Genomic DNA, 115052 nt, shown 5'->3' on the forward strand with positions numbered 1-115052 from the left:
TACATGCGGGGCAGGATGAGCGCCGCCAAGAGCTACGCGGCACCGTACGCCCTGGGCGAGCCCATGCAAGGCGGCGCGGTCGGCGAGGTCGTCGCCTCCGACGCCGAGGGCATCGCCGTCGGGGACCACGTCCTGCACTTCCTCGGCTGGCGCGAGTACGCCGTCGTGGACGCGGCGACCGCCGTGAAGGTCGACCCCGACACCGCCCCCCTGTCCACGTACCTCGGCGTCCTCGGCATGCCCGGCCTGACGGCCTACGCGGGGCTTCTGCGGACCGCCGCCCTCAAGGAGGGCGACGTGGTGTTCGTGTCCGGCGCCGCCGGCGCCGTGGGCAGCCAGGTCGGTCAGATCGCCAAGCTCAAGGGCGCCTCCCGGGTCATCGGCTCCGCCGGCTCCGACGAGAAGGTCCGGCTGCTGGTCGAGGAGTACGGCTTCGACGCCGCCTTCAACTACAAGCACGGCTCCGTCGCCGAGCGACTGCGGGAGGCCGCCCCCGACGGCATCGACGTCTACTTCGACAACGTCGGCGGCGAGCACCTGGAGGCGGCCGTCGACTCGCTGCGGCAGGGAGGACGCGTCGCCGTCTGCGGGATGATCTCCATCTACAACAACACCGAGCCGGCCCCCGGACCCCGCAACCTCGTGCGGCTGATCCAGACCCGGAGCCGGATCGAGGGCTTCCTCGTCTCCGACCACTACGACCTCCAGCCGGAGTTCGTCCGCGAGGTCGGGCCCTGGGTGGGCCAGGGCCGGCTGAAGTACGCCGAGACGGTCGTCGAGGGCATCGAGAACAACCTGGAAGCGTTCTTCGGGGTGCTGCGCGGGGACAACGTCGGAAAGATGATCGTCAAACTCTGAACCGCCCTGCCGGCGATCCCCACCCGGGGACGGCCCCGCCCACGGCCGCCCCGGGGCGGGAGACCCGACCCCCGCACCCGCGCCGATCGCGCGTCGGTCCGATCTGCCGTCCCTCGTAGGGCCTGGCTCGAGCCGGCGGGGCGGCGTCGGACATCGCCGGGCCGGCGCGGTGGCGGCGCTCGCCCGATAGAGTTCCCTCATGCGCGATCTTGGGGTGGGGTTCGGTCACCTTCTGCGGGGCCAGCGCTGGATGGCCCGGCACCGGGGGAGCTTCGGCTTCGGACTGGTCCCCGGGCTGTTGACGCTCGTCCTCTACGCGGCGGCGCTGGCCGCCCTGGCGGTGTGGGGGGTGGACGCCGTCGCCTGGGCGACGCCGTTCGCCGACGACTGGTCCAGTCCGTGGGCCGGGCTGTTCCGAGGGTTGCTGACCGCCGTTCTCTTCGCCCTCGCCCTGCTGCTCGCCGTCCTCACCTTCACCGCCGTGACCCTCCTGGTGGGCCAACCCTTCTACGAGAGCCTCTCCGAACGCGTCGACCGGGACGTCTCCCCGGACGGCACCGCGCCGGAGTCCGGCCTCCCCCTCTGGCGCGACCTGTGGGTGTCCGGGCGGGACAGCCTGCGCATCCTGGCCCGCGCCGGGGTGTGGGGCGTGTTGCTCTTCGCCCTCGGTTTCGTGCCGGTCGTCGGTCAGAGCGTCGTCCCGGCCGTCGGCTTCCTGGTCACCGGGTTCTTCCTCACCGAGGAACTCACCGCCGTCGCTCTCCAACGCAGGGGTGTGGAGCTACGGGAGCGGCTGGCCCTCCTGCGTTCCCGCAAGACCCTGGCCTGGGGCTTCGGAACCCCTCTCGCGCTGGCCTTCCTGGTGCCGGTCGTCGCGGTCTTCCTGATGCCGGGCGCGGTGGCGGGTGCCACCCTGCTGGCCAGGGAGATGCTCGACGAGGACACCGAGGAGCGGACCCCGGGGGCCGCCCCCGAGGAGGCCTCGGACGCGCCCGCCCACGGAGGGGAGACCGTCCGCTGACGGCGGTCCACCCTCTCGCCCCGACCGGCCGTCGCCAGGCGGCGGCACGGCCGCGTCCCGGGGCGCGGCGGCCCGCCCCGTACGACCGTCGTCCCGACCACCTGGCCCCGACCCGTCACGGCGCGGAGGCCGCGCCGTCCGCTCGATCGTCCCTGGCGGTCACCGCCCGGTAGGCGATCTCCGCCAGCCGCGCCTGGCCCGTCACGCTGGGGTGGAAGCGGTCCCACCGGCTCAGCGACTCCGGGCCGAAGGTATCGTCGTGCACCGCGCCCCCGTCGGTCCGGCACAGCCGGTCCTCGGCGCAGACCTCTTCGAGGACCCGGTTGAAGTCCTCCACCCGCCGGCCCACGGTCTCCCGCCGCTCGGTCGCCGCCGGGTCCGTCGCGTCGGCGTCACCCAACATCGTCGGACAGACGCCCAGCTCCCACACCCGGCCGGCCAGCGGATCGGTGCGTCCCTGTTCCCACAGCCGCATCAGATCGGGGATGCCGGCCACGAACACCCGACTCCCCGGCGATGCCTGACGGAGCGTCCCCAGCGCCCTCTCGAACCCGGCGCGGAAGTCCGCCACCGAGGTCATCCCCGCGACGGTGTCGCGGCAGGCGTCGTTCGCCCCCATCAGGACCGTCACCAGCGCCGGTCGGTGCGCCGCCGCCCGCTCCATCTGACCGGCGAGGTCGGCCATCCGGGCGCCGCTGACGGCGTGGTTCCAGCTATGCCGGGTCGCGTCCGGGCCGAGCAGTCGGACCGCGAGGCTGTCGACCTCCGGGCGGCTCCCCGTCGCCCAGGACACCTCGGGGCAATCGGCCAACACCGCGCAGGCGTCGAACCCGCGGGTGATGGAATCCCCCACGGCGGCGAGAGAGTCCGGGGCGATGTCCCACGCCGACTCCGGTCGCGGGGAGACGGACGCGGACGGGCGGGGAGCGACGGCGCCGTCCGTGTCGCAGCCGGCCAGCAACAGCCCCGCGGCCACCAGTGACGCGGCCACCAGTGACGCGCCGAGGCTCCGAGCCCGCCGGCGGCGCCGTCCAGCCTCTGGCATGTCGCCTCCCGTTCTTCCCGTCCCTGGAGGAACCCCTGATACACGGTGAGAGTTCCCCGGAGGGCGGGCGCGAGGGCTCACCCGAGGGGAAGCGTCCTGCCGGGTGAATGCGCCCCCGTCCCGGCGGTGGGTGGGACGGTCCGTCACCTTCCGCGCCCCGGCCCGGGGTAGCCTCGCGAGCAGCGCGGCCCGCCGGCCGGCGCCGATCCGCCCGTTCCGAGATGTTCCGCTCTGCCCGGAGGTTCCGGTGACGACACGTGGGGTCCTGTACGTGCACTCCGCTCCGCGCGCGCTCTGTCCGCACGTGGAGTGGGCGGTCGCGGGCGTGCTCGGCACACGGGCGAGCCTGGACTGGACCGGGCAGCCCGCGGCTCCCGGCACCTGGCGGTCGGAACTCTCCTGGCGCGGCGAACCCGGCGTGGCCTCCCGGCTCGCCTCCGCGCTCCGCGGCTGGAACCTCCTGCGTTTCGAGGTCACCGCGGAGCCCGGAGTCGCCGCCGAGGGCGAGCGGTACAGCTGCACGCCGAGCCTCGGCATCCACCACGCGGTCACCGGTGTCCACGGGGACATCCTGGTTGCGGAGGACCGGTTGCGCGCCGCCGTCGTCCGCGCCCGGCGCGACGGAACGGAGCTGGAGGACGAGATCGCCGGTCTGCTCGGCAAGCCCTGGGACGATGAACTGGAGCCGTTCCGCTACGCGGGCGAGGGCGCGCCGGTGCGCTGGCTGCACCAGGTGGTCTGAGGGCGCTCGCCCCGAGGGCGACACCGTGGGCGGACCGACTCCCTTCCAACAGCGTGGGGGTGGTGCGGCCGGGCGAGCCCCGGATCGCACCACCCCCACGGGGCGTCCGCTCAGACGGTGCGGAAGGCCAGCACGACGTTGTGTCCGCCGAATCCGAAGGAGTCGTTGAGGGCGGCGAGCCGTCCGGTCGCGGGAAGCTTCCGCGCCTCCCCGCGGACCACGTCCGCGTGTGCCTCTGCCTCGGGGTCGATCCGCTCGATGTTGATGGTCGGCGGTGCGACGCGGTGGTGGAGCGCCAGTACGGCCGCCACGGACTCCACGCCGCCCGCGCCGCCCAACAGGTGGCCGGTCATCGACTTGGTCGCGGAAATGGCCATGTGGTCCGCGTGGTCGCCGAAGACCTTGCGCAGGGCCTTCAGCTCGGCGATGTCGCCGGCCGGCGTCGAGGTGGCGTGCGCGTTGACGTGGGCGATCTCCGCCGGATCGAGGTCGGTGCCGTCCATCAGGTGGTGCAGCGCCTGGGAGATGCCGCGTCCCTCCGGCTCCGGCTGCACGATGTCGTGGCTGTCGGCGGAGATGCCCTGGCCGACAGCCTCCGCGTAGGCGCGGGCGCCGCGCCGTGCGGCGTGCTCGGCGGACTCCAGGACGATCACGCCCGCGCCCTCCCCGAGGACGAACCCGTCGCGCGCGACGTCGTAGGGGCGCGAGGCGCCCTGGGGGTCGTCGTTGTTCTTCGACATCGCCATCATGTTGCCGAAGGCCGCGATCGGAAGCGGGTGGATCGCGGCTTCCGTGCCACCGGCCACGACGACGTCGGCGCGGCCGGTGCGGATCATCTCGATCGCGTAGCCGATGGCCTCGGCGCCGGAGGCACAGGCGGAGACGGGGGTGTGCACACCGGCCCGTGCGCCGACGGCCAGTCCCACGTTGGCGGAGGGGCCGTTCGGCATGAGCATCGGGACGGTGTGGGGGGAGACGCGTCGCACGCCCTTCTCCCGCAACACGTCGTACTGGTCGAGCAGGGTCGTCACGCCGCCGATGCCGGACGCGATGACGGCTCCCAGCCGCTCCGGGGCGATGTCGGCACCCTCCCCGGCCTTCGCCTCGAAACCGGCGTCGGCCCACGCCTCGCCGGCGGCGATCAGGGCGAACTGCGCGGAGCGGTCGAGTCTGCGGGCCTGGGGACGCGGGATGACCTCGGAGGGCTCGACGGCGATCCGCGCGGCGATGCGTACCGCCTGCTCGGCGGCCCAGTCCTGTTCCAGGGGGCGCACGCCGGAACGGCCGGCGAGGAGACCCTCCCAGGTCGAGGCTGCGTCGCCACCCAGAGGTGTGGTCGCGCCGATACCGGTGACGACCACGGTGCGAGGGGTCGGGGTCACGGGGATTCTTTCTCCAAGGAACGGGGGTGCGTGCGGCGCCGCCGCCGAAGGGCGGGGGCGTGGGCCCGGGCCACGCGGCCCGGGCCCCGCCCTGGTGATCGGTCGATCAGCCCTGGTGCTTGAGGATGTACTCGGTGGCGTCGCCGACGGTCTTGAGGTTCTTGACGTCCTCGTCCGGGATCTTGACGTCGAAGCGCTCTTCGGCGGCGACGACGACCTCGACCATGGACAGCGAGTCGACGTCCAGGTCGTCGGTGAAGGACTTGTCCAGCTGGACGTCCTCGGTCGGGATCCCGGCGATCTCGTTCACGATCTCCGCGAGACCGTCGATGATCTCCTGCTGAGTGGCGGCCATGGTGGCGCTCCTTCGTTGTTTTCCAGAGGTTGTGGCGGTGCGGTCCCTCGATGCCGGCCCAGCCGGGCCGGCACGGGGTGCCTAGGGGAGGGTAACGACCGTCGCGGCGTAGACCAGGCCCGCCCCGAAGCCGATGACGAGCGCGGTGTCGCCGCTCTTCGCCTCGCCGGTCGCCAGGAGCCGCTCCATCGCGAGCGGGATCGAGGCGGCCGAGGTGTTGCCGGTGGTGCGGATGTCACGGGCGACCGTGACGTGTTCCGGCAGCTTCAGCGTCTTCACCATCGAGTCGATGATCCGCACGTTGGCCTGGTGCGGGATGAAGACGTCCAGGTCGTCCGGGGTGATTCCGGCCGCGTCCAACGCCTGCTGCGCGACCTTCGCCATCTCGAACACGGCCCAGCGGAACACCGCCTGGCCCTCCTGCGTGATCGCAGGAAACTTGATGCCGCCCGAGCTGTCCAAGGGCAGTTCGCCGACATCGCCCACCCGGAACCGGTCCCAGGGGACCGTCTGCCGGATGGTGTCGGCCTTGTCGCCCTCGGAACCCCACACCGTGGGGCCGATCGCCGGTTCCCGCGACGGACCCACGACGACGGCGCCCGCGCCGTCCCCGAACAGGAACGCCGTGGCCCGGTCCGTCGGATCGGTGAGGTCGGACAGCCGCTCCACGCCGATCACCAGCACATGCTCGGCCGAACCCTCGACGATCATCCCCTTGGCCAGGGTGAGCGCGTAGCCGAAGCCGGCACAGCCCGCGGAGATGTCGAAGGCCGCCGCCCGGTCGGTGCCGAGCCGGTCGGCGATCTCGGTGGCCACCGCCGGCGTCTGGCTGAAGTGCGAAACGGTCGACACGACCACGGCACCGATCCGGGCGGCGTCGATCCCGGCGTCCGCGAGGGCCTTGCCGGCCGCCTCCACGGACATCACCGCGACGGTCTCCTCCGGCGACGCCCAGTGCCGGGTCTCGATCCCGGAACGGGAGCGGATCCACTCGTCCGACGAGTCGATCTTCTCCAGGATCACCTCGTTGGGCACCACGCGCGTGGGGCGGTAGCCGCCCACGCCGAGGATGCGCGCGTACGGTGCTCCCTTGCTGGGTCTGATCTTCGACATGCTCTCGGCTCCTTCACGCGCCGGCCGGTGCGGCGGCGTTCGTGGCCGCCTCGGCGGCCAGCTCGCGGGCGGCCGCGAGGTCGGCGGGGGTCTTCAGGGCGAGCGTGCGCACACCGGGCAGCGCGCGCTTGGCCAGGCCGGTCAGCGTGCCGCCGGGGCACACCTCGATCAAGGCGGTGACGCCCAGGGAACGGAAGGTCTCCATGCACAGGTCCCAGCGGACCGGGTTGGCGACCTGACCCACGAGCCGGTCCAGCACTTCCGCGCCGGTGGTGACGGCGCGACCGTCCCGATTCGACACGTAGGGCAGCTTCGGGTCGCTCGGGGCGAGCCCGCCGGCCTCGCGGGCCAGCGCCTCCACGGCCGGTGCCATGTGACGGGTGTGGAAGGCGCCCGCCACCTTCAGTCGGACGATCTTGCGCACGCCCTCGGGCTTGTCGGCGTCGAGCGCGGCGAGCTGCGCCGTCGTACCCGCGGCGACGATCTGCCCCGCCCCGTTCACATTGGCCGGGGTCAGCCCCAGCTTCTCCAGGTGCGCGACGCTGACCTCGGGGTCGCCGCCGAGCAGCGCGGCCATTCCCGTCTCCGTGACGGCGGCGGCCTCGGCCATCGCCCGGCCACGCACGCGCACCAGCGTCAGCGCGGCGGTGTCGTCCAGCACCCCCGCGAAGGCGGCCGCAGTGATCTCTCCGACGCTGTGCCCCGCCACCGCCCCGGGGGCCACGTCGCCGAGGGCCGCGGCGGAGAGGAGTCCCGCAGCGACCAGCAACGGCTGGGCCACCGCGGTGTCACGGATCTCCTCCGCGTCGGCTTGGGTGCCGTAGTGGGCGAGATCGAGTCCGATGGCCTCCGACCATCCGGCGACACGCTCGGCGGCGCCGGGGAGTTCGAGCCAGTCGGTCAGGAAGCCGGGCGTCTGGGCGCCCTGGCCGGGAGCGACGAGTACGAGCACTCTCACACTCTCTCTTGGGGACGGCCACAACCGCCCGTGGGGACAGGGACGAAGAACGCCAGAGGGTTTTGTAGGCCCCCGACAAAGGTTAGACCTGTGAATCTCCACCGGCCAGACGCCCCAGGATCAGCGCGATCCGCAGGGTGAACGCAGACCGTACATCAGAAGGCGACCAGCCCGTGACGTCCGTCACACGTCGGAGCCGGTAGCGCACGGTGTTCGGGTGAACGAACAACATCCGTGCGGCGCCTTCCAGACTGCTGGCCTGCTCCAGATAGACGCTCAGCGTCTCCAGCAGCGCGGCACCCGCGTCCTCCAACGGTCTGTAGATCTCCTCCACCAACTGCGCGCGAGCCCCGGGATCCCCGGCCATGGCACGCTCGGGCAGCAGGTCGTCCGCGAGGACCGGGCGCGGGGCGTCCTGCCAGGCGGGGCACGCCTTCAGCCCGGCCGCCGCAGCCCGCGCCGAGCGGGTCGCCGCCGGCAGGTCCGTGACCACCGGCCCGGCCACCACCGGCCCCCGCGCGAACGGACCGATCAGCGAACGGGCCACGGCCAGCGGATCCGCGCTGCCGCCCGCGATCACCACGAGGCGATCCCCGAGCACCCCGGTCAACACCTGCAACTTGGCGTGCCGGGCGGCACGCCGGATCGCCTCCACCGTCAGCTCCGAATCCCCCTCCGGAGCCGTCCCCAGCACCACGCAGACGTGCTCCGGCGAATTCCATCCCAGCGCGGCGGCCCGCGACACCGCCCCCTCGTCGGCCTCGCCGCTGAGTACGGCGTTGACCACCAGGGACTCCAGCCGCGCGTCCCAGGCGCCGCGGGCCTCGGCGGCCTGCGCGTACACCTGGGCGGTGGCGAAGGCGATCTCGCGGGCGTAGACCAGCAACGCCTCCCGAAGGACCGACTCGTCGCCAGGGGCCGCGACCTCGTCGATCGCGGACTCCATCACCTCGATCGTCGTCCGCACCATCTCCACGGTCTGACGCAGGGTGATCGCCCGGGTCAACTCGCGCGGCGCCGTGCCGAAGACGTCCGTGGAGATGGCCTGCGGAGCGTCCGGCTGCCGGAACCACTCGGTGAAGGCCGCGATGCCCGCCTGCGCGACCAGACCGATCCAGGAGCGGTTCTCGGGGGGCATGGCCCGGTACCACGGCAGCGTCTCGTCCATCCGCGTGATCGCCTGCGCCGCGAGCGCGCCGGAGGACCGCTCCAGCCGCCTCAGCGTCGCGGCGTGCGGGTGGACGTCGTTCGGGGTGGCCGGGCGCGGGCCGGATTCGGGTTCGGGCACAGGCACAAGCCTGCCTCATCGACGGGCCCTCGGGTGTCGTCGGGGCGTCGCCCCGAGGGAAGGCCGCCGTGTCGCGGGCCCGGCCGGGGGGCCGTGTCCGAGGGAGAGTCCGGATCGCGTCGGGCCGAGGGAGCGCCGATGGCGGCGGGACTAGGGTGGCGACCGTGATCGACGTACGGCGCGCCGGCGAGCGCTACCGGGGAGGCGACGCGGCCTCCGGCATCGAGTCCCGGCACGCCTTCTCCTTCGGGCCGCACTACGACCCCGACAACCTGGGGTTCGGCGCCCTCGTCGCCTGCAACGAGGAGCGGCTGGCGCCGGGGGCCGGCTTCGACGAACACGGTCACCGCGACACCGAGATCGTCACCTGGGTGGTCGAGGGCGAACTCACCCACCGGGACAGCGCCGGACACTCCACGGTGCTCCGGGCAGGCGACGCCCAGGTCCTCGGCGCGGGCGCGGGGGTGCGCCATGTGGAGCGCAACGACGGAACGGCCCCGCTCACCTTCGTGCAGATGTGGCTCACCCCCCGCCGGACCGGCGGAGAGCCGTCCCACCGGGTCGTCCGCGGCCTGTCCGACGCCATGCCCCTGGCCGTCCCCGGGGCCGGCGCCACCCTGCTCGTGCGGCGCCCGCGGGCGGGGCGCGGCGCCCGGTTGCCCGCCGGCGCCCGCGGGTACGCGCACGTCGCGCGGGGGTCGGTTCGGCTGGGCGAGGCGCGGCTGGAGGAGGGCGACGCGGCCCGCCTGACCGATGTCGGCGACATCGAGGCCGTGGCGCTGACCGACGCCGAGATCCTGATGTGGCGCCTCTCGCAGGACCAGAGGTAGGCCGTCCGCCCGCCCCGGACGGAGCGGGGCGACCCGTGCCCCACCACGGGACGGCCGCGCGCGTCCCGTGGTGGGCCGAGGCGGTGTGCCGGGCACCGGCGGCGAGGTCAGGCGCGTGCCTCCGCCAGCACGGCGTCGGTGAAGTCCGGCCACTCCTCGACCGCCCACGGACCGAAGGGCCGGTCGGTCAGCGCCACGCAGGCCAGGCGGGCCTCCGGGTCGATCCAGAGGAACGTGCCGGACTGACCGAAGTGCCCGAAGGTGCCCGGGGAGGAGGCCGAGCCGGTCCAGTGCGGCGACTTGCCGTCCCGGATCTCGAATCCGAGCCCCCAGTCGTTGGGGCTCTGATGGCCGTATCCGGGAAGCACCCCACGGGTCCCCGGGAACTGCGTGGTCATGGCCTCGGCGACGGTCCGGGGGTCCAGCAGGCGCGGGGCCTGTGCCTCGGCCGCGAACCTCAGCAGGTCCTCGACGGTGGACACGACGTCCTTGGCGGGCGAGCCGTCCAGGGAGGTGGCCGTCATCCCCAGCGGTACCAGGACCGCCTGGCGCAGGTACTCGGCGAACGGGATGTCCGTGGCCGCGGCGACGTGCTCGCCGAGCCGCTCGAAGCCGGCGTTGGAGTACAGGCGCCGTTCGCCGGGCGGCGCGGCCGGACGGTGTTCGTCGAAGGCGAGGCCCGAGGTGTGCGCGAGCAGGTGCCGGACGGTGGAACCGGCCGGCCCGGCGGGCTCGTCCAGGTCGATGGCGCCCTCCTCGTGGGCCACCAGCACCGCGTACGCGGTCAGCGGCTTGCTCACCGACGCCAGGGGGAAGCGTCGGTCGACGGGACCGTGGGTCCCCATGACCGTCCCGTCGGCTCGGACGACTCCGGCCGCGGCTGTGGGGACCGGCCAGTTCTCGATCAGGGCGAGGCTCTTCGACGACATGTCGAAGAGCCTAGAACGTGGCGCCCAGGCGGTGTCGTCCGCCCGGAGGCTGGGGCCGATGGCGTGCGGCGCGGCGGTACCGCGGGGGCAACGGGCTGTGTCGGGCGGACCGACGGGCGCTTCGCGCGGGCACGCCGGAGTCCTCCGTCGGGTCAGTCGGGTTCCGCGGTCGAGGGGCTCGGAAGGCCCGCCCGGCAGTCCCGGGCGGCGGGGGCGCAGTCCACCTCCCGGTAGGCGCCGACGCCGATCCGCGCGAAGTTGTCGAGGCTCTCGGTGCCGGGCGCGAAGTAGCCGCTGTGCCCGTCCGCGCCCTCGGCCGAGAGAACCCGGGCCCCGAAGGCGGTCGAGACCGGGTCGGCGCCGTGTCCGAGCCCGCCCACCTCCAGATGGGGCACGCTCTCGATCCAGTCGTCGGCGTCCCGCGTCGCCCACACCCGGGCGGAGGTGCGCAGGCCGGACGCGTTCTCGGCCCGCATGCCGGGGCTTCCCGCCACGACGATGTCGCCGACCCGCTTCGGGAGGTCGGGGGCCGCGACCCCGCACACCACCGAACCGTAGCTGTGGCAGAACAGCGAGACCGCGGCCGATCCGGGCAGCGAGCGCACCAGTTCCTCCAGCCGCGGGGCCCCTCGCGCGGCGAGGGCCCCGGTCGCCGCTCCCACGCCGAGGCCCCGGGGCGCCGTGTAGTCGGCCCAGGCGATCACGGCCGTGCGGGAGTCGGGGGCGAGGGCCCGTTCCGCGCGGTACAGAGCCCGCGCCATCCCCGCCGGCGCGCTGTGCGGCCGGTCGGTGCGTTCGTAGGTGAGCAGGTCGCTGTCGACGCCGGGGACGACGACGGAGACGCGTTCCGCCGTCCCGAGGTCCCCGAAGACCTCGGCGACCCGGCCCGACCCGGCCGGGTCGAAGGCGAGGACGGAGCGTTCGGGGCGGGCCAGCCGCGTGTAGCGGCGCAGCCGCCGTTCGGCCTGGGCGCGGCCCGCGGGGGAGAGGCGGGCGTCCCGCGTACGGTGCCGCTCCGCCTCCGCGGCCTCGCGCAGGGCCAGGCGGTTGGCGAGGTAGCGCAGGGACGGAGGGGCGCCGTCCATGTTGCCGACGGCCAGCGGATAGCGGTGGGCCAGGGATACGCGCCGACTCTCGGTGAGCGAGGCGAGGAAGCGCGCGATCCGTGCCGGCCCGACCGCGAGGGACGGCAGTCGCCGTCCGGCGATCCGGCCTTCCTCCCAGGCGGCGACGGAGGCCTGGAGGGCCGGGGTCTCGCGCGGGTGACGCAGGGTCGTCCAGCCGCCGGTCGCCAGCAGGACGAACACCACGGCCAGGGCGAGGAGGGCACGGGGAGACCGCGGTGGGGGGGAGGTGCCCAGGGGGTGCGGGGAGAAGTCGGAGGGAGCCACTGCCAGGACACGATAGGAGAACGATAGGGACTCGCGTGGGCCGAGTGGCCAGGATCACGTGGGGGTGCTGTGGTAATGCGGCCGGTTGTGCGAGGTGGGGCGAGCGGCGCGGGTCGGGTGGTGACCCCGGGACGCGCGGTGGCGCGCGGCCGGGCCAACGGGTGCGGGGTCGGCTCAGTCGTCCGGGCCGAGCCGTTGGACGCCGACCCGCGGTCCTCCCGGCTCGGCGACCGGCTCGGCGGGAGCCCCGCGCAACTCGGCGATCTCGGCGCGGAGCGCGCGCACCTCCTCGGTCAGCGACTCCATCGCCTCGGTCCGCCGCCGGCCCTCCACGTCGTCCCGCTCGAACCGCGCGATGAACCACGCCGCGATGTTGGCCGTCACCACACCCAGCAGGGCGATCCCGGAGAGCATCAGCCCCACCGCGAGGAGCCGACCCGTCCCGGTGGTCGGCGCGAGGTCCCCGTACCCGACCGTGGTCATGGTGGTGAAGGACCACCAGACGGCGTCACCCAGCGTCCGGATGTTCCCCCCGGGAGCGTCCCGCTCCACCGACAGCACCGCCAGCGAACCGAACATCATCAGTCCCACGACAGACCCGACGACGTAGGTCGTCAGCCTGACCTGTGAGGCCATCCTGGCCCGGCGCCCGACCAGGAGCATGGTCGACACCAGCCGCAGCAGACGCAGGGGCCGCAACAACGGCAGAGCGACCGCGCAGAGGTCGAGCCAGTGGGTCCGTACGAAGCGCCACCTGCGCTCGGCGAGCCCCAGCCGGACCAGGTAGTCGCCGGCGAAGGCGGCCCACACGCCCCACTCCACCCAGGAGCAGATCCGCGACACCGTGTCGTCGGTCGGGCCGGCCACGATCGGCACGGCGTAGGCGACCGCGAACAGCGCGGCGGCCAGCAGCATCGGCCGTTGGCTGCGCCGCTCCCAACGAGAGAGCGGCGTCGATTCCGATTCCCCGGTCTCGTCCATGGCGCGCCATCCTAGGGAGATCCGTGAGGTCGGGAGCCCTCCGGGGAGGCGCGACGCGGCGTCCGCGACCCGCGTGCCCCCGGCGCGGGTCACTCCGCGCGGTGCCGGTTGGGCCGGCCGGAACCGCGCGCACGAGGTGCGGGACCGTGTGCGACGGTCCGCGGCACAGCCGAGGAGGCCCGGCACGCGCGGGTGCCGGGCCTCCTCGGCGGGCGTTCGCCGGCCGTCCGGTCAGGCGTCGCCGCCGGCGGTCCCCGGGTCGGCCGCCGTCACGTCGAGGAGTCGGTAGCGGTCCAGGGCCTGCTTGGGCGCGGACTGGTCCACCTTGCCCTCACGGGCCAGTTCGGTCAGGACCGCGACCACGATGGACTGCGCGTCGATGTGGAAGAACCGACGGGCCGCCCCTCGGGTGTCGGCGAATCCGAAGCCGTCCGCGCCCAGCGACTGGTAGCCGCCCGGCACCCAGCGCGCGATCTGGTCCGGGACCGATCGCATCCAGTCCGACACGGCCACGAACGGTCCTCGGGCGTCGGCCAGCTTCCGGGTGACGTACGGCACCCGCCGCTCCTCCTCCGGATGCAGCAGGTTGTGTTCCTCGCACTCCACCGCCTCGCGGCGCAGTTCGTTCCAGGAGGTCGCGGACCAGACGTCGGCCGCGACGTCCCACTCCTCGGCGAGGATCCGCCGGGCCTCCAGGGCCCAGGGGAGCGCCACGCCGGAAGCGACGATCTGCGCGGGGATCGAACCCGTCGTGCCCCGGGCGACGCGGTGGATGCCCCGGAGGATGCCCTCCACGTCCACGTCCTCCGGCTCGGCCGGGTGCTGGATGGGCTCGTTGTAGACGGTGAGGTAGTAGAAGACGTCCTCGCCGTGCGGGTGCTCCGGTGATCCGCCGTACATGCGTCGCAGGCCGTCCCGGACGATGTGCGCGATCTCGTAGCCGTAGGCGGGGTCGTAGGCGACGCACGCCGGGTTGGTGGATGCCAGGAGCTGCGAGTGTCCGTCGGCGTGCTGGAGACCCTCGCCGGTCAGGGTCGTGCGACCGGCGGTGGCTCCGAGGACGAAGCCGCGCGCGAGCTGGTCCGCCATCTGCCAGAACTGGTCGCCGGTGCGTTGGAACCCGAACATCGAGTAGAAGACGTACACCGGGATCAGCGGTTCGCCGTGGGTCGCGTAGGAGGAGCCCGCCGCGATCAGCGAGGCCGCGCAGCCCGCCTCCGAGATGCCGTCGTGCAGCATCTGTCCGGCCGGGTCCTCCTTGTAGGCGAGGAGCAACTCGCGGTCGACCGACTCGTACCGCTGCCCCAGCGGGTTGTAGATCTTCGCACTCGGGAAGAAGGAGTCCATGCCGAAGGTGCGGTACTCGTCGGGAGCGATCAGCACGAACCGCTTGCCGATCTCCTTGTCCCGCATGAGGTCCTTCAGGAGGCGGACGAAGGCCATCGTCGTCGCGATGGACTGCTGACCCGACCCCTTCTTCACCGTCGCGTAGGTGTTGTCCGCGGGCATCGGGAGCGGCTTGGACCGCACGACCCGGCTGGGCACGTAGCCGCCCAGCGCCTTGCGGCGGTCGTGCATGTACTGCATCTCCTCGGTGTCCCGCCCGGGGTGGTAGTACGGCGGCGGGCCGGATTCCAGGGCCTGGTCGGAGATGGGCAGGTGCAGCCGGTCGCGGAACCGCTTTAGGTCGTCGACGGTCAGCTTCTTCATCTGGTGGGTGGCGTTGCGGCCCTCGAAGTTCGGACCCAGCGTCCAGCCCTTGACCGTCTTGGCCAGGATGACGGTCGGTTGGCCGCGGTGCTCCAGCGCCGCCTGGTAGGCGGCGTAGATCTTGCGGTGGTCGTGTCCGCCGCGCCCCAGGTGGAGGATCTGGTCGTCGGTCATGTCCCGGACCATGGCGCGCAGCCGGTGGTCGTCGCCGAAGAAGTGGTCCCGGATGTAGGCGCCGGATTCGGTGGCGTAGGTCTGGTACTGGCCGTCCGGCGTGGTGTTCATCCGGTTCACCAGGACCCCGTCGCGGTCCTGGGCCAGCAGCGGGTCCCAGCTGCGGTCCCACACCAGCTTGATCACGTTCCAGCCGGCGCCGCGGAAGACGGACTCCAGTTCCTGGATGACCTTGCCGTTGCCCCGGACGGGTCCGTCCAGCCGTTGCAGGTTGCAGTTGACCACGAACGTCAGGTTGTCCAGGCCCTCGCGCGCGGCCAGGGTGAGCTGTCCGAGTGATTCCGGCTCGTCCATCTCGCCGTCCCCGAGGAAGGCCCACACCCGTGACCGCGAGGTGTCGGCGATGCCGCGGGCGTGCAGGTAGCGGTTCATCCGCGCCTGGTAGATCGCCCCGATCGGGCCGAGTCCCATCGAGACCGTCGGGAACTCCCAGAAGTCCGGCATCAGCCGGGGGTGCGGGTAGGACGAGAGCCCGTTCGGAGCCTTGGAGTGTTCCTGGCGGAAGCCGTCCAGGTGCTGCTCGTCCAGCCGGTCCAGGAGGTAGGCGCGGGCGTAGATGCCCGGCGACGCGTGCCCCTGGAAGAAGATCTGGTCGCCGCCGTCCCCTTCGTCCTTGCCTCGGAAGAAGTGGTTGAAGCCGACGTCGTAGAGCGAGGCGGAGGAGGCGAAGGTGGCGATGTGTCCGCCGACGCCGATGCCGGGCCGCTGGGCCCGGGAGACCATGACCGCCGCGTTCCAGCGGGTGGCGTTGAGGATCCGCCGCTCGATCTCCTCGTTGCCGGGGAAGAACGGCTCGTTCTTGGTGGGGATGGTGTTGACGTAGTCCGTGCTGCGCATCTCGGGCACGGCCACGCGCCTCTCGCGGGCCCGTTCGATCAACCGCAGCATCAGGTAGCGGGCGCGCTCCCGGCCGCGTTCGTCGACGGCGGCGTCGAGGGAGTCGAGCCACTCCTGGGTTTCCTCGGGGTCGAAGTCAGGAACCTGACTCGGCAGGCCGCCGATGATGATCGGGCTGCGATCGGGTGCGGAAGCCACGCTGTTCCTTCGCTGTCGGAGGGCCGTCACGCCAAGCGGTCCGGCCCGGTGTCTCGCTGACTCCGGCGCCCCGTCCGGGCGCGCCGGCCGGCTGCGCCGGACCCATCGTGCACCCGGCGCGGGCGCACGTCATCTCTATCGTGCGGCACGCGCTCGTGCGCCGGACTACCGGGGCAGTTCATTCGAGTCTCGTACCCCTGGATGATTCCGAGATGCGCAAACGGGGCAGAAAGGTGTGGTGTATGTCACCTTCGGCGGCCTTCGTGGGCCCGAAGTTGCGGGGACCCGGCCGGGATCGTCACCGTTTCGGCGGTCCCGGCCGCCGGGTACTTGCGCGATTCGTCCCGCCCGTGTGGACTACGGCCAACGCCGCGCGCAGGCGCGCGGCCGAGATTCCCCAGGCCCGGTGGGCCGGGGGCACCCCATCCAAGACATGATCAGGAGGCAACCCGTGAGCGCGACCGCGGACCACGCGGAGGAGCGGACGACCCTTGCCGGCAGGCTGGGGTTCCAGCCCGGGCAGGTGGTCCAGGAGATCGGCTACGACGACGACGTGGATCAGGAGCTCCGCGAGGCCATCGAGGGCGCCGTCGAGAGCGACCTGATGGACGAGGACTACGACGACGTGGCCGACGCCGTTGTGCTGTGGTTCCGTGACGACGACGGCGACCTGACGGATGCGCTGGTGGACGCCACCACGTACATCGAGGAGGGCGGCGCCATCCTGCTGCTGACGCCGAAGACCGGCCGTGACGGATACGTCGAACCCAGCGACATCTCGGACGCCGCGAAGACGGCCGGGCTGACGGCGGCCAAGAGCGTCAGTGTCGGCAAGGACTGGAGCGGCAGCCGTCTGGCCACGCCGAAGGCGGCCAAGCCCAAGCGGTAGCCGGGACCGGCCGTCCCGCCCGTCGCCCCCGGCCCGGGGGCGACGGGGGCGAACCGGAGATCCCCGGGACCGTCGGGGTCCGGGTGGTGCCGTCCTGCGTAGGGTGTCCTCGGGAAGCACCCTTCGAAGGGACGGACACGACGATGGTCATCCAGGCCGGCGACCAGGCCCCCGACTTCGCGCTCAAGGACAACCACGGCGCGACCGTGCGGCTGTCGGACTTCCGCGGCCGGCGCCACGTGGTGCTGCTGTTCTACCCGTTCGCCTTCACCGGGGTGTGCGCGGGCGAGCTGGGCGAGGTCCGAGACAACCTGTCGCGGTTCGTCGAGCGGGACACCCAGGTCCTCGCCGTCTCCAACGACTCCATCCACACCCTGCGGGTGTTCGCCGAGCAGGAGGCGCTGGAGTATCCCCTCCTCTCGGACTTCTGGCCGCACGGCGAGGTCTCGCGCGCCTACGGCGTCTTCGACGAGACCAAGGGCTGTGCCGTGCGCGGGACGTTCGTCGTCGACAAGGACGGCGTGGTCCGCTGGAACGTGGTGAACGCTCTTCCGGACGCCCGTGACCTGGACGAGTACGTCACGGCGCTGGACGCGCTGTGACGGTCCCGCCGGCCTCGGGACCGCCGTGCGGAACCTGGCCCGGGGGTGGCGGGAACCCGTCGGTAGGATCGAGTCGTTGATCCGACATCCGATGCAGACGGGGCATTCCGGCCCCCGGACACCAAGGGAGGACTCGTGGGAGTCAGCCTCAGCAAGGGCGGCAACGTATCGCTGACCAAGGAGGCTCCGGGCCTGACCGCGGTCATCGTCGGACTGGGGTGGGACGTCCGCACCACCACCGGCACGGACTTCGACCTCGACGCCAGCGCGCTGCTGCTGGACGGCGCGGGCAAGGTCGGCAACGACCAGCACTTCGTCTTCTTCAACAACCTCAAGAGCCCGGACGGCTCCGTGGAGCACACCGGGGACAACCTCACCGGTGAGGGCGAGGGTGACGACGAGCAGATCAAGATCGATCTGGCGGGTGTCCCCGCGGACGTGGAGAGGATCGTCTTCCCCGTCTCGATCTACGACGCCGAGAGCCGGCAGCAGTCCTTCGGGCAGGTCCGCAACGCCTTCATCCGGGTGGTCAACCAGGCGGGCGGCGGCGAGATCGCCCGCTACGACCTCAGCGAGGACGCCTCGACCGAGACCGCCATGGTCTTCGGGGAGCTGTACCGGCACGGCGCGGAGTGGAAGTTCCGGGCCATCGGCCAGGGCTACGCCTCGGGCCTGCGCGGCATCGCGCAGGACTTCGGCGTCAACGTCTGACCGGATCCGCCCGCGCGGCCCCCGCCCGGCGGGTGCGGCGCCGCGCGGGCGTCCGACGTCGACGGCACGACGGACCACCACTCGGGGAGGGACCACAACGATGGGCGTCACGCTCGCCAAGGGGGGCAATGTCTCCCTGTCCAAGGCCGCGCCGAATCTCACACAGGTGATGATCGGTCTCGGCTGGGACGCGCGCTCCACCACCGGAGCGCCTTTCGATCTCGACGCCAGCGCGTTGTTGTGCGGCGGCGGCGGGGTCCTCGGAGACGAGTGGTTCGTCTTCTACAACAACCTCAAGAGCCCGGACGGCTCCGTGGAGCACACCGGGGACAACCTCACCGGCGAGGGCGACGGTGACGACGAGTCGCTGCTGGTGGACCTTTCCCTGGTTCCCGACCGATGCGACAGGATCGTTTTCCCGGTCTCCATTCACCAGGCCGACGAGCGGGGGCAGAGTTTCGGGCAGGTCGCCAATGCCTTCATCCGGGTCGTCAATCAGGCCGACGGCCAGGAACTGGCCCGCTACGACCTGAGCGAGGACGCCTCGACCGAGACGGCGATGATCTTCGGCGAGGTCTATCGCCGGGACGGCGAGTGGAAGTTCCGGGCGGTGGGGCAGGGGTACGCGTCGGGGCTTCGCGGCATCGCTCTAGACTTCGGGGTCAATGTTTCGTAAAGCCGGGTACGACGGCGGGGGAGACCGCCCTCGGGGGCGGCTCGGGCGGGATCTCCATCAAGGATTGGGTAGCCAGTGGTTCTGAAAACCTTCGGCTGGTCGTTCGCGGTCACCGCGCTCGGCCTCGTGGCGGCGTTCGTGTTCGGGGGGTGGGCCGCCTTCGGGATCGTGGCGATCCTCTCCATCCTGGAGATCTCGCTGTCCTTCGACAACGCCGTGGTCAACGCCGGAATTCTGAAGAAGATGAACGCCTTCTGGCAGAGGATCTTCCTCACCATCGGCATCCTCATCGCCGTCTTCGGAATGCGGCTGGTCTTTCCGGTCGTCATCGTCGCCGTCAGCGCTCAACTGGGCCCGATCCAAGCCATCGATCTGGCTCTCAGCGACAAGGACCGCTACCAGGAGCTGGTGACCGACGCCCATCCGTCGATCGCGGCCTTCGGCGGCATGTTCCTGTTGATGATCTTCCTCGACTTCCTCTTCCAGGACCGGGAGATCAAGTGGCTGAGCCGGCTGGAGCGCCCGCTGGCCAAGCTGGGCAAGGTCGACATGCTGGCGGTCTGCATCGCTCTGGGCGTGCTGCTGCTCTCGGCGATCTTCTTCGGCGCCCAGGCCCACCAGCACGGCGGCACCTACGCGGACAAGACCGAGACGGTGCTGCTCGCCGGGATCGGTGGCCTCATCACCTACATGATCGTCGGTGGTCTCTCCGGGTTCTTCGAGAACCGCCTGGAGGAAGAGGAGGAACGCGAGCACGAGGCGGAGGAGGCCGCCGCCCGCGCGGGCAAGCCGCGTTCGGCGGTCAAGATGGCCGGCAAGGCCGCCTTCTTCATGTTCCTCTACCTGGAGGTCCTCGACGCCTCCTTCTCCTTCGACGGCGTGATCGGCGCCTTCGCCATCACCAACGACATCGTCCTGATGGCCCTCGGACTGGGCATCGGCGCCATGTACGTCCGATCGCTCACCGTCTACCTGGTCCGACAGGGCACCCTCGACGAGTACGTCTACCTGGAGCACGGCGCCCACTACGCCATCGGCGCGCTCGCCCTGATCCTGCTGGTGACCATCCAGTACGAGATCAACGAGATCGTCACCGGGCTCGTCGGCGTGGTCCTGATCGGCGCCTCCTTCTGGTCCTCCGTGCGTCGTAACCGGTCGCTGGCCGCGAGTGACGACGGGGCGAGGCCGAGCGAGAAGGCCGAAGTCCCCTCCGGGGTGTGAGCCGGACCGGGCGGGCGTCCGTTTCCGGTCACCGGCGCCCGGTGTGAACGGCGGCCGTCGGAGGAACGCTCTCCACGGGGCGAGGGCGGGGTGTCCCGCCCTCGCCCCGCCGCGAGATCCCGGCGGCCGGTCCCGGCCGACCCGGAGCGACGACCTTGGGGGCGCAATGGGTTTCCTGGACGGACTGTGGCGGGGGCGCGCCGCCGACTTCGAATCGGGCAGCGCGGCCACCAACGCGATCGAGCTGACCAAACGGAACGGCCAGGTCTCCCTGACCAAGCAGGGGGCGGCCACCGGGCATCTGCGCGTGAACCTCAGCTGGCGGATGCGCACCTCCGACATCGGCGGGCCGCGGCGGGAGAGCCTGCTGCGGCACCCGTTGAAGGCCTTCCGCCCTCCCGAGGTGATGGGGCACACCCAGAGCATGGTCGACGTCGACCTCGACCTGGGGTGCCTGTACGAACTGCGGGACGGGACCAAGGGCGTCGTGCAGCCCCTCGGCGGCTACCTCGGTGACGTCAACGCCCCGCCGTACGTCAAGCTCAGTGGCGACGACCGGTTCGGTTCCGCCTCGGGGGAGACGATGTACGTCAATCTCGACCACCGGGACGCCATCAAGCGGCTGCTGGTCTTCGCCTACATCTACGACCAGACCCCCGCCTTCGACCGGACGCACGCCATCGTCACGCTCTACCCGAGCAACGGACCCCGCGTGGAGATCGACCTGGACGAGCGCCAGCCGCAGGCCAGGTCGTGCGCCGTGGTCCTGATCGAGAACGTCAAGGGGGAGATCGTCGTCCGTCGCGAGGTCAGGTTCGTGTACGGCTTCCAGGGCGAGTTGGACCGGCTCTACGGCTGGGGCCTGCAATGGGGCAGGGGCTACAAGACGAAGGCGGGCGGCTGACCGGCTCCCTCGCGCGTCCCACGACGCCGCCCCGCCCCGCCGGGGCGCGGGGCCGACGGACGGGGTCGGTCGCGCCCGCCGACGCCTCCGCCGCGTCAGGCGCCGACGAACTGCGGCCCCTGCGGAGGCATGCGGAAGGCCGGATCGGGCACCGGGGCGACCGGCGGCGGCACGGGACCCATCGGGGCCGGGGGAGCGGCGGGCACCGGCGGATAGCCGTACCCGGGTGTGGGCGGTGCCGTCGGCGGTCCTCCGTAGGCCGGGGCCGGCGCGCCGGGCGGCCATTCGGGCGGCAGCGGGGCGGCGGCCTCGGGGGCGTCCGGGGCCGCCGAGGGCGCGCCGACGAGCGCCGTCGTCTCCTCCTCCGGCGCCTCCTCCGACTCGTCCACGGAGATGCCGAAGTCGGTGGCGAGCCCCTTCAGCCCGTTCGCGTACCCCTCCCCCAGGGCACGGAACTTCCAGGCCTCCCCTCGTCGGTAGAGCTCGCCGCAGATCAGGGCCGTCTCCCGACCCGTCTCCGGATCGACGTCGAAGTGGGCGAGGGGTTCGCCGTCCGGGTCCTCGGCGTCGTGCAGCAGGAGGCGCAGGCCGCGTACCCGGTCGAAGGTCATGTCGTCGGCGGAGGCCACCAGCAGGACGCGACCGATCTCCGGCTCGATGTCACGGAGTTCGACCTGGATCTCGTCGGTGATGGTGTCCGCGCTCCGCTGCTGTCCCAGCCGCCACACCCGTTGGGAGGGGTGGCGGGGCTGGTTGTAGAAGACGAAGTCCTCGTCCGAGCGCACGCGGTCGTTCGGGCCGAGGAGCAGGGCGGAGGCGTCCACGGCGGGCACTCCCTGGCCGGGGGACCAGCGCAGCACGGCCCGTACCGTGCCGGCGCCCAGCGGGATGTTCGACCCCTTCAGCATCGCGTGCGTCATGCCCGTCATCCTGCCCCCTCGGTCCTGGTCACGACAACGCGGCCGGTCGCCCGGACCGCGCGAGCCCACCGGCCGGGCCCCGAGGGAACCCCCGACACCGGTCCTTACGTACTATTACCGGCCACCTTCGCCATGCTCCCAGCCCCCAGACAGCGACGGGAAGTCCCCATGCGTCATTTCGGGCATATCGCCCCCGAGGTGCGGAAGCGCCTCTTCCATCGGGAGCCGGTCGCGTTCACCGCCGACTCCCCGCCCCGACTGCTCGCCGCGGCCCTCGGCGCCACCCTCTACAGCCCGGCCACCCGCCCCCGGCTCGCCGAGGACATCCTCCGACAGGCGTCCCGGGGCGTGGTGTCGATGGCGCTGTGCCTGGAGGACTCGATCGACGACGCCGACGTGCCGGCGGCCGAGGAGAACCTGGTCCGCCGGCTCGCCGAGCTCGCCGAGCTCGCCGCCCGCGCCGACGCCGACCCGCCGCTGCTGTTCGTCCGGGTCCGCACCCCGGAACAGATCCCGGACCTGGTGCGCCGCCTCGGCCCCGCCGCCCGACTGCTCTCCGGATTCGTCCTGCCCAAGTTCACCGAGGAACACGGCGTGCCGTTCCTGGAGGCGCTCGCCGACGCCGAGGCGGCCGGTGGACGACGGCTCTTCGCCATGCCCGTCCTGGAGTCCCCCGAGCTGCTCTACCGGGAGTCCCGCGCGCAGACCCTGGACGGCGTCTTCCGGGCCGTCGACAAGTACCGGGACCGCGTCCTCGCCCTGCGCCTGGGGGTGACGGACTTCTGCTCCGCCTACGGCCTGCGGCGCGGCCCTGACATGACCGCCTACGACGTGCAGGTCGTCGCCTCCGTCATCGCCGACGTGGTGAACGTGTTCGGGCGGGCCGACGGTACGGGCTTCACCGTGACCGGGCCGGTGTGGGAGTACTTCCGCGTCCACGAGCGCATGTTCAAACCGCAACTCCGCCAGAGCCCCTTCCTCCAGGTCAGGGCGGCGGCCCTGCGCGACAGGCTGATCGAGCACGCCATGGACGGTCTGCTGCGGGAGATCTCCCTGGACCAGGCCAACGGACTGCTGGGCAAGACTTGCATCCATCCCTCCCACGTCTCCCCCGTCCACGCGCTCTCCGTGGTCAGCCACGAGGAGTACGGCGACGCTCGGGACATCCTGAGCCCGGACCGGGACGGCGGCGGGGTGCTCAGGTCGGCCTACACCAACAAGATGAACGAGGTGAAGCCGCACCGCGCCTGGGCCGAGCGGACGTTGCTGCGCGCGGAGGTGTTCGGCGTCGCCGCCGAGGACGTCGGCTTCGTCGACCTGCTCGCCGCCGGGCCGGCCCGGTGACGGGGGGAGACCCGGCCCGGCGGCCGGAACACGGACAGGCACGGGGAACGGCGAGCGAGACGGTGGACGACGTGGGACACGAAACGGTGGGCGGCCCGGAACCCGTGACCGGGAGCGGAGGGCACGGACGGGCCGGGAGCCCCGGGCGATTGGACCACCCGGAGCCCGACCCGGCCGGAACGCTCCCCGAACACGCCCGGCGACGACCCGCCGACCGCCGGGACGACCCGAGGCGACCGGCCGCCGTCTGGTCCGGCACGTGGGTGACCGAACGGCTGGGCGTCGAACTGACCGGCGACGACGGACTCCGCGACATGCTCGGACTCGCGGTGCGGCGCAACCCCAGGCGGGCCCACCTGCTCGTCTCCCGAGTCCTCGGCAAGCACGTCCCGCAGACCCCCTCCGTGGTGTACGGCCACGGCTTCGCCCTCGGACGACGCGTCGCCGACCTGCTCGGACCCGAGGCCGGCTCCGCCGTCGTCCTCGGATACGCCGAGACCGCCACCGGGCTCGGCCACTGCGTGGCCGACGGCCTCGGCGACGTCCCCTACCTCCACTCCACCCGGCGCCCCGTGAAGGGTGCCGAACCGGCGGGCGGCTTCGAGGAGTCCCACTCGCACGCCACCTCCCATCTGCTGCTCCCCGAGGACCCTCGGCTGCTGGCTGGCGCCGGGCCCCTGGTCCTCGTCGACGACGAGTTCTCCACCGGCGACACCGTGCTCAACACCCTCCGGGCACTGCACGCACGCCATCCCCGCCGGCGGTACGTGATCGTGGCCCTGGTCGACCTGCGCGCCCCCGCGGACGCCGCCCGCCTGGAGGACTTCACCCATGAGACCGGGGCCCGCGTCGACCTCGTGACGACCGCGGCCGGAACGGTCCGGCTTCCCCGCGACGTCCTCGACCGCGGCGCGCGCCTCGTCGCCCGGCACGAGACGGCGCCGCCACCACCGCCCACCGCCGCCGGGACCGTGCGACGGATCGACCCTCGGTGGCCGGCCGGACTGCCCGACGGCGCGCGCCACGGCTTCACCCCCGACCACCGTGCCCGGCTGGAGCGGGCCCTGCCCGAAGTCGGCGCCCGGGTGGCCGCCGCCCTCCCGGCCGAGGCGCGCCGCGTGCTCGTCCTCGGCTGCGAGGAGTTGATGTACACCCCGCTCCGCGTGGCCCTGGAGTTGGAGCGGACCGTCGAAGCGGAGGTGCGCTACTCCACCACCACCCGTTCGCCCGTCCTGGCCGTCGACGACCCCGGGTACGCCATCCGCAGCCGACTGGTCTTCCCCGCGCACGACGACCCCGTCGACGGCCCCGGCGACCGCTACGTCCACAACGTCGCCGGCGGCGGCTTCGACACCGTCGTCGCCGTCGTCGACTCCGCCGCCGACACCCCCGCGCTGCACGCCCCCGGCGGGCTGCTGGACCGCCTCGCCGCCCACGCCGCCCAGGTCCTGCTGGTGGTGATCCCCTCCCACACCCCCACCCCGCCGAGTGCTTCTCGGCGGGCCGTCGCGCTGCCCGACCCGCTGCGCGGCCCGGCCTTCTCCTCCTACGCCCCCGAGGAAGTGGGGTGGCTGCTACGGGACCTCTCCGACGCGGCCCTGGAGGCCCCCACCGAGGAACGCGAGGAGGCGATCCAGCGAGGCGGCGCCCACTACGCGGAGTCGCTCCCGGTCGAGTACCAGCCCACGCGGGAGTACCGGAGCCTGTTCCACTCCGCCCTGCGCTCCTCCGCGCCACGCCTGGCGGAGGCGGTCGGGACCGTCACCGACCTCGTCCTCGCCGAGCGGTCGCCGAGACCCGTCCTGGTCTCCCTGGCCCGCGCCGGCACCCCGGTCGGCATCCTGATGCGCCGCTGGGCGCGGTTCCGCCACGGCCTGGACCTCCCGCACTACGCGGTCTCCATCGTCCGAGGACGCGGCATCGACGCCAACGCCCTGCGCTGGCTGGCCGCCCACCACGACCCGGCCGACGTGGTGTTCGTCGACGGCTGGACCGGCAAGGGCGCCATCACCCGCGAACTCGCCGCCTCCCTCGCCGACTTCGCCGCGTCCGACGGCGTCACCGGGTTCGACCCGGGGATCGCCGTCCTGGCCGACCCCGGTTCGTGTGTGCGGACCTACGGCACCCGGGACGACTTCCTCATCCCCTCCGCCTGCCTCAACTCCACCGTCTCCGGACTGGTCTCCCGCACGGTGCTCCGCGGCGACCTGGTCGGCCCCCACGACTTCCACGGGGCGAAGTTCTACCGGGACCTCGCGGGCGCGGACCTCTCGGCCGTCTTCCTCGACGCCGTGTCCGCCCGCTTCGGAGAGGTGACCGACACCGTGGACACCCGGTGCCGGCACCTCCAGGCCGCCGACCGCACGCCCGACTGGCAGGGCTGGGCCGCGGTGGAGCGGATCAGCGAGCGCTTCGGGATCGGTGACGTCAACCTCGTCAAGCCCGGGGTCGGCGAGACCACCCGGGTCCTGTTGCGCCGCGTGCCGTGGCGGGTGCTCGCCAGGCGGGGCGCCGGCCCCGACCTCGACCACGTACGCCTGCTCGCCGGACAGCGGGGCGTGCCCGTGGAGGAGGTCGACGACCTCCCCTACACCTGCGTGGGACTCGTCCACCCCCGCTACACGCGCGGGGCCACCGGCCGCGACGGCCGGACGGTGACGGTCTGATGCCGGTACTCGTCGCCAGCGACCTCGACCGCACGCTCGTCTACTCCGCCGCAGCGCTGGCGCTGACCGTGCCCGACGGGGACGCCCCCCGTCTGCTGTGCGTGGAGGTCTTCGAGGGCAGGCCGCTGTCGTACCTGACGGAGACGGCGGCCGGCCTCCTGGTCGAGCTGGCCCGGGCGACCGTGTTCGCACCGGCCACCACCCGTACCCGCGAGCAGTACCGACGGATCTCCCTGCCCGGCCCGCCACCCCGGTACGCGATCTGCGCCAACGGCGGCCATCTGCTGGTCGACGGCGTCAGCGACCCGGACTGGCACCGCGCCATCGCCTCCCGACTGGCCGGCGAGTGCGCCCCGCTGGACGAGGTGCGGTCGCACCTGCGCTCCACCGGCGACCCCCGCTGGGTGCGCAAACACCGGGTCGCCGAGGACCTCTTCGCCTATCTGGTGGTCGAACGCGACCGACTGCCCGAGGGCTGGATCGAGGACCTCTCCGGCTGGGCGCGGCCCCGGGGGTGGTCCGTCTCCCTGCAAGGCCGCAAGGTCTACGTCGTCCCGGGACCGCTCACCAAGAGCGCGGCCCTGCGGGAGATCGCCCACCGCTCGGGGGCGGACCTGACCCTCGCGGCGGGCGACTCCCTCCTCGACGCCGACCTGCTGCTCGCCGCCGACCGGGGCTGGCGTCCGGGGCACGGCGAACTCGCCGACGAGGGCTGGACGGCCCCCGGGGTCGACGCCCTGCCCGAGCGCGGCGTCATGGCGGGCGAGCGCATCCTCGAGGAGTTGCTGCGCGCCGCGCGCCGGCGGTGACCGCCGGCGCGCGGCGCGCTCGACGGCGTGCGGTCGGATCAGCCGCAGCAGCCGCCGCCGCAGCAGCCGCCGGAGCCACCCGACGGGGGCGCCGCGCTCGGAGCGGCGGCGGCACCGCCGACCGCGACCGTCGACAGCAGTTTCACGGTGTCCCCGTGACCCGCGGGACAGGTGGCGGGGGAGGCGGACTCGGCCATGGGGCGGCGCAGTTCGAAGGTGTCGCCGCAACTCCGGCAGCGGTAGTCGTATCGAGGCATGCGCACAGGCTAGCCGGACCCCTCCGGAATCGCCCGGTCCGGCCGCCCGTCCCGGCCGACGCGGAGTGGGATGCGACCGGCACGCCCGGCACGCCCGCCACACACCAGGGGAGCCGACCGAGGAACCGTGCGATCGTCGGGACGGCGCCGTCAGGGTGTGCCGGCCGGACCCGACCCGCCACCGCGTTCCTCGCGGATGCCGGCGACCACTCGCGCGGCGATCTCCCGGACCTCGGCCGTCTCCGTCAGGAAACGCCAATAGTCGGGATGCCGACCCCGCAACGTGGTCCGGGCGCGCTCCAGGCGCGCCACCGCCTCGTCCAGCGGGCGGGCGTGCCGGGGGTCGGCGGTGTGTCGCCCGGCCATGGCGAGCCGCTGGGCGTCCCGCACGGCGAACCTGGTGCGCTCGACCTCCCGGTCCGGGTCCTTCTGGACGGCGTCCAGCTGTCGCAGCCGCTCGCCGGCCGAGGAGACGGCCTCGTCGGTGGAGTCGAGCAGCGCGCGGACCGTCGACAGCAGGGCCGTCGCGTCGGGCCAGCGTCCCTCGTCCCTCGCGGTCTCGGCCTCGGCCAGCCTCCGCTCGGCCCGGCCCAGGGTCTCGGTCGCCTGCTCCGGGACCCGTTGCAGGTCCTGCCAGCACGACGCGGCGAACCGTCGCCGCAGTTCGCTCAGGACCGGTGCGACCTGTTCGGTGCGGTTGCCGAGCGCCTGGGCTCGGGTGCGCAGCGAGATCAGTCGGGTGCCGATCTCGGTGGCGCGCCGGGGCAGCCGCTCCGCCTCCGCCCGCACGGCCTCCGCCTCCCGGCCGACGCGCCGGGCGCGCTCCAGGGTCTCGGCCAGGCCGTGCCGCGCGGCGCCCTCGTTCAGCCGGGTCAGCTCCGGTCCCAGAGCGGCCAGTCGGGCGGCGAGGTCGTCCGCTCCCAGCCCCGCCGCCCGGGCGTGATCGAGTGCCTCGGAGGCGGCCGTCAGGGATCGCCGCGCGCCCTCGACGGTGGGGGCGAGCCGGGCGAGCCGGGTCTGGGCGTCGCCCAGCAGCGGTTCGAGTTCCTCGGCGAAGCGGTCCAGTTCGGCACGGACCGCGGTGAGTTCGTCCCGGGCCGCGGTGAACTCCGCCCGGGCCCGCGAGGCGGCGGCGGTCTCCAGACCGTCGCGGTCGAGGTCGTGCGCGTCCACGGCGGCGATGTAGTGGTGGCTGGCCTGGTCGATCCGTCCGCCCAGAGCCGCGAAGGCCTCGACGACGCGGGCGGCGGCGGGGGAGTCGTCGACGGCGGAGACGGTCTCGACGGAGATCCGCAGATCACGCTGGGCGCTGTCCAGCTCGTAGAAGGCGTCCGCGGCCCCGTCCTTGGCCGCCTGCGCCCGGGCGCGTTGACTCTCCGCCCGCCCCCCGAACCAGCGCCGGGTTCCGCCACCGGTGAACGAGGCGGGCAGGACCAGGGCGGTGAGCACCGGCAGCCACAACAGCGTGCGCGTGACCTCGCCTGCGCGGGCTCGGCGGGGTTCGGGAGGGCGCCCACCCGGGGCGCGGCGCGGTCCTGCGACCGCGTTCGGCGCCGTCACCGGTGGTTCCGGCCGCGATGGTGTCGCCGTCATGTCCACTCCCGTGCCGCTCGCGCTGCCCGGTCCATTCTCCCATCCGTGCCGGGCGTGTACACGGAGTGGTGGCCTCGCCGGTCGACCCCGGAGGCGGAGGCCGTGCGGGGGGACCGGGCGGGGCCGGGGCGGACGGTGGGGAGCCGGCCGGAGACCGCTCGGGCGGACCGGGGGCCGGGGATTGCCGGGCACGGTTCGGGGGCATGTAGGCTGTCGGCTCGTCCTGGGTGCTCGGCCCGGGTCCGGGTGCGTAGCTCAGGGGTAGAGCGCCTGCCTTACAAGCAGGATGTCGGCGGTTCGAAACCGTCCGCGCCCACCAGTGGCTGTGACGCCTCGTCGGGCCCGGGGGGAACACGGTCCGTGCCGACCCTCGTCGTGTGGCCTCCCGTCGGGGCGCGGTCCTCGTGTGTACGGGGCGTCCGTCGCCTCGGCTCTTCACCGCCCGCCCCGTTCCGAGGGTGGTGACGCTTCCCGCTCCGGGCTCGGTGGACGAGACTGGAGGCATGTGCCGCAGCATCACGACGCTTCGTCCGCCCGTCCTCGCCGAGCCGGCAACCGACGAGGAGATCCGGGCCGCCGCCCTCCAGTACGTGCGCAAGGTCTCCGGCTTCCGGCGGCCCGCGGAGCACAACCGTGAGGTGTTCGATCAGGCGGTCGAGGCGGTGGCCGCCGCCACGACGGCGCTGCTCGACGGCCTGGAGATCCGGGGAGTCCGGGCCCGACGGGACAGGTGACGCCCGGGCCCCGCGGGCGGTGAGGTCAGGACGCCGCCTCGGTCGCCCGAGGGTGTCGACGCATCAGATGGGCGGCGCCGGCGCCGACCACGACCAGCGCCGCCAGGGACACCCCCGCCGCCAGCCAGGTTCCGCCCAGCCACCGCGCCCCGAGGTGACCGAGGGCGACGCTGTACGCCGCCCAGGACAGCCCGGCCAGGGCGGACCAGGGCAGGAAGTCCCGGACCCGGCGGTGGGCGGAACCGGCGGCCAGGGAAACGACCGAGCGACCGGCCGGCGCGAACCGGGCCAGCACCACCAGGGGGCCGCCGCCCCGCACCAGTGCTCCCCCCAGGCGCTCCCGGGCTCCGACCAGTCGGCGCGAGCGGGCGATGGCCCGGTCCAGCCGGGGCCCGCCCCTGCGGGCGAGTCGGTACGCCGCCATGTCGCCCAGAACGGACGCCGTGGCCACGCAGAGGACGAGGGCGAGACTGTCCGGGACGTCCTGCGCCACCCGGCTCGCGGCACCGCCGCCCGCCGCGGCGGCGGTGGCCGCCGTGATGACCAGCACTCCGCTCGGCAGCATCGGCAGGAAGACGTCGAGGAGGACCGAGAGGCCCACCAGGCCGTAGATCCACGGGCTGCTGACCAGAGCCGCCACGCTGTCGAACACCCTTGCTCCCCACGAGTCCCCCGTGAAGCCGCCTCCCACCGCGTGGGTGGGCGCGCGGCCATGACAGGCATAGAGCGTACGCCGGGGGTGTGACGGAGGATTCACCGGGGCACGTTTCGGTCTCGCACGCCTTCCTCGTCCGGGGCCCCTGTCGCCCTCCCGCCAGTCGTCGCGGTTCGGTGCCCTCGACCGGTGCCCCCGACGGAGCGGGGTCCCCCGTCGAGCCCAATCGTCACGGGAACGGACCGTCCGGCGTTGCGAGGCCCGAGCAGGCGACTCAGGGTGTCAATCGCCGAGCAGGCATCCGAAGATCTCTACGGAAGGGTTCATCCATGAAGCACGCCGTGCGCGCGGGAGGACGGTGGTCCCGGAGAGCGGGACTGACCACGCTCGCCTCCCTCGCGGCAGTCCTCTCCCTCGGGCTCGCCCCCTCCGCGGTGGCGGTCGAGACCACCGGACACCGCGTGGCGGCCTCGGACACGACGGGCGCGGGCGGCACCGACTGTCCACTGGGCTCGTCGCGTCGCTGCGAGTCCCGCTACGACGTGGGCGCCAGCGTCTACCGCGACTTCGACAGCCAGACCATCCCCACCAGCACCGTGACGCGGATCCTGTTCGACACGGCACTCTACGACACCGACTCCATGTTCGACGCCGCCGACTCCTCGCTCGTCGTCAACACCCCCGGCCGCTACCTCGTCAACGCCAACGTGTTCTGGACCGGTCTGACCCCCGCCACCGGTCGGATCTACGAGACCTTCCTCCTGATCAACGGCGACTCCGTGGCCTTCAACGACCAAGAGGCGCTGCCCACCTTCGCCACGCAGGGCGTCACCGCCGTCCTCGACCTGGAGGAAGGGGACCGGATCACCCTCGCGGTGTTCCAGAACACCGGGAGCGACGCCGTCTCGCAGACCGTCACCGGCAACTCGGACCCCGTCGCCCCGGTGCTCCAGGCCGAGCTGCTGACCCCGGCCGAGTCCGAGAAGGACCCCAAGCCGACCTCCGAGACGGCCGACGCCCCGGCGACGGCCACCGACTCCGCCTGATCGCTTCCGCCCGGCGACCCGTCTCGTCGCGGTCCTCGTGGGGGCCGTGACGGGGCGGGCCGAGGCGCTCGTCGAGGAGCGGTTCGGGGCAGGCCGATCGGAAGGGAGCGACGCGACCGTCTGATGATCACGCATTCGGGATTGACCCGATCGACGTCTTCGAGGCCCCCCGTTGGGCCCAATCCCGCCCGACATGGGCCGCCGCGTGCCGGACATCGACGCTCGGAGCGCGAGGCTGGCCTGCGCCACCAGGCGAACCGACGAAGAAGACCGATGAAGAGGAGTCCACCCATGAAGAACGCCGTGCGTGCGGGAGGGGTGTGGTCCCGGCGAGCCGGACTGACCGCGCTGACCTCGATCGCGGCAGCCCTGTCCCTGGCGTTCGCCACCCCCGCGGCGGTCGGGGTCACCAACCCGCACGTCGCCGTCGCCGACAGCGCGGGGACCGTCGGCGACTGCGTGAAGGGGTCGAAGCGGGGTTGCCGGCTCGACGTCGGCGCCAGCGTCTACCGCATGTCGGGTCCGCAGACCATTCCGTCCGGCGTCACGACGCAGGTCCTGTTCGACACGGCGCTCTACGACACGGACGCGATGTTCGACGCGGCGGACTCGACGCTCGTCGTCAACACCCCCGGCCGCTACCTCCTCAACGCCAACGTCTTCTGGGCCGGACTCACCCCCCTGGAGAGCGCGATCCACGACGTGGTCATTCTCGTCAACGGCGGCGCGGTGGCCTTCAACAGCCAGATCGTGGACGTCACCCAGGCGACGCAGGCGGTCTCCGTCGTCCTCGACCTGGAGGAGGGCGACGAGATCGCCCTGACGATGTTCCAGAACACCGGGAACGACGCCTCCTCGGTGGCGCTCACCGGCATCGAGCGCCCGGTGTCGCCGGTGCTCCAGGCCGAGCTGCTGTCGGCGGCGGACTCCAAGAAGAGCGACGGCTGAGACCCTCGCGGTGCGCGGGCGGATCGGGGGCCTCCCGTTCCGTCGGCTCGGAAGGCCGGCGCGCCCTCGGCGCGTCGGCCTTCTTCGCCGTACGGCCTCGGCGCCGGTCGGGACACGGCGTCGCGGTCGGTCGCCGGGACCGCGCGTTCAGGAAGGGTCGTGGCGCTCCCGCCATCGACGGACGACCTCGTCGACGTCGTAGGGGCGCAGCCCGAGCGGCGGGCCGGGCATCGGCTTGAGCGTCATCTCGCGGATCTTGGCGTTGATCCGGTCGACGATCTCCCTCACCCCGCGCTCGGAGGGCGCGCGCTCCGCCTCGGCCAAGGCGTCCTCGGCCTCCTTGCGGAGGGCGAGCGTGGGCGGGAGCGCGGAGAGCCCCTCCCGCGCCATCTTCCTTTTGAGCCACCAGTGTTCGTCGTAGGAGGCGTCCACGTCGCGGGGCAGGGGCTTGCCCGCTCCCGGCAGCTCGGCGAAGTCGCCACGGGACTCCGCGGCGCTGATCTGTCGGTCGACCCAGCTCTCGAAGTCGATGCCGGGGGGCTTCCGCTCGGTCATGGCGCCCATTGTGCCGGACAGGCCGGCGCGGGCCGAACTATCATGCGGCGGCGGCGGGCGGATCCGGCCACCGCGCAGCGCGGTCTCAGGAGGATCTGCAGATGCTCGAACTCACCATGGCCACCGTCTCCGGGACGGACGAGGGGGCCACGGCCGGGATGCTCATGGCGGACGCCCCGAGCACGGAGGGCTCGATCCTGTGCGTGGGCCGGGACCGGTCCGCGTGTCGGCTGGTGACGCCGGACGAGTGGCTGTTCGTCTCCCGGGTGCAGTTGGAGTTCCGGTGCGGCCCGGACGGCACCTGGCAACTCAGCTGGCTGCGCGGTTCCCTGCCCGACCCGTCCTCCGTGGTCAGGCTGGTCTCCGGGGCGTACGCGCAGCCGCTGCTCTACGGCGGCACCGTGCAGTTGCCCAGGGGTGGCGAGGGCGAGGTGGTGATCCAGGACCGCGCCGGCCCGCGCACGGTCAACGTCGGCTATCACCACGAGGCGTGAGCCCGCTCAGGCGAGCACCCGGGCCAGCGCGAATCCGTCGTACCCCTTGCCTCCGACGGTCTGGATCGCGGTCCCGCTGAGGCGTGGATGATCGGCGATCAGCTCGATCGTGGCCCTTGTTCCCCGGGTCGCCTCGTCGGCGCTGTCCGCCTCGGTCACCGTGCCGCCCCGGACCACGTTGTCCACGACGATCACGCTGCCCGCGCGGGTGAGTTTCAGCGCCCACTCCACGTAGTGCGGGTTGCCGGCCTTGTCGGCGTCGACGAAGACCAGGTCGAAGGGGGGAGGGTTGTCCTCGGCCAGACGCGGGAGGGTCTCCAGCGCCGCGCCCACCCGCACGTCGACGATCTTCTCCAGTCCGGCCCGGGCGATGTTGCGGACGGCCACCTCGGCGTGCCGGGGTTCGTACTCCAGGGTCGTGAGTCGTCCGTCCTCGGGCAGCGCGCGAGCCATCCAGATGGCGCTGTAGCCGCCGAGGGTCCCGATCTCCAGGATGTTCCGGGCTCCCACGATCCCGGCCAGCAGGTGGAGGAACTTCCCTTGCGTGGCGGTGATCTGCACCGACGGCAGCCCTGCCGCGTCGCTGTCGCGCAGAGCCGCCCGGAGGACCTCGTCCTCGGGTGCCAGATGGGAGTCGAAGTAGTCGTCGACGTCCTGCCAGAGCCGCGTCTCGTTCAAGGGCCCGCCTCTCCACGATCGATCAACCTGTTCCGCGGCCACCGACTCTCGCAGAAGCCCGCCTGAAAGGGGAGACCCGCCGCGACGCGTGGCGGGAATCGGACGGTGTCGGGGACGAACGCCTACCACGTCGGCTCGGGACGGCGTCCCGAGCCGACGTCCGGCCGCGAGGCGTGCCGGGGGGTCGCCCTCGTCGCCGACCGGCGCCTGTCGCCCCATAGAGTTCGCCGAGGACACCCCCCGAGCACGGGGTGGCACCACGCGGGTCGAGCGTGGGACGAGCGGGGCGGAGGCCGACGGGGCGTGGCGAACGCGGAGCACAGGGTGGGATCGACGGGCGGCCTCGGGGGCCGGGACGCGATCACGGACTCCGGTGGGGGAGCCGGCGCGCGTCCGAAGGCGGTCCGGTCGGCTCTCTGGCTGGTGGTGGCCTGCTTCACGGCGGCGATGGTGGCCCTGGGGGGTAGGCACGGCGTGCCGCTCGCCGGTGTCCCCTGGCTCGACCCGGCGGGCATCGAGGGCACACCCTTCGCCCGGCTGTCGCTCGGGCCGTTCGGCGGGCTTGCCGAGCACGCCCCCGGTCCGGTCCGGCTTCTCGTGACGCTGCCGCTTCTCGTGGCGCTCGCCCTGGTCGCCGCGCGGGCCCTGCCGCGCCCGATCGGTCGGCGGACCGCGCTGTACGCGGGCCCCGTCGCCGTGGCCCTGGTGACGCTCTCCCAGCCGGTGCGCGAGGCCCCGTGGCTCGGCCCGGCCGGAGTACTCCCCGTCCTGCTCGTTCTGCTGGGCTGTCTCGTCGTCCCCGGCGGGTGGGCGGGGGGTGTGCTCGTGGGGTCGGCGGCGGCCCTCCAACCGGCGGTGTTGCCGTTCGCCGCGCTGATGTGGCTCACCGGTCGCCGTCGGGCGGCGACCGCCACCTGCGGGACGTTCGCCGCGGCCACCGCGCTGGCCTGGGCGGTGAACCCGACCGGTTCGTCCGCCTACTGGCTGGGGCACCCGGCGGGTTCCGGGACCGTCGCCGCCCTGGCCGACCGGTCCTCGTACCTCGCGTCGCCGTGGTCCGGTCTGTCCGGGCCCGTCGAGATCGGGCTCTTCCTCGCGGTCGGCGCGGGGGTCTTGGCCCTGGGCCTGCGCCGCGCCGTCCGCTACGCCCACGACGGGCAGCCGCTGCTCGCGATGGCCGTGACCGGCTGCGCCGCGATGGTCGTCTCGCCCGTCACCTGGCCGCACCAGTCGCTGTGGCTGCTCCTGGCCGTCGTGGGGCGGGTCGGGCGGCGGACCTCCGACCGCCGTGTCTGGCCGGTCGCCGTCGTCCTCGTCGTGACGCTGCCCGCGTCCATGCTGCTGCCCAACGTGGCCGTTCTGCACCCGCTGCGGGACAACCTGGTTCCGCTCGTGGCCCTCGCCGCCGCCTGTCTCGTGCCGTTCCTCCCCCGCGGTTCCCCGTACTTCGCGTCGCCGATCCCGACGAGCCGGGCCGCTGCCGGCCCGTCCGGCCCGCGCGGCGGTCCCGCGCCGGCGTTCCTCCGCCGGGTGACGACCCGCCCCAACCTCCTGCTGGAGTTGCTGCTCATCCGTGTCACCTACGCCGCCTACTCGCAGGTGCGCCTGGCGGTCGGGGGCGACGCGGCGGAGGGGCGGGAGCGGGCGGAGGCGCACGGCCGGCAGATCCTCGACCTGGAGCGCGCGCTCGGCATCGACATCGAGTACGCGGTCAACCACGCGGTGGTGGGCGTCGACCCGCTCCGGCACTTCTTCGACTTCTACTACACCTCCTTCCACTTCGTGGTGCCGCTGGCGCTGCTCGGCGTCCTGTACGTCCGACGGCCCGTCGACTACCGGTGGGCGCGCACCACGCTGGGCCTCACCACCCTGTCCGCCCTGATGGGCTTCTGGCTGTATCCGCTGGCTCCGCCGCGGTTGATGCCCACGCTCGGCATCGTCGACACCGTGCACGGCGTACAGGATTTCTCGCGGCCCGACTACGGCGGCCTCACCGAGCTGACGAACCAGTACGCGGCCATGCCGTCGCTGCACTTCGGCTGGTCGCTGTGGTGCGGGGTGGTGGTCGCGGTGGTCGTCCGCAGACGCGCTCTGGCACTGCTGGGTCTGGCTCACCCGCTCTTCACGCTGGCGGCGATCGTGACGACCGGCAACCACTGGGTGCTGGACGCGGTGGGCGGCGCCGCGGTGGTGGGCGTCGGGTTCCTCCTGACGCGTCTCCTCCAGGGTCCGCGGACCGGACCCGAGAGCGCGGACGACGGGGCGGGCGGTACCGCCCGGGTACCGGCACAGGGGCGAGCGGGCCCCGACACGGTGGACGGGGCCCGGCCGGCCGTCCCCGTCGGGTCGGCGGCCTCGACCGACTCCGGGCCGGAGCCCGCCCGGGGCGGGCCGCGGGGATGACGGCTCCCGCGGACCGGAGAGACATGGCGTCCTCGCCGGCGGAAGAGACCCGCCCGGACCGCGCGCTCCACCCGTTCCGGGCTCCCTCGGCGGCGGGTGGCGGAGGGGCCGCCGGGTTCAGGCGGGGGGCGTCGCCCCGTCCGGGCGACTCACCCGCAACTCCTTCACCCCGTTGATCCAGGCTGAACGGAGCCGACGTGGCTCCGCGACGGGGCGGAGGTCGGGCATGACGTCCGCGACGGCCTCGAAGACGAGGTCGATCTCCAGCACGGCCAGCGACTTGCCCAGGCAGTAGTGCGGGCCTCCGCCGCCGAAGCCGAGGTGCGGGTTGGGGTCACGGGTGATGTCGAAGGTCTCGGGTGCGTCGAACACCTCGGGATCATGGTTGGCCGAGGCGTAGAAGAGCCCGACCCGGTCGCCCTCCGCGACGCGTCTGCCGCCCAGTTCCGTGTCCCGGGTCGCGGTGCGTTGGAAGGCGGAGACGGGGGTGGCCCAGCGCACGATCTCCTCGGCCGCGGTGGTCGGGCGCTCCCGCTTGTAGAGATCCCACTGGTCGGGGTGGGTGAGGAAGGCGTGCATGCCGTGGGTGATGGCGTTGCGCGTGGTCTCGTTGCCCGCGACGGCCAGGAGCAGGACGAAGAATCCGAACTCGTCCGCGCCCAGGTTCCCCTCGTCCTCCGCGGCCACCAGCCGGGTGACGATGTCCCGCGCCGGGCGGAGCTTGCGCTCGGCGGCCATGGCGGTGGCGTAGCCGAGGATCTCGGTGGCGGCCTCGGCGGCCACCTCCTCGGTGACGGCGTACTCCGGATCGTCGTAGGCGATCATCCGGTTCGACCAGTCGAAGATCCGGGAGCGGTCCTCCTGCGGCACGCCGACGAGTTCCGCGATGGCCTGGAGCGGCAGTTCGCAGGCGACGCGGGTGACGAAGTCGAACGGCCCCGGCCGGGCCGCCGCGTCCGCGACGATCGAGCGGGCGCGGGCACGCAGACGGTCCGCGAGGTCGCGGACGGCTCGGGGGGTGAAGCCGCGCTGCACGATCTTCCGGACGCGGGTGTGTTCCGGCGGGTCCATGTTGAGCATGATCAGGCGCTGGGCGTCGATGGCCGACCGGTCGATGTGTTCGTTGAAGCGGATGATGGCCGTGTTGCGCGACGAGGAGAACAACTCCGGGTGGGTGGAGACGTACTTGACGTCCGCGTGTCGGGTCACCGCCCAGTAGCCGGTGTCCAGGAAGCCGGCGACCCCCGCCGGCTGCTCGATCCAGCGCACCGGGTCGCTGCGACGCAGAGCGGCGAACTCGGGCAGGGGGACGCGGCGACCGAGGAGTTCGGGGTCGGTGAAGTCGAACCCCTCGGGCAGCGCTGGACAGGACATGGGCCCCTCCCCGCATCAGATCTGACAGAGCGTCAGATATGCAACGTAGCGAGCCGACACCGCACGGGCAAGAGGCGCGACCCGGTCGAATCGCGTGCACGACCCTTGCGGGAGCGGGGTCGACGTCAGCAGACTGCGAAACGACCGCACCACGTATCAGTGCCGCGTCCGGCACCGCCCGCCCGGCTCCGACCCCCGGTGCCGCACCCCGCCACACCGGCCACGCCCCGAACACGTCCCACGTCGGGCGTGTGCCCGCCGGCCGGTGGCGCGCGCCCGGCGTCGTCCGTCCGCGCGGGCACCGCTCGACGCGGCGCCGGCTCCCCGGCGCCGGTGCCGCGACCGCCCCGGCTCCGGGGAGCCCCGGGTGCACCGGGGCCCTCCGGCCCCCCCTCGGATCTCCGGAGAGGACCGCCCCATGGCCGCCGAACCCGTGATCGTCGAAGCCGTACGGACCCCCATCGGCCGGCGCGGCGGCGTGCTCGCCGATCTGCATCCCGCCCGTCTCCTGGCCGGGACGTATCGGGAACTCCTCGACCGCGCGGGCATCCCCGCCGACTGCGTCGAGCAGGTCGTCGCCGGCACCGTGACCCACGCGGGCGAGCAGTCCATGAACCCCGCGCGCACCGCCTGGCTGGCCGCCGGCCTGCCCTACGAGACCGCCGCGACGACCGTCGACTGCCAATGCGGCTCCTCTCAGCAGGCCGCACACCTGGTGGCCAACATGGTGGCGGCCGGGGTGATCGACGTGGGTGTCAGTTGCGGCGTCGAGTCCATGACACGGGTGCCGCTCGGTTCGGGGTCCAAGCACGGGCCGGGCCGGCCCTTCCCGGACGAGTGGAGCGTCGACCTGCCGAACCAGTTCGAGGCGGCGGAGCGGATCGCCCGGCACCGAGGGCTGACCCGCCGGGACGTCGACGCGTTGGGCCTGCTCTCCCAGGAGCGCGCGGCCCGGGCCTGGGCGGAGGAGCGCTTCAAGCGCGAGACCTTCGCGGTGCAGGTTCCCACGTCCGAGGAGGAGCAGACGGCCGGTGCGGGCAGGTGGCGCCTGGTCGACCGGGACGAGGGGCCGCGGGACACCTCGTTGGAGGCGCTGGCCGGTCTCCAGGCCGTGATGCCCGGAGCCGTGCACACGGCCGGCAACTCCTCGCAGATCAGTGACGGGGCCGCGGCCCTCATGTGGGCCTCCGAACGCATGGCCAGGGCGCTGGGGCTGCGGCCCCGGGCCAGGATCGTGGCCCAGGCGCTGGTCGGCGCCGATCCGCACTTCCACCTGGACGGGCCCGTCGACGCCACCCGGGCGGTGCTGGGGAAAGCCGGTATGACCCTCGGGGACATCGATGTCGTGGAGATCAACGAGGCGTTCGCCTCGGTGGTGTTGAGCTGGGCGCGCGTCTTCGACCGGGACCTGGAGCGCGTGAACGTCAACGGGGGCGCGATAGCGCTGGGGCATCCGGTGGGGGCGACCGGCGCGCGTCTGCTCACCACGGCCCTGCACGAACTGGAGCGCTCCGAGAAGGAGCTCGCCCTGGTGACCATGTGCGCGGGCGGGGCATTGGCCACCGGCACCATCCTCCAGCGCCTCTGAGCGAGGGGCTCTCGGGCCGAGGTCAGCCGACGGCGGCGTAGACGATGGCGGTGACGTGGAGCGTGAGGAGAGCGCCGACCGCGATGCCCGCGGGAGTCGCGGTGACGGGCTTCGTGCCCGTCGGTCGGAAGACGCCGGTGTCCTCTTCGTGGAGGTCGGTCGACATGTCGACGCGGTCCTGGAGTTCGGTGTCGTACATCACGTTTCTCCCACTCCTGCGGGCTCCGGGCCTTGGCCACCACCCTGCGGCCCTCGACCCCCGAGGGCACCCCCCGAATGGCTCCTCGGGCGGGCTACACGGCCTCCACCCGAAGGGGCCGGCGGGAGCCGAGCCGCAGGAGGGGGAGGGCCCGCGGCCGTGTCGCCCAGGACCGTCGGGGACCTCCTCCCGCCGGCGAGACCGCCGGTCGGGGCGAGGACGGGTTCGGCTCGCCCATCGCGTGAGCGTCGTATCCCACGGTTCCGGCACGTCGGCCGAGCCGAGGGGCGACGTAAGCCTCGTTCCACCGATGGGAGGGCACGTCGTCGTCCTCGGTGCGGTCCCCTCGGGGGGTCGCACGGCCTCGGCTCACCTGCGACTGTCATCGCAGGTGAGCCGCACCGATCCGGGAGACGACGATGACCTCGTGCACGATCGACATGACCGACCCCGAGTTCGTCCGACTGGACGAGAGTGACAAGGGCGCGATCTGGCCGCGAGGCCATGCCGTCGTGGCCGCCAGTGCCTTGGGTCTCGCCATCTACGCCACGCTCCACGTGGTGGGGATCGGGCTCGCGTCCCCTGTGTCGAGATGACGACGACGGGAAGGCCGCGCCGGCGCGACGGCGACCCCGGTTAGCGGGTGGTGTCGCCTCCGCGCCGGGGCGCGCCGAGTGGTCCGTCGGTCAGTACCAGCCGTTGGCCTGCCAGAAGCTCCAGGCGTCGCAGGCGCTGCCGTAGCGGTCCTTCATGTAGTCCACGCCCCACTTGATCTGGGTCGCGGCGTTGGTCTGCCAGTCGGAGCCCGCCGAGGCCATCTTCGAGCCCGGCAGAGCCTGGACCAGTCCGTAGGCGCCGCTGGAGGGGTTGGTCGCGGTGAGGTTCCAGTTGCTCTCGTGCTGCACGATGTTCGAGAAGCACGTGTACTCGGCCTGGTCGCCGATCATCTGCTTGGCGGTCGCCTGGGCCGAGGCCGCGGACGTCGCCGCCTGGGCGGGGGTGGCGGCTATCAGGGTGCCGCACGTGGCGACGGCCAGCGCGGCGCCGGTCATCGCCTTCTTGGGAGTGGCGACACGGCGGAGGAGGGAGGCGGCGGACAAGGTGGAACCCTTTCGTCGGGGACGGGGAAGCGGGCGCGCGGGGGGCGCGCCGGCGCCGCGGTCCGGGGAACGTCGGCACCTGTTGGCCGGTCCAGGGAAACAGCACGCCTCGGAAGCCCGCAATCACCCCTTTCTCTAACCCTGTTCGTATTGGGCTGATTGACCGGTACGTGGTGAAGTGCCCTTCCTGGCTGGTCGAGGACGTGTCGAGGAGGGGTGGCGGCGGCCCGCGTGCTACGACCCGAGTTCGTACGTGATCCGCGTCACGTGCGCTTCCTCACCTCGGGTCGGCCTCGAAGGACACCGGGGCCTCGAAGGCCGCCCTTCGGGTGGCCCGTCGCAGAGCGCGGAGCAGGGGGGCGCCGAGGGTCAGTGTGAGGACGACCGTGACGACCGCCCGGCCCAGGTCCCAGCCCATGGAGGTGGCCAGGCAGTAGGCGGTGAACCGCGCCAGGTTGGCGGTGACCGGGGCGTCCGGGGCGAAGGCGATGTTCGACGCCAGGGCGTCCAGGAACGGCCAGCCCTGGAGGTTCATCACCGTGCCGTAGGCGAAGGCGGCCAGGAAGCCGTACCCGGCCAGCGTCAGCAGCTCCGCCCGCCCCCGGAGCCGGTCCGGGAACGGCAGCAGTCCCGCGCCCAGGGTGAACCAGCCCATGGCGGTCATCTGGAACGGCAACCACGGCCCCACCCCGCCGGTCAGCAGGGCGGAGGCGAACATCGTGACCGAACCGAGCACGAAGCCGAACCCGGGACCGAGCACCCGGCCGCTGAGGACCATCAGGAAGAACATGGGCTCCAGGCCCGCCGTGCCGGCGCCCAGCGGGCGAAGCGCCGCCCCCGTCGCGGCCAACACGCCCAGGGTCGCCACGGCCTTGGGGCCCAGGCCCGACTCCGAGATCGTCGCCGTCGCCACCGCGACCAGCAGCACCAGCAACCCCGCGAACAACCAGGGCGCGTCCTGGGCGTGCGCGCTGACCAGCGAGGACGGCGGGGCGAGGAAGGGCCAGCCGACGCCGGCCACGCCGACGGCGCTCACCAGGGCGAGCGCCGTGGCCGAGCGGGGCCCGAGACGGACCGCGCGGGCCCGTGGCCGGGACGTCGACGGATGCGATGCGGTCACGACAGCACCTCGCGAACCTGGGAGACCGTCAGCCATCCCAGCGGCGCCAGGATCTTGGCGACCTGCGGCGCGAACGACGGCGAGGCCACCGCCACGTCCGCCGTCGGGCCGTCGGCGATCACCTCGCCCTGGGCGAGCAGGACGACCCGGTGGGCCAGTTCCACGGCGAGTTCCACGTCGTGCGTGGCGAGGACGATGGCGTGTCCGTCGGCGGCCAACCCCCGCAGGATCGTGGTGAGCCTTGACTTCGCCGCGTAGTCCAGGCCCCGGGTCGGTTCGTCCAGCAGCAGCAGGGGCGGGCGGGCGGTCAGAACCACCGCCAGGGCGAGGGTCAGCCGACCGCCCTCGGAGAGGTCCCGGGGATGGGCGTCGTCCGCCACGCCGGGCAGCAACCGCGTGAGCAGCGTCCGGCAGGTGCCGGCGGTCGCTCCCGCGTCCGCGTCGGCCGCCGCGCACTCGGCGGCGACGGTGTCGGCGTACAGCAGGTCGCGCGGCTCCTGGGGGACCAGGCCGACCCGGCGCACCAGATCGCGGGGGCGCGCGCGGTGCGGGACCGTCCCGGAGACCCGGACGGTCCCGGAGGAGGGCGCGACGAGGCCGGCGAGGGCGGCGAGCAGGGTCGACTTGCCCGCGCCGTTGCGCCCCATCAGCGCGACCGTCTCGCCGGCGGACACGGACAGGTCGACGCCGCGCAGCACCTCCGGCCCGCCGTGTCGGACGCGGACCGCGCGCGCGTCGGCGGCCGGACCCTCGACTGTGCCGGGTTCCGCCGCGTGTCGGCGGAGCCCGCGGGGGCTCCCCCCGGCGTCCTCGCGAGGGCGCCGCCGTGCCCACCGGGGCCGTCCGGTCCCGCCGGTCCGCGACGCTCCTCGGGGCGCTTCCGCCCCCGGAGGCGGGGCCTGGTCCCGATCGTCGCGTCGGCCGGCGGCCCCCGCGGTCCGCCGGTCCGCGCCGCCGGGGGCGGACGGCTTCCCGCCGACGGGCGCGGTGCTCGTCGGCCCGTCCGGGGCCGCGGTCGCCAGGCGCTCCCGCAGCGGTGCCGCCCGGCGGCGGGCGTCGCGGATCGTCAGCGGCAGCGGGGACCAGCCGGCGAGGCGGCCCAGGTCCACCACCGGGGGGCGCACCGGCGAGACGGCCATCACCTCTGCGGGCGGGCCCACGACCGCGGCCGCGCCCGGGCCCGGGAGCAGGACGACCCGGTCGGCGTACTGCACGACGCGTTCCAGTCGGTGCTCCGCCATCAGCACCGTCGTGCCGAGGTCGTGCACCAGTCGTTGCAGCACCGCCAGCACCTCCTCGGCCGCGACCGGGTCCAGTGCCGACGTCGGCTCGTCCAGGACCAGTACCGCGGGGTGCGGGGTGAGGACCGAACCGATCGCGACCCGCTGCCGCTGGCCGCCGGACAGCGTGCCGATCGGACGGTCGCGCAGTTCGGCCAGGCCCAGCAGGTCGAGCGTCTCCTCCACCCGGCGCCGCATCACCTCCGGCGGCAGCCCCAACGACTCCATCCCGTAGGCCAGTTCCTCCTCCACCGTGTCCGTCACGAAGTGGGCGACGGGGTCCTGGCCCACCACGCCGACCAGATCGGCGAGGTCGCGCGGCCTGTGGGTGCGGGTGTCGCGCCCGGCCACCGTGACCCGGCCGCCCAGTGTCCCGCCGGTGAAGTGCGGCACCAGGCCGGCGACCGCGCCCAGCAGTGTGGACTTGCCCACCCCCGACGGGCCGATCAGCAGGGCGAGTTCGCCCTCCGGTACGGACAGGTCGATGTCGCGGACGGTGGGTTCGTCCGCTCCGTCGTACGTCACCCGGACGTGCTCGAAGCGGATCAAGGGGACTCCTCGGAGGACGGCGGTGCGGGGGTGAGCGGGAGCGGCAGAAGACCGAGGAGGATCGCCGCGGCCGGCCACAACGGGAGGGTGGGCGCGACCAGCGGCACCACACCGGGCGCCAGCGCCGCCGGGTCCCGCGTGGCGGCCAGGGCCAGCAGGGGGGCGACGACCGCCCCCGACGCGGCGACGGCCCAGGCCCTGGCGTCCCAGGCGTCGGGGCGGTAGCGGGTGCGGGGCGAGCGTCTGCCGCCCAGCCGGAGCCCGGCCAGGGCGGCGACCAGCCCGACGATCAGGACGGGCGGCCCGTAGGTGCCGCCGGACGCCGTCAGCAGGCCGTAGGTGCCCACGCAGACGCCCAACAGGCCGCACAGCGTCAGCGCCGCGGTGGTGCGACGCACCCGCTCGGACACGTACGCCGTCCGGCCGAAGCCTCGGGCGTCCATCGCGGCCGCCAGCGCGACGGATCGTTCCAGGGCGCCCTCCAGCACCGGCATGCCGACCTGGAGCACGCCGCGCACCCCCCGGTCGGGACGCCCGCGGAGCCTGCGGGCCGCGCGCAGCCTGCGCACGTCGGCGATCAGATGCGGGGCGAAGGTGAGTGCGACGACGACGGCCACCCCGACCTCGTAGAGGGCGCCCGGCAGCGATTTCAGGAGGCGGGAGGGATGGGCGAGCGCGTTGGCGGCCCCCACGCAGACGAGTAGTGCGGCCAGGCGCAGGGCCTCGTAGCAGGCGAAGACGAGACCCTCGGCCGTGACCCGCCCGCCGAGCCGGATGCCCTGGGCCCACTCCGGGAGCGGGATCTCGGGGAGGGTGACCAGGACGTGGTCTCCGGGCACGGCCGAGCCGAAGACCACCGTGAAGACGAGCCGAATGGCGATCACCACCAGGGCGAGCCGGACGAAGGCGCCGTAGGAGCGGGCCCACGGGGCGTCCGGCCGGCGGGCGGTCACCACCACGGCCGAGACCGCCACGAGGAGCGCGAGGAGCAGCGGGTTGGTGGTGCGGGTCGCGGCGACACCCAGGCCGAGAGCCCACAGCCACCACGCCCCCGGATGGACCGGGGCGCGGCCGGAGCGGGGTCCGGTCGAGGGTGCCGGTCGCGCCGGCCGCGCCGTCCGACCGGCGGGGCCGGCGGGCCGGGGGGTGTCGGGCATCGGGGTTCCTACCGGGGTCCGCGTCGTCGGGCCTGCCACACCGCGACCCCGCCGAGCGCGGCGACCCCCGCCAGGCCCGCGAGGAGGCCCGCCGAGGGGCCCCCGTCGCCGGCCGGGTCGTCCGTCTCCCGCCCCGACCCGGACGCGGAGTCCGCCTGTTCGCCGCCGACCGACACCGGCTCGCCGCACCCCTTGTGCGGATAGCCGGCGATGGCGCACAGCAGCGCGGACGAGTCGTACCGGAGCGGGCCCGCGACGGCGGCCAGGGCGTCCGCCGTCGTCGCCTCGGGCGCCACCCGGGCGCACGCGGCGCGCGGCTCCGGCGGGGTCTCGCCGTCCGGCGCGTCGGAGGCCGTGCCGAAGTCGAGGACGAGGGCCACCCGTTTGGTGCCGTCCGTCGCCGGGGTCCCGGCGCAGACGGCGGCGAAGTCGCTCACGCCGCGCGGGCGGGCCGCGTCCGAGGAGTCCTCGCTCACCGCGAAGCGGAAGCCCTGGACGGAGCCGTCGTCGGGTCGGGCGAGGGAGGGCCCCTGGGTCGCGTAGACCCAGGCGCCGCCGTCGTGCTCCCAGAAGGACCAGTAGCGGTACCCGGCCGCCCCCGCCTGCCCCGCGCCGACCAGGACGGCGCAGACCGACAGGAGCGCGGTCAGGAGCGGGAGCGCGACGCGCCGGGTCACGGACGCCGCTTCCGCAGGCGTCCGCCGATCAGGAGCCCCACGCCGACGACGGCGACGAGGCAGAGTCCGATCGACCACCAGACGCCGAGGCCGGAGGAGTCGCTCCCCCCGGAGGCCTGGTCGTCGGCCTCGCCCGCCGCCGCGTCGCTCGTGGTGTCCGCGCCGTCCGCGAGGGGCTCCGGGCCCGTCGCGTTCAGTCGGGCCACCAAATCGACGCCACCGAAGTCGCGCGGATCGCCGCCGGCGGCGTGCGCGGCGAGGATCAACTGGGCCCAGGCGGCCGGCCCCGACTCGGCGGCCCAGTCCGGCCCGTCCTCCCGGAGCCGGCGCAGCGGTTCCTCGGCCAGCGCCGCGCCTCCCTGGGCGGCGAGCGCGACCACCGCGTCGGCGGTGTTGCCGTAGTCGGGTCGCGGCTCGGCACCGCCGAGCGCCGACATCAGGACTCCTTCCTCGGCGGTCTCCTCCAGGAGGTGGGCGGCGCCGTTCGCGGCGATCCGCTCCCGGGTGGGCTCGCCGTCCTCGCAGCCGGGCTCCGAGGCCTCGGCGCCGGGCTCCGCCACGAGCGTGCCCCCGAGGGCCCCGAGGACCCCGGCCGCCGTGGCGTCGGCGTTGGGCACCGGCTCGCCGTCCTGGTCGGGGAAGCCGAACGCGCCCCGGGTGTCGCCGCCGCAGGGCAGGGCCGACGCGGTGAGGGCGTCGTAGGGGGAGTGGCCGGCGCGGACGACCTGGTCCGGGTCGTGGCCGGTGACGGTCAGCGCGCCGATCACCAGGGAGGTGGAGTTCGGCTCGCTCGCCGACTCCGGGGTGTAGCCCCAGCCGCCGTCGGCGTTCTGCGCCGCCCGCAGCCAGTCCACGGCCCGGGCGGTGGCCTCCTCGTGACCGCCGAGGGCGGTCAGTGCCTGGACCGCCGCGGCCGTGCTGTTGGTGTCGACCGGGACGTCCGCGTCGCAGTCGGCGTCGGTGTCCGCGCGGAAGGAGGGGAACGCGCCGTCCTGGCACTGCGTCCCGGTCAGCCACCCCACGGCGCTCTCGGCGGGACGCACCCCGGCGGCGTCCTGGGCCAGGAGAGCCAGGGACTGGCGCCACACGCCGTCGTACTGGGGGTCCGATGTGCCGTACAGGCCGTCGGGCGCCGACGGGGAGGGGTCGGCGGCGAGCGCGGCGGGGGCGGTCGCGCCGAGCACGGCTATCGCTGCCAGGGCCGCGACGGCGCGGCGGCGGATCGTCATGGGAGGCGGGTGCCTTTCGCTGCGGGGGATCCGGGCAGCGGGGGCGGCGGGCCCCGGCGGCTCGGCTCCGTATTCCTCGACGGTGCCCGTGCCGCGGCGGACGCCGGGCACGTGAGCCGGTCACGATCCCGACCGGGGCGTTCCGGCTCGCCGCCGCGACCGGCCGGCGGGGCGCCGGCGGGGCTGGGGCGGCTCACGGTTGCGGGTCAGCGCCGGAATCGCACCGGCTTCCCCCCGTACGGGCGTGATGACGACGCCGACACTCTACCCGGCGCCCCGGGACCGGCCCCAGGGGCGAGCCGTCCGCCCCGGTGGCGCGCCCGGCCCCGGGCGCGCGGTCCGCCCGCCGGCGGAGCCGGGCCGTGCAGCCGCCGAACGCGGGGCAGACGCGGCCGGGGAGAGTGTGAGGCGTGCGGGGCGTCCTTCCCGGGAGGGCCCCCACCCGCGACCGTTGCCGCCCGGGTCGGCCGCTGGTATGAGTGCTGATGGTGCGTCAGGCAGCGTCCGGCGCCGGTCGTCGACGGCCGGGCCGACCGCGGACACGGACGGGATGCGGCTCCGGGAGGCGACGGCATGACCGAGCGCGGGGAACGGCTTGTGGAACACCGGAAGTTGTTCGTCGGCGGGGCCTGGGTCGATCCGGTGGGCCAGGACGTCGTCGACGTGGTGGGGCCGCACACCGAGGAGGTCGTCGGGCGGGTGCCGCACGCCGGCCCCGGCGACGTGGACCGGGCCGTCGCCGCCGCGCGTCGCGCCTTCGACGAGGGCCCCTGGCCCCGCGCGGCCCTCGCCGAGCGGATCGAGGTCGTGGCCCGGATCCGGGACGGCCTGGCGGCCCGCCACGAGGAGATCGCCCGCCTGATCTCCACGCAGAACGGTTCCCCCTACTCCTGGAGCGTGCTCGCCCAGGCGCTGGGCGCGGTCATGGTGTGGGACGCGGCGATCACCGTGGCGCGGGGCTTCCGCCACGAGGAGGACCGCGCCGGCATGCTGGGGCCGCTCCTGATCCGGCGCGAGCCGGTGGGTGTCGTGGCGGCGGTGGTGCCGTGGAACGTCCCGCAGTTCACCGCGGCGGCCAAGCTGGCCCCGGCGCTGCTGGCGGGCTGCGCGGTCGTGCTCAAGCCGGCGCCGGAGTCGCCGCTGGACGCGTTTTTGCTGGCGGACGTCGCGCGGGAGGCCGGGGTGCCCGAGGGGGTGCTCTCGATCCTGCCGGCGGGCCGCGAGACCGGGGAGTACCTGGTGGGGCACCCGGGCGTGGAAATGGTCTCGTTCACCGGATCGCCGGCCGCCGGCCGACGCGTGATGGCGGTCGCGGCCCGCAATCTCGCCCGCGTCACCTTGGAGTTGGGCGGAAAGTCCGCGGCCGTGGTGCTGCCGGACGCGGACCTCGACCGGGCGGTCGCGGGGATCGTGCCGGCGGCGTGGATGAACAACGGGCAGGCGTGCGTGGCGCAGACGCGGGTCCTGCTGCCCCGCTGCCGATACGAGGAGTTCGCCGAGGCCTTCGCCGCCGCCGCCGGGGACCTGGTGGTGGGCGACCCGCTGGACCCCGCGACGCAGGTCGGCCCGCTCGTCGCCCGACGGCAGCAGCTCCGCAGCCTGGACTACATCCGGATCGGCCGGGAGGAGGGCGCCCACGTCCTGGTCGGCGGTGGCCGACCCGCCGGCCTCGACCGCGGCTGGTACGTCGAGCCGACCCTGTTCGGCGAGGTGGGCAACGACATGAGGATCGCCCGGGAGGAGATCTTCGGGCCGGTGGTCTGCCTCGTCCCCTACGGAGACGAGGAGGAGGCGGTACGGATCGCCGACGACTCCGAATACGGCCTGAGCGGCAGCGTGTGGACGGCCGACGTCGAGCGGGGCGTCGAGGTCGCCCGCCGGGTCCGCACGGGGACCTACTCGGTGAACACCTTCGGCCTGGACGTGTTCGGGCCCTTCGGCGGCTACAAGAACTCCGGCCTGGGACGGGAGTTCGGCCCCGAGGGGTACGGCGAGTACCTGGAGCACAAGATGATCCACCTGCCGGCGGGCCACCCGGCGGCCCCCGCCCCCGCCACCGACCCGGCGGGCGGGGCGGAGTGAGCGGGGCGGGCGAGGCGCCCCGTCCGAACGGAGCCGGCGACCGATGGCGGGTCGAGGTCGACGCGACCGCGTGCGTGGGGTCCGCGCAGTGCGTGCACCACGCCGCCCACGCCTTCCACCTGGACCCCTTCCGCCGGTCGCGACCGGTCGCCGAGGAGACGGAGGCCGAGGAGGCGGTGTTCGCCGCCGCCGAGTACTGCCCGGTCGAGGCGATCACGCTGACCCACGCCGAGACCGGCGAACCCGTCTATCCCCCGGATGCCTAGCCGGCGGGGGCGGCGCCCCCCTGTCCGGCGTCGCGAGAGCCCGCAGGGGGCGCGGACGCCCGGCGCGGCTCAGGCCCGGTCAGGTCGATCAGCCGGGACACCGTCTCGATGTCCACCCTGACCTGGGCGATGGAAGCCCGTCCGGACAGCCAGGTCACCAGCGCCGAATGCCAGGTGTGCTCGATGACCCGGACCGCCGAGAGCTGCTCCGGGCTCGCCTGCTCGCCGCCGCCCACCGCGTCCAGGATGATCGCGGTCGTCTGCCGCGACACCTGGTCGACCTCGGGCGAGACGCTGCGGTCGGCGAAGGTGAGCGCCCTGACCATGGCGTCCGCCAGGTGGGGTTCGCGTTGCAGGGCGCGGAAGGCGCGCATCAACGTTCGCGCCACCCGCTCGCCCGCGGTGTCCCCGGTGGGGGGTTGCCGGCGCAGGGTGCCGTGGAGTCGCTCCAATTGGTCCTGCATCACGGCGACCAACAGATGGATCTTGGAGGGGAAGTACCGGTAGAGGGTCCCGAGGGCCACCTGGGAGGACTCCGCCACCTCGCGCATCTGCACGGCGTCGAAACCGCCCCGACAGGCGAGACGGGCACCGGCTTGCAGGATGCGTCGTCGACGCGCCTCCTGACGCTCGGTGAGCGCCGGACCCGCGGCGACGGTGTCGATGCGCGCCCTGGTCAACTTGGTCAAGGGGGTCACCCCGTTCGCCTTGGTCGCCGTGGCGCGAATCACCTGATCCATTGGCCACAGCGTCCCTACCTGCCGGTAGATTCAGAGCCTCGGAACGATCAACTCTGAAACTTGTTCTAGATTACCGTCCCGGCGTAGTCTCGCGGGACACCGCAGGCAGAAGGGGGCCCAGAGTGACCGCTGAGGCCAGTCAAGCGGGCCCTCGCACAGGCCGGGCCGCGGACGGCGAGCGACCGCTCCGCATCGCCCTCCTCACCTACAAGGGGAACCCGTTCTGCGGCGGCCAAGGCGTCTACGTCCGTCACCTCTCCCGCGAACTCGCCCGCCTCGGCCACCGGGTCGAGGTGATCGGCGCCCAGCCCTACCCCGTCCTCGACGCGCTCGACCTCCCCGAGGACGCCCCGGGGCGAGAACCCCCGCCCCACGGCACGCCGCGCGGGCCCCGGCTGACCGAACTGCCCAGCCTCGACCTGTACCGGGCCTCCGACCCCTTCCGCACCCCGGGAATCGCCGAGTACCGGGACTGGATCGACGCCGTCGAGGTCGGCACGATGTGGACCGGCGGCTTCCCCGAGCCGCTGACCTTCTCCCTGCGCGCCCGCCGCCATCTACGCTCCCGCCGAGGCGACTTCGACGTCGTCCACGACAACCAGACGCTCGGCTACGGGCTCCTCGGCGACCTCGGCGCGCCCCTCGTCACCACCGTGCACCACCCCATCACCGTCGACCGACGACTGGAGTTGGACGCCGCCGAGGGCTTCCGGCGCCGCTGCTCCGTGCGCCGCTGGTACGCCTTTACCCGGATGCAGAAGCGCGTCGCCCGCCGGCTGCCGTCCGTCCTCACCGTCTCCGGCAGCTCCCGGCAGGAGATCGTCGACGATCTCGGGGTCCGCCCGGACCGCGTGCACGTCGTCCACATCGGCGCCGACACCGACTTGTTCTCCCCCGACCCGTCCGTGCCCCGCGTGCCGGGCCGGATCGTGACCACCTCCAGCGCCGATGTCCCGCTCAAGGGACTGGTCTTCCTGGTCGAGGCGCTGGCCTCGGTGCGCGCCGAACGGCCCGAGGCGCATCTCGTGGTCGTCGGCAAACGACCCGAGGAGGGGCCCGTCGCCCGGGCGATCACCCGCCGCGGACTCGGGCGCGCCGTCGAGTTCGTCAAGGGCGTATCCGACGCCGAGCTGGTAGACCTGGTGCGTTCGGCCGAGGTCGCGTGCGTGCCGTCCCTGTACGAGGGGTTCTCCCTGCCCGCGGCGGAGGCCATGGCGACCGGCACACCCCTGCTGGCCACGACCGGCGGCGCCGTCCCCGAGGTCGCCGGGACGGACGGCGAGACCTGCCTCGCGGTGCCGCCGGGCGACAGTGACGCCTTGGCAGCCGGGCTGTCGCGGCTGCTGGGCGACCGGACGCTGCGGGAACGTCTCGGCGCGGCGGGACGCGAACGGGTCCTTCGCCACTTCACCTGGGCGAGTGCCGCGCGGGGGACGGTGGCCCGCTACCGCGAGGCCATCGCCGCCGCGACCGGCGAGGGAGGCACCGTCACCCCGGTCGCGGCGCCCGCGCCCACCGAAGGGTCGGGCGCCTCCCCGGCGGGGCCCGCCGGGCCACCCGCCCCCTCCGCGGGGCCGTCCCCGTCCGTGTCCGCGGCACCCGATCGTGAAAGCAGGGCCACGTGCTGACCGTCGACTTCTCCCGGTTCCCGCTCGCCGCCGGGGACCGCGTCCTGGACCTCGGCTGCGGAGCCGGCCGGCACGCCTTCGAGTGCTATCGGCGGGGCGCGCGGGTGGTGGCCCTGGATCGGAACGCCGAGGAGATCCGCGAGGTCGCGACCTGGTTCGAGGCCATGCGCGAGGCCGGGGAGGCCCCCGAGGGCGCGACCGCCGCGGCCATGGAGGGCGACGCCCTGGCCCTGCCCTTCCCCGACGAGTCTTTCGACGTCGTCATCATCTCCGAGGTGATGGAGCACATCCCCGACGACAAGGGCGTGCTGGCCGAGATGGTGCGGGTGCTCCGGCCCGGCGGCCGGATCGCCGTGACCGTGCCCCGCTACGGCCCGGAGAAGGTGTGCTGGGCGCTGTCCGACGCCTACCACGAGGTCGAGGGCGGCCACATCCGCATCTACCGCGCCGACGACCTGCTCGCCCGGATGCGCGAGGCGGGCCTGCGTCCCTACGGCACCCACCACGCCCATGCCCTGCATTCCCCGTACTGGTGGCTGAAGTGCGCGTTCGGCGTGGACAACGACAAGGCGTTGCCGGTGCGCGCCTACCACAAGCTCCTCGTCTGGGACATCATGAGGAAGCCGCTGGCGACCAGGACGGCGGAGCGGGCGCTCAACCCGCTGATCGGCAAGAGCTTCGTGGCCTATGCGACCAAGCCCCACCTGCCCGAGGCGGAAGCCGCGTGACGACTCCACGGACGGAACACCTGGTCCTGCCCGGGGTCCTGACCGCCGGACAGGCCGCCGCGACGGTGCGCGGCATCCTGGCCGTCCAGCGCGAGGACGGCGCCATCCCCTGGTTCCGAGGTCATCACCTCGACCCCTGGGACCACGTCGAGGCTGCGATGGCCCTGGACGCGGCCGGCGAACACGGGCCGGCCGAGCGCGCCTACACCTGGCTGGCCCGGCACCAGCGACCCGACGGCTCCTGGTACGCCGCCTACGCCGACGGCGACCCCTCCGACGTCGTCGACCGGGGCCGGGAGACCAACTTCGTCGCCTACGTCGCGGTCGGTGTCTGGCACCACCACCTCGCCACCGGCGACGACGCGTTCCTGGACCGGATGTGGCCCACCGTGCGCGCCGCCGTCGAGTTCGTCCTGCGCTTGCAGCGGCCCGGCGGGCAGATCGGCTGGCGGCGCGACGACGACGGCACACCGGCCTCGGAGGCGTTGCTGACCGGCAGTTCCTCTGTCCACCAGGCCCTGCGCTGCGCGCTGGCCATCGCCGAGCACCTGGAGGAGCCGCAGCCCGACTGGGAGTTGGCCGTGGGAGCGCTGCGACACGCCATTCGGCGCCACCCGGAGCGCTTCCTGGACAAGGGCCGCTACTCGATGGACTGGTACTACCCGGTGCTGGGCGGCGCGCTCACCGGGGCGGAGGCCGCGGATCGCCTCGCCCGGGAGTGGGACCGCTTCGTGGTCCCCGGTCTCGGCGTGCGGTGCGTGGTCCCCAACCCGTGGGTCACCGGCGGCGAGTCCGCCGAACTCGCCCTGGCGTTGTGGGCGACGGGCGAGGCCGACCGCGCCCTGGAGATCCTGAAGTCCATCCGGCACCTGCGGGACGAGGACAGCGGGCTCTATTGGACCGGCTACGTCTTCGACGACGACGCCGTCTGGCCCAGGGAGTTGACGACCTGGACGGCCGGGTCCGTCCTGCTGGCCGTGGCCGCCCTCGGCGGTCACGAGGCCACGTGTCGCGTCTTCGGCGGCGAGGAACTGCCCAGGGGGCTCGACCCGGACTGCTGTCGCTGACGCCGCCCGGCGGCACCGACCGCCGCGGTTCAGTCGTTCAACTCCGCCAGCGTCCGCAGCGTCCTCCGGTCCGGTGCCACCGCGAGCAGGTCGGTCACCGGCACCGGGCCCGAACGCCACGCCTGGAGCCGTTCGGCGATCCGCTCCCGGGGACCGACCAGCGAGATCTCGTCCGCGAAGGAGTCCGGGACCGCCCGCACCGCCTCCTCGCGTCGACCGGCCGCGAACGCCTCCCGCACTCGCGCCGCCGCCTCCTCCTGGCCCATGCGCGCCATCAGCTCGGCGTGGAAGTTGCGGGAGGCGTGGCCCATCCCGCCGACGTAGAAGCCCAGCATCGCCTTCACCGGCAGCAGCCCCTCGGTCACGTCCTCGCAGACCCGAACCTGGACCAGCGGCGCCACCCGGAACCCCGCCGGTGCCGCCGCCAGCGCTTCGCCGTGGAGCGCGGCGGCCCGCGTGGGCGACCAGTACAGCGGAAGCCACCCGTCCGCGATCCGCGCGGTCTGCGCCACGTTCCGCGGCCCCTCGGCCCCGAGGAACACCGGCACGTCGGCGCGCAGGGGGTGGGTGATGGACCGCAGGGCCCTGCCTCGCCCGGTGGCGTCCGGTCCGTCGTAGGGGAGCGGGTGGTAGCGGCCGGTCCGCGACACCGGCCCGGTGCGCCGCAGGACCCGGCGCACCACGTCGACGTACTCCCGGGTGGCCGTCAACGGCGAGGCCGGGAAGGGGCGTCCGTACCAGCCCTCGACCACCTGCGGTCCCGACAGGCCGAGGCCGAGCAGCAGCCGTCCGCCGGAGAGATGGTCGAGGGTGAGGGCGGCCATGGCGGTGGCGGTCGGGGACCGTGCCGCCATCTGCGCCACCGCCGTCCCGAGGCGGACGCGCCGTGTGTGGGCGGCGATCCAGGTGAGCGTGGTGAAGGCGTCCGAGCCCCAGGCCTCGGCCGTCCACACCGAGTCGTAGCCGAGTCGCTCGGCCTCCCGGGCCAGGGGGATGTGGTTCGGGTCGGGGCCGCGTCCCCAGTAGCCGAGCGCCAGTCCGAGTCGCACACCGCCCTCCTGACGTTCCATCAGACAATTGGGGGTGCGACTGTACGACGCCGGCCCCCCGCCCGGAAGGGGCGAGGGGCCGGACCGCGGGTGAGGTTCAGCCGCGCTGGATGCCGGAGGTGTCCTGCAACACGCCGCGGCGGCCGTCCTGGGTCTGCGCCACCAGCGCGGAACCACGCTGGTCGACGGCGAGGTACCAGGTGCCCGGGGCGAGTTCGGCGATCGGCGACGGCGTTCCGTCCTCGGCGAACAGCGGGCGGTGGACCGGAACGGCGAACCAGAAGGGCGCGAACCCCTGTGCCGGCCGCGGAGCCGACCCGGACTGCCCCTCGGGCGAGCGGTCCCGACCGTCCGAGCCGCCCCCGTAGGGCTGCTGCTCCGCCTCCGGGTAGCCGTAGCCGCTCTGCGACGGCCCCTGCGGGTGCGGCTGCGTGACGGGGCGCGACGCCGGCACGAGGGGAGCGGTGAGCGCGGGGACCAGCGGGGTGGCGACGGCCGCCCCTGCCATGATCACGGTGGCGACGAAAGCCAACATCAGGCCGGCGCCCACCCCCGGGTCGGTGCCGGTGACGTTGTCCATACCGCTGCCGGGGTCCAGGACGTTGCCCAGTCCGCTCAACGCGGCGAAGACCGTCAGGGCGGTCCCGAACTGCCCGACGTCGAGCCCGGCGACCTTGCGGGAGCGCGCCGGCCCCCGGCTCGCCGACACCAGGGCGGCTCCGGCGAGACCCGGGACGACGACGCCGAACAGGACCGGGCCGCTGGCCCACAGGGTGGGCATCTCGACGGCGGGGGGGAACCTGTCGGCCGCGTAGAGGCCGAGGAACGACGCGATCAAGAGCAACACCGCTGCTCCGATCACCGCGCCGTCGCCTCTCGTGAGGGAGCGGATGTTCACTACGGATCCTTTTCCGGTCGTCGCGTCGCCGTCGGTGAGGCGTCGCCGTCGCCCCGGGCCGTGAGGTCCGAGACGAGCGGGGGTGGGGCCCTCGTCGGGGCGACACTACCGCCCGGAGAACGGGCCTGTCCGCCCGGACCAGCGCGTCGGCGTCGGCGTCGGCTTCCCCGGCTTCCGTGCGAGACGGTGCGGGCACCTTCGGCCGCCGGCCGGGCGCCGCCCGCACCCGGGCGGTGGCCCAGGCGCCCACAGGCGGGCGGCTTCGCTCAGACCGGACCCGGAGTCGTCCGGCGCAGCACCCGGAGCGAGCCCGTCGCCGAGACCTCCGAGAACGCGCCCGAGGCCACGGCCCGCCGGTGGACGCGGTAGGGGGCCTGGCCCGTGAACTCGTCGGCCGGCTCCGGGAAGACGTCGTGGATGGCCAGGAGGCCGCCGACGGCCACGTGCGGGGCCCATCCCTCGTAGTCGGCCGTGGCGTGCTCGTCGGTGTGCCCGCCGTCGACGAACACCATGCCGAGCGGAGTGCCCCACAGGGCGGCTATCCGCGGGGATCGACCCACCAGGGCCACCACGTGATCCTCCAGTCCGGCCCGGTGCAGCGTGCGACGGAAGGTCGGCAGCGTGTCCATCAGGCCCACCTCCGCGTCCACCGTGCCAGGGTCGTGGTACTCCCAACCGGGCTGCTGTTCCTCGCTGCCGCGATGGTGGTCGACGGTGAGCGCGGTGACCCCCGCCCGGCGGGCGGCGTCGGCCAGCAGGATCGTCGAACGCCCGCAGTAGGTGCCGATCTCCAGCAAGGGCAGCCCGAGAAGGCCGGCCTCCGTCGCCGCCGCGTGCAGCGCCAGCCCCTCGTCGACCGGCATGAAGCCCTTCGCCGACGCGAAGGCGTCCAGCACCTCCGGACCGGGACCGGGCCCCGGGGCGTCGGTGGGGTGGGAATCGGGAGCCTCGGCCATGGCGCGCGGTCCTCTCGTTCGGGTGACGGGACGGGCCCCGCGAGCCCGGCCGTGCGAGACGCCGACCGGCGCGCGGGAGAAGCCGAACGGGTGGGCCCACCCGACCGGCGGCAAGCGGGGCGGCGCGGACCGACCGCCCCGGGCCATCGTGTCGCATCGACCGACACCCGCGACGAGGAGGGGCCCGCGGACCCCCTCGACCGGCGCCGCGCCCCCGCCTCCCCGACAGGGCGCGGCGCGGCGCCCCGGCCCGCCGTGCCGCCCGATCGGCCGGGCCCCGGGCGGCCCCCCGAAACGCCCCGAGGGAACCGCCGATCGGCGCAACGAGGGAGCCCGCGCGGTCGGGATCGCGCCGGCCGGGCGTTCCTGCCGATGCCGGGGGCCGCTCCTGCTGCGAGCATGGCGGGCATGCTCGAAGCCGCCGGCGACACCCCCGCCCGAACCGCCGCCCCGGCCCGGACGCCACCCCCGACGTGGCTGGTCGTGACCCTCGCCTGCGCGGGCCAGTTCCTCGTCATACTCGACGTGTCCGTGGTGAACGTCGCCCTGCCCTCCATGCGGGCCGCGCTCGGGCTGTCCTCGCACGGGTTGCAGTGGGTGGTCAGCGCCTACGCCATCGCCTTCTCCGGCTTCATGCTCCTCGGTGGCCGGGCAGGCGACCTGTACGGACGCAAACGGATGTTCCTGGTGGGACTCGGACTGTTCACCCTTGCCTCGCTCGCCGGCGGACTGGCCCAGGAGGGCTGGCAGCTGCTCGCCGCTCGCGCGGCGCAGGGGCTGGGGGCGGCGGTGCTGGCGCCCTCCACCCTGACGCTGCTGACCGCCGCGGTCCCCGGAGGCCCGGCCCGGGCACGCGCCATCGGCACCTGGACCGCCGTCGGCGCGGGCGGCGGCGCCACCGGGGGACTGATCGGGGGGTCGCTCGTGCAGGGGCTGTCCTGGCGGTGGGTGCTGCTGATCAACGTCCCGGTCGGCGTGGTGGTGCTCGTCGCCGCCGGGGTGTGGCTCGCCGAGAGCCGCGCCGAGGCGCGGCGCCGTCTCGACCTTCCCGGCGCGGTGACGGCGACGGCCGGCCTGGCGACGCTGGCCTACGGCATCTCCCGGACCGCCACGGATGGTTGGACCTCCCCGGCAACCGTGGCGGCGCTCCTCGCGGGACCGGCCCTGATCTGCCTGTTCCTCCTCGTGGAGGCGCGGACGGCCGAACCGCTGATGCCCCTGCGGCTGCTGCGCGCCCGCGCGGTGGGATCGGCGAACGCGGCGATGCTGGTGTGCGGGTCGGCGATGTTCTGCATGTGGTTCTTCATGACCCTGTACGTGCAGAACGTCCTTGGCTACTCCCCGCTCCAGGCGGGCCTGGCGCTGATGCCCAGCTCGCTCGCGGTGGTGTGCGGCTCCAAGCTGGCGCCGCGACTGCTGCGTCTCCTGACCGAGCGTGACGTGGCGGCGCTGGGCGCGCTGGTGGCGACGACCGGTTTCGCGTGGCAGTCCACGATGCGGGTCGACACGTCGTATCTCACCGGGATCATGCTGCCCGGGGTGCTGATGATGCTGGGCGCCGGGCTCGCCTCCACCCCGCTGGCGGCGGTGGCCACGGCCGCCGTGGGGCGGGCGGACGCCGGTCTCGCCTCCGGGCTCGTGAACACCTCCCGGACGATGGGCGGCGCCCTGGGGCTCGCCACGCTGTCGACGATCGCGGCGACCCGGTCCGGCGCGAGCGCGGCGCCCGAGGCGCTCACCGAGGGCTATGCCCTGGTGTTCCGGACGTCGGCCGGCGTACTCGCCGTGGGGGCGTTGATGATCTGGGTGTGGTTGCCGGCCGGGCGCCGCCGATCGGCGATGGCCACCGCCGCCTGAGCCGGCACCGGCCGGCCCTCGTTTCGGAGGGCCTCGCCCCGGTCAGCCGTTGGCGAGGGTCACCGACACGACGATCCCCACCACGCTCCCGGCGACCGAGAAACCGACGACCACCGGGGTCGCCGGGGTGACGGTGACGGGGACCCCGTGGTCCCCGGCCCACCCGGCGTGGTCCTCGTGGAGTTCCCCTGCCAGGGCGTGGCGGCCCCGGGTGACGTCGGTGGTGATCATCGTGGTGACTCCCTCGGGTCTCGTGTCGGCACGACCGCCATCCGCCGGTGCCGCTCCTCGCCGGGTGAGGTCCCAGCCAGGTGCCGCGGGGTGTCCGGTGGCCTGTTCGAAACAGACTCGCCCACGGCGCTCGGGGGCCGTGTCCCCCCGGCGGTCGACACGTCGGGGGAAGCCCGTTCCCCCGATCGGTTGACCCGGTGACCAAGAGGACCCGGTGCCCGGCGACCGGCCGCCGGGCTCGGCGGCACGGTCGCCGCCGCGCGGGCCCCGGCCGCTCAGGGCGCGAGGGCGCGGGCGCCGCTGACCAGCAGACGGATGCCGTGGGCGTAGTAGCCGTCCGGGTCGGCGCAACCGGTCAACGGGGTCGCCGAGTCGATCACGTGAGGGTGCCGCTCCGGGTCGAGTGCCAACAGGCGGGCCCGACGCTCGCGTATCAGCCGCCCGCGCGAGTCCGGATCGCCCGGCGCGCAGGCGCGCCCAGGCTCGGTGGTGACCAGCGCGATGACCCCGTTGAGCAGGTAGTGGCTGGTGACGGCGGCGAGGGGGGCGGGGAGGCCCAGCTCGGCCAGGCGGGCCAGCAGGTACTCCGCGAGGTTCAGGCCGGGCTCGCACTCCAGCACGCGGTGTGCGGCGATCGGTGCGATCGAGGGGTGTGCTCGCAAGGCGGCGGCGGTGGCGGTCAGGGCGGCGGTCAGCCCCGCCGTCCCCTCGCCGGCCGCGTCCTGGGGCAGCCGTACGGTCTCCAGCAGCGCCTCGCCGACGGCGTCGAGCAGGGCCTCCTTGCCGTCGAAGTGCGCGTAGATGGCCATGGCCGTCACCCCGTGGCGCTGGGCCAACCGCCGGATCGTGACGGCCTCCAGCCCTTCCGCGTCGGCCAGTTCCGTGGCGCCGGTCACCAACGTCGCTCGCGACAGGCGCGCCCTGGGGCGTCGCGGACGTGCCGTGGAGGTCAAGGCGTCTCCTTCGTGGACGGGAGGTGCGGGAACCCGGGCTCGGGCGGGCCCCGGCGCCACTCGGGGTGGACCCCGAGCGCTCCGGGCGTGGATCGGCACCTGGGGTCTCCTGGGGGGTGCCGGTCACCCGAGGGCGGGCCGGGGCGCTCGCGTGTCGGGAGGGCCCCCGGGCGGTGTGTCCCGTCGCCCGACTCTACGGGACCGAGGCGTCTCGCACGGGGGACCCTTCGCCGGCCGGCCGGCGTCCCCCACCGGCTCACGGGAACTCGACGACGACCTTGCCCTTGGCGCGTCCCCGCCCGAGGTGGGCGAAGGCGTCCGCGATCTCTTCGAACGGGAACACCCGGTCGGTCACGGTCTTCAGCTGCCCGGCGTCCACGAGGTCGGCCAGCACCCGCAGATCGGCCCCGCTGGGGTGCATGAAGAGGTAGCGGTAGGTCGCCCCGTGGGCCTTCGCCTGCCGTCGGGTCTTGGCGCTGATCAGGGTGAACAGGCCCGCGACGAGAGGACCCGCCGCCAGGTCCCGGGCGGCCCCGCGCTCGGGCACGCCGGCGATGGACACCACCGTGGCGCCGGGCTTGACGACGGAGAAGGCGTCCACCAGGTCCTCGCCGCCGACCAGGTCGAGGGCCGCGTCGTAGTCGCGCAGGACGTCCTTGAACCGCGTGGTGCGGTAGTCGACGACGGTCTCCGCGCCGAGGGAGCGGACCAGTTCCTCGCCGGCCGGGGACGCGGTCGTGGCGACGTGGGCTCCCATGGACACGGCGAGCTGGATGGCGATCGTGCCGACACCGCCGGCCCCGCCGGAGATGAAGACCCGGTCCCCTTCCTTGACGCTCAGCTCGTCGCGCAGGGCCTGGAGCGCGGTCAGCCCGACCAGGGGCAGTCCGGCGGCCTGGGTGAAGTCCAGGGATCGGGGCATCGGTGCGAGGAGGTCCGCCGCGACGACGGCGTGCGAGGCGAAGGCTCCCGGCTTCCTGACGTCCAGCCGGGCGAAGACCCGGTCTCCGACGGCGAAGTCGTCGACACCAGGGCCGACGGCCTCCACCGTTCCCGCCAGCTCGCTGCCGGCGACGCCGGGCAGGTCCAGTCGGACCACCATGCGCATCTTGCCCTGGCGGATCAGCCCGTCGACCGGGTTGAGGCCCGCGGCCCGGACCCGGACGAGGACCTCTCCGGGGCCGGGGGAGGGCCGGGGTACCTCCATGAGGCGCATGACGTCCGCGTCGCCGTACTTGGTCTGCACATAGGCCCGCATGGCCGTCTCCTTCTCGGTGGTTCTCGTCTGCTCGGGGGCGCGCGCCGCCGTCGATGACACTGTACATGTACGCCGTACATGTACAACGTACGTGCGGGTCGTTGTGGCGACCCTCACGTCGGGCGCGTGCGTGAGGGGTCGGCACGGGCGACCCTCGCGCCGGGCGTCGGTCGATCCGGGACCTCGGGCCCCGGCTCGCGGTGGGCCCGCGTCCCGGGAGGAAGAGTGACGAGGCGTCACCGGGGTTCCCATCCGCGTGCCGCTCGGCTATACAGGCCCCCTCGGACCGGAGCGCGTTCCGGCCCGCTTCTCGGGGCGGCTCCGGCGCGGTCGCCGGCGCGAGACGGTCGTGCCGGGGTTCCGACCGGACGGGGACGGGAGACCCATGCCCATCGACGCAGCCGCGGCCCTCGCCGCCGCACCGCGCTCCCGGGAGATCTCCTGGGACGCCAAGGACGTCCAGCTCTACCACCTGGGCATCGGGGCGGGCGTACCCGCCACCGACCCACGCGAGTTGCGCTACACCCTGGAGTCCCGGCTCCACGTCCTGCCGAGCTTCGCCACCGTCGCCGGGCCCGGGGCGGGGGGCGGGACGGACGGGCTGTCCCTGCCCGGCGTCGAGGTCGACCTCGCCCGGGTGCTCCACGGCGCGCAGCTGTTGCGGCTGGCCCGACCCATCCCCGTCCGAGGGACGGCGACCGCCGTCTCGCGGATCGCGGCGGTCCACGACAAGGGCACCGCCGCCGTCCTGGTCCTGCGCACCGACGTCGCCGACGCCGAGGGCGCGCTGTGGTCCGCCGACGCGCACATCTTCCTGCGCGGCGAGGGCGGCTGGGGTGGTGGCCGGGGGCCCTCCGGACGGCTCGCCGACCCTGTCGGGGAACCCGCGGCGACCGTCGAGCGCCACCTGCGGGAGGACCAGGCGCTGCTGTACCGGCTGTCGGGCGACCTGAACCCGCTCCACGCCGATCCCGACTTCGCGGCCGGCGCCGGCTTCGACCGGCCGGTCCTGCACGGGCTGTGTACCTACGGCGTCACGCTCAAGGCCGTCGTCGACACGGTGCTGGACGGGGAGGTGAATCGGGTGCGAGAGTACCGGACACGCTTCGCCGGGATCGCCTATCCGGGCGAGACGCTGCGGATCCGCCTCTGGCGGGAGCGCGACGACACCGTGCGCGTCGTCGTGTGCTCCGTCGAACGGTCGGACGCCGCCGTTCTCACCGACACCGTCGTCCGGCACCTCTGACAGCCGTCGGACTCATCGAGGGGAGACCAGCGCCGTGCGGGCAGCCGTATTGCGGGAGATCGGCCAGGACGAGCTGGAGGTCCTCGACGACGTCGAGGCGGTGGGCTTCGGCCCCGGCAAGGTGCGCGTGCGGATCAGGGCCGCCGGGCTGTGCCACTCCGACCTGTCGGCCATGAGCGGGGTGCTGCCGCAGGCGGCGCCGTTCGTGCCCGGTCACGAGGGGGCGGGCGAGGTCGTGGAGGTGGGGCCGGGTGTCACCGGCGTCGCCCCCGGGGACCATGTGGTGGTCTGTTGGCTGCCCGCCTGCGGTGCCTGCCCCTCCTGCCGACGCGGCCAGACCGAGCTGTGCCTCTCGGGCTTCCTCAACGCCGGCACCCCGAACTTTCGGCGTGGCGAGACCGACGTGTTCGGCTTCGCCGGCACCGGGACGTTCGCCGAGGAGGTCGTCGTCGACGCCGGGTGCGCGGTGCCGGTGCCGAGCGACGTGCCGTTCGACATCGCCGCCCTGATCGGCTGTGGGGTCACCACCGGGCTCGGGGCCGCGCTGAACACCGCCAAGGTGGAGGCCGGTTCGTCCGTCGCCGTGATCGGCTGCGGCGGGGTCGGCGTCTCCGTCGTCCAAGGTGCCCGGGTGGCCGGCGCCGCCCGCATCGTGGCCGTGGACCCGGTCGCCTCCCGCCGGAAGACCGCCCTTGCCTTCGGCGCCACCCGGGCCGTCGCACCGGAGGAACTGTCCGACGCCAAGGCCGAGACGGAGGGCGGCGAGGGCTTCGACCACGTGTTCGAGGTTGTCGGGAAGTCCACCACCGCCCGAGCCGCCTACGACGCCACGCGACGCGGCGGGACCATGGTCGTCGTCGGGGCCGGCGCCGTGGACGACGTCCTCGGACTCAACATGTTCGAGCTGTTCTTCGACGAGAAGCGCATCCTGCCCTCGCTCTACGGCGGAGGCGACGTGCGGCGTTCCTACCGGCGGACCATCGCCCTGTGGCGCTCCGGCCGCATCGACCTCGCCGGCATGATCACCCACCGGGTGTCGCTGGCGCGGATCGACGAGGCGCTGCAACAGATGCGCACCGGCGCCGCGCTGCGCACCTGCGTCGAGATCTGAACCGACGCCGGTGCGGGGCCCGACCGCCCCGTGTGGCCGCTCCCGGGGCGAGCGCCGGCGCGGACCCCGACGTCGCGGCCCGGGCAGGCAGGGGCGCGACCCAGACGAACCGGAGGCGCTCATGGCACGGCCGCTTCACGGAAGGTCCGCGATCGTCACCGGAGCCGGGCGAGGGCTCGGCCGGGCCGAGGCCGCGGAGTTGGCCCGACTGGGGGCGTCCGTCGTCGTCAACGACCATGGACGCCCCGGTCGGGACGGCTCCGGCGCCGTCGACCCGACCCCCGCCGAGAGCGTGGCCGAGGAGATCCGCGCCGCCGGGGGCACCGCCCTCGCCCACACGGGCGACATCGCCGACTTCGCCGTCGCCCGGGACCTGGTCGGCCACGCCGTCGACGCCTTCGGCGGCCTCGACATCCTGGTGAACAACGCCGGCATCCTCCGCGACCGCATGGTGTTCTCCATGACCGAGGACGAGTGGGACGCCGTCGTCCGGGTCCACCTGAAGGGGCACTTCAACACCGTCCGCTTCGCCGCCGCGCACTGGCGCGAGCAATCCAAGGCGACCGGTGCCCCGACCTACGGGAGGATCGTCAACACCTCCTCGGAGGCGTTCCTCGCGGGCTCCGCCGGGCAGCCCAACTACGCGGCGGCGAAAGGCGGGATCGTCGGACTGACCACCTCCACGGCCCACGCGCTGGCCAGGTACGGCGTCACCGTCAACGCGATCTGCCCGCGTGCCCGGACCCGGATGACCAGGGACGTCTTCGGCCCGGCCGACGCCGCCGGCGGGCTCGATCCCCTCGCCGTCGAACACGTGGCGCCGCTGGTGGGCTATCTGGCCTCACCCGGCGCCGGGCGGGTCAACGGTCAGGTGTTCGTCGTGCACGGCGGCATGGTCGCCGTCCTCGAACGACCGCGCGTGGCCGCCATGTTCCACAGCTCGGGCGAGACCTTCGGCCACGAGGAGTTGGGCCGGGTCCTCACCCCGTACTTCGCCGAACGCGAGCCGGGGGAGTCGTTCGCCGCGGTGGAGGTGCTACGGCTTCGGCGCACCGCCCCGGCCGCGGGCGGCCCGGCGCTCGACGGGGGCGGGGAGGACGCCCGCCCGGACGGCGACGGCCCCGCCCGCCGAAACTGACGGACGGGGCCGCGCCCCGATGTGACGGCCCGCCCTCAGGCAGCCGCCTCGGTCTCCCCGGCCGGCTTGCGGTGGCGACCCCGAGGGGTCGCCTCGCCCCCGCCGGTGGAAACCGGACCGCGGTGACGGCCGTGACCGGCCGCGATCTCCCGAACGTCGGCACGCTCACCCGGCGCGCGCTCGTCGGTGCTGGCGTAGCTCATGAGAAACTCACCCCGTCGACATGATCTTTCGAGCAGCCGAGCGAGTGTAACCGGCCGGGCACGGCATGGATTCGGCCGTCGGGGCAACCGCGACTAGTTCGTTACCAGACCCGCCAACGGGGCCTGCTGCAACGGCACCGGGCGGGGCCCGACACCGGCGGCGGACGCTTGCCCGGCCGTCGCCCACGCGGCGGGCCAACTTCCCGCGGGGCGGGCGGGCGTCACCCGTGCCGGGCGGGCGCTCGGCGTCCCCGAGGGGCGGACCGCCCCGTCCTGTCCGGGCCTCGCGCCGCCGCCGGCCGGCCCGGCCGAATCCGGAACCGGCGGGGTCAGTCGGGCCACCCCGCACGTCGACTCCGTCGCGGCGTAGGGCAATTGCAGGACCCCGTCCGACGTCCAGGTCCCGCCGCCGGTCAACCACCCCCGCGGAGGGCGTAGATGATGCACCCTCCGCTCGGCCGGCCGCCACACGGCCACCCAACTGCCCAGCGGTCCGTCAAGGCGCAGGGCGACCGCGCATCGCTCCGGGGTGAGCGACTGCCCCGGCTGGATGGCGAAGGGCGTCACGGTGCACCCCGGCAGCCGCAGGCAGGCGGGGAAGCGCACCGGCCGGGAACTGCCCAGCACCCCCCAACCCAGGCCGGGCGGGGCGCCGGGGGCGGGGGCGTCCGAACGCAGGACCAGCAGGCCGCTGTCCGGGTCGGCCAGCAGCACCCGGTCGTCGCTGTCCGGCGCGATCTGCAGCAGCGGGGACACCTCGCCGCCCCGAGCCAGGTCCACCACGACGGTCTTGGTGCGCCCGTCGATCTCCCGGTCCAGCGCCAGTATCCGGGCCGAGTGGTCCAGCCACACGCCGCCCGAGCAACGCCCCGGCACCTCGGCCAGCGGTTCGGGACCCGCCCGACCGCCGGCCACCAGCCACACTGAGGTCGCGTGCCGGCCGTGCGCGAGGGCGTAGGCCCGGGTGCCGTCGGACACCGGAGGGAGCAACCGCATTCCGGGGTTCTCCCGGGGGCACTCCACCACGCCCAGCGGCAGCTCCCCGGTGCCCGGACCGGTGGGGTAGAGGAGCGCGAACAGATGGCGCCCCGCTCCGCGCCGGTGCACGAGGACGCGGCCGTCGCCCATCGGCATCAGCCCGGTGCCGGGCGCCTCCGGCCGGCCGCGCGGCAGCGGCACCGCGTACGGCTCGGGGCCGTCCAGCGTCCATCGCTCGGCGTACCGGGCGTCTCCCCGGCGGGCCAGCCGCGCGGCGTACGCGCCGTCGGCGGTGATGCTGCACGCCGCGCGCGGCCCCTCGGGAACCCCGGGGTCCACCGAGGGGTCGATGGCACAGGCTGTCATCGTTCGGTCACCTCCTGTGACGAAGGTAGTTTTCGCTCGTACCACATGGCGCCCTCGGCCCTGTGCTTCACACGTACGGGTGGTGCAGGAACGATTCATCCGACGGGTGCGGAGTGTCGCGCGAGGGGCGGGAGGAAAGCCCGATCCGATCCGACGGCGGCGGTACGGGCGACCGGAACGGCCGGGTAGCCTTGCCCCGTGCCCCGTCTGTGTGAAGTCACCGCCGCGCTGGACAAGCTCTGGCCCGCCGAGCGCGCCGAGCCCTGGGACGCGGTCGGCACGGTCGCCGGCGACCCGGACCAGGAGGTCACCCGGGTCCTGTTCGCCGTCGACCCCGTCCAGGAGATCGTCGACGAGGCGGTGCGGCTCGACGCCGGTCTGCTCGTCACCCACCACCCGCTCTACCTGCGCGGGACGACCACGGTGGCCGCCTCGCACTTCAAGGGACGGGTGATCCACACACTGATCGGCAACGGGGTCGCGCTGCACGTCGCGCACACCAACGCCGACACCGCCGACCCCGGCGTGTCCGACGCGCTCGCCGCCGCGCTCGGCCTCCGCGTCACCGGCCCCCTCCTGCCCGACCCCACCGACCCGCGAGGCAGCCGCGGACTCGGTCGGATCTGCGTCCCGGACGCGCCCACGACCGTCCGCGAACTCGCCGACCGCGCCGCCGCTCGCCTGCCCGCCACCGCGCAGGGCGTCCGGGTGGCCGGCGACCCGGACGCGGTGGTCCGCACCGTCGCCGTCAGCGGCGGCTCCGGGGACAGCCTCCTCGACCGGGTACGCGCCGTCGGCGCCGACGCCTTCCTCACCGCCGACCTCCGCCACCACCCCACCTCGGAGGCCCGCGCCCAGGGCCCCCTCGCCCTGCTCGACGCCGCCCACTGGGCCACCGAACACCCCTGGTGCGAGCTGGCCGCCGGGCAACTCCGCGAGATCTCCGACCGACACGGCTGGGACCTGCGCGTCCACGTCTCGACCACCGTCACCGACCCGTGGACCGCGCACGCGGCATCCGCCCCCACCCCCTCGACCAGCGTCCCGAACGACCCCTCCGACCCGAACGCAGGAGCCCCCAACTGAACGCCGAGCCCGCCGACCAGATCCGACTCCTCGACGTCCAGGCCCTCGACGTCCGTCTGCAACAGCTCGCGCACCGCCGCAAGTCGCTGCCCGAGCACGCCGAACTGGACTCGCTCACCAAGGACCACCAGCAACTGCGCGACCTGCTCGTGGCCGCGCAGACCGAGGAGAGCGACTGCGCCCGCGAGCAGACCAAGGCCGAGCAGGACGTGGACCAGGTGCGCGGTCGCGCCGCCCGCGACCAGCAACGCCTGGACTCCGGTGCCGTCACCTCCCCGAAGGACCTGGAGAACCTCCAACACGAGATCACCTCACTCGCCCGCCGCCAAGGAGCGCTGGAGGACGTCGTCCTGGAGGTGATGGAGCGCCGCGAGTCCGCCCAGGAACGCGTCGCCGAGCTGACCGAACGGGTCGCCTCCCTCCAGGAGAGGATCGACGAGGCCACCGCGCGCCGCGACGCCGCCTTCCGGGAGATCGACGACGAGGCCACGACGGTCACCAAGGAGCGCGGGGTCGTCGCCGCCGCCGTCCCCGCCGACCTGATGAAGCTCTACGACAAGCTCCGGGACCAACAGGGCGGCATCGGCGCCGCCAGGCTCCATCAGCGCACCTGCCAGGGATGCCGGCAGGAGTTGGCCATCACCGAGCTGAACGAGATCCGCTCCGCCGCACCCGACTACGTGGCCCGGTGCGAGAACTGCCGCCGCATCCTGGTCCGCACGACCGAGTCGGGCCTGTAGGCCGGGCCGGTAGGGACGAGGAGGCGATCGGTGCGCGCGTCGGGAGCGGGTCGACAGGACGTCGGGCGGGGACCGGAGCCGGGCCGACCGGAAACGTCCCCGCCCGCCGAGGCCGGGTCCGCGCGGACCGGCCGCGAGTTCGTCGTCGAGGCGGACGGCGGGTCGCGAGGCAACCCCGGCCCGGCCGGGTACGGGGCCGTGGTCCGGGACGCGGAGACCGGCCGCACCCTCGCCGAGACCGCCGAGTACCTCGGCACCACCACCAACAACGCCGCCGAGTACCGGGGGCTCCTCGCCGGACTGCGGGCCGCGCGCCGACTCGACCCGACCGCGAGGGTGCGGGTCCGGATGGACTCCAGGCTCGTCGTCGAGCAGATGTCGGGCCGCTGGAAGATCAAACACCCCGACCTCCGCCGCATCGCCGCCGAGGCCGCCGGGATCCTGCCGGCCGACCGCGTGACCTACGAGTGGATCCCCCGGAAGGACAACGGGCACGCCGACCGCCTTGCCAACGAGGCCATGGACGCGGGCGCGCGCGGCGAGCGGTGGTCCGCCCCGTCCCCCACCGCGACCCCGGACACCACCGGGAACCCCGGACCGCGCGACGCCCCGGCGGGCCCCTCCGACGACGCCCCGGCGGACGACCCGGGAGGCGAACCGACGGGCGCCGAGAACACCTCGACCGGCGACCGGCCCCCCGGCCCGGTCGCGGACCCCGCGGCCGACCCCGCGCACCCGGACCGATCCGCCCTCGCGGGCGCGCCCGCCGTCCGGACGGGCGCCCGCGCCGCCGCCGAGAAGGTGGCCACGCGCGGGTGGGGACCACCGGACCTCGGGCCGCCCGCCACCTTCGTCCTGCTCCGGCACGGGGAGACCGCGCTCACCCCGATGAAGCGCTTCTCCGGCAGCGGTGGCGGCGATCCCACCCTTTCCGACGTCGGCAGGGAACAGGCCGAGGCGACGGCCGCGGCACTGGCACGACGCGGCACCATCGAGACGGTCGTCTCCTCGCCGCTCGCCCGGGCCAGGGAGACCGCGGCCGTGGTCGCCGATCGCCTGGGCCTCGCCATGACCGTGGACGACGGCCTTCGGGAGACCGACTTCGGCGCCTGGGAGGGACTCACCTTCGCCGAGGTCGGCGAACGCCACCCCGACGACCTCGCCGCCTGGCTCGCCTCCCCCGAGGTGGCGCCCACCGGTGGCGGCGAGTCCTTCGCCGAGACGGCGATCCGGGTCGCCGCCACGCGGGACCGACTGGTCGAGGCCCACCGGGGCCGCACCGTCCTGCTGGTCTCCCACGTGACCCCGATCAAGACCCTGGTCCGCCTCGCCCTCGGCGCCCCGCCGGAAGCGCTGTACCGCATGGAACTGTCCGCGGCCTCCCTGTCGGCCATCGCCTACTACGCGGACGGCAACACCGGCCTGCGCCTCCTCAACGACACCTCCCACCTGCGCTGAGGGCGCCCGCCCACCAGTCAGCGCACCCGCTCCACCAGGACGTCCAGGGCCCAGCCCTTCCCCGGACGCTCGGGCGCTCGCGCCTCCACGTCGTACCCCAGGTCGCGCAGCGCCTCCACTAGCTCGGCGGGGCCCTCGGGATCGACGCCCGACGTCAACAGGTCACGTGTGAGGCGCCCCTTGGTCGCCTTGTTGAAGTGACTCACCACCTTGCGCGTCGGCCCGTGCAGCACGCGCACGGTCGCCGAGCGGGAGGCGATGTCGCCGCCCGGCCGCCACGCCGCGGCATAGGCCGCCGAACGCAGGTCCAACAGCGGGCCGGCCCCCACCGCATCGGGCAACACCTCGGCCATCGGCGCTCGCCAGTGCCGGGCCAACGCCCCGACGCCGGGCAGATCGACGCCCATCGAGCACCGGTAGGACGGAACACGGTCCGTCAACCGGACCGCGCCCCACAGGCCGGAGAAGACCAACAGCGACCGCGCGGCCCGCGCCTCGGCCGCGGGATCGAGCGTGGCGGGCGACAGGGCCTCGTACAGGACCCCGGTGTACACCTCGCCCGCGGGCCGCGCGCCGGCCGTCCGCAGCGCCGCGTTCACCGCGACCTCGCCGCGCAGTCGTTCACCCAGCCCGAGGACGGTCCGCGCCTTCTCCTCGTCGTTCGCGCACAACTCGACCAGGGCGTCCAGGACCGCCGCGCGAGCGCCGGCGAGACCGGGCAGGGACAGCGCCTCCGGCCTGAGCGGCGCGCCGGCGCCGGGTGGCGCCTTCCCCTCGGACGGTGGCAGCAGGACAAGCACGCGTACTCCTTCGCTCCGAAGCCCCTCGTCAGCCTACGACGTCCGCGCCCCGGCGCCCTCCTCCAGGGGTCCCGCGAGGTCCCGGGCCCCTCCCCTCGGCCCGCCCCCGTCAAGCGTCCGCGCCCCCGCCGAGGGCGGCCGACCGGGCCGCCTCCACGGCGCTCACGAGCGCGTCGGGGTCGTTCGCGTGGAAGCGCACCACCCGCACGGGCCGCCGACGCCCGAGGAACGAGACATGGGTGACCGGCGCGGCGAGTTCCAGGGTGAGCGACGTCATCGCGCCGACGGACACGTCCAACGCCTCGTCCACCGCCCCGCCCCGCGCTCCGCCCGGCCCGACGGAGCGCTCGTGCCTGATGGCCGTGATCGCCCGCAGGGGCACGCGCAGGTCGAGGTGGGCGCCCCGGCGGACGCGCAGCACCCCGCCGGAGGAGTCCAACACGTGCGGCCGCACCACACAAGCCGCGTGGAACGCGGTGACCAGCCCGACCGAGTACAGGTCGACCACCAGCATCACATGGTGTGCGGTCGGCCAGGGGCGCAGCAGCAGCGCCATCATCACCGTCTCGACGACGCACACGAAGCCGAGCCCGAGCATCATCGGCCCCTCGCCCCGCTGATAGCCGAAGTGCCGGGTGCCGTCTCCGGTGTTGGGGGTCCGCCGCAGGGCCCACCACAGGAGGCTCGTCAACAGCAGGAACTCGTGACGGACCAGCCGTCTCGCCGCCCTCACCCCAGGCCTCCGATCCCGAGCCCGATCGCCTGGCGCACGGCCTCCGCCTGTGCCGGGGCCAGGTCGTCGAGGACCGCGCGCAGGAACCCGTTCTCGCCACCCGCCCCGTCGGGCGACGCCATCTCCGGCCGCCCGGGGCGGGCGGCCTCGGCGGGCCCGGTGCTCTCCCGCACCGGGCCCGCCGGCAGGAGGTCCGCCAGCGCCCGCGCCGCCCGCGCGACCCTCGGATCGTCGGGCTCGGCGTCGGCGAGTCCGTCCAGCAGGGCGTAGCAACGCCGGGCCCGTTCCACCGCGTCCGGCGTGCTCAGCGAATCGCGCAGCATGTCCATCAGCAGGTCCCGATCCTCCGGTGCGAGGGTCGTATCCAGTACGGACAGCACCTCGCGGTCGTACACGGCTGTGCCGGAGTCCGAAGCGGGCGCGAGAGCCGCGAACACCTCCCGCAGCTCCGCGGACACCGGCCCTTCCTCGGGGAGGTCCTCGGTGAGCAGCAGGGTGCGCAACCTCGCCCGGCGGTCCTGGATCGCCGCTTCCTGGTCGGCCAGGTCGGCGTCCAACTCCCGGAGGACCTCCAGCAGGTCCTTCCCCGCCTCGTCGGACAGGACGTCCCGAATCTCGGCCAGACTCAGTCCCAGTTCGGCCAGGCGCCTGACTCTGGCGAGGACGACCATGTGCCGCAGGGTGTAGGTCCGGTAGCCGTTGCTCAGCCTCTCCGGCTCGGGGAGGAGCCGGAGATGGTGGTAGTGGCGTACGGTCCGTGTGGTGACGCCGACGACCTCGGCGAGTTCTCCGATGCGCATGACCTCACTACACACGTTGACGTCGCGGCAAGGTCAAGCGATCGGCCCGCTCGCGAGGGACCCGGGGCACGGCGTTGCCCGCCGCCGCTCGGCGGGGTGGTGCGGGAGGTAGGGGAGGGGCGGCGGGTCCGGGGAGTCGGATGGTGGCCGGCACGGGGGTAGCATGTTCGGCACGGCAGACGAGCCGGGCGGACGGCCGCGTGGGACCCCTGGCGGGTCTCCCGAGGAACGTCCGGGCTCCACAGGGCAGGGTGGTGGCCAACAGCCACCCGGGGTGACCCGCGGGACAGTGCCACAGAAAGCAGACCGCCGGGGATTTCGGTCTCCGGTAAGGGTGAAACGGTGGTGTAAGAGACCACCAGTGCCCAGGGTGACCTGGGCAGCTAGGTAAACCCCACCTGGAGCAAGGTCAAGAAGGGGGCACCTCGGTGCCTCCGCGCGGACGATCGAGGGCGGCCCGCCCGAGTCCGCGGGTAGACCGCTGGAGGCCGGTGGCAACACCGGTCCTAGATGGATGGCCGTCGCCGGCGGGACCGCGAGGACCCGCCGGAACAGAACCCGGCGTATAGCTCGGCTCGTCTGTCGGTAAGCGTGGAGGTGCCCCCTGACATGGTGTTCTGCCTGGTCAGGGGGCACCTCCACGCCTACGGGGCCGAGCGATCGTTGCTCACTCTTTGTGACCGTTCCCGGGTGTTTCTCGGTGCTGTGTGGCGATCCTGTGGCGGCGGAGAAGGTGCCGGCGAAGCGCATCGGCCTGCTCGGACCGTGGCTTCGGCGAGCTGCTCGATGCACTGCTGAACGCGGGGCGGCATCTTGGCTCATCAAGGCGGAGGCCTTCTCGCCGGAGGCTACGTCGTGGATGCCCGCATGGAGGGGCAAGGAGTAGGTGATGCAGGACGGCACCGTGGTGGAGTTCCGCTTCAACGTTTAGTGCCTGCCATAGCATCGATGTGGCGATCTGGCAAACGTGCAGGTCAGGCGGGGTCGGTCCCATTCGGGGTCGGCCCCGTCGCTGTATCCGGTGCTGGATCCGTGCTGGATTTCCTGACGTCTCGTCACCTGTCGTCATCCCTGGTCACCCGCACCGCTGCTGGATCGGTGCTGGATTGGGCTAACGGGGCATTGCGGGATAGGGGCGTATCCGGCTGCGGAATCCGTCGGCTGGGGCGTTGAGGGATGGGCGGGACTGGGGGGTGAGGTTTGTGTCGTTCGTCCGGAACTCCGGTCAGTGGTGGCGGTACGTCGCAGCCGGCGAACGGAGCCGGTCGGCATCGCGGGACGGACGTTGCCCGCAGGATTGAGTCCCAGGCGGGGGCGCAAAGCATGGCTAATCGTGCCCACGGCGCTGCCCCGAACTTCGATCTCTGCGAAGCGGACATGCACCTTCGAGATTCGCTTCGCGCTGGTCCCCGTCACCCTGTCTTTCTGCCTGGTCGGGGCTGTCGCGCCAGCAGAGGTTGCGTCCCACGTCGTGGTGTAGGGGATCAAGCGTTGAGCGTTCGGTTACGAGGCCGCTGATGATCTCCGCAGAGGCGGCAGCCCACGAGGCGCCCTGCTGAGACGAGTTGAACCCCTCGACCGACGGAGCCGTCGTCCTTGGCCTGCGGATTCCGGCACCTTGATCGGCTACACCACCCGGCGGGACGCCACCCCAGCAGAGCCTCGGGTAGTCACCGTTGCCGCACGGATCCGACGTGGGCGCCACGGCGCCATCGCCTCGCAGCGCGTCGAGATGCACCGGTAGGTCATGGGAGCTGGGGATTATTGGGACGTGCCGCCGTCCTCTTCACGGCTGTGGGCCGTGCACGGCGGATGGCTGCGGCACCGATGACGCGTTGGGCGAGGGCCCGCCACTCCGGTTCGTTTCACCCCATGCTCATCGCTCGTCCAGACCAGGACGCCATTGGGCCCTCCGACATCTTCTTCGGGGAGAACGCCCTGCTGCGCGTACCACTTCAGGCGCTGCTGCCATTGGCGGCGTATTCAGGATTGTCGAGCATGCCGAGGTGCTCCCAGAAGATGGCCGGCCCGGACAGAGGCGTGATGGTGAAGTCCGGTAGCACCGTGCGGCCGTCGCTTCCCTTGAACGGCTGCTCGTACGCCCAAGCACCAGGAGCGAGTTGTTCGAGGATGCCAGCCACGATGACTTCGTTCTTGCTGCGCACCATCACACCGTTGACCCTACGTGGACGAGCCGCGCGTCGACACGCCCGCAGTCGGCGCCACTGGGTGTCGTCACCGTGCGCGGGTCCGGGGTGGTGATGAGGTCGGTGAATCGACGGGCGGTATCGGATCGGGTGGCCCGGGTCAGTTCGATGAGGTCGTCGAGCGGGGTCGTTGTCAAAGACGTCGCCCGCACCGCCGCTGAGGTCGGCTACGAGGTCCTCTGTCGACGGCACCACCGCCGCCGCATGACCAGCGCCTCGGCGCACGCGGCGGCGCTGTCACCGGACGTGCTGCCAGTCGGGACAGAGTGAACCGAACTTGCCTACGCAGGTACCTGGTGGGGTGCGGTTCCGCCAGCTCTGGCAGAGGCGGAACCGCACCCCGGATCGGTCTCGTGGATCGCCGGCACCCCGCAACCGGGTGCGAGAACTTCAGCGCCGCCCCGGCTACTCCCCGCTCGCAGTCTTGGTCGCCCCTCCGTGCCGGGTCACCCGCGGGCGGCATCGGACGCGCGTCGCACCGTAGGTGAAGGCCGGGTCAGTGGCCTTGCTCGCCCAGATGTAAGCCTCGCCGGGCTGGAGCTGGGCGAGCTGGTCCGGTCGCAGCGATGCGAAAGCGGTGTTTGCCTTCTGGAGGTGCTTCAGCCAGGCAGGGGAGGTGAACTTGTGCAGGATCACGTGGTCGGAGAGCTCGATGAGGGAGACCGGGACAGAGGGAGGGTCCTGACTGGCGACCAGGATGCTCATGCCCTTGTGCCGCATCTCGCGCACTGTCTCCACCAGGCCGGCCACGAGGTCCGGACTGTCGATGTACTTGTGGGCCTCGTCGAAGACAACCAGTTTGTTGAAGTGTTCGCTGTCGCGCCGGGCCTCAGCGAAGAGCTGCATCAGGACTACGAAGAGGCCCAAAGCCTCGTCCTTCTCGATGAACTCGTCCCGGAGGTCGACAATGATCAACCGGCCGGGACGGATGAGAGAGGTCAGGTGCGCACTGTCGTCGATGTAGTCGGCAGCAAGATCGAGGCGCTGCTGGGCGAGCTGCTTCACATGGTCGGGCATTCCTGAATCGGCGACGCCCTGTCGGATCGAATCGAGGTTCAGAGAGTTCCGGTGGGTGCGCATGATGCGGGTGAGCTGGCGGATGTAGATGGACTGGTTGCCCACTGCCCCCATGAGGAACCGCCAGTGGGCAGCCTGGAGTTCACGGGAGGCGAAGCAGAGAGGCTGCACATCGATTCCGGGGAACTCTCGCCGTCGGTCCTCCACCTGGTCGGCCGGAGCCAGTAGCAGAATGTCGTCGAGAGCACTCGGTTGTGCTCCGTAACGCGCCTGCAGGATCTTCAGCTGCCTCTCGTCGTCATTGGCAGCGATCATTGAGGTGAATTCGGGGGCGTAGTCCATGGTCTGGCTGTAATGGAAGATCACTGTGGCCAGCGGATGCGGAAGAAGGCTGACCGGCGGGGCCGACAACGACGCCGCCTCGATGAGGGTGCCCAGAGTGTAGCTCTTGCCGCCCCCCTGCACGCCGAAGAGGCTGATGGTGTGGGTCTCGTTGAAGTCGATAGCGACTGCGCGGCCGACTGCCTCACCGAGGACTCCGTACTGCGGTGAGGGGCGGGTGACGCCCAGGAAGACATCGGGCTGTGCGGCTCCGGCGCTGGTGGGGGCCGCGACCTCCGTAACCTGCCTCGGACCGTCAACGGTTGGTGCATCGTGGAAGCCACCGGGCGGATCGAGCACGATTGCCGTGTGCGCAGGTCTGGCGACAGTAGAGGCCAGCGCATCGGCCGCCCGTGCGGGCTCTGCCTCAGGCAGGGAGGCCTGATCGGCCGCCGGTGCGGGCTGCTCCTGGTCCTGCGGGGCTTGCGCTTCGGCCGAGTGCGGTGGGTCCTCGACAGGGCCGGACCCGGCGCCGGCATCCTCCACCGGCCCTCCGGGAGTCTGCCCGTCAGAGTCGTATCCCTCTGCATCCCGGGGTTCTTCCGCACGGAAGGCCGCGTCGGCGAGGCGGGGCACGGACAAGTCCAGCAGTGCGAGCGTGGGCGCGGTCGCAGAACCTTCTGGCGCCGGCTCCTCCTCCTGAGCAGAGTCCTGTGCTGCCTGCAGGCCGGGCCGGACCGTGGGGATCGCCTGGATCAGTTCGTTGATGAGGTCGCTGCCGATCCGGTGGAACTCCACTCCAGCGTCGGTCTCCTGGTCCGTTCCCGTCCGGGCGAGGTCGAAGATCAGGCCGCTGCGGGTGAACCGCAGCCGGTAGCCGTCGTCGAGGGTGTCGAGCAACTTGTGCGCGACCTTGCGGGCGCTCTGGTCCATGACACCGTGCCGGGTCGAGCGCTCCAGGTAGAAGCGGAGCATCGTGCCGAGTGCGAGGTTCTTGACCGGGCGGTCGACGCGGTCCGGACTGCGCTGCTCGGGGTCGAAAGACTCGGCGAGCACAGTCTGGCTGCGCTCCAGCTGCTGGCCGATCTTGGTCTTGAGTCGCTGGTAGGCGGTGATGTCGTCGAGCGCGGTGTAGCACTTCACTTCGACGAGGCGGCAAGTGACGGTACGGGTCCGGGCGTCGAGGTGGAAGAGCGCGAGGTCGCTGCGCTGGAAGGAGAGGGAGCCCCCGAGTTCGCGGGTCTGGCGGCGGACTTCGGCGTACAGCTCGGGGTGGGCGTCGAGCGGTACGACGATCTGGTTGCGCAGGACGTCCTGGTAGTCCAGGTAGAGGCGGGCCAGTGACAGGCCGAGGACTTCGGTGCGCTGGTTGGGTGCGGTCGAGGCGAGTTTGAAAGCGAGGTTCCCCGACAGCAGCCGCAACTGGTCGAAGAAGGTGTCGAGGTGGCGCTCCTCGACGTCGAGGCCGTGCTGCCGGGCGGTGGGGCCGAGCAGGGTACGCAGTTCTTCGACCGAGTTGGAGCTCACCATGATCTGGTGCCCGAGTCCGCTGCCGACCGAGGGCGCGTAGTCGATGACGTATTCGGGGCGGCCGTGCTGTCCCGCGTGGTCGAAGTACTCCAGACCGAGGGTCCGGTCGATGGTGACGACCCAGTCGCCGGTCTCGTGGGCCTGGTAGAGCAGGGCCCGGTCGTCGGTGTCCAGGGCGAGGACGGTGCAGGGCACGCTCCTCAGGGCTTGCCCGGCGGTGGCCACACAGGCGGCCGCGGTGGTGAGCAGTTCGGGCAGGCGGCTCATCAGGGTCGCCAGGTCCTCGGCATCCTCCAGGGCGAGGGCGCTGCCGTGGCGCGGGGAGGTGCGCCAGACGATCTGCTGCTCGTTGTCCTCGTAGGTGACCGTGGTGCTCTGTACCAGGCCGTGGACAGGGGCGTGAGAGATGTCCCGGTGCGTGGTGGCGGCGTGCTGCTCACCGCCGAAGGCGTCGATGAGGACCGTGAGATGGGCATCGAAGTCGTCGGCCTGGCTGGTGAACTCCGCGACAGAGCGCACGGAGTGGACGAGCTTCGCTGTACGTCCTGGACCTGCGGTGTGCAGGAAGGCCTCCGCTTCGGCGGAGGTGATCGCGCTCTGGGCGCTCTGCAGCTCCGCCAGTGCTTCTCCGGTCTCCGGGGCCTGCGGATCGGTCACGCAGAGACGAATGTCGTAGGCGAGATCCCGGGTGGTGTCGCGGCGCTGCAGTTCGAGGAGGGCGTCGGCGACGATCTCCGCGCGGCCGGCGTTGACGACGTTCATGACGAGCGTGCGAACGTACGGATGGAGCCGTACGTACCGCTCTATGCGGTCGGCGAGCGCCGTTCCGCAAAGGGCGCCGGAGACAGGACGCGTGCCTGCGGGCGGCAGCTGCAGTGCAGTGGCGAGCCTGCCGAGCAGGCCGCGGGGGTCTGCCGTCTCGCTGGGGAGATAGGCGCCCCAGTACGGGGTGATGTTGTCGGCGGCAGCCATCAGGCGGCCGTCCTGTCGGGGAACGGCGAAAGGGAAGCCCAGGGGGGCCAGATTCCCCATGAGGGAGTCCTTGACCGCGAGGACAGCGGGTTTGTCACCGGAAGTCAGACGCTGTGTCCAGTCCAGACCGAGCGCCGACCATGTGGCCAGCCACAGCGCCCGCAGCGGGTGGGTCGGGGAGACCAGCAACACGGTGTCCTTGCGCCCCAAACCGTCCGCGAGGGTCGCTGCCACGCAGTCGACCTGCTGGATCCTTGCCAGAGCGGCCAAGGCACGGCCCTGTCCGGTCTCGCCGGCCCGCTCGGCGTGCAGAGATTGGGCATCGACCAGCTCTGCGTACGCCTCCGCATATGCGACGAGTTCGTCTCGGACCCGCTCGAAGTCGACGGCCTCGCTTACCAGCAGTCCGGCCGCCTCGGCCGGACCATCCTGCGCCGCACGGTGGTCCTGACCGCTTACCGCAGCGAAGTAGGTGCGCCGGGCGGAGAGGAAGTCGTGGTACGCCTCGGCCGCCCGTCCCGTCAGCGCGTCCTTCAGGTCCTCGTCCAGGCCGACGGGCATCTCCGAAGTGCCGTCGGATCTCAGGAGGATCCGCCGCAACGAGGTGTCGTCCGGCCGGGCGAGCAGGTCCTGCTGCGCCTGGACGAGCAGCCGCGAGAGCCGGATCTCGCCGCTGCCGACGGTCTGGATCCGCACGTTCAGGATCTTCTGCGGGCTGCGTGCCGTGATCGGTCGCCATCGGACATCGAGGGCGGTGACCCGCGCGGGATCCTCGGCGCCGGCCAGGGCGTCGAGCTGCAGGGACCTCAGCGCCTGGGTGACTCCGGCGAAGCGCCCGGCGCTGCGCGCCGGAGGCTCCTCGATCTCCCCTCCGGGTACGACGTAGAAATGTTCACTTTCCCCGCCGGGTAGATCGTGCGCGCCAGGGAGGACGTCGAGGGGTTCGCCGCTTTCGTCCAGCGGGACGACTCTGACGTAGTGCCACCCCTCTTCCCAGTCGATCTTGTTGAGGCGGAGGAGTGAGGCCTTGTATTCGGCCTTCGGGCGTGCACCCTTGCCGATGTGCGTGATCCGGCCGATCGGGCCGCCGCTCTCCGAGACGATCTCCACACGGAATCTCACCAGCCCTTCCACCTTGCGAGGGTCGGGCTGTACCGCGAACCGCACGATGAGGTCGCGTACGCCGTTCTCCCCGGCGAGCAGGTAGGGCTGGCCGACGATGGCGGTGAGGGCGGGGTGCGCGGCTGCCTCGGCGCTGTCGCCGACGGTGGGCAGGTCGAGTTCGCGCACCTCGATGGAGACGGCAGCGCGCTTTCGCTCGTCGATGCGCCAGTTACCGAAGGACAGGTGCCAGTTCTCCCGGTCGACCACGATGCGGCGGGTCCACGCCGCCGGATCCTCCAGTCCGCAGCGGACGGCGAAGTCAGCCAGGCGGGAGGCGAAGTCGCTGTCGCTCAGGCCTAGATCGAGGACCCGCTGCCGCTCAGAGCGCGGTGAGGCAGTCAGCTTCGCCACCAAGCGGTGGTTCTTCCCGACCCGCTCAGCGATCAGTCCGGGGTCGGTGAACAGGTCGAAGTCCGGTACGAGCCCGAAGTGGTACACCGCTGCCCCAGCTACCTGCTCACGGTAGTCATTGGTTTGGAGCGTGAGGAGGAAGTGGGCGATGGAGCGGTTGCCGGCCCGGGGCCCGGTCATGTCGCGGAGAGCGGCGAGCAGTGCGTCGATCCCCGGGCGCAGCCGCTCGGGTACCTGGTCGAGGAGATGGTCGGCGAGATGAGCGTAGGCGTCTCCGAGCGGTACTTCTTCGAAAGTTGCGATACCGAAGGAGTCCTCGGCGCTCACCCTGGTGCCGGGGGGGACAAAGACCAGGAGCGGTCCGGGCAGTATGCCCTCGCCGTCTGCCCGGTTGCGGAGCTCGACCAGTCTTGTGCTGGTGACGCCGACGTCATGGAAAGGCCGGTCCGGGCACAGGTCGGCCTCGGGGAGAAGCAGGCAGACGGTGGCTTCGGGGCCGGCGGCTCCGCGCAGGCGGCGCACCAGTGCCGCGGCCAGCTCGGCCTCCACCTCGGTGATCCGCATGCAGTGCCCGTTGCCCCGCGCGGTGAGGAGCGCGGAGAGCCGGGGCGCGAGGACGCTTTCGAGGGCGTCGCGCAGGTCCTTGGAGGTGGTCTCGGTCAGTCCGGTGGTGCCGCTGCTCATCAGGGAGTGGCTCCTGTCCGTGCCGCGGTGCCGATGGTGTACCGGGGGGTGATGGTCTGCGTTAGGTAGGCGTCGGACATGTCCTGGTAGTAGCCGATCTCCCGCAGCCGGTTGAGGAACGCCGTGGCGTTGGCGCGCAGGGCTGCCTGGTCGTCGAGGTGGGCCCCGGCGAAGCCGTCGCCCTCGGGGAGCCGGTCGATGTGGAGCCCGTAGCGGTCACGCAGCAGGGCGAGGAACTCGTCGACCCGCATCGGAGCGGTTGCGAGGTTTCCGGACCCGCCGGCCTCTTCGCGGAGAAGGGACACCTGGAGCAGTACTTCGAGGAGGCGTGCGTCCAGGATGAAGCGTCGGGCCGAGGCATCGCCGCCGTGTCCGCCGCGGGGCTGGGCGATCAGTGCTCCGGGGCGGTGCTTGAGCAGCATGGAGTCCAGGCACTTCACAAACTGGCCCCGGTAGTAGCGGCCCCGGTAGTGCATGAGCATCTCGGTGTACTCGTCGAAGGGGTCGAGGTTGAGCTGGGTGATCTGCCTGACCTCAGGCGGCAGTTCCTTCTCCTCATCCCGCACCCGGGTGGCACGCTGCTGGAAGAAGGAGTCGCGCTTCTTCACGTAAGACTTGCCGAGCAGCCTCAGCGCCTCCTCGAGTGTGGCGTAGTTGCGGCCGCCGGACCGGCCTGGGCCATCGCCCTGGGCGGCGAGGTGCTCGGCGAACTCGTCCAGCTTCTTGATCTGGTAGGTGGCCTGCACGAAGCGGGGGATCCGCCGGTACCAGATTTCCGCACTGTGCTCGGCGATGCTGGCGGCCCGGGTGCCCGGCGCGCCCTCCACATCGAGGAAGAGGCGTACCTGGTACGGGCAGCGGTCGGCTGCCGTCGTGCCGGTGTGGCCCTTTCGGCAGGAGGTCGGGGCTGTGCCGTTCGCGAGGGCTGCAGGTAGCAGCTTCACCATGCGGAGGTGGTAGAGCGCCAAGTGGAAGGCGAAGAGCGTCTTGAGGTGGTCCACCAGGACTGTGCGCGGCATGTGGTCCTGGTGGTAGAGGAGCCGCATGACGTCCTGGCAGAGCAGGTGGGCGGGTTCAGCGCACAGCGGCGGGTGGGGGGTGCGGGGCTTGCTGTTGTCCGGCCGGTCCTGCATCTGTCTGCCGGCGAGTTCGACCATGTGCAGCAGCGCCTGAGTCTCCACGTCGGTGTCCGGGCCCGGGGTGATTGCGCCGGTGGAGCGGTCGACGTCGGAGAAGAAGAACTCACGGAGGCCTTTCAGCGCTCCGTCGTCGACCGCGAGCATCTCGTACAGCTGCTCGTCGGCCCCGTAGGGGCGGGACTTGCGGCTGTTGCGGAACCGGTAGACGAAACCGTGCAGCGGCCTGGGCCCTGCCACCGACTCATCCGCCCTGCCTCGGTTGACCAGGTCCAGGAGGTGGGTAGCGGTCCAGCGCGCGGTGGTGTTCCGGTCGAATCCGTCGAACACCTTGGAGTGCTTCAGGAAGAGGTTGACGAACACCTCCACCTCTAGCGTCTTGTCCCGGCTGATCTTGCTGGGCCTGCCGTCGTGCCACAGCCGCGCAAGGAGCGCGGTGAGGACTCGGTCCATGTCCAGAGGCTTGTAGTCGATCCGGCTGACGCCGGGGTGGTGGAACGTGCCGAGTGATCCGGTTAGCGCCATGCCGCCGCCTCCTGCGCTCCGTCAATGTCGGTGCCCTGCTGCTTGGTGTTCCCCTCGACCGGAGCGTCGGCAGGAAGCCCGGCTGCCAGTTCCTCCATGTGTAGGACCCGGTCCTCGGTGCGGTGGATGCGACGCAGGTCGTGCCCGTGGGTGGTGAGGAGCACTTCCTGGTAGGGGACGGCGGACAGCCGGTTCTTGAAGACAGACAGGGCCAGCTGCTGCCCCTGGATGTCGGCCACGGACGGCCGGTAGCCCTGCTCGAAACGATGCAGTAGGTCGAATAGGTCGAGCCGGATATCGAGCTCCGCTGTGCCGCCTTGACGCCCTGCCGGGTCCTGGTAGCTGAGCCGCAGCGAGGTCCGACCGGCTTCGATGTACGGGGAGGAATGCGCGGTGCCGGGTGAGAGACGGAAACCCTCGGCGGGGAAGCGGCGGAAGCTCCGCACGGTGCCGTCGGGCACTTCGCGGACCTTCAGAGCGAGGGCGTCTCCGACGCGCTCCGGGGCCATCAGGCCCTCTCCCCGGTTGAGGGCGCGCAGGAGCGCGTCGCGTTCCTGGACGAGGTCGCCGTCAGCGGACAGGAGGTCCATGAAGCGCAGGACGGAGGGGTAGGGCAGCATCCGCTGCGCGCGTTCCTCGTCGTGGAGCTCGAAGTAGAGCAGGCGGCGGGCTGCGTCCAGGTAGCGGCGGTGCTCTTCGGCCTGGCTGTGGTGGGTGCCAGCCGACCGGGTGAGCTCGGCGAACAAGCCGGAGAGCAGGACACGGTCCCGGTCGCCCCGCCCGTCCACTGTTACCAACGCCCCGCTGTCCAGGAGGCCGGAGTAGTCCAGTCGGCGGTCGAGCCGAGGCTTGGGGGCGGCGGCGACGTCCGCCTCGCGGAGCAGTGAGAGCAGCCGGTCGCGCTCCTGCGGGGTGCCGTCGTCTGCCGGGGGTGTGCCCAGCTGCGCGGAGAAGTAGAAGCCGTCGAGGATGCGACGAACGTCGCCGTCCGCGTACAGCTGGTGGATCTCGGTGCAGTCGCGGCCCGAGGTGAGGGTGAAGGCGAGTGCCGAGCGCAGGTCGCGCAGGGTGATGTGGAGTTTGCCGCGAAGCTGGGTGAGCTCGTACACCCGGCGCAGCCGCCGTTTAGCCTGGGGGCCGGCCGAGGCGTGCTGGAAGGTCTGGGCGTTGTGCCGGGCATAGCAGACGGCAGCCAGGTCGCAGCTCGCGCAGTCCTCCCAGAAATTCTCGTGGGTCATCCGGTCGACCATGCGTTCCAGGAGCGACTCGCCGTCCTGCGGGACGCCGTCGGCGCCCACCAGCCGGGCGGACACGTCTCGGGTGTTGAGGTTGACGACTGCCATGACCTGTCCGGTGCTGCCTCCGGCCAGGCCCGCATTGACGAGCTTGGAGAGGTGGGGGTACCGGTCGTGGCGGTGGCTGAGGAAGTCGATCAGCCGCCCCTCGTTGACGGCGATCAAACGCGTCTCTCCCCCGTCTCCCTGCCACCCCTCCTCCGAGGCACCCGCATAGGGGGCGAAGAAGTTCTCCAGGACCTCGTCCCCCACGGTGTCGCCCTCATCCTGGCTGCCGTCGTGGTTGGTGCGGAAGCGGTGCCCCTCCAGCGTGAAGTCGCTGCCGTTGGACCGGGGCGGGCCGAAGTCGGCGCCCAGCTCGCGGGCCTGGCGCTCGAAGTGCTCGAGGAAGGCGGTCTTGCCGTCGCCCGCGTTGCCGGTGACCACGACGAGTGCGTGCTCGCCCCGGCGGAGGGCGGGGATGAGCTCACGGTCGAGGGCGGTCTCGATGTATACGGACATGGCGCGCGGGTCGAGACCGCGGGTGCCCCGGTTGGAACGGTGGCTCTGGCTGTACAGGGTCTGCAGGTGGCCGACGAACGGGTTGCTGTTCGGCTCGGAAGGCTCTGCCTCCTCGGGGCTGTCACCGGCGGGCGGCGCCGGCGGTACCTGCGGGCGCGCGGGCGAGGACGGGGCGGATGCGGAGACGTCCCGTGCGGACTGGAGGTCTTCCAGCGCTCGCAGCATTTCCTCGGCGGTGGTGAACCGTTCGGCCCGGTACGGAGAGACCGCCCTGAGGATGGTGTCGGCGAAGCCGGGAGCGAGGTCGCCGAACCCGCTGTAGGCGGTCCGGGGGTCGATGGGCCGGGCGCCTGGCAATGGACGGTTGGCGTCCCACGGGTAGTTCCCGCCGGTGAGCGCTTCGTACAAGGTGACGCCCAGCCCGAACAGGTCTCGATCGGTGTAGCCGCCGGCGTCGGCGGGGACCTGGTCGAGGTCGGGCGGGCTGTAGCGGGGGCTGGTGTAGGTGTGCCCCTCGGAGGAGTCGGAGGTCTTGGCGATCCCGAAGTCGATCAGTTTGACGCCGTCGTCAGTCCACAGCAGGTTGCTCGGCTTGATGTCGCAGTGCCAGACCCCGAGGTCATGGATGTGCCGCAGACCGCGCGCGGTGTCGATCGCCAGTCTGAGTACGTCCGCTGCCCCCATCCGCCCGCCCCGGATCACCTCGGCGACATCCTTCCCGTCGACGAACTCGAAGACCAGGTAGGGGTATTCATCCGGGGACGGCAGCCGGTCCGCGTCCACCATCGCCACCACGTTGGGGTGCGGCGCGCCCTGGAGCCGTGCCAGGACGTCGGCCTCGCGGCGCAGCCGCTCCAGAACGGAATCCCGGTCCCGCAGGACCAGCTTCACCGCCCGGTCGACACTCCTTATCGTGTCGTACACCCGGTAGGCCACCCCGAATGAGCCGGGACGGCCGAGCCTCCGACGCACCAGGTACTTGGTGCCGAGTTGGAAGTCGGCCGGCAGGTCCCGGTAGAACTCCGGGCCGTGCGGGGCCTCCAGGTCTCCCCCGCCGCTGCCGGAAGCGGGCGGCAGGGCCGGTGCGGCGGAGGAGCCGATGCGCTTGGCGGGTGCTCGGACGCCGACGGCGAGGTCGAGGCGGCGCAGTGCCTCGACGGCGGTGGGCCGCGCAGCGGGGTCCATGGCGCACAGAGTCTGGAGCCAGTGCGCGAGCTCGACCTGCACCCCGGCGCTCGTAAGGCCCCCAGCAGGCAGCTGCCCGGCTGCACCGGCCTGCTCGGTGGCGGAGGAGAAGGGCAGCTCCCCGGTGAGCAACTGGTAGCCGATCACCCCGACCGCGTACACGTCCGCGGCCATGCCCATGGCCGAGGGCACGGCGTGGCACTCGGGGGCCAGATACGCCGGGTCGGCGACCTGGTGCGCCTGGACGTCCACGGTGTGGGGGCGGCGCTGGGCCGTCTTGGCGTACTCGAAGCCGGTCAGCATTGCCCGGCCGTCCTGGGCGATCAGGATGTTCGACGGGGTGAGCTCGCGGTGCGCGATCCGGCGGCTGTGGGCGTGTGCAAGACCGCGCAGGACGTCGCGGAGCGTCCGCAGTTTGGCGTCGGCGGTCAGCGGGTCGGCGCTTCCGCTACCGGTCAAGTGCAGTCGCAGAGCGTGTCCAGGCACGTCCTCAAAGACGGTGACGCACACGCCCTGGTCATCGTCGGCGAGGAAGTCCCGTACCCCTACGACGTTCGGGTGCGAAGGCAGTTTGCCGAGCGCCTCGTAGGCAATCCCGACCTGCCTGCGTTCGAACAGTCGCGCGGCCTCAGGGGCGTAGGGGTCGACCTTGCGCACCTGGAGCCGGACGGTCCCCGACCCCTGCACCATCAGGGCATGCTTGGCCCTGTACTCGGCGAGCACATCGATGCCATCGGCGTGCTGTGACTCGCTGAGCTTCTCGATCACCTGCCAGTTACCGAACCGGAGCGGACCGGAGGGCGCGCGGGAGGCACCGCGGACGGCGCTGACGATCGCCTCGTGGTGGGCGGAGACATCAGTGTCGAACCGGCCGGACACCACCGGCACCCGGCTGGCGTCGGCCAGCCGCCCGATCAGGCCGTCCAGGGCGACGGTGGCCTTCGCGTCGCGTTGGAGCGGCGTGGAGTCGGTAAGGACAGCGTCCGGGGCGGTGAGGACCACCAAAGCGTCGGTGTGGAGCCGGGCGAGCGGCCGGTGGACGGTCTCCAGGACCGTCTTGAGCTGCTTGGCATGGCTCTGCAGCTTGGGGACCGGGCTGCGGAACGGGGCGCGGCGGGCCGGGTACCAGCGGCTGCCGTCGGCTTCGATTCGGCCGTAGGTGCCCTTCACGTCGATGACGTAGACCGCGTGTCCGGTCACCACGACGAGATCGACCTCGAAGGCTCTCTCCCGGTTCCGGCTCGGGATCTCGACAGAGTGCAGGACCGTCCAGTCGTCGGGAGCATGATCACGCAGGTGGGCGATCACTCTCCGCTCGGCATCGTTGACGGCCTCCCCAACAGCAACGATCCTGGCACCCATTACCCGGCGGCCTCCTCAATGGCGGCGGTGAGCAGCGCGAGCGCCTTGTCTTCGAGGACATCGGCTCGGTCGCGGCAGTTGTAGGCGTAGCGGACGGTGGCTGCAATGCGGGCGCGATCTTCCGGTGGAGCGAGCGGAACGGGCAGTGCTCTGAGGAACGTGGGGTGGTACTCCTGCTGCTTCCCTCCCACGCTCATGGAGCGCAGTGCCCGGAACACGGCCTCGGACCTGAAGAAGGCGAAGAGATAGGCCCCGGATACCTCGGGATCACCACTCACTACGCGCACGTAGTCCTGGCTATAGGCATGCTGCAACCACGAGCCCGTCACGAAGACCGAGCGACTGTAAACCTCGTTCTCACCAAGCGTGCCCCGTGCCGCAACCAAGATTGTCTCGTCCTGCAGACGGATATCGTCGGGAGCCTGGGCTTCGTTGATCCATCGTCCTTCGGGACGGAGCCAGAACGACTGCCGCTGCCCGATCAGACGAACACCGTGCTCCGGATCGCTATCGATCCTCTTGAACCGAGCCCCCGTACTCAAGGTTCCGCCAGAGCAGACCTCGCCCAAGGTAGAGCCCGGTACCGCGCCCAGCTTCTCGATCAATTGTCGTGCGCGAGGCGCGAAGTTCAGCGCCCGGATCGATGTTGGCCCCACGCTCTCCACCACGAACCCGAGGTCCCGGTCCTGTTGGTGCCAGCCGACCTTGTTCAGCTCGGGCAGTCCGTTGCTGTCGAAGAAGTCCTTCGTCGCGGCCACTAGGTCCTTCTGACACTGCGCCCGCAGCTCCGCGCTCTTCTCGATCAGCTTGTGGATCCGCTCCTCGAGCTTTGTATCGAACCGGGGCACCGGGAGCCCCGCGATGTGGTGCGGCTCAATGTGTTTCACGGCAGACCCGTAGACCGAGCCCCTGACAAGTACCTCGCCGAACTTGCTGAGCAGGAAGGCGAACAGGTAGCCGGACTTGATCTTCTCGGGGTCGGACTCGACCTTGACGATATCCTCCGACCCCCAGATACCTCCCATGTCGGGACGAACATAGGAGCGTCTACCAGCATTGAACCCCGACCGCGAGATCAAGGTCATCCCCGGCTTGAGCCTCAGATAGGACAGCGCGGCCGAGGTGGCGTCCGACTTCCGCAGCCGGGGAAGGCCGGTGAGGTCGGCCGCCATCATGTCCTTCGTGCCGAGGAACGGCACGCTGTGCTCAGGGTCGGTCAGATAGACCCGTCGGAACATAGGACCGTTGAAGATTCCCCCGTTGTGCCCTTGCGTCAGGCTCGCCAGCGGCTCTGTCCTCGGAACCCGCTTGAGCATCTCCTTCATCGCCAGCGCGCCCGAGACATACGGCGATGCGTCCAGTCGGAGCCCATGGGCGGCGAACCAGCCGGACATCACCGGGTTGGCGAGGTCGGCGACCTTCATGCGCCCGCTCCCGCAGCCTCACGCGGGTCGATTCCCGGCACCGGGTACTTGGCCCGAAACTCCCGGTACTTCTCCGCGATCACCGGCAGGTCATTGTCGATGACCTTCCTGCTGCGCCTCAGCGGCCGGACCACTTGCTTCCCTCGGATGTTGAGACGTTCGATCTCGACCGAGGTCTCGACCACGGGCTCGCCGTCGGGTGTGCGCTTGTACAGCTCGTTTCCGCGACGGTCGAAGCCGACTTTCTCGGCGACGGCCATGAAGACCGGATATGGCTTCTCCGTTTTCATCCTCCAGTTGCGTACTTCCTGCTCGGTCTTCCGCTTGAGGAAGAGCAGCGTGGTGAGGATGTTGACGTTGGCGTCGACGATGAAGGTCTCTACAGGAAGTTCAACGCTGGCAAGGACCCAGCAGCGCTCCAGGATGTAGCGGCGGATCGCCTCGTCGGTCGGTCCGGGATTCGACAGGATGCCGTTGGGAAGGACGATACCGATCCGCCCGCCGGGCTTGACCCACTCGATGGCCCGCTGGATGAAGAGCTGCTCAGGAGCCATGCTCTTCGGGGTGGTGGTCGTGCTTGCGGTGGGCTCTCCCGTCACCGGGTCGCGCCCCCACGACCGGGCGATGCCCTGACGGAAGTCGCCGAGCACTGACTCGTCGCTGATCGGGATGTCCGCGCCGAACGGCGGGTTGGACAGCACCACGTCCACGGTCTTGCCGAGCGGAATCCTCTTCTTCGCTTCCTCGACGTCCGCGAGGTGTCCGCGCGGGAAGGCGAGCGAATCCATGTGGAAGATATTGCCCGTGGTCTGCGCGAGCATCATGACGTCCATCGTCGTCGCCCGCACCAGGAAGCGGTCGAAGTCGGCACCGAACAGGTGCTCCTTCGCATACTTCTTGAGAAGCTCAGGGTAGCGTTCCCGCTCCTCCTTGGTGTCGGGGAAGCCGAAGGTGCCTGCCTCCTTCTTCCAGCCGTCACGCAGGTGTTTGAGCGTGGCCTGGAGGAAGCCTCCGGTGCCGCAGGTCGGATCGAGGACGGTCTCGTCCGGCTGCGGGTCGAGCATCTCCACCATGAGGTCGACCGCGACGCGCGGGGTGAAGTACTGCCCCCGGTCTCCGCGCAGGTTGATGCCAACGAGTTCCTGGTAGGCGATGCCCTTTGCATCGATGTCCGAGGCGCTGAGGTCGTAGTGGGCGAGCTCGCTGACGATGAAGGCGAGCGCCTGGTCGGAGAGGGTGATCTCGTCGGTGGGCTTGAAGACCTCCCTGTACTCGCCCTTGACGTCCTCGAAGAGGCTCCGCACTCGCTTAGCGATGGCAGCACGCCCGTCTGCCTCGAACATCTCCTTCAGGCCGACCCGGAACCTTCCGTGCCCCGTGCCCCGGCTGACGCGCTCGTCGTACATCTTGGCGAACAGCAGGTAGAGGAACTGCCAGAAGGCGGCGTCCTTCGGCATGCCCTCGTTGCCGTGGATGTAGTTGTGGCAACGCCGGAAGGCGATCTTGAGCCTTTCCGGCTCGGCCACACGCAGCCGCTGGTGCGAGGCGACGGTACGGCTGCCGTCCGTCCCGTCGGCGATCTCCCAGTCGCTGCGGTCCTCGAAGCTGACCCCGAAGTCGTCGACCACCTTCTTGAGGAAGAAGAAGTCGGCACCGTCGGTCCACATGCCGTGAGCGCATAGCGGACGGCCTTCGTTGCCCATCAGTTCCTGGAGTTCCTCCAGGTCCTTCCGCGCCTGGTCGGGCATGCGCAGCTTGAGGACGTTCTTGGTCTGCTTGGGCTCGGGCTTGCAGATCACCACCCGGCGCAGGTTGGCGGTGGTGTGGGGCATGCCGGACTCGAAGACCGCGATGTCGGCTTTCTTGGTGCGCTTCCGCTTGGCCCCCTCTTCGCTGACCGTGAGGGCGAAATCACGCTCCATGTCGTCGGGGTCGATCCCGTACTCGTGGACGAGCGCGCGAGCGGTGCGCTGGCGGACCTTCTCCTTGGGCGTCTCCTTGATCGCCTCGCCGCTGATGTAGTCGGCGACCTCGCCCTCCTTCAGGGCCACGACCTGGGACTTTTCCTCGCCTGCTGCCTGGCCCGCGCTCTCTCCGGGCTGCTGCGGCATGTCCAGGTCCAAGGTCAGTTCCTCCATCGACGTGCTGCTTCTTCCTTGTGCTCAACCGCGCCAGCGGCTGTCACCGCTGGGGTCGGATATGTCTGTCCGATGCCGCGAAGGTCCATTCACGGCCGCCACCTGCGATTTTACGGTCACGGGTGCGGCGCTGTGACGATTCCCGCAGACTGACCAGTCCTGCGCTCTGCCGCTGCGCGACCCTACAAGATGGCACCGACAATCCCGGCCCTCCTGTCCGCTGGCTTTCCTGGCGGCGAACAGGAAGGCCGCTGGTCATACGCCTGCCGCTGTCTCATCAGCATCGGGCTCGTTCCCGACCAAGAGATCGGCTTCGGCGCGCGCCCGCTCCGCGATCTCTGCCAGTGATCCGCTCTCCGGCAGGAACCATCGCAGAGTGCCCTGCGTGGACTGGTTGACCCCAGACGCCTCCCGGCGCATGATGCGGGCCAGGCCGCTGGGCGAGTACCACTGGTCGTCATAGCACCACTGCAGCTGATCGGTTGCGCTGTTCCGCCAGATCGCCTGAGACCGCCTCGGGTCCTCGGCGAGCCACTGCGGCATCTCCCGGCGCTCGGGACCGGAGTAGGGCCGGTACTCAAGCACAGCCCCGTCCGGGATCGTCTCCTGCTTGACAAGCGTCTTGACTGCATTGATCTGGCGGCCCGAGGAGGCCGACGCCTGATAGTCCGCCGCAAGCTCCGGGGCTGGGCTGTCCGAGGACATTCCGCGCAGCGCTGTCCGGGCCACCTGGCGGATCTTCTCGGTGTTCCGTACGGCGGCGATGATGTGGCTGTTGGGCCCATACTCCACGTCGACGGCCTGCAGGGACCGGATGAGAGCTTCGCCGACCAGTTCAGGCACCCGGGCCAGCTGCGCGTCCCAGTCGAAGTCCGGATCCGACATCTTCCTGGTGTCAAGCTGCCGGAAGATCACATGCGTGACCAGGAGATCGCCGTAGCCGGCCATCGCGGCTGCCCGCCAGACCAGCCCCTCCCGGATCTCCTGCAGACGGGCACGCACCGACCGCAGCAGCTGCACACAGCGCCATATCCGGAAGGCCGAAGGCTCCTTGCCGAACAGCGCCTCGTAAGTCCCGTCCTCCCAGAGGCCGCCGAGGTCGCGCTTGGCGAGCGCCGCGTTCTCGGCGTTCGGGTGCACTGCGGCCAGAGCCTCCGCCGCCTCGGTGATCGTGCACCCGTGCTCGGGCGCGGGCTCCCGCTCACCCCGCTTGATCACATAGGCGAGGCGAAGGTCGAAGGCGAAGGTGTCCCGAAGCGCGGTCTGAACCGGATCGAGTGACTTGAAGTCGCGTTCCTCGATCGGGTTCTGGGTGTTGGTGTTGGTCGTCACCAGGTCCCCGAACCCGGGCGGGCAGTCCTCCAGAGAGATCAGTCGTACGAGAACGCGCCCCCGCAGGGCTGCCTCAGGGTTCTCGTCGTACGCCTTGTGGATCGCGCTCACCGTCTGGGCCCCGTTGACTACACTGACGCCTTCGACCAGAAAGTCGCCGACCCCTCCTGTGACGGCCTTGCGCGTCGGCTTGATCCGTTCGCAGAGCATGGTGATGCCGTTGCTGAAGTACCAGAAGTGCTCCGGGGCGTCCGTCAGAGTGCCGCGTATCTTCACGTTGACATCGGTCAGGTCGAGGGCGTCCCGGATGTTGCGGGCGAACAGGCCGCGACGGTGCTTTCCGTAGAGCTCAGCGATCTCCGGAGTGGTCATCGTGCCGTAGTACGCCTTGTACGGCGTCGTCTCCTGGCCGAAACCCTCCAGTCTGACCGTGGCGTCCACCTTCGGGGTGGCTGAGTCTCCGAGGGCGGCCCGGCGGAAGTCGCGCAGATCGAGGACCTTGTAGTCGACCATCTCCTCGACCTCGTTGAACTGCTTGATCTTGCGCTCCAGCAGCTCCCGGATCTCCGGACCGAGGGCATCCGACCTCATCAGGGCCAGCACCAGAGTGATCTTCGGGGCCTCTTGGGTGCCGTCGTAGCACTCCTCCAGCACCTGGACGTGCCGCTGGAAGCGCCCGTTGAACTTCGAGAACCGGAGATCGAGGAGCAGGTCGAGCCCTTCGACCATCTTGTGCACCTCGGACTCGCCGAACTTGCCCCTGCCGTTGTCGCTCCACTTCGCCTGGACAAGGGAGATCCTGGTCGGCTGCCGGCGGCGGTCGATGGCTATCGCGTCGAGTCCCCGGTCGTCGCCACCGTCGAAGACGGCCTGGGCGCACTCCTCGTCGGTCAACGGGTGCTCGATGCCGATCGCCATCGCTGCCAGCGCACGGGTGAGGCGGTGCTCCCGGAGCTTCTCCTCCGACTGGCCCCCCAAGTCGGACGTATCGATCAGGCTGCCGAAGCGTTCCTCAAGCACCCGCTGGACGGGGCGGACCAGCGCCACACTCATGCCATGCTCCTCATAAAGATCGTCACTCTGGGTGACCTTAGCGCCCGGGGGCGTAGCGAGGAAGAGGAATGAGACAACTGACCTGGGTTCGACGTAATTCGAGGGTCCTGGAGGCTCTTGCGGGCTGAAGGTGCAGGTCATCGGGGCGCGGACGGCGCAAACGGCTGGAATGGCCTAGAGACACGACTTTCTTGATTCACCTGTGTTGGCCTGCTACTTCGGCCTATCGTCTGGATCCATGTACGTGAGGACGACGAAGCGGGAGAACAAGTCCGGCACGGTCCGGTACCTGCATCTGGCCCACAACGAGTGGGATCCGGTGAAGGGGCGGGCGGTGCCGAAGGTGCTGTTCACCTTCGGCCGCGAGGACGACCTGGACCGCGAGGCGGTCAGGCGTCTGGTCATATCTCTATCGAAGCTGCTGGAGCCGGGCGACGCGCTGGCCGCAACCGCGGCGTCGGACCTGGAGTTCGTCTCCTCGGTGCCGTTCGGCGGCGCCTATGTGCTCGACCAGCTGTGGCGCCGGCTGCGGATCGACCAGATCGTGGGCCGGGTCGGGCAGCCCAAGCGAGGCCGGCGCCGGTACATGACCGCGACCGAGCGGGTGCTGTTCGCCCTGGTCGCCAACCGGGCGCTGGCCCCGTCGTCGAAGCTCGCGGCGGCGGAGTGGATCACGAACGACGTGCACATCGACGGCCTGGCCGAGACCGGCGAACAGCCCTGCTACCGGGCGATGGACTGGCTGCACGAGGTGCAGGACGACTTGGAGAAGCAGGTGTTCGACGAGGTCGCGAACCTGCTGAACCTGGAGGTCGACCTGCTGTTCTTCGATACCACCAGCACCTACTTCGAACTGGAGGAGCCCGACGAGCCCCTCGCCCGCAACGACGCGGGCCGGCGCCTGGACGCCGACGATGTGGACGACGGGCCTTGACCCCGAATCCTGGACACGGGCTATGCGGCTTGAGCCAGCGTAGTTGATGTTGCGGCGAGTGCCGTCTCGTAGGCGATCGGGCTGCGTTGTCCGAGTCGTGAGTGGCGGCGTCGGGTGTTGTAGCGGTTCAGCCATCGGAAGGCGTCGAGCCGGGCTTCGCGCTCGCTGGACCAGCTCTTGCGGCCTTGGAGGGTTTCCCGCTTGAACGTCGCGTTGAAGGACTCGGCCAGCGCGTTGTCCGCCGAGCTGCCGACCGCGCTCATGGACTGGCGGACACCGGCCTTCGCGCAGGCGTGGGCGAAGGCCCGACTGGTGTATTGCGCCCCGTGGTCGCTGTGCATGACGGCCCCCGCGAGGCTGCCGCGGGTCCGTATCGCCGCGTCCAGGGCATCGGTGACGAGCTCGGTCCGCATGTGATCGGCCAGCGCCCATCCGGCCAGGCGGCGCGAGGCGAGGTCGATGACCGTGGCGAGATAGAGGAACTTCCCACCGTCCAGCGGGAGATACGTAATATCGCCGGCATACCTGGTGTTCGGCTCCGTGGCGGTGAAGTCCCGGCCGATCAGGTCGGGCGCCTTCGCGGCGGCCGGGTCCGGGACCGTGGTGCGGTGTCTGCGGCGCAGGCGCGTCCCGGCGATACCGGCAGTGCGCATGAGGCGGGCGACGCGCTTGTGGTTGACGCGCTCACCGTCCTCGCGGAGCTCGGCGGTGATCCTGGGGACACCGTAGGTGCCGTCCGACTCCCGGTGGACGGTTTGGATCCGTGCGGCGAGCTGGGCGTCGGCCGCCCGGCGGGCCGCCCGGTCCGGTGCGGTCCGCGCCAGTAGTAGAAGCTGGAGCGGGCGATGCCCAGACCTGGCACAACCGCTTCACGCCGTATCGGCGCTGGTGTCGCAGACGAACTGGAAGCGGTTCACCAGCGCGTCTCCCCGGCGAAATACTTCGCGGCCTTCCGCAGGAGCTCGCGTTCCTCCTCCAGCTCGCGGATCTTCTTCCGCGCGGCGGCGAGCTCTGCCTGAAGCGAAGACTCCGGCACCGCCGGACCCTCCGGGCGGCGGCCACGGGGACGGGCGGCACCGGCCGCCCGGATCCAGTTCCTCAGCGTCTCCGGGTTGACCCCCAGATCAGCGGCGACCGACTTGATCGTCGCCCCGGGCCGCGACTCGTACAGCGCGACCGCGTCCGCCTTGAACTCAGGCGGGTAGTGCTTCATGACCACGGGACATCCGTTCTCCTGGACCTTCAAGATCCAAGTGTCTCGGGTGTCCAGGATCCGGGGTCAAGGCCCGACAACGAGGCCAGGCAGGCCGGGTTTCGGACCTACGGCAAGTCGAAGGACTCCCGCGACGACCTGCCGCAGATCGTGATCGGCATGGCCGTCACCAGGGACGGCATCCCGGTCCGCTGCTGGTGCTGGCCGGGCAACACCTCCGACCAGACGCTGATCCGGCAGGTCAAGGACGAGATGCGGGACTGGACCCTGTCCAAGATCGTGTGGGTGGCAGACCGCGGTTTCTCCTCCGCCGCCAACCGCCGCTACCTGCGCAAGGGCGACCACGCCTACATCATCGGCGAGAAGCTCCGCTCCGGAAGTCCCGAGGTGCAGGCCGCCCTGTCCCGCCAGGGCCGCTACCAGGACGTCGGCGAGAACATGCGCGTCAAGGAGGTGCGGATATCCGACACCGACCGGTTCGTCATCTGCCACAACCCTGAAGCGGCCGAGCGTGACCGGCACATGCGCGAACAACTCGTCGCCCAGCTGGCCGGCTTGATCGCCGACACCGACAAGCTCAGCGACTTCAAGCGGGGTGAACTACGCGGGAAGATCGCCGACAAGCCCGGCCTGAACCGCTACCTTCGCGCTACCCCGGCCGGCAAGCTCCGCGTCGACCAGGCGAAGATCAAGGCGGAGGAGAACCTCGACGGGAAGTACCTCCTGCGCTGCTCGGACCCCCACCTGAGCGCCGAGGACATCGCGCTGGGCTACAAGCAACTGCTCGAAGTCGAGCGCGGCTGGCGCGACATGAAGCAGATCATCGACCTGCGGCCCGTCTACCACCGCCTCGAAGAACGCATCCGAGCCCACGTCATCCTCTGCTGGCTCGCCCTCCTCCTCATCCGGATCACCGAGACCACCACCGGCAAGACCTGGCCGCACATCCGACGCGAACTCGACCGCCTCCATCTGGGCACCTTCACCGGCCGCACCGGCACGTTCCAGCAGGTCACCACCCTGACCAAGCCTCAGCGCGACCTACTCGCGAAGCTGGACATCCCCGCCCCCAAGCAGGTCGTCTCACTTCAGCCCACACCTCGCTGACCAGCGAGAACACCACCGCCTAGAGACACGCCCTCCAGGCGGACACACGCATGTCCACCCAGGTCAGGCCCCAGATTCGCCTCTCCAGACTGCCGAATTACGTCGAACCCGGGTGTCCCGCCAGGGCCGCTACCAGGACGTCGGCGAGAACATGCGCGTCAAGGAGGTGCGGATATCCGACACCGACCGGTTCGTCATCTGCCACAACCCTGAAGCGGCCGAGCGTGACCGGCACATGCGCGAACAACTCGTCGCCCAGCTGGCCGGCTTGATCGCCGACACCGACAAGCTCAGCGACTTCAAGCGGGGTGAACTACGCGGGAAGATCGCCGACAAGCCCGGCCTGAACCGCTACCTTCGCGCTACCCCGGCCGGCAAGCTCCGCGTCGACCAGGCGAAGATCAAGGCGGAGGAGAACCTCGACGGGAAGTACCTCCTGCGCTGCTCGGACCCCCACCTGAGCGCCGAGGACATCGCGCTGGGCTACAAGCAACTGCTCGAAGTCGAGCGCGGCTGGCGCGACATGAAGCAGATCATCGACCTGCGGCCCGTCTACCACCGTCTCGAAGAACGCATCCGAGCCCACGTCATCCTCTGCTGGCTCGCCCTCCTCCTCATCCGGATCACCGAGACCACCACCGGCAAGACCTGGCCGCACATCCGACGCGAACTCGACCGCCTCCATCTGGGCACCTTCACCGGCCGCACCGGCACGTTCCAGCAGGTCACCACCCTGACCAAGCCTCAGCGCGACCTACTCGCGAAGCTGGACATCCCCGCCCCCAAGCAGGTCGTCTCACTTCAGCCCACACCTCGCTGACCAGCGAGAACACCACCGCCTAGAGACACGCCCTCCAGGCGGACACACGCATGTCCACCCAGGTCAGGCCCCAGATTCGCCTCTCCAGACTGCCGAATTACGTCGAACCCGGGCCAGGGCTTTGGTGCCCTCGATGTCGCCGAGGGCGGTCTTCGCCGCGGCCCAGAGTGCTTCGTGTGTGCTGGTGAAGGAGCCGTTGGCCCTGGCCTGGTCGTGTCGCGTGCGATATCGACATGGCTGGTCGAGAGTGCGCACCGCCGGCACCTGAGGTAGGTGATCCTGCGGTGTCGAACCCCGGGGCGCCTCCGCTCGCCCCGCGGTCCGGCTCGGCGCGCTGCCTGTTCAGGGCGCTCGATGGTCAGCACGAGCGCTGTGCAGGTCGTGGGAGTCCTCATCGCGTAGTTCGGATGCCAGGAGGAAGCCAAGGTGGGTGCGGTTGCGTGCGCCCAGTTGAGCCATCAGCTTCGCGATGTGCTGGCGGCAGGACCGCTCGCTGATACCGAGGCGGCGGGCTATGGCGGCGTCCTTGTCCTCGACCAAGAGCAGGCGTGTGATGGCTCGCTGCATGTCCGATATGACGATCCCCTCGCGGCGGGACTCGTACGCGGATGCGAAGGGTGAGGCGCCTTGCCAGGCCATCTCGAAGACGCCGATGAAAAACGACACCACTCCTTGGTGGCGGACGCACAGCGCTCCCGGTCCCTTCCGTGTGGGGACGAAGGCGATGCGCTGGTCGAAGATGATGAGCCGAGGAAAGAGGGTGTCGAGCGTGCGGATCTCCGCGCCAGACTCTACCAGGCGCGCGGCGTACGCCTCCGTGGCGGGGCTGAAACGTGCACTGTGCTGATAGATCGTGCGCATGCTCACGCCCCGCTCCAGCATCGCGAAGTCGCGTTCCTGCGCCTGACTGAGGATGTTGACGGGACGGGGGCCACCGGGCTGAGCCGTCAACACTTCGCTCCGGCACTCCTTAGCTGCTTCCTCCAGCATGGGGTCGATGTCGTGCGCACCGACCTGGAGGACGTCGTCGGATCGGTAGTCCCTGGTCGCCTCATGGGCTTCGCGCAGCGCCGCAAACTCCTCCATCACGGTGTCGACGCGCGTCTGAGCGTCATGGAGGGCTTGGCGAAGGGGAGTGATGGCACGCGCCTCGGCGGCCTCCAACAGGCGCTGGTCGTAGATATCGGGACAGTCTTGTCTGGGCTCCAGCAGGCCCAGCGCCAGCAGTCGTTCGAAGGCCTGGATCGCCGCTGACTGTGGCAGGTCGAGGTCGCGGACCAACTCCTCGCGGCTGCCTGCGCCCTGCCGCAACGCCTCCGCATAGAGCCGTTGCATGGCCTGGACCATCGATTCTGGTCCGTTTTCTCCGTTTATCTCCTGTTTGCTTTGCATTCATTCATCCTTCCTCTTCCGGCACTGCCTATCCATGATCCATCCAGGTGGTGGCTAACGGGAGGAGGGGCCAGCAGGATCGAAATCGGGTCTCGAACACGAGATTCCGTGAATGGGGGATCTGGACATGATCAAGGTCAAATGCTGGTTTGCTGCACTGTCTTTGGCTCTCACCGCCATTGCTTCGGTACGTGCAGCGATGCCGGAGCCTGGCGATGAGGGAGGCCGGGGCGCCGTCGCCCGCGCCGGTGAGCAGAGCAAGGACACCGGCTGGGGATGAGCCGGCGAGAAACACACGCCGACATGACCGACCGCTCCTTGACGAAAGACGTGGCAATGGACGCTGGGGCCCTTCTGTTGCTGGCCCGGGTGGGGTGTCTGCGCGAACAAGCGCTGAACTCGTGGATCTCCCGCACCGACTTTGATGTCGCGGTGGCGGAAAGTGCCACCGCCGCATACCTGAGGCTGGCCGACCAGCAGATCCCGCTTTCACCCCATCGGCCCGTGGACGAGATGTACGAAGCGTGCCGTGCCGCGTTGGCAGCGGCCCCGGGCCGCAAAGGTGTCATCGGCTTCCTCGACTCCACGCTGCCCCTCGTGGCCAAACTTGCCGAGGAGTTCGGGCTCCCGGGCTGCTCGCCGGCGACGCTACGGGCGTTGACGAACAAGTCCTGGGCACGTGGTCGGCTCGCCGAGTGCGACGTGCCCGGGCCCCGATTCCGCCACCTTGACTCGGCGGTGCGGAGCCCCGCGGAGCGCCGGGCCGCCGTCGAAGGACTGGGCTACCCGCTCATCCTCAAGCCGGATGACTCTTCGGCGGGACGCGGTGTGATCCGTGCCGGGAGCCCACGGGAACTGGACTGCGCATGGGAACACGCCGAGCGGTTCACCAAGACGGGTCACCTGCTCGCCGAGGAGGAGATGATCGGCGACGAGATCAGCGTCGAGACGGTGACGGTCGGCGGGCGCACGGTGGTACTGGCTTGCACCGAGAAGCTGACCACCCGCGGCACCTCCTTCGTGGAGCTCGGTCAGGCAGTGCCGGCCCGCCTGGAAGACGACCTCCAAGCCCAGGTACGGGACATTGCTGCTGCCGCGCTCAAGGCGGTCGGATACGACCAGGGCATCGCCCACACCGAGATGATCCTGACTGCCAACGGCCCCCAGATCGTCGAGGTCAACCCACGACCGGCGGGCGACTGCATCATGGACCTCATCCGCCTCACGCGCGGGATCGACGTCTACGACCTCGCCGCCGACCTCGCTCTTGGCCTGGATGTGGATCTGGACGCCCTCGAGGTTCCGCCCTTCACCGGTGGCGCCGCCATCCGGTTCCTCACCGGGGCCCCAGGCGTGGTACGCCGCATCGACGGCGTCGCTGAGGCGTCCCGGCTCCTCGCCCCTGCCCGCGAGCGGCTGGTGCTGCTGACTCGCCCGGGAGACGTCGTCGAACCTGTCACCACCAACCTGCACCGCCTCGGATACGTCGTCACCGTCGGCAAGGACACAGAGGAAGCAGTGGAACGTGCGGACCGCATCGCCGCCATGGTCGGTGTAGTCACGTCCCCGCCCACGCCGGGCGAGGAGCCGGCCCCCCGCCTGCCGAGCGCCGAATGCTGGACCTGAGAGTGCGGGATGTGGCGTTCTGTCGGTCTTGTCATCGCTCGATGGTGTGACGTTGGGGCATCGTTGCCGGTCAGGCGTTCGGGGTTCGCTTGGGTTGTGGCATGAGCATGCGCAAGCCGTACCCGAGTGATCTCACCGATGAGCAGTGGGAGCTCGTCGAACCCGTGATCACGGCGTGGAAGGCCCGGCATCCGTCGGTCAGCGGGCATCAGGGGAAGTACGCGATGCGGGAGATCGTGAACGCCATCCTCTACCAGAATCGCACGGGGTGTCAGTGGGAGTTCCTGCCCCACGACATGCCCCCGCCCGGAGCGGTGAAGTACTACTTCTACCTCTGGCGCGACGAGGGCACCGACCAGGACATTCACGACCTGCTGCGCTGGCATCTGCGAGAGAAGCGGAACGATTAGCCGACCCGAGCCTGGTGATCCTGGACACGCAGAGCATCCACGCCGCAGTCGGGTCCCGGCCACGACGACCGGCAAGGACGCCGCGAGAAAGGGTGCCGCGAAAAGGGTGCCGGGGAGGAAGAGATGCCTGGCCGTGGACGTACTGGGCCTGGTCGTGGACTGCGTCGTCCTGCCCGCCTCCGCGCACGAGAACACCGCCGGCATCGCCCTGCTGGACGGTGTCGCGGGCAGTGCGACACCGTGGCCAAAGCCTGGTCGACCAGGGCTTCAAGAAGAAGGTCGTCGATCACGGCAAGAACGTGGGCATCGACGTCGAGATCGTCGAGCGCAACCGGCCGGCAAGGGCTTCGTCGTGCAGGCCAAGCGGTGGATCGTGGAGCAGACGAAACGGGATCCTGATGTTCTACCGCCGTCTCGTACGCGACTACGAACACCGGCCCGCCTCCTCCGATCCCGCGTTCTGGGCGATGACCTCCGTGATGAGCCGCCGACTCACCGGAGCCACCCTCGCTTCCTGGGGACCACGTGAGCGAGAAACCCACAGGTCAAAGCCATCCTGGAACACATCGAAACCCGCGAGCGTGAACTAGCCGACCAGGCCGGGCAGTTCCGGGACCGCATCGAGGAGCTCAGAGTGCGGCTCGGCGAGATCGACGCGGAGAGCGAGAACCTGCGCATCACCCGCAAGACCCTTTCCTCGCTCTCCCACTGCCCTCACCCGCCACTGAGCCGGACCGCCCCGACATCCCGGACCACCCCGCCTACCAGCAGATCCTCACCGCCCTGGCCGACGAGGGCCGACCGATGCGCGCCCGCGACCTCTGCCAGGCCCTCGACCTGCCGACCCTCCCGAAGAACACCGAAGGCATCCGCTCCAAACTGAAACGCCTGGTCAGCCGCGGCATCCTCGTCGAACCTGAACCCGGCTTGTTCACCCGCCCCGAGACCTGAAGGCCACCCCGAACCCACGACCAGCGGTCCTTCCCCAACCCTCAATCACGAAACGGACAAGAGCTCACGTTCCGCACTCTGAGCCGGTCCGACTACCTCATACGCAAGGACTCTCATGCAAACCCCTGACTCCTGCTGGCTCGCCACCGGACCGAGCTGGACAGGATCCAGCTTGCCGCTGCCCGCCCGCGCCGAAGTCTGCGTGCTCGGCGCCGGCGTCATGGGCTCCACGGTCGCCTACTGGCTCGCCCGGGCGGGCCTTCGCCCCCTGGTGCTCGAACGCAACACCGGGCCTGCCATGGGATCCTCGGGCCGCAACGCCGGCCGGGTGATCCAGGGCGGAAACGCGCAGCACGCCCTCGCCGTCGACCGCTTCGGCCACGACGAAGCACAGGCCATCTACCGTGCCACGCTCGTGAATCGAGACCTGCTGCGCGAAGTGACCGCTCGCGAAGGACTGGACGAGACGCGGGCCCCCACCGCCAAACTCGACCTCGCGGACAGCGAGGACGAGGCACTCGAACTCAAGCGGACCGCCGAGGCCCTGCTGGCGGATGGCATCGAGGCCGAATGGCTCGACCTGCCCGAAGCTCGCACCGTCTTCGGTACCGACCTTCCCGACACCATCCTGGGCGGGCTCTACCGGCCCGGTCAGGACATGGTGCATTCCGTCGCGTACGTCCGGGGCATCGCGACCGCAGCCCAGCGGCACGGCGCGGACTTCAGCTTCGGCGTGAATGCGGTCTCTGTCGAGCCGATCAGCCAGAACGCTCGCTGGCGGGTGGTCACAGACGCCGGTGACGTGGTCGCCGACCACGTCGTGGTCGCGCTCAACGCGTGGGCGCCAACCGTACTGCCCGCAATCGCCCCGCTCATCACGCCGGTGCGCGGCCAGCTCGTGCAAACCGCCCCCGTGCCCTTCCGAATCCCGCACTGGGGCCTTGACCGCGGCCTGGTGTACGGCGGTCAGAACAAAGACGGTTCCCTCCTGCTCGGCGGCCTGCGCAACACGGTCCCGGGCAGGGACGAGCACATCGCCGTGCCGCCGGGAGCCAACACGCCGGCGTTCTCCACTGAACTTGCCGAGCGCCTGGGTCGTGCCCTTCCCGCCCTGCTTCCGGATGCCACCGGAGTGCCCATCGTCCGAGCGTGGAGCGGCGTCATGGCCTTCACCCCCGACCGCTGCCCGCTGGTGGGCGCGTGGCCCGGATCTGAGGGCCTGTGGTTGATGGCCGCGTTCAACGGCCACGGAATGCCGTACTCCCAGGTCGTACCCGAGCAGATGGCGGAACGGATCCAGGGCGGCCAGGGGTCGGGAATCCCTGCCGCCTTCGACCCCGCCCGATTCTTCTGAGGCAGGAGGCGCACGATGAGTAACCTCACGTCCTCGCGGACCTCACCGCTGGGAGGGCCACCGCACACCTGCGGCGTACCCACGCCTGACAGGTCACTGGTGGTGATCGGTGCGGGCCCGAAGGCCATCGCTCTCGCCGCCAAGTCAAAGGTCCTGCGCGACGTCGGCTTCGAGGTCCCGTCGATCGTGGCAGTCGAGCGCGGCGGAACCGCTGCCAACTGGCGTGCGGGACAGGGCTGGACCGACGGGCGGCAGCATCTGGGCACACTGCCCGAGAAGGACCTCGGGTTCCCCTACGACAGCGCCACATGGGGCAGTCGGCACGATCCCTTGGTCGGCGAGATCACGCAGCGCATGGCCGGTTTCAGCTGGCCCCGCTACTTGATGAGCACGACGGCGTACGCGCGTTGGATCGACCGGGGAAGGCCCCAGCCCACTCACCAGGCCTGGGCCGACTACCTGGACTGGGCGGCGAACGAGGCCGGTCTGCGGGTGGTGACCGGTGAGGTACGCACAGCCGAGATGGAGGGGGGTGGTTGGACCGTCACATATGGCGACCGGAACACCCGCGGCACGGTGCACGGCTGCGGCCTTCTCGTCTCGGGGCCCGGACCCTGTGCCGGAGCCGTCGCCACCGACGACGACCGTGTTCTGGACACCGCGGCTTTCTGGCAAGTGTCCATGAAGGGCCTGCCCGACCGGGTCCGTCGGGTTGCGGTCATCGGGGCCGGCGAGACCGCTGGAACCGTTGTCAGGGAGCTCGCGCTGGCCAACAACCATGACGTCATGGTGATCGTGCCGAACGCCACCCTCTACAGCCGAGGTGAGAGCGCCTTTGAGAATCGATACTTCAGCGATCCCACCGGCTGGGCAACCCTGACTGAATCTGATCGCAGAGAATTCATCCGGCGGACTGACCGCGCGGTCTTCTCCCAGGACATCCAGCGTGCTCTGGCGGCGACCGAGCGGGTCTCCTGGCGGACCGGACGGGTCACCGGCATCCGCGTGGCCGATGGTCGGACGATCGAGGTCGCCTTCGACTACGCGGGGCAGCGGAACGTCATCGAGGCCGACATGGTGGTGGACGCCACTGGTGGCGACCCTCTCTGGTTCACTGATCTGCTGGGCTCTCGCGCCCGCCAGGCACTGGCGGACGCGGTGGGTGGAACCCTCACCCGGGACGCCCTCGAACGCGCCATCACCCACGCGCTGTCGGTGTCCGGCCTTCCCGCGCCTCTCCACCTGCCCAACCTGGCCGCTCTCGCCCAGGGACCAGGGTTCCCCAATCTCAGCGCGCTCGGTCTGCTCGCCGACCGAGTCCTCTCCTCCTACGTCCCTCCGGCGTCCCCCACGGACATCTCGGCGGACGCCTGCGCAGCCACCACCCGCGTCCCCGTACCGACCATGAGCCGCCGAGGAGCAGCATGACCACCAGAACAGCGAAGTCGACGAGAACCTCGCCGACCGACATGGACTTCATCCAGTTGCTCTTCACCGATGTAGGCGGACGCCTGAAGACCCTGGAGGTTCCCAGGTCGCGCTGGAACACCGTTCGTGACTCGGGATGGACCATGGACGGCTCGGTCCTGCTGGGATACGGCGACCCCGACTACAGCGACCTGCGGCTGGTGCCCGACCCGGAGACCTTTGTCGCCCGACCCTGGCATACGCCGTCCGGGCGGAGCGTCGGCCTGGTCTTCTGCGATGTGCTCGACCCCCAGGGACGGCCGTTCGCCGCCGACCCTCGCGCTCAACTACGCCGAGCCGTCGAGAGGTCCGAAGCGAGGGGGCAGCTCCCCGTCTTCGGGGTCGAGGCCGAGTTCTACCTGCTGCGCGCCCACGACTCCCTGCCCGTTGGCGAGCCCTCCGACAGCGGCGGCTACTGGGACCTGGTCGAGCACGAGCAGGCAGACGAGGTGTGCCGCGACATCAGCGATGCCCTGGAACTGATGGGCCTCACCGTCACGGGGCACCACCACGAGGTCTGCGCGGGACAGCGAGAGATCGTCTTCCAACACGGGAACGCACTCGCCACGGCCGACCGTTTGCTACTGCTGAAGCACACGGCGCGAACCATGGCCCGCCGCCGCGGTATGAAGGCCGTCTTCATGCCCAAACCCCTAGCTCACCTATACGGCAATGCGCTCCATGTCCATGTGTCGCTGCGCGGCACGGACGAAGAGGCCCGCCCGCTCTTCCACAGCGTCGATGACACCCAGGGCATGTCCACGCTCTTCCGCCAGTCGCTTGCCGGCGTCCTGGAGCACGCCGACGCGCTCACCGCCTTGGGGAACCCGACGGTCAACTCCTACAAGCGTCTCGTACCGGCGTCCGGAACGCCCGTGCACCGGAGCTGGGCCCGGCACAACAGGTCCACGGCGTTCAAGGTCGTGGGAGACGGTGCCGTACCGGCCTCGATGAGGCTGGAGCTTCGCAGCCCCGATCCATCCACCAACGCCCATCTGCTTTTCACGGCGATTCTCGCCGCGTTCGCGGACGGTCAGGACCGGGACCTGAAGTTGGGCGAGGCATGCGAGGAGAGTGCCGACAGGCTGAGCATTCCGGAGCTCGCGGTGCGCGGCATTACGACGCTGCCCACAGACCTTCCCACCGCACTGCGCTGCTTGGAGGAGGACTCCACGGTGCGCTCTGCCGTGGGAGAGCTGGCCAGCCGCGCTTGGGTGTCGGGAAGCCGGGCGGACTGGAACGCGTGGCACCGCTTGGTGACCTCCTGGGAGCTCGAGAGGTACATGGAGTCCGTCTGAACGCCCCGTCGCCGCAACCGAACCACCAAGAAGGCAGGACAACTCATGCACAGCGTCGTCGAGACGACCGACGGAACGGTATCCATCCCGAGTCCCGAACACCGCTGGACCGTACTGATCTTCATCACCGAGCCCGGCATTGGGGAAACACTGCCGGAGCTCGGAGGCTGCACCACAGGACTCTGCTCGGCGCGAGATGAGGCTGCCGCCTTTGCCCGGAGCGACGCCCGGGTACTCGGTGTCAGCGCGCACCCGCCGGGTCACCTGGCCGAGTTCGGCAGGACTCGGAACCTGGGATACGCGCTGATCGGCGACAGTGATCTGTCCCTTGGCCGTGCCCTGGGCGTGCCCGAGGTCCGGGTGGGCGAGCGCCAGCTGTTCGCCCGCGCGGCCGTCGTACTGGACCGCGGCGGTCAGGTGCGGTCCCTCATCCACCCGGTGCCCCACCCCGAGCGACACGCGGCGCTCGTCCTCGACGAACTGGCGAGACTCGAGTCGAACGACCGGACCATGGATGTTTGATGTTCGCGCGGCCCAGGCGAAGCGGGGAGCATGGGCGCGGATCCGAGGGGTGCTTCCGGAACGCGGCGCACCCCGCGCGCTCGCCCTGTCGACGTTCGTGGGACAGACCGGCAGTGGGCTCCTGCTTCCGGTCAGCGCGCTGTTCTTCACACGCTCCGTGGGCCTGACGCCGTCGCAGGTCGGTATCGGCCTCGCCTCCGCTGGGCTGGTCGGACTGGTGGCGGCCGTCCCCATGGGACGGGTCGCCGACCGCTTTGGCGCCCGCGGCACCTACGCCGCCGCACTCCTCGTACAGGCTTTTGCCACGGCATCGTTCGCGCTCATGCATTCTCTGTGGGCATTCTTGGCTGTCAGTACCGTGGCCGCCCTCGCCGAACGAGGTGGCAGCGCGGCCAGGGGAGCCGTCATCGGCGGTATGGGAACCGGAGAAGCCCGGGTACGGCTACGGGCCATGCTGAAGTCGGTGACCAACGCCGGGTTGAGCATCGGCACCGCGCTGGCCGCCTTCGCCCTGGCAGCCGACAGTCGCGGGGCCTACCTGACCGTCATCTTCGTCAACGCGGCCGCTTACGTAGCGGCCGCCCTGCCCCTTGCGAAGGTTCCGTCCCTCCCGAGCAAGGAAGCCGGAGGACGGAGCCGGACTCGGCGAGCGGTCCTGAAAGACCGGCCGTACGCCCTCGTCACCGTGGCGTGCGGCGTGACCAGCATCCACTACGACGTACTGTCGCTCGCTCTGCCCCTGTGGATCGCCGGACACACGACCGCTCCGAAGTGGGGCATCTCGGCGGTCATCGTGGCCAACACGGTCTTGGTCGTCCTCCTCCAGGTGCCTTTCTCTCGCGGCACCGGGGACGTCGCGACAGCCGCTGTCGTGGTGCGTCGCTCAGGATGGGTGCTCGGGGCGGGATGGACGTTGATCGCCTGCGTCACGTTCGTCTCCAGCCCGGCCCTGGCCCTGGCGCTGCTCGTAGCGGGAATGACCCTGCACACGGCGGGCGAACTGTGGCACGCCGCTGGTGCCTACGGCCTCAGCTATGAACTCGCACCGGCCGGCTCGCACGGCGAGTACCAGGGGTTCTTCTCGCTCGGCCGCGGCGTGACCGGTGCCCTGGCTCCCATCGTACTGACCACGTTGTGCCTCGCGCCGGGAGCCGACTGGCGGCCGGTCACCGGCTGGCTGTCGCTGGGCCTCACGGTGACTGCGATCGCCGCCCTCGTCCCGTCACTGGTGCGCCGGGCGCAGCGCACCGGTACTGCGAGCCCCGCCGCCGCTTCCGTCACCACACCGTTTCCCCGGACAGCACAGGACACAGCATGATCGACACTGGAGCGGCATCCGCCGCACCGTCTCCCGTGAAGGACCAACCTGCGGTGCTCGTCCTGGGGGGCGGAACACGGCTGCCCAAAGCGCTGCGTGCCCATGGGATGTACGTCGTCTACGGAGGCACGCGTGACGAATTCGGCCCCGCCCACCGCGACGCGTGCGACGAGGCGCTGCTGCTGCCCGACGACACCCCGGGTACCTGGTTCCGCAGGGCCATGCTTCTCCATCAGGAAGTGCCCTTCCAACGCGTCGTGACCGTACGGGAGCGATTCCTGACCACGGCCGCCCGCATAGGTGATGCGCTGGGCCTCGTCGGAAACCCTCTGCGAACCGTGCTGACCCTCAAGGACAAGGCACTGATGCGGCAGCACCTCGACTCCCGCGCCGAAACCCCCTCGGTGCGATCGCGGATGGTACGCAGCCCTGACGATCTGAACGACTTCATCGCCCAGGTCGGGCTTCCCGTCGTCATGAAACCGCGCGACGGGTCCGGGAGTGAAGGCGTCCTCATCCTGCGTGACCCCGCTGACAAGGTCGCCGCACACCGCAAGGTCACCCGGCGGCCGGAGACGTTTCTCGTCGAGGAGTTCCTCGACGGACCGGAGTTCAGCGTGGAGTCGTTCACCTCCCACGGTGCCCACCGCATCCTGGCGATCACCGAGAAGTTCACCGGGGACAACGCCGTCGAGATCGGCCATGTCGTACCCGCCCGGATCAGCGCGGACCACCACGAGGAACTCACGGCAGCAGTTCGGGCGTTCCTGGACGAGGTGGGCCTGACCGAGGGGCCTGCACACACGGAGATCATCCTCACGTCCCGAGGACCACGGGTCGTGGAGTCGCACAACCGCCCGGGCGGCGACGGCATTGTCGACCTGGTGAGGCACGCACGAGGCATTGACGTCCGCGATCTTCTCGCCGCGCAGATCGCCGGGGTCTCTGACGGTCTGCCGGACGACACCGCAGCGGCCGGAGCTGCCGCGACCTGGTTCCTGACGGCGGCACCGGGCGTCGTCACCCGACTCACGGGATGGGACGAGGCAGCGAGGTGTCCTGGCGTGGTCGAGGTGTCGCCGGACGTCCGGCTCGGCGACACCGTGGCTCCCCTCCGCGGGTCGAGCGACCGGTGCGGTGCGGTGATCGCCATCGGAGCAGACCCGGACGAAGCGCTCGACCGAGCCCATCACGCCCTGAGCCTGGTCCACGTCACCACGGAACCCGCCACCACGGCCGAGGAAGAGCAAGAGGAGCGCCGATGACGCAGAAACTCGTCACCCGTTCCCTCACGGCCCGGTACCTCGCCGCCGACGTCGGCCGCCGCCCACTTGTGTCCGAGAGAGCGGACCCGGCCCACGTACAGAATGTGGGGCTGGCGTTGGAGGAACGCCTCCTGACCCGGCCGGCCTTCCTTGAGGCGGCCGAGGTGACCCGGCTGGAAACCGATCTGAACACGGTCGTCGATCTTCTCTTCTCTCTCCCTGACCGGCTTTTCGGTGGCGACCTCTACGCATTCGGCGCCGCCGTGGGGCTGAGGTCCGACCAGGTGCGGCTGGCCCTCCGGACACCGGTTCCCGAGCCTGCCCGTATCGGTCGCGCCGACCTCTATCGGGACGACACGGGCTTCAGGCTGCTCGAGTTCAACCTCAGCAGCGCCCTCGGCGGTTTGCAGATACCCGAACTGAACCGGTTGCTGCTGGCCGATAACGGTCTGGCTCGGTTCGCCCACGCTGAGGAGCTGACGTTTCCCGACACCGTAGCCGTACTCGCAGAGGTCATCACGACCACCGCCCGTAACGCGGGCCACTTCGCTGCACCCTGCAGGGTCGCTCTGATGGACTGCGTGAGCGGATACCGAGCGACGGAGCCCGAGATCCGGGTGCTCGCCCAGCTCCTCGCCCCGCTCGGAGTGGAAGCGGTCCCCTGTCACATGGGCCAGGTACGCGAGGCCGGCGGCCGGGTCTTCGTCGACGGCCGTCCCATCGATGTCGTGTACCGCTTCTTCACTCTGGGTGAGCTGACGGCCGACGCCGCCTCGAGAGCCGCCGCCGAGGAACTCCTCGATGCCTTGGCCAGATGCGACGTGCCCGTGCTGTCGCCGCTGTGCACGTCGATGCACGGCAACAAGCGAGCCCTCGCCATGCTGTGGGAGGACAAATGCCAGGAGGTACTGGCCCCATCGGAGAAGGACCTCGTACAGCGCCTTCTGCCCTGGACACGCGAACTCTGTCAGGGGACTGCCCGTATCCAGCAGGAAACCGTCGACCTGCTCGACCACTGCCGCCGGCACCGGGAACGCCTTGTGCTGAAGCCTGCGCACGGCCTCGGCGGCACCGGGACGGTTCTCGGGCGCAGCGTCACCGAGGCGGAATGGGTGTCACATCTGGACCGGGCCCTCCAGCGCCCCCACATCGTCCAGGAACTAGTCACCCCACAGCCGGAACTCTTCCTCACCACCGATCCCACCGATCCCAGCGGTGCGGCCGAGCCGGCTCCCTGGGTGCTGAACTGGGGCGCCTTCCTGCTCGGACGGCGGTACGCGGGGGCCTTCTTGCGCGGTCTGCCCGTCGAACGTGCCGACGTCATCTCGTATGCCGAGCGCGCCTACGCGGGCTGTGTATTCCAGGGGCATACGGGCCGGACACTGCCTGAGCAGTGAAATTAGGGGAGGAACAAGGTGAATCAGGCAGAACAACAAGCGGATGCGCGAATACTCTCCGCAGTTGCGCCAGAGGTGCACCGCGTCAGCATCGCGTCTTTGGTACTGACCGAGTCACCACGACGGGATGCCGGCAACGCACAGCACATCCAGATGCTCTGCGAGAATCATGAAGCTCTGCCGCCGATTGTCGTTCACAGGACCACTCTTCGCGTCATCGACGGACAACACCGGGTAGAGGCACACAAGTTGCTGGGACAGCGACATGTGGACGTCCAGTACTTCGACGGGAGTATCGAGGACGCTTTCGTCCTTTCGGTGCGGCTCAATGGCCGGCATGGGCTTCCTCTCTCCTTGGCCGAACGCCGCTCGGCAGCGGCCCGGATCGCGGGAACCCATCCCCAATGGTCGGACCGTGCCATTGCCGCCGTGGTCGGGCTCAGCCCTAAGACCGTGGGCAGGGTACGCAGGCGTTCGTCCGAGGAAATTCCACAGTCGAACACCCGGCTGGGCCAGGACGGTCGAGCGCGTCCCCTCAGAGCGGGCGACGCGCGCATCCGCGCCAGCGCCGTGATCGCGGCCCGTCCGGGGGCGTCGGTCCGGGAAATTGCCCGCGAGGCCGGGGTGTCCGTGGGCACCGCGCACAGCGTCCGTGCGCGGATGGAGGCCGGTCTCCAGTCGATCCCGCCTGAACTCGACACGACTGACGCTGACGCCGCCGACCGCTACCGAGCGCTCTTTCAGGACCCTGCCCTGCGATACACGGAAAACGGACGTCTGGTGCTGCGCTGGCTGGACGCCCACCTCGTTCTTGACGAGGAGTGGCAGCCCGTCGTCGAGGGCGTGCCCCTGCACTGGGCCGACCTTGTGTCCGGCTTGGCGCGCCGATGCGCCAACGAGTGGCTTGCCCTTTCACGGGAACTCGACCGCCGTCTTATTGGTGTTCAGGACACCGGCCAGGAGGAGGAGCGCCGTTGTTACGCTCTGCCGACGTGATTCCCATGGAAGGAGAGCCGTGACAACACCAGTTCTCGAACTTCAGGAACTGACGAAGCTGTGTGGCGATGTCATTGGCGTCCCCGCTCCCGGGCCTGGCGACAACTTCCTCGAGGCGGGCGGTGACTCGCTCATGGCCCTGCGCATTGCCGCGCTTCTCGAAGAGCGCTGGGGCATTGCCATCGAGGCATCCGACGTCCTCTTCGCGGAGAGCTTCGCCGAGCTCTACACAGAAGTCCTGGGCTTTCCGCTGGGCCATGGCTAGGCGCAGCAACGCTGTTCGAAGCGGCCTGGACCGGCCCGGAAACCAACCCGATCGAGAGGAATGAAGAATGAGTTTGGTCGACGTGCACAATGAATGGGACCCGCTGGAGGAGGTGGTCATCGGATCCATCGAGGGCGCACAGGTGCCGAGGCCGGGAGAGGATCTCTTCGCCATCGAGTTCGCCCAGTACGGCTCCATGGACCGCATTCCCTCCGGCCCGGTACCTCGCCAGGTCCTTGAGGAGACGCGGGACGACCTCGATCAGCTATGTGCTGAGATCAGCGATTTGGGCATCAAGGTCAGGCGGCCTCAGGAGACGGACCACTCGGCCACCATCGCCACTCCGGACTGGCAGACCGATGGGTTCTACAACTACTGCCCGCGAGACGTGCTGCTGACGGTCGGTGACACAGTCATCGAGACTCCCATGGTTCTGCGCTCACGTTTCCTGGAGCCGTTCGCCTACAAGGACATGCTCATCGAGTTCTTTTCGAGCGGCTCGAAGTGGATCTCGGCGCCCAAGCCCCGGCTGGGCGATGAGATGTTCGACGTCAACAGGGAACCCGGAAACCGCCTCCTCGACTTCGAGCCGGCCTTCGACGCTGCCAATGTGCTGCGATTCGGCACGGACATCCTCTACCTCGTGTCCGACAGCGGGAACGAGAAGGGCTGGCGCTGGCTCCAGGCGGCGCTCGGTGACGCCTACACCGTCCACCCCTGCCGTGACCTCTACGCCTCCACCCATGTCGACTCCACCATCGTGCCGCTGCGCCCGGGACTTGTGCTGCTCAACCCGGAGCGGGTGAACGACAAGAACATGCCGGAATTCCTGCGCGGATGGGACAAGATCTGGTGCCCTGAACTGGTGGACACCGGCTTTGTGGGAGAGCGGCCGTACTGCTCGACCTGGATCGGCATGAACCTCCTGGTGCTCAAGCCGGGTCTGGTCGTCGCGGACAAGCGGCAGCCCGATCTGATCCGGATGCTGGAGAAGCACGGTGTCGATGTTCTTCCCCTGTCGCTGACTCATGCGCGCACCCTTGGCGGTTCCTTCCACTGCGTATCTCTGGATATCCGCAGGTCCGGAGCCCTGGAGACCTACCGCTGAAACGGAAGCGGCCAGGATGCATGACTGTGCTCGGATGGCTTAGGAGAACATGTGGTCGGCATGGCTGAGAGGGTGCGCCTGCTCCGGATTCTGCGATCGGCCGGTCGGCCGATCGTCGGCGTCCTCGTCGTCGGTTTGCTGCTGGAGAGCTTCGTCCCTGCCGCCAGTGCGATGGCCCTCGCGTTCCTCGTGGACAGCCTCGTGCAGGCGGACGGCACCAGCTTGTTCGAGGCAGCGCTGATACCCCTGGGGGCCTTCGCGGGTGTCCTGGTGGTGGGACACGCAGCGGAAGCCGCGACCGCGCCGCTGGCGTCTATCGCGTCTGCTCGTATCGACGGCTGGCACAGAGCCAGGGTCACTCGGGTCGCCACGACAAGCCGCAGCATTCAGGCGCTGGAGCGGCCGGAGGTACAGACCCTGGTTCGGGAGGCGTTGGCCGACAGGAGCCGCGGGTACGACTCCACACCCTCCGATGGCGCAGTGAGCCTGTTGCGCTGGGCCGCTGGCATGCTCGGCGCCGTTGCCGCGTGCCTCGTCCTGCTCACGTACGCATGGTGGCTGATCCCCCTGGTGCTGATTCCTGCCGTGGTCAACCGTGTCCTGCGCACACGCCTGGACTTCGGGCTGACGGTGCGGTGGAAGGGCGCCACCAAGGGTGAGCTGTTCGCAGACGTGTGGCGCCATGCCTCCGTCTCGGCCGGCGAGGGGAAAGACATCCGCGTCTTCGGACTGTCCGACTGGATGGTCGAGCGGATGCAGGCACATGTTCGCGAGGCCAACGAGCCGTTGTGGTCTTACATCACCAAGATGCTGCTGTCAACGTGGCGGCAGTTTCTGATCGTCTCGATCGGATTGATACCCGCGTATGTACTGGTGGCCCACAGCGCGGCGGACGGCGGGACCACAACGGCCGTGGCGACCGCCGTCTTCGCCGCCAGCTGGTCGCTGTTCCAGGTCCTCGGGCCCAACGCGGAGACGTACCACATCCTGGGTGGCATAAGGGTGCTCAAAGCATTCGATGAACTGTCCGAGGCCATGCGGGAGGACGACCTGCCGAACAGCGCAGCGAGCAGCGCGTCGCCGACCCGACTGCCGGACGGGAGGACACGCCCTCCACGGGTCGTCTTCGACCAGGTCCAATTCGCCTACCCCGGGACAAAAAAGCCCGTTCTGAAGGGCGTCGACCTCCAGATCAGGCCTGGGGAACTGCTGGCCGTCGTCGGTCTCAACGGGGCTGGCAAGTCCACGCTGATCAAGCTGCTCGCCGGGCTGTACACCCCTACGGAAGGACGGATCACTGCGGACGGTCTCGACATGGCGACCTTGGACCCTGATGCGTGGCGGCAGGAGCTCTCCATCGTGTTCCAGGATTTCGTCCGGTACCATCTTTCCGCCGCCGACAATGTGACACTCGGTCAGGCCGGAACGGCTCCGGACCGGGATGCCGTCGAGGCGGCTGCCCGTGAGGCGGGACTTGAGGCGGTTCTGGAGCGACTTCCCTCGGGATGGGATACGCCTCTGGCGCGCTCTCGGACCGGCGGCGTGGACCTCTCCGGCGGTCAGTGGCAGCAGATCGTGCTCACACGAGCGCTCTACTCCATCCGCAAGGGCGCGAAGGTGCTGGTGCTGGACGAGCCGACCGCCCATCTGGACGTTCGTACGGAGTTCGATGTCTTCGACCGCCTGGCGAAGAACAGGGGCGATACCAGCGTCGTGCTGATTTCTCATCGGCTGTCCACCGTGCGTCAAGCTGATCGCATCGTGCTGCTGGAAGACGGACGCATCTCCGAGGCCGGCACGCACGAGGAGCTGATGGCCCTCGGCGGTGCATACGCAAGGATGTTCTCCATCCAGGCGGAGCGGTTCAACCGTGATCTACCTGAAGAGGTCGGCCTTGGAGGGCTGCTGTGAAGGGCTATCTGGATCTGTGGCGGGAGGTCTTCAGCCTCTCGTGGCACAAGCAGCGACGGCTCACCCTGCTGACTCTCGCGTCCCTGGCCTGCTCCGTCGTGGCCGTGGCCGCGAGCGCGCTCGCCCTGCGCGAGGCGGTGGACGCCATCGTTCGCGGTGACACGGACAGGGCGGTGGCCGCCGCGGTCGCGGCAGGCCTCATCTACGCCATGAATCTCGTACTCCAGGACTCGTCCGGGCTGCTGCGATCCACCACGGCCGATCGCGTCGGGCGGCTCGAGCTGCACCCGAAGGTTCACAGGGACATCGCCTCGATCGAGGGCCTCGACCACCTCGAGCGGACCGACTTCCTGGACCGGGTGACCATCGTTCGGGCCTCGACCAGCCAACTGGCGGCGAGCTTCTGGAACGCGGCTCAGGCCCTGTCGAACGTGCTGAAGCTGGTCGTCACGCTGCTGCTGCTCGGGACAGTCAGCCCGTGGCTCCTTGTCCTGCTGCTCTTCGCCATCGCGCCCGTGCTGTGTGACCACCGTGGTCAAGGGGTCGTCAAACGCGTCGAAGTGGAGACCGCGGAGGCATACCGACTGCAGCAGCATTTGGCCGAGCTGGCGGTGAAGGCGGACTCGGGCAAGGAGATCCGCGTCTCCGGCGCGGGCCCTGAGATCGTGATGAGGCAGCAGGAGGCATGGGAGGCTGCGATGGGCCCGCGAGGCCGGGCCCAGCTGATCGCGGCGGCCTGGAAGCTGGCCGGTTGGCTGACCTTCGCAGCGGGCTTCATAGGCGGATTGGGCCTTGTCACCTACCGAACCGCACACGGACACGGCACGGTCGGGGACCTCGTACTCGCCGTGACGGTAGCGGCCAGCCTCCGCCAGACCGTGCAAAGTACGGTCGCCAGCACCACCTCGACAGCTGGAGCCCGGCGTGTGGTCGAGCCGTATCTCTGGTTCCGCGCCTACGTGGCGCAGGAGCAGGCACGGAGCGCCGGGACAGTCCAGCCCCCGGCGCGGCTGTCGGAGGGTATCGCGCTGGAGGATGTGTCGTACTCCTACCCTGGTACGGACATCAAGGCGCTGGACGACCTGAACCTGCACTTGCCGGCTGGTTCGGTGGTGGCAATCGTCGGAGAGTACGGCTCGGGCAAGACCACGCTGGTGAAGATGCTGAGCAAGCTGTACCGGCCCGATTCTGGGCGAATACTGGTCGAGGGGGTCGAACTCTCCGAGGTCAACACGGAGCGCTGGCGTGCACGGTCCAGCGCCACGTTTCAGGACTTCGGACGCTTTCGCACGGTATTCGCTGAAACAGTCGGACTGGGGGATCTGCGGCACATCAGCGATCTGGACGCCATCCGGGACGCGCTGAGAGACGCGGACGCCGAAGAACTGGCTCAGCGTCTTCCGGATGGCTTGGGCACGCAGTTGGGCCGGGAACTGGGAGGGATCGATCTCTCGGAGGGGCAATGGCAGCGCGCGGCGTTGGCCCGTGCGTCCATGCGGTCCGATCCCTTGCTCTTTGTACTGGACGAGCCCACGGCCTCGCTCGACGCACCCAGCGAGCAAGCGATCTTCGAGCGCTACATGGCCAGGGCTCGGTCACTGGCACAGCAGACGGGCGCCATTACGGTCATCGTGTCGCACCGGTTCTCCACCGTCACGGGGGCGGATCTCATCCTGGTGCTGGACAAGGGACGGCTCATCGAGTCGGGCGACCACGACGCCCTGATGCGAATGGGCGGGCGATACGCCGAGCTGTACGGCATCCAGGCCACCGCCTACTCCACTACCTGAGCGAGACGAGCCCGAACTCTCATGAGGAACTCCTCGAGGCGGTCCGTACTGCCGCTCTCTTTTCAGCAGGGGGGCATGGTCCGGAACATGGTTCGCTATCCGGATTGCGCCAAGGAATACGATCTCGTCTGCCTGTTCCGCCTGGAAGGCGCATTCGACCAGGCGTGCCTGATACGGGCATTCGACGATCTGATCCGGCGCCATGCCATGTTGCGTACCGTCATCGGTCTCGGCGAGGAAGGGTACGAGCAACATGTCCATGGCTCCGCGGTCGTGAACATGGCCGTCCGGCACTGGGGCGATCGGAGGGCGCATGACGTCGCGGAGGCACTGGCTGCCGAGCGCTGCGGAGCGGACGAGGTGCTGAACGGGCATCCGTTGTTCCGGCCGGCTCTCCACACCACCGCAGACGGCGTTGTGCTCTCCGTCACCCTGCATCATCTGATCTATGACGGGTGGTCGCTGTCCGTCATCTGGCGTGACCTCTCGGAGTTCTACGCGGCCCGTACGGAGGGCCGCTCGGCTCGAATCGACCCGCTCTCCTTCAGTTACCCGGACTTCGTACGGGAGCAGCGCCGGCTGTGGCCCGAACGAGCCCGTCGTTCCATGGACTTCTGGCGATCGACCCTGGCAGGCGCCCCGCCGGCCGTGCCCTGGGATCCACCGGCGCAGTGGCGGCCGGAGGGCAGCACATGGCAGACCTTCCGGCGGGAGTTCGGCGACGCCTGCCCCGGAGCGCTGTACGCCGTGCGCCAGGTCGCCCGCGAGAACCGCATTTCACCGAGCATGGTGCTGCTGGGAGCCACGGCGGCCGCGGTGGCTCACGCAACGGGGCAGAGGGATCTGCTTCTCGGTACTGACACGGCGGGCAGGGACGGTGGCAAGGACGCCTGGAACGTGGTGGGTCACTGCGTCAACATGCGCGTCACGCGTCTTCGCATCGAGTTGGCCGACACACCCATCACCCTCGCCCGCAAAGCGGGAGAGGCATGGCGAGCTTCGGAGCCGCATCATCACGTCTACGAGGACCGCATTTTGGAAGTCTGCGGCGAACCGGAGCCCCTGAAGGTGAACTTCGCAGGAACGGCG

Annotated in this window: 95 protein-coding genes, 1 tRNA gene, 1 other RNA gene, 3 pseudogenes and 1 riboswitch (2 of these 101 cut by a window edge); of the genes and pseudogenes, 55 read left to right on the forward strand and 45 right to left on the reverse strand. The window is 71.3% G+C overall.

Features of this window, described 5'->3' with window-relative positions; all coding sequences use genetic code 11:
• On the forward strand, positions 1-858 hold the 3' portion of the coding sequence (locus JEK78_RS16410) for an NADP-dependent oxidoreductase (protein ID WP_200260042.1). The gene continues 165 nt to the left of window position 1, outside the view; the window shows 858 of its 1023 coding nt (coding positions 166-1023); its start codon lies off the left edge, out of view; the stop codon is at positions 856-858.
• Positions 859-1057: 199 nt separating this feature from the next.
• On the forward strand, positions 1058-1879 hold the full coding sequence (locus JEK78_RS16415; RefSeq protein WP_200260045.1) for an EI24 domain-containing protein: 822 nt from the start codon (positions 1058-1060) through the stop codon (positions 1877-1879).
• Positions 1880-1994: 115 nt separating this feature from the next.
• Here the strand turns inward: JEK78_RS16415 and JEK78_RS16420 are convergent, their stop codons facing one another.
• Complete coding sequence (locus JEK78_RS16420) at positions 1995-2924, reverse strand: SGNH/GDSL hydrolase family protein (protein WP_200260048.1); 930 nt, start codon at positions 2922-2924, stop codon at positions 1995-1997.
• A 247-nt stretch (positions 2925-3171) separates the two neighbouring features.
• Here JEK78_RS16420 and JEK78_RS16425 point away from each other — a divergent pair, with 247 nt between their 5' ends.
• Positions 3172-3666, forward strand: coding sequence for a DUF3145 domain-containing protein (locus JEK78_RS16425; protein WP_200260051.1), 495 nt, complete (start codon positions 3172-3174; stop codon positions 3664-3666).
• A 110-nt stretch (positions 3667-3776) separates the two neighbouring features.
• Here JEK78_RS16425 and JEK78_RS16430 read toward each other — a convergent pair whose 3' ends face one another.
• From JEK78_RS16430 to JEK78_RS16450, 5 genes are all read right to left on the reverse strand, one after another.
• On the reverse strand, positions 3777-5048 hold the full coding sequence (locus JEK78_RS16430; RefSeq protein WP_200260054.1) for a beta-ketoacyl-[acyl-carrier-protein] synthase family protein: 1272 nt from the start codon (positions 5046-5048) through the stop codon (positions 3777-3779).
• A gap of 106 nt (positions 5049-5154) precedes the next feature.
• Positions 5155-5403 (reverse strand): acyl carrier protein, encoded by a 249-nt coding sequence (locus JEK78_RS16435; protein ID WP_200260057.1) that lies wholly within the window; start codon positions 5401-5403, stop codon positions 5155-5157.
• A gap of 81 nt (positions 5404-5484) precedes the next feature.
• The gene (locus JEK78_RS16440; protein ID WP_200260060.1) at positions 5485-6516 is read right to left on the reverse strand and encodes a ketoacyl-ACP synthase III; all 1032 of its coding nucleotides are present in this window, start codon (positions 6514-6516) and stop codon (positions 5485-5487) included.
• A 13-nt stretch (positions 6517-6529) separates the two neighbouring features.
• Positions 6530-7468 carry an ACP S-malonyltransferase gene (locus tag JEK78_RS16445; RefSeq protein WP_200260063.1) on the reverse strand — a complete coding sequence of 313 codons (939 nt, stop codon included), beginning with the start codon at positions 7466-7468 and terminating at the stop codon, positions 6530-6532.
• An 88-nt stretch (positions 7469-7556) separates the two neighbouring features.
• The gene (locus JEK78_RS16450; protein WP_200260067.1) at positions 7557-8762 is read right to left on the reverse strand and encodes a helix-turn-helix domain-containing protein; all 1206 of its coding nucleotides are present in this window, start codon (positions 8760-8762) and stop codon (positions 7557-7559) included.
• A 164-nt stretch (positions 8763-8926) separates the two neighbouring features.
• On the opposite strand from JEK78_RS16450, the gene JEK78_RS16455 reads away from it, so the two are divergent.
• On the forward strand, positions 8927-9592 hold the full coding sequence (locus JEK78_RS16455; RefSeq protein WP_200260070.1) for a pirin family protein: 666 nt from the start codon (positions 8927-8929) through the stop codon (positions 9590-9592).
• Between the two features lie 107 nt (positions 9593-9699).
• Here the strand turns inward: JEK78_RS16455 and JEK78_RS16460 are convergent, their stop codons facing one another.
• From JEK78_RS16460 to aceE, 4 genes are all read right to left on the reverse strand, one after another.
• Positions 9700-10521, reverse strand: a complete 822-nt coding sequence (locus JEK78_RS16460) for a serine hydrolase domain-containing protein (RefSeq protein ID WP_200260073.1) — start codon at positions 10519-10521, stop codon at positions 9700-9702.
• A 152-nt stretch (positions 10522-10673) separates the two neighbouring features.
• Complete coding sequence (locus JEK78_RS16465; RefSeq protein ID WP_242483105.1) at positions 10674-11912, reverse strand: alpha/beta hydrolase; 1239 nt, start codon at positions 11910-11912, stop codon at positions 10674-10676.
• A 174-nt stretch (positions 11913-12086) separates the two neighbouring features.
• Positions 12087-12893, reverse strand: a complete 807-nt coding sequence (locus JEK78_RS16470; RefSeq protein WP_200260076.1) for a potassium channel family protein — start codon at positions 12891-12893, stop codon at positions 12087-12089.
• Positions 12894-13124: 231 nt separating this feature from the next.
• On the reverse strand, positions 13125-15872 hold the full coding sequence (gene aceE / locus JEK78_RS16475) for a pyruvate dehydrogenase (acetyl-transferring), homodimeric type (RefSeq protein WP_200260080.1): 2748 nt from the start codon (positions 15870-15872) through the stop codon (positions 13125-13127).
• A 451-nt stretch (positions 15873-16323) separates the two neighbouring features.
• Here aceE and JEK78_RS16480 point away from each other — a divergent pair, with 451 nt between their 5' ends.
• The 6 genes from JEK78_RS16480 to JEK78_RS16505 all read left to right on the forward strand — a co-directional run bounded on the left by JEK78_RS16480 (position 16324) and on the right by JEK78_RS16505 (position 20875).
• The gene (locus JEK78_RS16480; protein WP_200260083.1) at positions 16324-16761 is read left to right on the forward strand and encodes a DUF3052 domain-containing protein; all 438 of its coding nucleotides are present in this window, start codon (positions 16324-16326) and stop codon (positions 16759-16761) included.
• Positions 16762-16904: 143 nt separating this feature from the next.
• Positions 16905-17363 carry a peroxiredoxin gene (locus tag JEK78_RS16485; RefSeq protein ID WP_200260086.1) on the forward strand — a complete coding sequence of 153 codons (459 nt, stop codon included), beginning with the start codon at positions 16905-16907 and terminating at the stop codon, positions 17361-17363.
• 135 nt (positions 17364-17498) lie between these two features.
• A complete protein-coding gene (locus tag JEK78_RS16490; RefSeq protein ID WP_200260089.1) occupies positions 17499-18074 on the forward strand; it encodes a TerD family protein in 576 nt (191 codons plus the stop codon).
• A gap of 100 nt (positions 18075-18174) precedes the next feature.
• Complete coding sequence (locus tag JEK78_RS16495) at positions 18175-18750, forward strand: TerD family protein (RefSeq protein ID WP_200260091.1); 576 nt, start codon at positions 18175-18177, stop codon at positions 18748-18750.
• Between the two features lie 75 nt (positions 18751-18825).
• A complete protein-coding gene (locus JEK78_RS16500; protein WP_200260094.1) occupies positions 18826-19971 on the forward strand; it encodes a DUF475 domain-containing protein in 1146 nt (381 codons plus the stop codon).
• A gap of 166 nt (positions 19972-20137) precedes the next feature.
• Positions 20138-20875, forward strand: a complete 738-nt coding sequence (locus JEK78_RS16505; RefSeq protein ID WP_200260097.1) for a Tellurium resistance — start codon at positions 20138-20140, stop codon at positions 20873-20875.
• 95 nt (positions 20876-20970) lie between these two features.
• Here JEK78_RS16505 and JEK78_RS16510 read toward each other — a convergent pair whose 3' ends face one another.
• Positions 20971-21795 (reverse strand): TerD family protein, encoded by an 825-nt coding sequence (locus JEK78_RS16510; RefSeq protein ID WP_200260100.1) that lies wholly within the window; start codon positions 21793-21795, stop codon positions 20971-20973.
• Between the two features lie 168 nt (positions 21796-21963).
• Here JEK78_RS16510 and JEK78_RS16515 point away from each other — a divergent pair, with 168 nt between their 5' ends.
• The 3 genes from JEK78_RS16515 (at position 21964) to JEK78_RS16525 (ending at position 26614) form a co-directional block, all read left to right on the forward strand.
• Positions 21964-23139: an HpcH/HpaI aldolase/citrate lyase family protein gene (locus JEK78_RS16515; protein ID WP_200260103.1), complete on the forward strand. Its 1176-nt coding sequence runs from the start codon at positions 21964-21966 to the stop codon at positions 23137-23139.
• 263 nt (positions 23140-23402) lie between these two features.
• Positions 23403-25805 carry a phosphoribosyltransferase gene (locus tag JEK78_RS16520; protein ID WP_242483421.1) on the forward strand — a complete coding sequence of 801 codons (2403 nt, stop codon included), beginning with the start codon at positions 23403-23405 and terminating at the stop codon, positions 25803-25805.
• Positions 25805-26614 (forward strand): HAD family hydrolase, encoded by an 810-nt coding sequence (locus JEK78_RS16525; protein WP_200260106.1) that lies wholly within the window; start codon positions 25805-25807, stop codon positions 26612-26614. Before JEK78_RS16520 ends, JEK78_RS16525 begins: the two co-directional genes overlap by 1 nt.
• Before the next feature lie 38 nt (positions 26615-26652).
• Here the strand turns inward: JEK78_RS16525 and JEK78_RS16530 are convergent, their stop codons facing one another.
• Both JEK78_RS16530 and JEK78_RS16535 read right to left on the reverse strand, forming a co-directional pair.
• Positions 26653-26871: a zinc ribbon domain-containing protein gene (locus JEK78_RS16530; protein ID WP_200260109.1), complete on the reverse strand. Its 219-nt coding sequence runs from the start codon at positions 26869-26871 to the stop codon at positions 26653-26655.
• Positions 26872-27021: 150 nt separating this feature from the next.
• A complete protein-coding gene (locus tag JEK78_RS16535; protein ID WP_200260112.1) occupies positions 27022-28464 on the reverse strand; it encodes a hypothetical protein in 1443 nt (480 codons plus the stop codon).
• A gap of 244 nt (positions 28465-28708) precedes the next feature.
• Here JEK78_RS16535 and JEK78_RS16540 point away from each other — a divergent pair.
• Positions 28709-28783, forward strand: a tRNA-Val gene (locus JEK78_RS16540).
• Positions 28784-28967: 184 nt separating this feature from the next.
• Positions 28968-29198 (forward strand): DUF2277 domain-containing protein, encoded by a 231-nt coding sequence (locus JEK78_RS16545; RefSeq protein ID WP_200260115.1) that lies wholly within the window; start codon positions 28968-28970, stop codon positions 29196-29198.
• 25 nt (positions 29199-29223) lie between these two features.
• Here JEK78_RS16545 and JEK78_RS16550 read toward each other — a convergent pair whose 3' ends face one another.
• Positions 29224-29850 (reverse strand): VTT domain-containing protein, encoded by a 627-nt coding sequence (locus JEK78_RS16550; protein ID WP_200260118.1) that lies wholly within the window; start codon positions 29848-29850, stop codon positions 29224-29226.
• Positions 29851-30182: 332 nt separating this feature from the next.
• On the opposite strand from JEK78_RS16550, the gene JEK78_RS16555 reads away from it, so the two are divergent.
• Positions 30183-30899 (forward strand): hypothetical protein, encoded by a 717-nt coding sequence (locus tag JEK78_RS16555; RefSeq protein WP_200260121.1) that lies wholly within the window; start codon positions 30183-30185, stop codon positions 30897-30899.
• A gap of 291 nt (positions 30900-31190) precedes the next feature.
• Positions 31191-31847 carry a hypothetical protein gene (locus JEK78_RS16560; RefSeq protein WP_200260124.1) on the forward strand — a complete coding sequence of 219 codons (657 nt, stop codon included), beginning with the start codon at positions 31191-31193 and terminating at the stop codon, positions 31845-31847.
• A gap of 147 nt (positions 31848-31994) precedes the next feature.
• On the opposite strand, the gene JEK78_RS16565 is transcribed toward JEK78_RS16560, so the two are convergent.
• Complete coding sequence (locus JEK78_RS16565) at positions 31995-32402, reverse strand: DUF1992 domain-containing protein (protein WP_200260127.1); 408 nt, start codon at positions 32400-32402, stop codon at positions 31995-31997.
• A gap of 101 nt (positions 32403-32503) precedes the next feature.
• Between JEK78_RS16565 and JEK78_RS16570 the strand changes: the two genes are divergently transcribed.
• A complete protein-coding gene (locus JEK78_RS16570) occupies positions 32504-32896 on the forward strand; it encodes a hypothetical protein (RefSeq protein WP_200260130.1) in 393 nt (130 codons plus the stop codon).
• A gap of 6 nt (positions 32897-32902) precedes the next feature.
• On the opposite strand, the gene JEK78_RS16575 is transcribed toward JEK78_RS16570, so the two are convergent.
• Positions 32903-33574, reverse strand: a complete 672-nt coding sequence (locus JEK78_RS16575) for an O-methyltransferase (protein WP_200260132.1) — start codon at positions 33572-33574, stop codon at positions 32903-32905.
• Positions 33575-33898: 324 nt separating this feature from the next.
• Between JEK78_RS16575 and JEK78_RS16580 the strand changes: the two genes are divergently transcribed.
• Positions 33899-35977: a bifunctional glycosyltransferase 87/phosphatase PAP2 family protein gene (locus tag JEK78_RS16580; protein ID WP_242483106.1), complete on the forward strand. Its 2079-nt coding sequence runs from the start codon at positions 33899-33901 to the stop codon at positions 35975-35977.
• A gap of 117 nt (positions 35978-36094) precedes the next feature.
• Here the strand turns inward: JEK78_RS16580 and JEK78_RS16585 are convergent, their stop codons facing one another.
• Positions 36095-37351, reverse strand: a complete 1257-nt coding sequence (locus tag JEK78_RS16585) for a cytochrome P450 (protein ID WP_200260135.1) — start codon at positions 37349-37351, stop codon at positions 36095-36097.
• 418 nt (positions 37352-37769) lie between these two features.
• Here JEK78_RS16585 and JEK78_RS16590 point away from each other — a divergent pair, with 418 nt between their 5' ends.
• Positions 37770-38939: a steroid 3-ketoacyl-CoA thiolase gene (locus tag JEK78_RS16590; RefSeq protein WP_200260138.1), complete on the forward strand. Its 1170-nt coding sequence runs from the start codon at positions 37770-37772 to the stop codon at positions 38937-38939.
• 22 nt (positions 38940-38961) lie between these two features.
• On the opposite strand, the gene JEK78_RS16595 is transcribed toward JEK78_RS16590, so the two are convergent.
• On the reverse strand, positions 38962-39138 hold the full coding sequence (locus tag JEK78_RS16595; RefSeq protein ID WP_200260141.1) for a hypothetical protein: 177 nt from the start codon (positions 39136-39138) through the stop codon (positions 38962-38964).
• Positions 39139-39557: 419 nt separating this feature from the next.
• Here JEK78_RS16595 and JEK78_RS16600 point away from each other — a divergent pair, with 419 nt between their 5' ends.
• Positions 39558-39734: a hypothetical protein gene (locus tag JEK78_RS16600; protein WP_200260144.1), complete on the forward strand. Its 177-nt coding sequence runs from the start codon at positions 39558-39560 to the stop codon at positions 39732-39734.
• Positions 39735-39824: 90 nt separating this feature from the next.
• On the opposite strand, the gene JEK78_RS16605 is transcribed toward JEK78_RS16600, so the two are convergent.
• The 6 genes from JEK78_RS16605 to JEK78_RS16630 form a co-directional block, all read right to left on the reverse strand.
• The gene (locus JEK78_RS16605) at positions 39825-40238 is read right to left on the reverse strand and encodes a transglycosylase SLT domain-containing protein (RefSeq protein ID WP_200260146.1); all 414 of its coding nucleotides are present in this window, start codon (positions 40236-40238) and stop codon (positions 39825-39827) included.
• A 277-nt stretch (positions 40239-40515) separates the two neighbouring features.
• Entirely contained in the window at positions 40516-41358 is an 843-nt protein-coding gene (locus tag JEK78_RS16610) for an ECF transporter S component (protein WP_242483107.1), read from the reverse strand.
• Complete coding sequence (locus JEK78_RS16615) at positions 41355-43187, reverse strand: ABC transporter ATP-binding protein (RefSeq protein ID WP_200260152.1); 1833 nt, start codon at positions 43185-43187, stop codon at positions 41355-41357. The genes JEK78_RS16610 and JEK78_RS16615 overlap by 4 nt, the downstream gene beginning before the upstream one ends.
• A complete protein-coding gene (locus tag JEK78_RS16620; protein WP_200260155.1) occupies positions 43184-44344 on the reverse strand; it encodes an energy-coupling factor transporter transmembrane component T in 1161 nt (386 codons plus the stop codon). The genes JEK78_RS16615 and JEK78_RS16620 overlap by 4 nt, the downstream gene beginning before the upstream one ends.
• Positions 44345-44352: 8 nt before the next feature.
• Complete coding sequence (locus tag JEK78_RS16625; protein ID WP_200260158.1) at positions 44353-45021, reverse strand: SCO2322 family protein; 669 nt, start codon at positions 45019-45021, stop codon at positions 44353-44355.
• Positions 45018-46250, reverse strand: a complete 1233-nt coding sequence (locus JEK78_RS16630; RefSeq protein WP_200260160.1) for a prenyltransferase/squalene oxidase repeat-containing protein — start codon at positions 46248-46250, stop codon at positions 45018-45020. Before JEK78_RS16630 ends, JEK78_RS16625 begins: the two co-directional genes overlap by 4 nt.
• 136 nt (positions 46251-46386) lie before the next feature.
• Positions 46387-46483: riboswitch (cobalamin riboswitch) on the reverse strand.
• Positions 46484-46823: 340 nt separating this feature from the next.
• Between JEK78_RS16630 and JEK78_RS16635 the strand changes: the two genes are divergently transcribed.
• Both JEK78_RS16635 and JEK78_RS16640 read left to right on the forward strand, forming a co-directional pair.
• The gene (locus JEK78_RS16635) at positions 46824-48332 is read left to right on the forward strand and encodes an aldehyde dehydrogenase (RefSeq protein ID WP_200260163.1); all 1509 of its coding nucleotides are present in this window, start codon (positions 46824-46826) and stop codon (positions 48330-48332) included.
• Positions 48329-48598, forward strand: a complete 270-nt coding sequence (locus JEK78_RS16640; protein ID WP_200260166.1) for a ferredoxin — start codon at positions 48329-48331, stop codon at positions 48596-48598. Before JEK78_RS16635 ends, JEK78_RS16640 begins: the two co-directional genes overlap by 4 nt.
• Here the strand turns inward: JEK78_RS16640 and JEK78_RS16645 are convergent.
• Positions 48595-49338 (reverse strand): TetR family transcriptional regulator, encoded by a 744-nt coding sequence (locus JEK78_RS16645; protein ID WP_200260169.1) that lies wholly within the window; start codon positions 49336-49338, stop codon positions 48595-48597. The genes JEK78_RS16640 and JEK78_RS16645 overlap by 4 nt on opposite strands.
• Positions 49339-49460: 122 nt before the next feature.
• Here JEK78_RS16645 and JEK78_RS16650 point away from each other — a divergent pair, with 122 nt between their 5' ends.
• The 3 genes from JEK78_RS16650 to JEK78_RS16660 are packed head-to-tail and all read left to right on the forward strand — an operon-like array spanning position 49461 to position 52761.
• On the forward strand, positions 49461-50966 hold the full coding sequence (locus tag JEK78_RS16650; protein WP_200260172.1) for a glycosyltransferase family 4 protein: 1506 nt from the start codon (positions 49461-49463) through the stop codon (positions 50964-50966).
• Positions 50960-51694 (forward strand): class I SAM-dependent methyltransferase, encoded by a 735-nt coding sequence (locus JEK78_RS16655; RefSeq protein WP_200260175.1) that lies wholly within the window; start codon positions 50960-50962, stop codon positions 51692-51694. The genes JEK78_RS16650 and JEK78_RS16655 overlap by 7 nt, the downstream gene beginning before the upstream one ends.
• The gene (locus JEK78_RS16660) at positions 51691-52761 is read left to right on the forward strand and encodes a prenyltransferase/squalene oxidase repeat-containing protein (protein WP_200260178.1); all 1071 of its coding nucleotides are present in this window, start codon (positions 51691-51693) and stop codon (positions 52759-52761) included. Before JEK78_RS16655 ends, JEK78_RS16660 begins: the two co-directional genes overlap by 4 nt.
• Positions 52762-52790: 29 nt before the next feature.
• On the opposite strand, the gene JEK78_RS16665 is transcribed toward JEK78_RS16660, so the two are convergent.
• From JEK78_RS16665 to JEK78_RS16675, 3 genes are all read right to left on the reverse strand, one after another.
• The gene (locus JEK78_RS16665) at positions 52791-53810 is read right to left on the reverse strand and encodes an LLM class F420-dependent oxidoreductase (RefSeq protein WP_200264216.1); all 1020 of its coding nucleotides are present in this window, start codon (positions 53808-53810) and stop codon (positions 52791-52793) included.
• Positions 53811-53907: 97 nt separating this feature from the next.
• Positions 53908-54708: a hypothetical protein gene (locus tag JEK78_RS16670; protein WP_200260180.1), complete on the reverse strand. Its 801-nt coding sequence runs from the start codon at positions 54706-54708 to the stop codon at positions 53908-53910.
• A 266-nt stretch (positions 54709-54974) separates the two neighbouring features.
• On the reverse strand, positions 54975-55664 hold the full coding sequence (locus JEK78_RS16675) for a class I SAM-dependent methyltransferase (protein ID WP_200260183.1): 690 nt from the start codon (positions 55662-55664) through the stop codon (positions 54975-54977).
• A gap of 408 nt (positions 55665-56072) precedes the next feature.
• Here JEK78_RS16675 and JEK78_RS16680 point away from each other — a divergent pair, with 408 nt between their 5' ends.
• Positions 56073-57521, forward strand: coding sequence for an MFS transporter (locus JEK78_RS16680; protein WP_200260186.1), 1449 nt, complete (start codon positions 56073-56075; stop codon positions 57519-57521).
• A gap of 42 nt (positions 57522-57563) precedes the next feature.
• On the opposite strand, the gene JEK78_RS16685 is transcribed toward JEK78_RS16680, so the two are convergent.
• The 3 genes from JEK78_RS16685 to JEK78_RS16695 all read right to left on the reverse strand — a co-directional run bounded on the left by JEK78_RS16685 (position 57564) and on the right by JEK78_RS16695 (position 59963).
• Positions 57564-57752: a hypothetical protein gene (locus tag JEK78_RS16685; protein ID WP_200260188.1), complete on the reverse strand. Its 189-nt coding sequence runs from the start codon at positions 57750-57752 to the stop codon at positions 57564-57566.
• A gap of 275 nt (positions 57753-58027) precedes the next feature.
• Positions 58028-58705, reverse strand: a complete 678-nt coding sequence (locus tag JEK78_RS16690; protein ID WP_200260191.1) for a TetR family transcriptional regulator — start codon at positions 58703-58705, stop codon at positions 58028-58030.
• 256 nt (positions 58706-58961) lie between these two features.
• Positions 58962-59963, reverse strand: a complete 1002-nt coding sequence (locus JEK78_RS16695; protein WP_200260194.1) for an NADP-dependent oxidoreductase — start codon at positions 59961-59963, stop codon at positions 58962-58964.
• Between the two features lie 385 nt (positions 59964-60348).
• Here JEK78_RS16695 and JEK78_RS16700 point away from each other — a divergent pair, with 385 nt between their 5' ends.
• The 3 genes from JEK78_RS16700 to JEK78_RS16710 all read left to right on the forward strand — a co-directional run bounded on the left by JEK78_RS16700 (position 60349) and on the right by JEK78_RS16710 (position 63458).
• The gene (locus tag JEK78_RS16700; protein WP_200260197.1) at positions 60349-61209 is read left to right on the forward strand and encodes a MaoC/PaaZ C-terminal domain-containing protein; all 861 of its coding nucleotides are present in this window, start codon (positions 60349-60351) and stop codon (positions 61207-61209) included.
• Between the two features lie 34 nt (positions 61210-61243).
• The gene (locus JEK78_RS16705) at positions 61244-62320 is read left to right on the forward strand and encodes an alcohol dehydrogenase catalytic domain-containing protein (RefSeq protein WP_200260200.1); all 1077 of its coding nucleotides are present in this window, start codon (positions 61244-61246) and stop codon (positions 62318-62320) included.
• A 121-nt stretch (positions 62321-62441) separates the two neighbouring features.
• Positions 62442-63458: a 3-oxoacyl-ACP reductase gene (locus JEK78_RS16710; protein ID WP_200260203.1), complete on the forward strand. Its 1017-nt coding sequence runs from the start codon at positions 62442-62444 to the stop codon at positions 63456-63458.
• Positions 63459-63493: 35 nt separating this feature from the next.
• Here JEK78_RS16710 and JEK78_RS16715 read toward each other — a convergent pair whose 3' ends face one another.
• Both JEK78_RS16715 and JEK78_RS16720 read right to left on the reverse strand, forming a co-directional pair.
• Positions 63494-63661, reverse strand: coding sequence for a hypothetical protein (locus JEK78_RS16715; protein WP_200260205.1), 168 nt, complete (start codon positions 63659-63661; stop codon positions 63494-63496).
• Positions 63662-63754: 93 nt separating this feature from the next.
• On the reverse strand, positions 63755-65005 hold the full coding sequence (locus JEK78_RS16720) for a hypothetical protein (RefSeq protein WP_200260208.1): 1251 nt from the start codon (positions 65003-65005) through the stop codon (positions 63755-63757).
• A gap of 198 nt (positions 65006-65203) precedes the next feature.
• Here JEK78_RS16720 and JEK78_RS16725 point away from each other — a divergent pair, with 198 nt between their 5' ends.
• From JEK78_RS16725 to JEK78_RS16735, 3 genes are read left to right on the forward strand one after another with little or no spacing between them, the layout of a single operon-like run.
• Positions 65204-66091 carry a Nif3-like dinuclear metal center hexameric protein gene (locus tag JEK78_RS16725; protein ID WP_200260211.1) on the forward strand — a complete coding sequence of 296 codons (888 nt, stop codon included), beginning with the start codon at positions 65204-65206 and terminating at the stop codon, positions 66089-66091.
• Positions 66088-66831, forward strand: a complete 744-nt coding sequence (locus JEK78_RS16730; RefSeq protein WP_200264217.1) for a C4-type zinc ribbon domain-containing protein — start codon at positions 66088-66090, stop codon at positions 66829-66831. Before JEK78_RS16725 ends, JEK78_RS16730 begins: the two co-directional genes overlap by 4 nt.
• Before the next feature lie 30 nt (positions 66832-66861).
• Positions 66862-68289, forward strand: coding sequence for a bifunctional RNase H/acid phosphatase (locus JEK78_RS16735; protein ID WP_200260214.1), 1428 nt, complete (start codon positions 66862-66864; stop codon positions 68287-68289).
• A 17-nt stretch (positions 68290-68306) separates the two neighbouring features.
• On the opposite strand, the gene yaaA is transcribed toward JEK78_RS16735, so the two are convergent.
• The 3 genes from yaaA to JEK78_RS16750 all read right to left on the reverse strand — a co-directional run bounded on the left by yaaA (position 68307) and on the right by JEK78_RS16750 (position 70622).
• Positions 68307-69089, reverse strand: coding sequence for a peroxide stress protein YaaA (yaaA, locus tag JEK78_RS16740; RefSeq protein WP_200260217.1), 783 nt, complete (start codon positions 69087-69089; stop codon positions 68307-68309).
• 109 nt (positions 69090-69198) lie between these two features.
• Positions 69199-69822, reverse strand: coding sequence for a hypothetical protein (locus JEK78_RS16745; protein WP_200260220.1), 624 nt, complete (start codon positions 69820-69822; stop codon positions 69199-69201).
• Positions 69819-70622, reverse strand: coding sequence for a MerR family transcriptional regulator (locus JEK78_RS16750; RefSeq protein ID WP_200260223.1), 804 nt, complete (start codon positions 70620-70622; stop codon positions 69819-69821). Before JEK78_RS16750 ends, JEK78_RS16745 begins: the two co-directional genes overlap by 4 nt.
• Before the next feature lie 180 nt (positions 70623-70802).
• On the opposite strand from JEK78_RS16750, the gene rnpB reads away from it, so the two are divergent.
• An RNA gene (gene rnpB, locus JEK78_RS16755) (RNase P RNA component class A) lies at positions 70803-71204 on the forward strand.
• A 1373-nt stretch (positions 71205-72577) separates the two neighbouring features.
• Here the strand turns inward: rnpB and JEK78_RS16760 are convergent.
• Positions 72578-72793 carry a hypothetical protein gene (locus JEK78_RS16760; protein ID WP_200260226.1) on the reverse strand — a complete coding sequence of 72 codons (216 nt, stop codon included), beginning with the start codon at positions 72791-72793 and terminating at the stop codon, positions 72578-72580.
• Between the two features lie 156 nt (positions 72794-72949).
• Between JEK78_RS16760 and JEK78_RS16765 the strand changes: the two are divergent.
• Positions 72950-73099: pseudogene (locus tag JEK78_RS16765) on the forward strand (thymidine kinase); the annotation flags it as partial.
• A gap of 135 nt (positions 73100-73234) precedes the next feature.
• Here JEK78_RS16765 and JEK78_RS23465 read toward each other — a convergent pair.
• The 6 genes from JEK78_RS23465 to JEK78_RS16795 form a co-directional block, all read right to left on the reverse strand.
• Positions 73235-78868 (reverse strand): hypothetical protein, encoded by a 5634-nt coding sequence (locus JEK78_RS23465; protein WP_242483108.1) that lies wholly within the window; start codon positions 78866-78868, stop codon positions 73235-73237.
• On the reverse strand, positions 78868-80529 hold the full coding sequence (locus JEK78_RS16775; protein WP_200260229.1) for a hypothetical protein: 1662 nt from the start codon (positions 80527-80529) through the stop codon (positions 78868-78870). The genes JEK78_RS23465 and JEK78_RS16775 overlap by 1 nt, the downstream gene beginning before the upstream one ends.
• The gene (locus JEK78_RS16780; protein ID WP_200260232.1) at positions 80520-84872 is read right to left on the reverse strand and encodes a serine/threonine protein kinase; all 4353 of its coding nucleotides are present in this window, start codon (positions 84870-84872) and stop codon (positions 80520-80522) included. The genes JEK78_RS16775 and JEK78_RS16780 overlap by 10 nt, the downstream gene beginning before the upstream one ends.
• Positions 84872-86296, reverse strand: coding sequence for a restriction endonuclease subunit S (locus JEK78_RS16785; protein WP_200260235.1), 1425 nt, complete (start codon positions 86294-86296; stop codon positions 84872-84874). Before JEK78_RS16785 ends, JEK78_RS16780 begins: the two co-directional genes overlap by 1 nt.
• The gene (locus JEK78_RS16790; RefSeq protein WP_200260238.1) at positions 86293-88434 is read right to left on the reverse strand and encodes an N-6 DNA methylase; all 2142 of its coding nucleotides are present in this window, start codon (positions 88432-88434) and stop codon (positions 86293-86295) included. The genes JEK78_RS16785 and JEK78_RS16790 overlap by 4 nt, the downstream gene beginning before the upstream one ends.
• Before the next feature lie 255 nt (positions 88435-88689).
• Positions 88690-90819: an AIPR family protein gene (locus JEK78_RS16795; protein ID WP_200260241.1), complete on the reverse strand. Its 2130-nt coding sequence runs from the start codon at positions 90817-90819 to the stop codon at positions 88690-88692.
• A 238-nt stretch (positions 90820-91057) separates the two neighbouring features.
• Between JEK78_RS16795 and JEK78_RS16800 the strand changes: the two genes are divergently transcribed.
• Entirely contained in the window at positions 91058-91753 is a 696-nt protein-coding gene (locus JEK78_RS16800; protein ID WP_242483109.1) for a hypothetical protein, read from the forward strand.
• A gap of 20 nt (positions 91754-91773) precedes the next feature.
• On the opposite strand, the pseudogene JEK78_RS16805 reads toward JEK78_RS16800, so the two are convergent.
• Positions 91774-92972 (reverse strand): annotated as a pseudogene (locus JEK78_RS16805) (IS3 family transposase).
• On the opposite strand from JEK78_RS16805, the gene JEK78_RS16810 reads away from it, so the two are divergent.
• Positions 92958-94073, forward strand: coding sequence for a transposase (locus JEK78_RS16810; protein WP_242483110.1), 1116 nt, complete (start codon positions 92958-92960; stop codon positions 94071-94073). The pseudogene JEK78_RS16805 and the gene JEK78_RS16810 overlap by 15 nt on opposite strands.
• Before the next feature lie 112 nt (positions 94074-94185).
• On the forward strand, positions 94186-94893 hold the full coding sequence (locus JEK78_RS16815; RefSeq protein WP_242483111.1) for a hypothetical protein: 708 nt from the start codon (positions 94186-94188) through the stop codon (positions 94891-94893).
• Positions 94894-95235: 342 nt separating this feature from the next.
• Here the strand turns inward: JEK78_RS16815 and JEK78_RS16820 are convergent, their stop codons facing one another.
• Positions 95236-96285, reverse strand: coding sequence for a helix-turn-helix transcriptional regulator (locus JEK78_RS16820; protein WP_200260244.1), 1050 nt, complete (start codon positions 96283-96285; stop codon positions 95236-95238).
• Positions 96286-96412: 127 nt separating this feature from the next.
• Between JEK78_RS16820 and JEK78_RS16825 the strand changes: the two genes are divergently transcribed.
• From JEK78_RS16825 to JEK78_RS16905, 17 genes and pseudogenes are all read left to right on the forward strand, one after another.
• Positions 96413-96565, forward strand: coding sequence for a hypothetical protein (locus JEK78_RS16825; protein ID WP_200260247.1), 153 nt, complete (start codon positions 96413-96415; stop codon positions 96563-96565).
• Positions 96566-96621: 56 nt separating this feature from the next.
• Positions 96622-97911: an ATP-grasp domain-containing protein gene (locus tag JEK78_RS16830; protein WP_200260249.1), complete on the forward strand. Its 1290-nt coding sequence runs from the start codon at positions 96622-96624 to the stop codon at positions 97909-97911.
• Positions 97912-98012: 101 nt separating this feature from the next.
• Positions 98013-98911: pseudogene (locus JEK78_RS16835) on the forward strand (IS5 family transposase).
• Between the two features lie 214 nt (positions 98912-99125).
• Positions 99126-99272, forward strand: coding sequence for a hypothetical protein (locus JEK78_RS23470; protein WP_200262033.1), 147 nt, complete (start codon positions 99126-99128; stop codon positions 99270-99272).
• 172 nt (positions 99273-99444) lie between these two features.
• Complete coding sequence (locus tag JEK78_RS16845) at positions 99445-100626, forward strand: FAD-binding oxidoreductase (RefSeq protein WP_200260252.1); 1182 nt, start codon at positions 99445-99447, stop codon at positions 100624-100626.
• Between the two features lie 15 nt (positions 100627-100641).
• Entirely contained in the window at positions 100642-102054 is a 1413-nt protein-coding gene (locus JEK78_RS16850) for a SidA/IucD/PvdA family monooxygenase (RefSeq protein ID WP_200260254.1), read from the forward strand.
• Entirely contained in the window at positions 102051-103391 is a 1341-nt protein-coding gene (locus tag JEK78_RS16855) for a glutamine synthetase family protein (RefSeq protein ID WP_200260257.1), read from the forward strand. The genes JEK78_RS16850 and JEK78_RS16855 overlap by 4 nt, the downstream gene beginning before the upstream one ends.
• 45 nt (positions 103392-103436) lie before the next feature.
• A complete protein-coding gene (locus tag JEK78_RS16860) occupies positions 103437-103913 on the forward strand; it encodes a redoxin domain-containing protein (protein ID WP_200260260.1) in 477 nt (158 codons plus the stop codon).
• On the forward strand, positions 103906-105231 hold the full coding sequence (locus JEK78_RS16865) for an MFS transporter (protein ID WP_200260264.1): 1326 nt from the start codon (positions 103906-103908) through the stop codon (positions 105229-105231). Before JEK78_RS16860 ends, JEK78_RS16865 begins: the two co-directional genes overlap by 8 nt.
• Positions 105232-105266: 35 nt before the next feature.
• Positions 105267-106496, forward strand: a complete 1230-nt coding sequence (locus JEK78_RS16870) for an ATP-grasp domain-containing protein (protein WP_207187880.1) — start codon at positions 105267-105269, stop codon at positions 106494-106496.
• Positions 106493-107893, forward strand: coding sequence for a glutathionylspermidine synthase family protein (locus JEK78_RS16875; RefSeq protein WP_200260269.1), 1401 nt, complete (start codon positions 106493-106495; stop codon positions 107891-107893). The genes JEK78_RS16870 and JEK78_RS16875 overlap by 4 nt, the downstream gene beginning before the upstream one ends.
• A gap of 18 nt (positions 107894-107911) precedes the next feature.
• A complete protein-coding gene (locus JEK78_RS16880; protein WP_200260272.1) occupies positions 107912-108889 on the forward strand; it encodes a ParB N-terminal domain-containing protein in 978 nt (325 codons plus the stop codon).
• 19 nt (positions 108890-108908) lie between these two features.
• Entirely contained in the window at positions 108909-109154 is a 246-nt protein-coding gene (locus tag JEK78_RS16885) for an acyl carrier protein (protein WP_200260275.1), read from the forward strand.
• Positions 109155-109221: 67 nt separating this feature from the next.
• Positions 109222-110262, forward strand: coding sequence for an inosamine-phosphate amidinotransferase 1 (locus tag JEK78_RS16890; protein WP_200260278.1), 1041 nt, complete (start codon positions 109222-109224; stop codon positions 110260-110262).
• Between the two features lie 60 nt (positions 110263-110322).
• Entirely contained in the window at positions 110323-112173 is a 1851-nt protein-coding gene (locus JEK78_RS16895) for an ABC transporter ATP-binding protein (RefSeq protein ID WP_200260282.1), read from the forward strand.
• Positions 112170-113963, forward strand: coding sequence for an ABC transporter ATP-binding protein (locus tag JEK78_RS16900; protein ID WP_200260284.1), 1794 nt, complete (start codon positions 112170-112172; stop codon positions 113961-113963). Before JEK78_RS16895 ends, JEK78_RS16900 begins: the two co-directional genes overlap by 4 nt.
• Positions 113964-114050: 87 nt before the next feature.
• On the forward strand, positions 114051-115052 hold the 5' portion of the coding sequence (locus JEK78_RS16905; protein ID WP_242483112.1) for a condensation domain-containing protein. Its footprint extends 246 nt past the window's final position; only the first 1002 of its 1248 coding nucleotides appear in the window; it begins with the start codon at positions 114051-114053; its stop codon lies beyond the right edge, outside the window.

Source organism: Streptomyces sp. HSG2 (assembly GCF_016598575.1).
Lineage (GTDB): Bacteria > Actinomycetota > Actinomycetes > Streptomycetales > Streptomycetaceae > Streptomyces.

Excerpts from the sequence above, each read along its gene's own strand:
- JEK78_RS16415 (WP_200260045.1), top strand. The coding sequence starts at position 1,058 with ATGCGCGATCTTGGGGTGGGGTTCGGTCACCTTCTGCGGGGCCAGCGC.
- JEK78_RS16420 (WP_200260048.1), bottom strand. The coding sequence starts at position 2,924 with ATGCCAGAGGCTGGACGGCGCCGCCGGCGGGCTCGGAGCCTCGGCGCG.
- JEK78_RS16435 (WP_200260057.1), bottom strand. The coding sequence starts at position 5,403 with ATGGCCGCCACTCAGCAGGAGATCATCGACGGTCTCGCGGAGATCGTG.
- JEK78_RS16440 (WP_200260060.1), bottom strand. The coding sequence starts at position 6,516 with ATGTCGAAGATCAGACCCAGCAAGGGAGCACCGTACGCGCGCATCCTC.
- JEK78_RS16460 (WP_200260073.1), bottom strand. The coding sequence starts at position 10,521 with ATGTCGTCGAAGAGCCTCGCCCTGATCGAGAACTGGCCGGTCCCCACA.
- JEK78_RS16470 (WP_200260076.1), bottom strand. The coding sequence starts at position 12,893 with ATGGACGAGACCGGGGAATCGGAATCGACGCCGCTCTCTCGTTGGGAG.
- JEK78_RS16485 (WP_200260086.1), top strand. The coding sequence starts at position 16,905 with ATGGTCATCCAGGCCGGCGACCAGGCCCCCGACTTCGCGCTCAAGGAC.
- JEK78_RS16495 (WP_200260091.1), top strand. The coding sequence starts at position 18,175 with ATGGGCGTCACGCTCGCCAAGGGGGGCAATGTCTCCCTGTCCAAGGCC.
- JEK78_RS16505 (WP_200260097.1), top strand. The coding sequence starts at position 20,138 with ATGGGTTTCCTGGACGGACTGTGGCGGGGGCGCGCCGCCGACTTCGAA.
- JEK78_RS16510 (WP_200260100.1), bottom strand. The coding sequence starts at position 21,795 with ATGACGCACGCGATGCTGAAGGGGTCGAACATCCCGCTGGGCGCCGGC.
- JEK78_RS16515 (WP_200260103.1), top strand. The coding sequence starts at position 21,964 with ATGCGTCATTTCGGGCATATCGCCCCCGAGGTGCGGAAGCGCCTCTTC.
- JEK78_RS16525 (WP_200260106.1), top strand. The coding sequence starts at position 25,805 with ATGCCGGTACTCGTCGCCAGCGACCTCGACCGCACGCTCGTCTACTCC.
- JEK78_RS16530 (WP_200260109.1), bottom strand. The coding sequence starts at position 26,871 with ATGCCTCGATACGACTACCGCTGCCGGAGTTGCGGCGACACCTTCGAA.
- JEK78_RS16535 (WP_200260112.1), bottom strand. The coding sequence starts at position 28,464 with ATGACGGCGACACCATCGCGGCCGGAACCACCGGTGACGGCGCCGAAC.
- JEK78_RS16545 (WP_200260115.1), top strand. The coding sequence starts at position 28,968 with ATGTGCCGCAGCATCACGACGCTTCGTCCGCCCGTCCTCGCCGAGCCG.
- JEK78_RS16555 (WP_200260121.1), top strand. The coding sequence starts at position 30,183 with ATGAAGCACGCCGTGCGCGCGGGAGGACGGTGGTCCCGGAGAGCGGGA.
- JEK78_RS16560 (WP_200260124.1), top strand. The coding sequence starts at position 31,191 with ATGAAGAACGCCGTGCGTGCGGGAGGGGTGTGGTCCCGGCGAGCCGGA.
- JEK78_RS16565 (WP_200260127.1), bottom strand. The coding sequence starts at position 32,402 with ATGACCGAGCGGAAGCCCCCCGGCATCGACTTCGAGAGCTGGGTCGAC.
- JEK78_RS16570 (WP_200260130.1), top strand. The coding sequence starts at position 32,504 with ATGCTCGAACTCACCATGGCCACCGTCTCCGGGACGGACGAGGGGGCC.
- JEK78_RS16585 (WP_200260135.1), bottom strand. The coding sequence starts at position 37,351 with ATGTCCTGTCCAGCGCTGCCCGAGGGGTTCGACTTCACCGACCCCGAA.
- JEK78_RS16590 (WP_200260138.1), top strand. The coding sequence starts at position 37,770 with ATGGCCGCCGAACCCGTGATCGTCGAAGCCGTACGGACCCCCATCGGC.
- JEK78_RS16595 (WP_200260141.1), bottom strand. The coding sequence starts at position 39,138 with ATGTACGACACCGAACTCCAGGACCGCGTCGACATGTCGACCGACCTC.
- JEK78_RS16600 (WP_200260144.1), top strand. The coding sequence starts at position 39,558 with ATGACCTCGTGCACGATCGACATGACCGACCCCGAGTTCGTCCGACTG.
- JEK78_RS16620 (WP_200260155.1), bottom strand. The coding sequence starts at position 44,344 with ATGCCCGACACCCCCCGGCCCGCCGGCCCCGCCGGTCGGACGGCGCGG.
- JEK78_RS16630 (WP_200260160.1), bottom strand. The coding sequence starts at position 46,250 with ATGACGATCCGCCGCCGCGCCGTCGCGGCCCTGGCAGCGATAGCCGTG.
- JEK78_RS16635 (WP_200260163.1), top strand. The coding sequence starts at position 46,824 with ATGACCGAGCGCGGGGAACGGCTTGTGGAACACCGGAAGTTGTTCGTC.
- JEK78_RS16645 (WP_200260169.1), bottom strand. The coding sequence starts at position 49,338 with ATGGATCAGGTGATTCGCGCCACGGCGACCAAGGCGAACGGGGTGACC.
- JEK78_RS16675 (WP_200260183.1), bottom strand. The coding sequence starts at position 55,664 with ATGGCCGAGGCTCCCGATTCCCACCCCACCGACGCCCCGGGGCCCGGT.
- JEK78_RS16680 (WP_200260186.1), top strand. The coding sequence starts at position 56,073 with ATGCTCGAAGCCGCCGGCGACACCCCCGCCCGAACCGCCGCCCCGGCC.
- JEK78_RS16685 (WP_200260188.1), bottom strand. The coding sequence starts at position 57,752 with ATGATCACCACCGACGTCACCCGGGGCCGCCACGCCCTGGCAGGGGAA.
- JEK78_RS16695 (WP_200260194.1), bottom strand. The coding sequence starts at position 59,963 with ATGCGGGCCTATGTGCAGACCAAGTACGGCGACGCGGACGTCATGCGC.
- JEK78_RS16700 (WP_200260197.1), top strand. The coding sequence starts at position 60,349 with ATGCCCATCGACGCAGCCGCGGCCCTCGCCGCCGCACCGCGCTCCCGG.
- JEK78_RS16710 (WP_200260203.1), top strand. The coding sequence starts at position 62,442 with ATGGCACGGCCGCTTCACGGAAGGTCCGCGATCGTCACCGGAGCCGGG.
- JEK78_RS16715 (WP_200260205.1), bottom strand. The coding sequence starts at position 63,661 with ATGAGCTACGCCAGCACCGACGAGCGCGCGCCGGGTGAGCGTGCCGAC.
- JEK78_RS16720 (WP_200260208.1), bottom strand. The coding sequence starts at position 65,005 with ATGACAGCCTGTGCCATCGACCCCTCGGTGGACCCCGGGGTTCCCGAG.
- JEK78_RS16750 (WP_200260223.1), bottom strand. The coding sequence starts at position 70,622 with ATGCGCATCGGAGAACTCGCCGAGGTCGTCGGCGTCACCACACGGACC.
- JEK78_RS23465 (WP_242483108.1), bottom strand. The coding sequence starts at position 78,868 with ATGAGCAGCGGCACCACCGGACTGACCGAGACCACCTCCAAGGACCTG.
- JEK78_RS16775 (WP_200260229.1), bottom strand. The coding sequence starts at position 80,529 with ATGGCGCTAACCGGATCACTCGGCACGTTCCACCACCCCGGCGTCAGC.
- JEK78_RS16780 (WP_200260232.1), bottom strand. The coding sequence starts at position 84,872 with ATGGGTGCCAGGATCGTTGCTGTTGGGGAGGCCGTCAACGATGCCGAG.
- JEK78_RS16785 (WP_200260235.1), bottom strand. The coding sequence starts at position 86,296 with ATGAAGGTCGCCGACCTCGCCAACCCGGTGATGTCCGGCTGGTTCGCC.
- JEK78_RS16790 (WP_200260238.1), bottom strand. The coding sequence starts at position 88,434 with ATGGAGGAACTGACCTTGGACCTGGACATGCCGCAGCAGCCCGGAGAG.
- JEK78_RS16795 (WP_200260241.1), bottom strand. The coding sequence starts at position 90,819 with ATGAGTGTGGCGCTGGTCCGCCCCGTCCAGCGGGTGCTTGAGGAACGC.
- JEK78_RS16800 (WP_242483109.1), top strand. The coding sequence starts at position 91,058 with ATGTACGTGAGGACGACGAAGCGGGAGAACAAGTCCGGCACGGTCCGG.
- JEK78_RS16820 (WP_200260244.1), bottom strand. The coding sequence starts at position 96,285 with ATGCAAAGCAAACAGGAGATAAACGGAGAAAACGGACCAGAATCGATG.
- JEK78_RS16825 (WP_200260247.1), top strand. The coding sequence starts at position 96,413 with ATGATCAAGGTCAAATGCTGGTTTGCTGCACTGTCTTTGGCTCTCACC.
- JEK78_RS16830 (WP_200260249.1), top strand. The coding sequence starts at position 96,622 with ATGGACGCTGGGGCCCTTCTGTTGCTGGCCCGGGTGGGGTGTCTGCGC.
- JEK78_RS23470 (WP_200262033.1), top strand. The coding sequence starts at position 99,126 with ATGCGCGCCCGCGACCTCTGCCAGGCCCTCGACCTGCCGACCCTCCCG.
- JEK78_RS16850 (WP_200260254.1), top strand. The coding sequence starts at position 100,642 with ATGAGTAACCTCACGTCCTCGCGGACCTCACCGCTGGGAGGGCCACCG.
- JEK78_RS16855 (WP_200260257.1), top strand. The coding sequence starts at position 102,051 with ATGACCACCAGAACAGCGAAGTCGACGAGAACCTCGCCGACCGACATG.
- JEK78_RS16860 (WP_200260260.1), top strand. The coding sequence starts at position 103,437 with ATGCACAGCGTCGTCGAGACGACCGACGGAACGGTATCCATCCCGAGT.
- JEK78_RS16865 (WP_200260264.1), top strand. The coding sequence starts at position 103,906 with ATGTTTGATGTTCGCGCGGCCCAGGCGAAGCGGGGAGCATGGGCGCGG.
- JEK78_RS16875 (WP_200260269.1), top strand. The coding sequence starts at position 106,493 with ATGACGCAGAAACTCGTCACCCGTTCCCTCACGGCCCGGTACCTCGCC.
- JEK78_RS16890 (WP_200260278.1), top strand. The coding sequence starts at position 109,222 with ATGAGTTTGGTCGACGTGCACAATGAATGGGACCCGCTGGAGGAGGTG.
- JEK78_RS16895 (WP_200260282.1), top strand. The coding sequence starts at position 110,323 with ATGGCTGAGAGGGTGCGCCTGCTCCGGATTCTGCGATCGGCCGGTCGG.